Here is a 115,343-nt window from a genome sequence, read left to right as displayed (position 1 = left end):
ACTACGGAACTAAAACTATACCGCAAGGAATCCACCAATGGAACGAGAAAGAAAAAGATGAAGCCGAGGATCCATGGAAAAGCAAATATTATCCCCCATAAAGCCTTTTGTTGTAGATAAGTCCTTTGTTTTATGCCGAGCTTCTTCAAGATTGTTCACCACCTGTAATATAGCTCTCGGCATCAATTGTCCTGCCGTCAATTGTCACTTGTGAATCATTATAATTCACAATTACGTACATACTTTCGTATTCGGTTTTATAGACGCCTTCAGTCAGCTTTTCGTGAGCGATGATTCGCTCATTCTGAACATTCTGTAGAACCTCGTTCACGTTACTATAAATTTCCGATGCCTGGTCCATCCATAACTCGTAATTGACTGCATACAGATTGTTATAATCGGTATCTTTCACCGTATGATTCGGTTCATAAATCCACTCAAAGTAGACCCCAGATCCATATTCCAGACATTTCAATATATATTGCTCCATACTCGTAAACGTAGAAAGGTTATACGGTGCTCCCGTATAATTAATGGACCCTCGAACTACCATTTGATAAAAAGGAATTTCTTCATCTGTAATTTTGAATTTACTACTGGACATTGGAGCATTCGTTATGTCGGTCACAAAAGGAAGGGCATAGGAATTCCCACCATTAGCCATCATACTTAAATTCGCCTCACCGATCTGATTCAACGCATTAATAGATATTTCCTCAGATTCTGTCCGATCAATTTGCTTGTTTTTACGATAATCACTGTTCAATTGATCAGCCAAGTCCCGTAATGATATGCTTTGAATTGGAAGCTTTTGCAGATCGTTTAACATGCCATTGACATATTTATTGACAAGTCGTGGCGAAATAACATAAGAAGGAGTACTCGATCTATCGCGACCATTTAGTGCCATATCATAAGTATATGTTTTAGATGGAACCCCTCTTATCGTTCTTGCTGCATCCTTAGATGTACTAAACCCATCATCTGTGTATGCTGTCAGTAAGGCAACATCAGGATAAAAAGATATCTCTTGCTCTTGGACGAACGCTGCGAAATCACGGAAATCTTTTTTACCGCCTACTACTTTATCAATCGAAATATTATTCGGAATACTGTGATTCAGTCCATCATTGAACCAACCAGAGTACTGAAGCTTGATATGGTTAATATCACGCTGTTTCATCCCAGTAATAATATCTTTTGTTTGTTCAAATGTCGTAAGCGGTTCTAGTGATTCATAAGGTATTCCTGCAAATTGCTTTTCTTTATTTATACTTCCGATCACTTGCAAGAAGAATGGTGAATCCTCTGGCTTGTTATTTGCTGCAAGCTGAGGAAGTCCGTTCGTTTCCAACAAATACTTTTGGTAGTATTGAGCCATCCCCTCATAGGACGCCTCTTCTCCGCCTAAAAAAGCATAACGAATTGAAAAATCAGACTCCATCTTATTTTCTTGAAACCTTGGCAGTGAACGCTGTTTTCCATCCGCATTCAAGGTAACTTCACCATTATTAAGCACAGTGAATATAGGGTGTACATAGTTGTAGCTATTTAATTTACCGCTAATATCGGCTTGAATAGAGGCAGCCGCAGCACCTTCCTCGATAATCCCTAAAAACGCACTATCTTTACGTATAATGCCGAACACAGGTAGCCTAACTGATTGTTCATTCACGGTCGACACATAAGATTCCAGTGTCATATCTGCCCCGTATACTTGCTGCTGGTATGCTGTATACTGGGTTTTTCCATTGTTGAAGTGAATGAGTGCTCCAGAACCATCAGGGACAAATAAAGAACCTTCTTCGTCTACTCCTCCTGCTCCAAAATAGTTCATTATGGAAATTTGGCTAACAGGATAGTCCTCTGGATATTGAATGCTTGAGCTAGGAATTTTTGCAACGAGACTATTAGCGTCTAGCGTATATTCAATAGCCGCCTGAAATACTCTTGGTTCAGAAATAGATTGATCCAACTGATGTTCTTCAATATCCTGCAAAAAATCTTCTTCCGTATAGCCTGCATCGTCGAAAGCTTGAAGCGCACGCTTAAGTCGAATTCCTTGAAGTACTTTATCGTTACTTCTCACATATACTGATTTTTCTACATCCTCGGTATATGCAGTTTGTAAAGCAGCTTTCCCCGTTTCGTCTAATTTACTTGCTAATTGTTCGAAGCGGCTTATGCTGATGAGCATTGGCAAATCATTCAATGTTTTTTCATACTTACCAAATCGATAGGTCACTTTGACACCATTGGAGATCGGTTCAAACCTAATCTGATTATAGGCTGCACTATCTGTATTGGAGTTGATTGAATTGATCTGACCAGACATATTGTAGTAATCAAGTTTCATTTGTGATGATAACAATTGCTTATTTATCCCCAAAGCAACGGCATCTGACTCACTTTCAGGAGGATTACTATACCAAATCTCACCACTACTTTTATCGATAATGGCAATTTCTCCAGTCTGCTCCATCACCAACATTTGTAAGTTATCATTCTCGGCAATCCCCTTCATTCCCTCAACTCTTGAATCCGTAAAGGAGGCCTTTAACGATTCTCCCTTTATGAATTCCTCTGTAAGCGCAGCGCTATCCAATTGAGGCTCATCCGTTGAATTTGAACAACCTGCAATGAAAATTGCGCTTATAACAAGTACTATCATTAAAATATTTCTAGTCTGTATCATTTGTGCCCTCCTTCCTCAGTTCCTCAATGCCAGTTCTTGATAAATAACGGAAATGAAAGAGATGATCTGTTGGATTAAACTAAAGAATAATAAACTGAGAAACGCCATAAATCCCATCGCGACAATAGTTAGAAGAATAGTTAAAATTGATTTGGACGGTGTAAATTGATGTACCGTCATGTTTCCAATGAACAGCATAAACACAAACCAGATTAATGCTAGACTGCTCGAAAAATAATAAAATACCGATTCTTCCATCGAGATGACGTTGCTAAGCCAAATCCAAGGAAAATTAATAAGGACCAATGGAATAAGTGCAAAGCATGTTGAAGTAAATATTTCAACAAATTTTCCTTCTCCGTCCAACAATGTTGTAAGTGACCAGTTTGCTATGCAAAAGAACAAGACCGGCACTATGACGTATATAATCTCCATAAAGCTATTCATTGATTTTGGATCTACAATATGAACGACAAAACCGCTGTACTGACTGGACAAAATGTTTGTTAAAGCAAGCATAAATAGAATAGCAATGGCAACGATCAAGCTCTGCTTCTGATTGCGTTCGTATTTCAAATCCCAATAGCCATCAAAGGGATGAAAGATGAGATAAAAAGGATATTTCACAAGATCTCTATTCAATGGAAAATCCCCCTCTTTCTCCGTGCTAACTTCCGGTATCTTATTGCAATTGAAATTCCAACCGCCAATATTAATATGCCCGTCATAATGATCGAGAAGTATTCCCGAAGCACTTCCTTACGATAGAGTAAGTAGGCTTTGGAATAATTTTTCTGATCCATGCTCTTTTTAAAGTAAAACATTGCCTCTTTGTAATCTCCTTGACGAAGAAGTGCCTTACCGATTCCACCATAAGCAAACTCTAGATTGGAGTTCATATTTATCGTTTCTTGATAATAATCAAATGCCTTTCCTTCATCTCCTCGATAATAACTTCTAACGGCTTCATTAAGCATCCGACCGTATTCCGTTGTTTGGAAAACTGTGATCTCACCAAGCGCCTTATCTAGAACTAGAAAATCATTTCCCATTCTAGTAATTGCTGTTGGTGTCTTAAATTCTCCTAATTTATTTCCGAGACCACCGAATACATACAACAAATGTCCATCCCCATTGTATGTAAAGATTCTTCCTCTTTTTGCATCAAGCACGGAAAATATTTCGCTATCAGTCACATCGATATCTACTAGTCGGGATGGGCCTTCATCTGAATAGTAGCGAATGTCGCCCTGTGGTGTGAAATATCCATTTCTACGCATTATATCGCTACCTTGAGCGTTGAGCAGTTTAATGTTCTCACCCCACTCATCACCATTTGTAACATAAAGAAAATCCTCTTCATTTATGTCCAAATTTGTAAATTCTGTAGGCGTAAACATGATCATTTTACTTTGTTGCTCTTGCGTAGAAATTGTTTTCCAAAAATACTCAAGAGGATCTACATTTACTCGGTTTGCTCCCGTAAATGTATTGAATTCCCCTGCAGCACTAAATTCCATCAAACCATCAAAAACCCCTATTGACATAACATATATCCGCTGAGCTTTATCGGCTACAACCCGAACTGGTTGGAAATCAAACGTTGAATTAAGCAATTCGGATTGTGGTGCTTCAATAATTTTTATAAGGTTATTGTCCTTATCAAGCTCTACTATACGTTTATTTCCAGTATCAGCAATTAACAATTTTTTATCTTGCGTTACAAACAGCCCTTGTGGGTTGAGTAATGTTTCGATCGTTCCTTCATTGTCAAATGAGTCAATAACATTGAACAATTTATAGTTTTGATCTAAAATGACTACTCTATTATTTCCAGAATCCAGTATATAAATAAAGTTATCAGATGTGACTTGAATATCACTAGGTTCTTTCAATATCCCTATTCCAATATCCAACCCATTAACCGAACCGGTCGCCGTATAGGCGGCAGGCGAAGCAACCGTTCTTCCCCAATAAGAATAGTTGTAGGAATCTGCGTTGCCATTAGCCTGGACTGGACTTCCCCACACACTTATGCCAATAAGACAACAAAGTGCCATGAAGAGACCCTTTCTTATTTTGGGGTTTCTAGTCAACATCGTGCACAGCCCCCTTCTAATCCTTCATCCCGGAAGTAGCCATTGTCTCGATGACGCTACTCTGAGAAATAATAAATAGTGATATTGGAACAATCATCAAAAGTAGTGCGACTGCCGCCCCAACCCCGGCTCTGGCAATCCCTCCAGCAGTAATTTGTCCCAAGGCGAAATTAAGCGTTTTAAGGTTCTCACTGTAGATAAAGTTACCCCCGTCACTTCCCCATAACATAGGAAATTGTAAAATCATCAGAGTTAACCATGCAGGCTTTACGTTGGGCATAACGATAGTCCAATAAATCCTGTATTCATTAGCACCATCAATTTTGGCAGCTTCTATCAAGGCATCAGGAATTTGCTCCATGAATTGCTTCATTAGGAACAATCCAAGCGGGAATGCTAATGCCGGTATAATAATGGATGCATGTGTATTGACCCATCCTAGCCAAGACATGATCAAATAGTTCGGTGTAGCTGTTACATGTGGCGAAAACATCAGTGCCAGCACAACGATGGAGAAGAGTGTCTTTGAACCAAGGAAGCGATATTTCGCAAGCGGATAAGCTGCTGCGGATGCAAGCAGAATATGACCGACTGTGCCCACAATCGTGATCAGCAACGTATTAGCGATATATCGAGATAGCGGTACCCAAGAATTCCCCATTAAAGATATTAAATCTAAGAAGTTTTCGAATGTCGGATTTTTCACAAAGAACCGCGGTGGGAATATAAATAATTCATCAAGCGGTTTGAATGCATTATTCACCGCATAAACTAGCGGCAAAGCCATGAATGCCCCAAAAAAGGCAAGCAACACAAACAGCAAAAAGCTAACAGTAAAAGAACGATTAAGCTTTTTAGGCGTTCGAAAAACCGCCATCATTTTCATGACCAACGTTACTCACCTATCTTTCTCAGCATTTTTTGTGTCAGCATATTAGTTCCAAGCATAATGCCGAAGAGAACTGTTGCAATTGCGGACGCGTAACCCATCTCAAATCGAATACTACCAAAGTCCATCAAATGCGTTACGACGGTATGAGCCGCATAGTTGACGCTCGGAAAGCCTGCAAGTGCGATTGAAATTTCGGCAACTGCAAACGATCCTGTAATCTGCATGACCGCTCCGAACATAAGCTGCGGTCTCATCGAAGGTAATGTAATAAACCATAGTTCCTGCCAACGATTTCTAATTCCATCGACAGACCCTGCCTCAATTAAAGTTCTATCGATCGTTTGCAAACCAGCAATAAAGGCAAGGAAACTCGTACCTAAACTAAGCCAAAGTTGAACAAGCATAACAATCGGCAAAATATATTTCTCATCAAGAAGCCATTGAATAGGTTCCAATGTAATCCCTGTTTTCATCAAAAATCCGTTCAAATAACCATAGCTATCGCCCGAAAATACGATTAGCCATATGAAAAACACATTGCCAGAAATCGACGGTGCATAAAAAACTAACGTCATAAATGCACGCACTTTAGGCGATAGCTCATTGATTATCCAAGCAAACAAAAAGCAGGCAACATAGCTAATAGGGCCAGTAACGACCGCGAACAGAAGCGTATTCTTCAAAGCAATCATAAATACGTCATCATTAAGAAACAGTCTTGAATAGTTTTGCCATCCTACAAATCGCGGAAATTCCAGCATATTAAAATAGAATAAACTTAATACCAATGAGAAAACGACCGGAATGACAGTGAACAAAAAGAAAATCGTCATATATGGACTAATTAGAATATAATAATGCTTGTTACGTTTCAACTCGCTGGCAATATGTGCCCACTTAGATATCTTCTGCGGACGAATGAATTCCTTTGCGACCTGAGCGGTTTTCTCTGTTTGCATCAGCTTCCACCCCTGACTAATACGGTAAGTTAAATTCTTTCCGTTTTATTTCAATTTCGTCGTTAATATACAAAATATAATCAGATAACGCTTCACGAGGATTCTCACTAGCGTTTACAACTTTTCTGAAAGCATTGTCTAAGTGTCTTCCAGTAAAGTATCCACCAGGAACTTGCGGGATACCTTTTACCCATTTCCACTGGCTTTCCAGATTGTTATAATCCTCTATTGGCCATGGTAATTCTTCAAGAGCCTCAATGTTGGCCGTTGGATAACGAGCGGCCTCGCCCATAAGCCCTTCCATTTCACGACCGTAAGCGACCTGAGTTTCCTTGTCCGTCCACCATTTCATAAACTCCCAAGAAATCTCTTTATTTTTCGAATTTTCGAGCATTAGGACTGCGGTTGTGTGGCTGGCTACTTCATGATTGACCGTACCATCCGCAAGTTCCGTTCCTGGCACAAGGGTGAATTCCCATAAACCTTTGATCTCAGGAGCCATGACCGTCAGCATGTTATACGTTGTATAGTCTGCAATACCTACCGGCATTTCACCTGTTCTGAATCGATTCGGGAAGTCTGCTATTAATGGAAACTTATAACTGGTATAAAACTGCGACCATTTTTTGAATGCTTCCATAGAAATCTCGGAATCTAACGAACTTTTCGTATCATTATCTCTGTAAAATTGACCACCGTTCTGATAAAGCAGCATAGAGAATGTCGCATTCGGAACCATACTCGCATTGGTAGCTTCAAGTGGCAAATAAAACTCCATGTTATGCTTCTGGAGCACTGAGATCATATTATAAATATCTTGCCAAGTTTTCGGCGGTGTCAATCCCAATTCATCAAGAATGTCTTTGCGGTAGAACAGCATTGGAAAGGTTTGTTGCTCCGGTAAGGCAAATACGCCTCCGTTGTATTTATATGGTTCTATGCCGCTGTCACGGAATCTAGTTGCAACCTCATCAAAATCGTCAAATTTCGTCAAATCCGCCGCAGCGTCTCTCATTGCATAGTTAACCGGAATATCCTCGCCAAGCTGCATCGCAACATCAGGACCTTCACCAGCAAGGGTAGCTGGCAGTAAAATGTTTCCAGGTACAAGACGAAGCCTTACTGATATATCCGTCTCTGGTGTAAAGGAATCATCAATCAAGCTTTTCAATACTTGCGCCTGATCGCGTCCTGTCGTAATCCAGACAGTTATCGATTTATCATTTTCTCCCGTGTTACCTATGCTGTCATAATCTTCTGTATAAGAAGAAACATAAGCGCCTATCTCATGTCCAACCACTTCAAATATTGTAGCGTCAGCTCTTGGTAATTGCTGTTCTGGCGAAGACACGATAAGATAATCAAGCGATAATGGCTGTTCACGGACGGTCAAAATCCACGTCCCTAGACCTCCGACATTAATCTTGTAGGACTTCAATTGCTTGGCAACCTTCTCCGGATATTTGACCATTTCCTCTAGTTGCCGGACCATAGAGTGGAGAACAGCAACCTTATCGCTTCGCTCTCCCGTAGCTTCTTCTAGGTAGTCCGCTACACTTTGAATAATTTCAGCCTGTTCAGCGAAAACTTCTGTCATATCTGGAATACGCTTCTCCAATTGATAATCTCGAAATGGATCTGGCGTATTTGAAGTAATCATTAGAACCTTTCGATACATCTCATTGAGCTCCAGTACACTTGACTCAATCGTTTGAAGCAATGGAGCGATATCTCCAAGTGAAACTGTCATTCGAATACGATGGGTACCTTTGGTTAGATGGAACAGATAAGGCTGCTCATCTTCACCTAATACATCCATATTCCAATCTCTCCCATAATTAAAGCGAATCCGCTTCATTTCCTCAAATGGGTATTCCCCGTCAATCATCAGACTCCGTGTAGCATAGACACCACGAAGCTCGTTCTGCTTTCGCTTTAATGCTATTTGATACAAACCATCCTCTTCAACGTCAATCTCCCACTCAACCCACTGACCAGGTAGTTTCCAATTCAATCCGCCAATTGTGTTAATGCGGAGCTTTGAAACATCATACGGAATAACCGTAGGACTTGATCTGTCTGATATTGGAAATAAAGTAGGAGAAGACTTAATAATGGCGTCCTCAGCTTGGATAAGCATATATTGATCCTGGGCAACCTTAATGCCCTTGGCCTCGTACTCATTCTCCAGTTCTTCATAACTTTTCAGAGCCTTATTCTGATACAGTTCAATATAATCGATAGCCATTGGCTCACGTAACGATCTCAATGAAAGCGATTGAATACCTTTATTCAGGAAAAAGGAATATGACTCTTCAAAATAACCATTCCTGTCCTTGAAATCGCCGATTTGCCATTCAGGTTTCTCTACCTGTCTAGGTCGTAAATCGTTATCTCTATCATCTCTTCGAATTTCTTCATAACGGTTTGCCCAAATCCGGTCAAACAACAATATTTCTGCCCCTTTAAAGGGTACCTCACCATTAATAGCAAACTCTCTTTCAATAGAAGAACTTTTTCCTTCTAGCGGAAAATAATGAATTTTAATATTGTATAATCCTGGGTGTTCTATAGATACATCCCAACTGATGGTGCCTTCTTCAGGTGTTACTACTGCTTGCCCATCTAATCCTTCAAACCGGTTAATGATCTCGAACCCGTCTCCGAGAGTTTCGAAAAAGTTTTCCCCCTCGATTCGAATCGTCTCATTAGGTTTATCCACTGTCGAATGACGGTTCAAATATGTAGCATAGTCTTCCTCTTCTGATAAGCCTGTAACAGCATCAAAACCACCTAAAGCATGTACCTGCTTTTGAGAGGTGGAATCTGAAGGTAAGAAAGTCCATAGTGATAATAGAAGTGCGGTAAGAACCATTAGAACAATTACTTTCTTTTTCTTTCTTGTGTTCAACGTTTCTCCCCTCCTGATGCGTTTTTTTGAATTTCAGTACTTATAGCAACATTCCTCATGAGACGAAAATCAACTACCTAATGAGGAATGTTGCGTTTTATTTAAGTTACTTTTACTTTAGATTAATTAGTTTTCCATACTTCATCCACAGCAGCTTGAACTTGTGCTTTGTATGTCTCAACAACCGTTGAAACAGAAACCCCATTATTCAAGTCACCAATAATATTCCAATACGGGAAATTAGGATAAGTCTCTCTGTCTAGTACATGTGTTTTCTTATTCGCCGTTCTTAGATTGGCAACATCTTCCTCATTGTCAAAAATTGATTCATAATAAGCTTGAGCTGAATACTCACTAACGGAATCGTACTCCTGGATTTTTTCCATGATATACACCATTTGCTCTGGATTTTCAACCGCTTTCGGAATCACGTAAAAGGTAGGTGCAGTAGTAACACTTGTATATTCAGTTGCACTTGGAGATTTAGGGTAGGGAACAAAGCCTATTTCAGAGTCAGGCATATCCGTACGATATCCAGCAACATCATACATTGCACCATTAACTAGTAATGTGTTACCTTGACGGAAGAATTGAGTAGGCTCCGTCCAATCTCCACCTTCTGTCGGTCTTACAAGCTTCTCTGTTGCAAACGTGCTTATATGATTAAACACTTCAAGCGTTTTAGGATCATCTAAAGCTTGTTGATCTCCATTAGTGTAGTCAGCACCATTAGAAGCCATTGCCGCATCAATGGATACATTTGCAAGACCCCAAACGTCTATTTCTCCGTCGTTATTTGTATCTCGGTTTCCTTCTTTAGCAACTTGAGTGAAAGTATCCCAGTTCCAATTGTCTTCATTAACGTACTCCTGTAAAGGCTTCAAGCCCAGTTCGTTCATCAAAGTTTTGTTGTAAATGATACCGTTCGCGCCATTTTCCCCATCATAAATAGAAAAACCGTATGTTTTTCCATCGTATTCGGAGAATGCTTTACCACTTGGACTGAATGATTTATCGTTCTTTGTATATTCATCAAGCGGCCAGAAGAAGTCTTGCTGTACCATACTAGGAATTGCCCAAGGTTTCCTAATCAAGAGAATATCTCCGACCGGATCGTTTGCTAGTAACGAAGCGGATACTTTTTCAACATACTCGTCATAAGTCAAACTAACATATTCAACTTTGAAATTATGTTTTTCCATCAATGCATCTAGATTTTTCTGGCGCTGGATATTGTCAGGGCCATCTTGTTGTATTTCAAGTCCGAACCAAGCTACAAACTTGACAGTTTTCCCACCAAGATCAAAATCCATTTCAGGTGTTGCATTTGGGTTCTCATTAACTACTTCAACCTCTTCAATTGGTACATCATCTGTAACTACTGGATCACTTGATTGTTCAGGAACAACATTATTTCCCGAATTTCCACTACACGCAGAGATGACTAAAACAAAAACAAGGCACAACATTATTAACAACCTTTGTTTCTTTAGCATTTTTTTTCCCCCTTAAGAGTTAACTACATAAGAATTGTAGCGCTTTCATAGATAGCTCAACAACCTGCCTATATTCAGTTGAATACCTGCTAAACTATAGGTTTTAAGCAATGAAAACAGTCCCTCTTAAGGCCCAAGAAAAAACAAGTAAAGAATTGCTTACTATCAAAAAAATTGCACACTTCCCAAGCTTGCTTCATATTTGATGTCGACTAAGCTACGAGACCAATCATCGTTATCAAAGTCTGCTTTTTGAACCACCTCTCAAAATAAAAATCCCCCATATCAATTAGATATGGGGGAATAACATCCTAACTATTCATGAAACTGCCAGTAATCAAGCTTGAATAGCTTGTTATCAGTTTCTCCTCTAAACACTAAAAATAAATGATGAACACCATCTGCACCTTCAATACTCGTTTGAAGCTCAGAGTATTGATCTTGGTCAGATGCTACTGGAATGAAAAGCTCACCTATTAATTTACCGTCTGGACTGTCTAACCGAATTTCAATGCTACTAGCAGCGTTGAAATTAGCCACTGCTGCTGTAAAGGAAGACGCACCAACGTTGCCAAAATCAACATTGGAAACTGCTATCCAATCGCCGTTATCAATATCTGTTACCACTCTATTAGAAGAAGATTTCTGCGCGTTATCACTAATCTGCTCCGTATTAATACCTGCTTGCCAACCAATAGTCTCGGCTTCCACTCGAACATATGGATTAAATGTTTTCAATTGCTTAACACCTTCATAATCAGCAATGATTTCTTGAATCGTTCCATCTTCATTAAAGACAACCTGATTCAGATGAGTTGAACGATATCCTTTTGCTACTCCCATTGCTTTAGACAACGTCTGTGCATGATAAGCGATATACCAGCTTCCATGGAATTCAAAAATAGCATGATGATTATTACCACCTACATCAAAGAAGTGTACTGGATTTTTTAGAATTATTCCTTCATACGTCCATGGTCCCATCGGAGAATCACTAACCATATACGAAATTTGACCTGCTTGCGGACTTCCTTCAGGACGAACACCATCGTAGAAATTCGAACAATACGTATAATAGTATTTGTTATTCACTTTGTTGATCCCTGAGTTTTCGAACATATACGGAGCTGGAATTGGAAGAGCTTCGCCCAGCACACTAATCATATCTTCGCCTAGTTCCATCACTCTAGCAGTGTTCGGCATTGCTTCCTGTCCATCTGGAATACCGCCACCAAAGTAGATATAGCCCTTTCCGTCATCGTCTACTAACACAGCTGGGTCAAACAGCCACGTCACTTTCTCTACACCAGGAGTTTCTCTAGTAAGAAGTGGTTTACCAATAGGATCGACCCAAGGTCCCGTCGGACTGTCACTCATCAATACACCAATATTACTTGCATTATTAGCAAAGTAGATAAAGAATTTATCTTTCCCATCGATCACTTTATGGACTGCAGCTGGCGCCCAAGATTGTGTTGCCCATTTTGCAGCGCCATCTGGACCAGCTACATCAACAAATCCGTGATCCGTCCAATTGACTAAGTCATCTGATGAAATAACCGAAAGCTTATTAATATTTGCATAAGTATTATCCTTAATATTGCCACTCTCGTCGTACTGAAATACATCATTCGTCGCATAAAGATAGACTCGATCTTCGTATACTAAAGCATAAGGATCTGCTCCGAATTTGTGAGACACTAACGGATTACCGTTCAATATCGTTTTCCCTACCGCTTGAGATGGAGGGGCATAGGAAGGCTTGGATATTGCTCCACTCTCATCAATTTTTTCCTTCTGTTGTGCTGATTCTACAGTCTCTAACGTATCTACCTTTACTTCATCATTCATCATTTCGTCTAGCTCCTTATAAAATAGTTGATTAAAGCCGATTAAAAGTGTCGCAATAATAGCTAATAGAATAGCGACTATTATATATATCTTTTTAGCATTTAATATTATTTATTGCCCCCTTTTAAGCAGAGTTAACATTTTATCTATTAAAGCGTAACGCTTCACTATCGTTGCATCAACCTGCCAAACTGTGGATGAATTACCCTTCAAATTATAGATTTTACCAATCCTTCAAAATCTCCATAAAAAAAGTGAATATCTCGAGTCACTTTAGCAGCATATCATTATTTATTTGAATACATATAATGACCTTTAATCCTTTAAGTTTACTTCGCTCTAATATAAGTCCACTGCCCTCACCATACGTTAATATTAGCCGTCGATGTATGTTAATAATTCCTGTCATTTCATTTTCTTCATCGTTATGCTGGAGTCGATGCTGCAGCGCTGTAAGCTGTTCGTCGGTAAGCTGCTCACCATTATCCTCCACAATAATATGGAGCGCATCCAGCTGATGATCAAATGTAATTTTAAGTAAGCCTTCCTCGCTTTTTTTCTCAAGACTATGCTCATAAGCATTTTCTATTATCGGCTGCACAATAAGCCTTGGAACTCTGATGGCATTCATACCTTCTGGCAAATCATCAAATTCCAATCGTATTCGTCTCGAAAAACGAAGCTCTTGAATATCTGTATACATACGCGAATGCTTTATTTCTTCCTTTAGTAAAACAAGATCCTCACCGTTACGAGTAATAAATCGGAAATATTCCCCGAGCATAATTGTAAATTGTTCAATCCGCTCAACATCCCCGATCTTGGCTAAGGAATTCAAAATAAAGAAGCTATTATACAAAAAATGCGGGTTAATTTGAGATTGTAGCTGCTTTAGCTCAGATTTCTGCATCATCATTTTTTGTTTATAATCTTGATCAATTAAACTTGTTAATTTTGTAAGCATATGATTGAAGCGCGTGTATAAATAACCAAATTCGTCCTTTTTGTCATGAACAATCGGACGATCCAATTCTCCTGCTTCCATCCGTCTAAAGCTCTGTACTAGCAATATTAATGGTTTATGAATAAAGCGATACGTAGAATAAGAAAAGACAACAATAGCGATAAGAGAAGCGATAGCAAATAACCAAGCCCATTTATAAAAAAAACTTAAAGGTCTTTTTACCGTCTCCTCTGGCAAGTACGTGACTAGCATAAGCTTTAATTTATTAGAATATGCCTTATCAATATGATACTTTTCTTGATTAACAGATAGCAACGTTAAGTAATCTCTAGATTCTTCATCTTCATTCATATAGTTTTCCACTACATTAGTAGATTCGTCATTACTCATCACTGTATATCCTGAAGAACTGGAAATAAGAAAAGACCCACTGTTTTCATAGATGCTAAGCAACTGTAAAGATTCTTTCAGCTTCTCTGAATCTAATTCGATTTGAACGACATAGTTAGGTAAGTCTCCTTTACCACCTCCATATTTAGAAGCGATAAGTTGAACAGCATCATCTGAATAATATAATCGTTCGCGATTTGTTGAAACATTAGCGATTAATTGTGCATATACTTGCTCATCAAGTTCTATAACAGAATTCAACGCTGAAATTGTTTTGGAGATGCTATAGATATGTATGTTAATATCTTTAATATACGCACTACTATTTTTGAATGATGTAAGTCGATGTATTAAGTAGTTCAAACCCCCTCTTTTTTCCACACTATTCATCTTATCCCATGTCACAGCAAGCTTACTTAATTCACTATCCTCAACTAAATCAAACTGTTGTAGCTCCATCCACTCGATTTCACGTTCTAAATCCTCTAAATAATAGTTTAATTGTGTTACTGTCGCTCTCGAAATTTCTTCACTCGCATTATTATAACTCCAGTTGTACAAATAAAGACCTAGTATAATAATTGGCATAATAACTAGCAAATACGTGAATACTGAACGAAAAAAAATAGTTCCGCGTAGTGATGTTACAGGAAAGTTAAACAAGGTACTACCCCCGAGCCTTTTAATATACCTTTTGGATCATTAGTTTTGTTGATACCAATCATTAGCTTCCATTGTTATTTTGGCTCCACCTAGCTTCTGCCATGTTTCTACAAATTTATCAAACTCATCAATAGAATTTCCTAAGATGATATTGATATATGTTTCATGTTGCAGGTCGTGCAATATTGATATTCGCTCGATCATCGTTTCAGTTGGAGCACCTGTATATGCTTCATATAATAATTGATCATTAGCTTCATATTGATCAAGGATAGAAAAGGCACCATTCACTCCATACGTCTTGTCCCATCCCCAACCATGATCTTTATCTGTTCCCCCCGCATGGTACAGCTCAATTAACTTTTGAATGGATTGAGCTTCAGCATCCAATCCCGTCCAATCCCCTGTTTGACGAGCTTCAGCTAGCTGGCGATAGGCCTCTAAGTTTTTTTGAGCTGGATATGGAGTTACTGGTGATAACTGCCACACAGGATACGAAGAACTATAATACTCTTTATATTCAGCAGTCTTACCCCAATTTTTCTCGAGATGCAAATTAATTAATTTGATAATTGCCTCTGGCTGCTCTAAGCCTTTACGTACAGCAAAGTATTGATACGTTCTTAATTTTAGTGGAACCTTTGGAAGATTACCGGAAAGTGAAACAATAGGATATGCTTTCCAGTCTGCCTCACTATCAAGTTCTTGACTGTTTTGCACTACAAACGATCCCCATTGCTCACCATACATCATCCCTACTTTTCCATCCGCAATCTGTTGCTTCACTTTTTCACCATTTTTGAATGAAAACTCGGGATCGAGTTCACCTCTTTTATACATTTGCTGTAATGCCAAAAGTGATTCTTTCACTTCTGGCTGGATCCCACCAAATACAAGATTATCGGAATCATCAACTACCCAAAGTTCAGGATATGCTTCATAACCTGCCATGAAACCTTTAATACTCATAATAGCATCCCATAAATAATTCGTAATGGCTAAGCCAAATGTGTCGTCTTGACCATTTTGATCTGGATCCATTACTGTAAACGCTCTCGAAATTTCCAATACATCAGTGATCGTTTGCGGTGGATTTAAGCGGAGTTGCTCCATCCAATCCGTTCTTAACCAAATATACATCGCCCCTTCAATAGAGGCATTAGTGTCCGGTATAGCCATTAATTTTCCATCAATTGTAGCAGCATCAAAAATTGATTTTCCTTCTTGTTCTAATATATTTTTAGTCAACGGTGTCGCATAATTGTTGTAAACATCCGTCAAATCCTGAATTAAGCCCTCATTGCTCAATATTCTGAGTTGCTCAGCACTAACTTTAATAATATCTGGAATTTGACCTGAAGAAACGGAGAAACTAAGTTTTTGCTTATACAGTTCCCCCTTTGCTGTCCAATCGTAATTGATTGAAATGCCTAATACTTGCTCATAGATTCGGCTCCATCTATTATCTTCTAATGTTTCGTCAGGTAATAAATTTATTAAATCTTCCAAAGCGTCACTTTGTTCACGGACGAATGATAGCTTTATTGGCGGATCATATTTGCTAAGTCCAATCTCATCGTAAACATTGCTATAATCGTTTTGTTCTACGGATTCATTGTTATTATTGAGCGTATTACTCTCGTTCTCACACGCTATTAACATCAATATTAATAATAGGGTCAAAACCATTAAATTGACCCGTTTCATCTGCATTATGCGCAAAAAGATTCCTCCCATTCACATAGCTATCATTTCATTATCTCGATAAATATATAGTGGAATCAATACACAACTCTTTACTTTATTATCGATTATTGTTCTTTTTACTTATATTAAATTATAGAAACTAATTCATCATTAATAGTATCTAATTCCCTTCATTCGACCATTATACCTTGGTTCTGGACATGGGAAAGATAAGAGTTACTGTTAGCGTTCTTTTATACCGGTAATACTGTATATACAATTCCTTTCATTGCCTGCCATTCCGCTACACATGAGCCCTGATCATATATAAATAGCGTATCTTGCTCACGTGCTTGAATACGGACAGGAAGACTGGTGCGGATGCGGCATTGTGTAGTTGATTCTGTCGCACATATGCGTGCGTATTCCAAACTATGATCCCTCCAAGCAACGTCCACAGTGAAGCCACCCCGTGCACGTAATCCTTTCATATATCCCTCTTTCCAAGCCCTCGGCAAAGCTGGTAACAATCTTAGCTCGTCACAATGACTTTGCAATACCATTTCAGCAATTGCGGCAGTCGCACCAAAATTTCCATCAATCTGAAAAGGAGGATGATTATCCAGTAAATTAGGAAGCATCGAGTGCGAAAGTAGCGCAACAATATTATCATAAGCCAGTTCTGCTTCCTCAAGCCTTGCCCAGAAGTTAATAATCCATGCTCTACTCCACCCCGTATGCCCTCCACCATTTGCAAGCCGCTTCTCTAATGTTATTTTAGAAGCCGCCGCCAAGTCTGGTGTTTTATGTACTGAAATTTGACTTCCTGGATGCAAAGCAAATAAATGAGAGATATGACGGTGACCGGGCTCTTCTTCCACATATTCCTCCAACCATTCAAGCAATTGCCCCTCGCTTCCAATTTCATCTTGTGGTAAACGTGAGTATACTTGCTGCCATTGCTTACGTAACGATGCATCACATTGAAGTAGCTCGGACGCCTGAATGCATGCAGCAAATAACTCCCGCAAGATTTGACTATCCATTGCTGGTCCTTCACTGATCGTCCCTATTTCACCATTAGGTAAAATATAGGTGTTTTCAGGTGATACAGAAGGGCTAGTTACTAATAAACCATCTTTAGTTTCAATGAGAAAATCAAGAAAGAATTGTGCAGCCTCCGTTAAGATCGGATACGCCGTTTGTCTTAAAAAGTCTTGATTTTGAGTAAACAAAAAATGCTCCCACATATGCAAGCTAAGCCATGCTGCTCCCATCGGCCAATACGTAGCAGGTACATATCTGTCCTGTGGGGCAGTATCTGCCCAGATATCAGTATTATGATGTGCAACAAAACCACGGCAGCCATACATTTCCTTTGCAGTCACCCGCCCATTAACACGCATTCGTTCCAGAAGATCGAACAACGGCTGATGACATTCTGATAAATTACAGCTCTCTGCAGGCCAATAATTCATCTGTGTATTGATATTAATCGTATATTTGCTATCCCACGGCGGTAGCATATGTTCATTCCAAATTCCCTGTAAATTTGCCGGCAACGAGCCTGGACGGCTAGATGACAGCAATAAATATCGACCGTATTGATACAATACTTCGATTAATTGCAAATCCTCTTTGCCATCCTTTATTCTCTCCAAGCGCTCATTCATAGGCACAGCACTTACATCTTCCGTTGCTTTTAACTTGAATTCGACGCGGCTAAACAATGAATTGAAATCTTCAACATGTTGCTGCCTTAACTGCACATAACTTATACGCGCAGCTTTTTCCAATTGTTGCAATACATACTGTTCAGGGTTGTCATGTCGGAATGAAGTTGCTGCTGCAAGTAGAAGCAACACACGATTCGCATTTTTGACAATGAGATGCTCACCAATAATTTGTACCTCTCCACCATCGGCTATTAAGGTTACTCCAGTACGAAAACTTGAACCTTCAGCCCCTCCACATTCGCCCTTCATCATTAGAGTACATGCGTTCGCTTTTGAGACGACTTCATAGTAACGATTACTGCCACGCGTTAATCTAACCCGAAAATGATGCGCATTCGGTCGATCAGCTGTAAAATGGAAAGCCATAACATTATGATGATAACTGGCAAAACTTTCTCTGCGATAAGAGATCCCATATTGTTTATAGCTGCTGGTAACCATCCCGTTTGACATATCCAAGTCTCGTAAATAATGTTCAATTTCACTCGATTCCAACGTTTTCTCATTGCTAACTTCTACTTCATGACTTGTGGCAGGCGAAAAAAATTGGATGTTCAAATCACCAAGCGGCATGTAATGACGTTGCGCTTCTGGTAATCCAGACAATGCTAACAATGATAAATCTTCCGCTCGGTTTAATTCTCCTGCTCGGATTGCCTCGCGAATAGTCTGAAGATGGACCAATGCATCAGGATTATTACGATCACGTGGCCCCCCATACCAAACACTATCTTCATTCAAAGCAATTCTTTCCTCAATGGGATCGCCAAATACCATCGCTCCCATAAATCCGTTACCAATAGGCAACGCCTCATTCCAGTTAACTGCCGGCTTATTGTACCAAAATTCAGACTTTTCTTTCATCATTATCCTCCTAAATTTAATCCTATTGTTAAGTGTCAAGTACTTAGAATATATTCAATTGTTGTACTATTACGCATGGAATGACCATGAGCGAAACCACTAGGATACGCATCACCAAGTATGTATTCTTTCCATGGCTTCACTTTACCTCTCCTCCAGGTAGCGAAAGCGCTATCAATTGAAAGAATTAATAATTCTCACATCTTCTTGTGTTTCTTACAATCTGAACGCTAGAATCTACCCTTTATATTGTAATAAACCCATTATCATCTTTCTTCATATGCTACGCTGCCATCTCTAGCAAATGAGAACTGACTGTTCTGCGATGAACGTCCCGTAAAATCCAAATATACAGAGTATTCTTCATTCTCTATACGAAAAAGAGGGTTAAATGTTGCTGAGTTACCGTGGTCATCATTCAGCACAAATTCCAACTCGTCTGTTTGACACTTAACTAATTTTTCATTAATGTTCCCATTTGAAATACCTATAAACTTCTTCATACCTCCCCGTTGTGCGAGCAATATACTTCCATACATAATCGCAACCAAATTCTCATCACCTTGTAAAGGAACCAACCGTAAAGGAGCAGCGATTTCAATTTCAATTTTATCTTGATCATGAAAAACTCGTTGAATCAAGATAAACCCATTCTCCTTTTTGATATCAATACTAGACGAGTTAATTTTTACACCGATTACATTAATTTCTTTTAATTGCAAAGTAAATTCTGTAGGCTCAACTGTGTTAATCAGGAGTATTGAAGTTAGAGCATCAGGAAAATCAGTATATTGCGTAACTTTTACATTTTTTTCTTTCCAAACTACAATGGATGATATAAAACTATTAAGCAGCAAAATGTCTCTGTCTTTAAACCAGATGTTCTTTTGCAATTCACTCATTGCCTCAATTCCTGATGCTGTGCAGCACCAAAAGGATTCATACGGATCACTAAATTTCTTTACAGCACAGTTTCCCATAGGCTGATGGTATTGTGAAAGACCAGTTTTACGACTTGCACTGTTTAATATAGCATTATATTTTAGCGATTCCATATGAATTAAATATTTAACTTCTTGGGACCATTGAAACAACCGTTCTAGAATTCTTTCTGTATTATGTGCGCAGCAACTTTCACTTTCACCACCAGTCAAGGCATGACCTAAACTGCCATAGCCACCCCAGTGTTCTGATTTTTCCGAAACAGCGCCCTCTATATATGCCGTAGCTTGGGAACTGTTATTGCCATTAGCAAAGGTTCTTCCCGACAAGAAACCATAAAAATGTAACGCTGCTACCTTATATTTTTCCTCACCGGTAATGTCATATCGATGCATCGCACTAATAATCATTGGAAGATGTGTATTGGCGTGTAGATTTTCAAGTACATCTTTACCGGAAGCAAGATTCGCAAGGAAATAATCTCTGTCAAAAAACTGGGCTAGCTTTAACAAGCTCACATCACCTGTTACGTCATATAAAGTATAGAAAGAATCTCCTATCCCACCAAATTCATTAACAGGATTCAACTTTGTGCATCGGAGAATACTATCAATTTTCCAAAATGATAGTTTCTCAAATCTTCTGTAAGTGTAGTAAGCTAAGTTGACTGCCAGTTTCAAAGCTTTTTTATTATCCAAATATAGATAACAATCAATCAGACCCTGAAGGATTTTATGCAATGTATAGTAAGGTGCCCATACATTACGATTTTCTTCCTGCTCCAAAATATCCAATACTTCTTCTTCAAAAGCACTGAGATATCCATTTGGTTGTGCACATGCTTCCATCACGTCAACAATTCTATACGCTTTCATTCTCAAGACTTCATCTTGATCAGCGAATGAAAACTTGGAGCATGCCGAAAGAAAATGCCCTACAAAATGTCCTCTTAGGCCACCATTAACATCTTCCCAACCTCCCAAAGGCTTCGCATGAGATGGAATTCCCGCATTAATTTTAAACGTATGCATAAGCCTATCAAGATCGAATGCGACGATGTATTGCTTGGCAAGCTCTCTGCGAAGGTAAGCGTCTTTATTAAATAGCTTAACTTCATCCAAACTAAAAGGAATCATCAATTCAAACACCTCATTTCATGCTAATAACATATCATTTATTTTCTAGTTTATTTCATTCGTTATTTTCATCCCCTTCAAGTGCATTCTTCCGAAATACCCCCGGTGTAGTTCCTGTATATCGCTTAAACACCTTAGTAAAATAATGTTTATTGTCATAACCTACCATTTCTCCAATTGCGCTAGCTGAAACATCATTCTCACAGGTCAGTAATTTTTTGGCCTCACGAATTCGCATTGCGTTCAAGTAATTTACGAAGGTCTCCCCAGTTTCTTTCTTAAACAAACTGCAAATATAATTAGGATGTAAATTCATCATCTCGGAAATATGATCAAGCGAAAGATCTTTTCTAAAATGTACCTGCATATAGGTAAGTATTCTGTTGGCATGACGAGAATCTGCATCAACAGTAGACGGTAATTCTTTTTTAACACGTTCAAGTAATATAGCAATTTCTTCTTGGTCAATTGGCTTCAAAATATAGTCTACGACACGAACTCGCAGTGCTGTTCGAACATACTCAAACTCATCATACCCAGTCAATATGATGAAGCGATCACAAAGACCTTGCTGTCTGGCCTCTTCAATCATTTCAAATCCATTTTTCTCAGGCATGTTTAAGTCAGTAATCGTAACATCAGGAAAAAATTGCTTCATTATTTCAAGTCCCTCTAGAGCATTTGAAGCTTCTCGTATCTCAGTTCCTTCAGGAGCCACTTTTCTGACAACTTTGATCAATCCGTTCAATATCAATGGTTCATCGTCTACAATCAGCAGCTTCATATTTGACTCCCCCTCCTTTTCTCTACAATAATACACAAATTCGTTCCCTTACCTGATTCACTAACTACCTCAAGTCGGGATGTTCCGCCAAAGAAAGCCTGAATTCTATCATTAACATTGACAAGTCCAACACCAGTTATTGTAGTTGACTCCCTTGGCTTATCTCCACGTAAGAGCAAAGAGTGAATCATTGATAATTTCTCTGTCGGAATACCATTTCCATTGTCAATAACACTAATTCGAATCTCTTGATCTGACTCTTCGGCTACAAGACGAATGTGTACAGGACGTATAACTTTCGATACTCCATGAATAATACTATTTTCTATGAGTGGCTGTATAATAAATCGCGGACATATAAAACTCGTCGTATTCATAGAAACCTCAAGCTCATACGTCAGTCTATTTTGAAGACGCATTTTGTGAATTTGCAAATAAAACTTTGCCATATCAATCTCCTGAGCAAGTGTTACTTCATCCTGCTCAGAAGACAAACTATACCGCATCAGCTTGCCAAACCAAAAAGAAATATCAGCAACTTCCTTGTCATTGTTTGTTTCGGCAAGCATCCTAATTGTCTCAAGCGTATTGTACAGAAAATGCGGCTTAATTTGTGCTTGTAGTATTTTATAAGCTGCCTCTTTATTCAGCAATTCAGCACGATGGACATTATTGATCAGTTCATCCATTCGTATAAGCATAGAATTATAAGTTTCTATCAGAAATCCAATTTCATCGTTTTCTTTTAATTTTTCTTGTTTTATTATGTTTTGTCTCAAATTATCATCATTCAATGTACGCATATGTCTGGCTAATCTTAAAATTCGCTTTGTAATCGTAGAAGCAAACATATAATAGACTAATGAAAGACCGACTAACAATAGGACGAGAATAATCATCACAATTACTTCTGAATTTGTGAGTGAATGAAAAACATCGCCTACTTTGCCTGTTATAATGAAATGCACCCCAAGTTCTTCAACAATTAATTGGTTAATTACATATTTTCGATTAATGACAAATGTGTGTGCTTCCGATTGCACTAATTGCAAAGCCTCTTGATTAATGACAGTTTCCATTGGATGATCTCCAATAAACTTATCTGGGCTGACCAAAAAAAAGGCCTTCCAAGGATCTTTTACTCCAGCAGCTTCAAAGAATTTTTTTATAAGAGTGTCATTAATCTTTATTTCTAATAATCCGATTTTCTCAGTAAATTGAGCATTGTAGAGATGCTGATAGTATATCAGTTCAGAATGAAGCGATTCTGGATTTACTCGAACCCATATTCCTGATCCAGGTTTTAAATTACGAGTGGTTTCTTCTATATATGGGTCGAGTAAATTCGAATCAACAAAATGTTCTGTTATTGAAAATACATTGTCCTTCATCTTGTAGATTACGAGAGAGTTGATCTCCGAATAAGCAAATAGCGACTGTGTATATAACGGACGAATATAACGAATGAAGGAATAAACACTTTCCGCCTCGTTGTTATACACACCATCAAGATAATCCGTGACATAAGAATTATATTGAAAAACTCGATGTACTGACTGTATTCGGGTAAAATCCATTTGCATATTTGCATAGGCTTGTTCTAGTATATTTTGCCGACTTTCAGCAAACTGTTTAGTCAGATTTCCATGTATTTGATTGTAATAATGGTAACCAAATGCCATGACCGGTATGAGTATGAGAATAATATAACCTAGCGTTATTTTCCGAGTAATATTCACATGTTCCTCCTCCTGTAGCATCTGTACGCTGCAATGTTACCTCAATATACCATGGAAGACTGAATTCCGATTCTTATAATCTATTATATTATGTTGCCTTGACAGTAACAAAGTCATGCTGAAATAAGCTCGAAAAATCCGGCAGAGACACCTCGTCTCTCCACCGGATTTTCGGAAATTTACTTAAACAAGTCTTTCTTATTTTGATATGTTTCGTTTGCCCATTCAACCAGTTTTTTCAAACCAATTTGTTCAGCAGTTTTCAACATATTTTCATAGTTTGCAATGGCTTCTTCTTCTGAACTTGCTAAATAAATCTTTACTTTCTCATTTTTAATCATTTCATCAATCTTTGTTTTGATCGTTTTCTCGTCAGAATCTGGCTGAGTTTGGATCAATCCGATCTCTGGTTTGTAGGTGGTAATTTCTTTCCTTTCTAATAACGCTTGAGTCTTCTGCGTACCAGGAACATATCCTTGTAGCCCTTCCATGACACCATCATTATACAGGTACCACCACTTAATTCCATTACTATTTACAAAATCACCATCAGATGGGTCGTAATTCAAATTAGGATATCCTTCTTCGTTCCACGTCCAATGTTCACCTTCTATACCGAACATTGTAAGCTTCTTACCCTCATCACTTGCCAAAAATTCTATGAATTTAATGGAAGCCTCAGGATTCTTGTTGTTTTTCGTAATGAACGTACCTGCAAATCCAAGCCCTGTACTTACTATTTTAGCATCTTTTGACAATGCACTAGGCAACATTTTAAAGGAATAAGAATCACCATTGTTTTTAATTTTTTTATTGTCTGAATCTGCAACACTGACTGTATGACTATGAGCAAATGCCTTGCCACCTATCGCATATTCATCATCAATTTGATCATTTGTATATGCATAATTTTCAGCGAGAATATATCCGTTACGGTATAATTCGTTCATAAATTTGAAGAAGTCCAGCATTTCTGGTTGCTTGATGGCGTAATCAATTACTCCATCTCTCTCGTACCAACCATCCAATAGCGCTTCTACACCGAATTGCTGTAGAAAATACTGTTCAAACCAATCTTTATCCATCGTAAGAGGAATCATATCAGGATACTTTTCCTTAACCATTCCTAATACATTGGCAAAATCATCCACTGAATTTAGCGATGGGTTGCCAAGTTCATTTAATATATCTTCCCGTAAAGCAATACCTGGGTTGCCATCGCTACCAATTGCAAATTTATGTTCTGCCATTTCCTCTTGAGTAGCAAATGAATTTCTAACGGTATAGAAATTACCATCATCCATCGTATGAATAGCAATTCTTGTATCGTCAATGACGAAATTAGGTGCATATTGTTCAATAAGCTCATTCCATGGATAGGATAGCTTTGAATCAGACAAACGGTCGATTTGAGAATGAGTAAAGATAAGATCTGGTAAATCTCCAGAGGAAATCATTAGTGGAAGTTGCTTATCATCTGCAGCTACAGTAACCTTTAATTTCACTCCAGTTTTTTCAGTGATTTTCTCAGCAATTGGCCCCTTCCATTCATTAACAGGATACCAAGATGCATCAATAAATAATGAAAGTTCTTGAACTTCTTCTTTCGCTGTTGCTTTTGTTCCGTCTGTACTAGAATTAGATTCGTTATTTACTTTCTGACCATCATTATTGCCACCACAAGCCGACAATAACGTTAACACGAGTACAGTTACCAAAGATAGCAAAATACTTTTTTTTCCTTTTATCTTCATAATTTAATAACCCCTCCATGAATCGAATTTTATATTAAAGCAAGCCTTCATGCTCTAATACCACAATGAATTTAACCCTTTACTGACCCTAACATAACGCCCTGGACAAAGTATTTTTGTAAAAATGGATACACACATACAATCGGAAGTACTGATATAACCATTGCAGCTAGTTGAAGAGAATAACTTGTAACGCCTACAGAGGAACTATTTGCTATAGCAATGGAATCCATGGGTGCATTACTTTTATTAATAACTTCCATCATACGATAAGCAAGCGTTCTCAAATTTTCCGATTGTACAAAGTAAGCTGAATCCAACCAAGAGTTCCATTGACCGACGCCAGTAAACAATGACATCGTCGCAATAAGAGGCATGGATACAGGGAGAATAACCTTATAAAAAATAACAAATTCATTTGCTCCATCTATATGAGCGGATTCTTTTAACTCTCCTGGAATATCTTTAAAAAAGGAAATCGCGATCAATAGGAAAAACGTACTTAGCATTGAAGGTATAATATATACCCCGAACGAGTTGAGTAATCCAAGCGAACGTAACACAACGTAATATGGTATTAATCCGCCCGAGAAATACATTGCAAAAATAATAATCGTAAAATAGGTTTTGCGGAATAACAAATTTTGATGCGATAATCCGTAAGCCACAATACTGGTAAAAAGCACTCCCAACACGGTACCAGATAGCGTTCTCAGCACAGTAACTAACAATGCCTTATACCAATGAGGATCACTCAAAAATCTTTCATAGTTTTCAAAAGTGAAGGAGCTCGGCCAAAAGTAAATAGCTCCCGTGAGCGAATCCGTTCCCTTATTAAATGAAAGAATCAAAACATAGTAGAACGGATAAAACATTGCTATAAAAATAATAAATAGGATGACTGTGATCACGCTATCCAAAATCCGATCTTTTTGTCTTTGACTCATAGTCGTTTTCCACTCCTCTGTCTAGAATAAGCTAGATCCTGATGCACGTTTTGCAATGTAATTACTAGAAAAAATTAATATAACAGATATAATAGACTGAATAAGATCTATAGCTGCCGCATATGAAAAGCGACCATCCCTTAGTCCAACCTTGAATGCATAAGTCTGTACAATTTCTGATGTTGAATTGTTGATACTGTTTCCGAACAGAAATGCCTGCTCAAAATTAGAACCAACCAATCCGCCGCCTAAAATACTTCCAATCGTAAGAATAAGAACAACGACAATCGTCCCTTTTATACCTTGAAACGTAATATGACGAATACGTGCAAGTCTTCCCGCTCCGTCAATTTGTGCTGCTTCATACAGCGTAGGATCTATTCCAGCAATAGCAGCCAAGAAAATTATTGTCCACCAGCCTACCTCTTTCCATATTGCGCTCCCTACCGCAAGGCCCCAAAAGCTATCTGCGTTAGTAAGGATATCTAACGGTTTGTCAATAATACCCAGACTCATCAGCGCTTTATTGATCATTCCAATATCAGCAGAGAGGAAGGAAAAAGCAATCCCTGCCACTACGACCCATGAAATAAAATGAGGTAAATAACTAACCGTTTGCACGATCTTTTTAAACCGTAAATTTTTCGCTTCATTCAATAAAATTGCTAGTAGAATTGGAGCAGGAAAAGTAAATAGCACTTTTAGAAAACTTAAGACTAGTGTATTACGAACGATTTCACCAAAACGGTAATCGTTTACAAACTCATCAAAATGTTTGAGTCCAACCCACTCGCTAGTGAAAATGCCCTTAATCCCAGTAGAAATCGAATAATCTTTAAATGCCATTATAATCCCAAACATTGGTGTGTAAGCGAATATTAGTAGAAATATCATTCCCATGCCAACAAAAAGATGAAGGACTCTTTGTCTTTTTAATTGCTTAAAAAATTGTGTTCTACGCTCTCTAAATCGGGCACTGTGACCGATTCTTCTTTCAATTTCCATCCCAATCCCTCCTTCTTAATCATTATATCTTCCTAAGGGAGGCTACCATAAGCCAACATTATTAAGAAAGCGTTGTCATTTATTAAGATTCAGTCGTTTTATTGAGTACAACTTCTCGATACGATAGTTCATCTATTAGTAATAAAAGCAGTTGTCGATTATAACTCGACAACTGCTTTTATCACCTTAGATTGAGGCAGCAACCACTCCTCGAAAGCCTCCGTCAGCTGCTCAAACTTGCAGCGATGTGTAATATATTGCTCCGCTACAATATGCCCGAGTGACATTGCCTCTATAACTGTCTCAAAATCTTGTCGAGTAGCATTACGACTGCCCAATAATGTCAGCTCCTTACGATGGAAGTCAGGATCATGAAATGTAATATCCCCTTTAAACAGACCTACATAAATCAAGCTTCCACCATGCGACGTATAATCAAATGCATTCATCATTGATTGCGCATTCCCAGTCGCATCAACTACTACGCTCGCAAACTGATTGGCTGTAAGTTCTGCGACTTTTTGTATTGGATCTTGTAAGGCATGGACCGTATATGCAGCATTTCCCCATGATTCTGCAAATTTTAAGCGCTCTTCATTAACGTCCATAGCAATCGCTTTAGCCCCCATACTGTGTATAAGCGCCATAATACCAAGTCCAATGGGTCCTGCACCGATAACGAGTGCTGTTTGACCTGCCTGCAATCCTGAACGAGCGATGGCATGTGCACCGATTGCCAGTGGCTCCAGCAAAACAGCTTGATCTAAGCTAAGCTCATTTGTTTTAATTAGATAATTAATCGGTACCGCTACTCTCTCCTTCATTCCTCCATCAATATGAACACCAAACACTTTCATTTCATTGCAGCAATTGAATTTCCCCTGCAAACAAGCTTGACATAAACCGCAATGGAAATACGGAATAATGCTTACTTGATCGCCTTCCTGTAATCCAAGATCATTGTCGCTAATCTGTATAACCTCGCCTGCAAGCTCGTGTCCAAGAACTCGCGGATATGTAAAAAATGGCTGATTGCCTCTATACGCGTGATAATCTGTTCCACATATTCCAATGCGTCGAATCTGTACAACTGCATAGTTTTCTTTCAGCTTAGGCTCTGGCAGTCTTTCATGTATTACAAGCCTGCCAACCTCTTCACATACAATCGCTTTCATCATACATCCGCCCCTTAGTAATAATATACTCTTGCCTGTTCTGCCGTTTCTTATAGCTGCTCATTGTACTCAGAACGTCCACTAGTCCAACTAACATTAGCAATCGGCTTTAAAATTTCCATAACTTCCTTAAGTAGCTGCTGATCTAATTTTTCCTCAACCCATGTAGCATTTTTAGTTATATTTTGCGGATTAGCAGTACTTACTAGCGTAGTAGGGATTTCAGAATTCGCTGTTGAATACTGAACTGCAAGCTTCGCAATATCATAGCCGTGCGTTGCACAATAATCTGCTGCCTGCCTACAAATTTTCTTGACTAACTCACTAGCTGGGTGCCAGACAGGTATTGGTCTAGTGCCTAATAGTCCCATAGACAAAGGAGAGGCATTGACCAAACCTACATTTCGTTCCTCTAGCAAAGGCAGTAGCGCTAGCAAAGAGTTGTCATTTAGAGCGTAATGACAATACGATAATATGCAATCTATATTGATTTGTGGAATTAATGTTTCAAATAACTGGATTGGTAGTCCGCTAATTCCACAATAACGAATTCTCCCTTGCTCCTTTAGACGATGAAGCGTTGGAATTGCTTCTTCTATAACAATTTCTGCAGGTACAAACTCGATATCATGTAAAAACAAAATATCGACGTAATCTGTATTTAATCTAGCTAGACTTTCATCTACGCTTGAAACAATCTTCGCTGCTGAAAAGTCAAAATTGCTCTCACCATATCTCCCAGCCTTGGTGGATAAATAAAATGTGCTACGATCAAGCTCCTTAATCGCTTTTCCCAGCACACTTTCCGCCTTCGTCAAACCATAATAAGGAGCAACATCAATATAATTAATCCCCTGATCGAGCGCTGTATGTACCGTTCGAATGCTCTCCTGCTCATTCGTATTACGAAATACGGATCCTAGTGATGAGGCTCCAAAGCTTAGCGCTGAAACCTCCATATCAGTTATACCTAGCTTTCTATACTTCATCTTGCTCCCCCTTATTTACGAGATTATAAAAAATTGCTGCATTGGAACCAAATAGTCTTGCCTCTTCTTCAGCTCCCCAAGCTTGCGGCAAGGCTGATTCAACAATATGGATAACCTCATCGTAGCTTGCAGCAAGCAAGCATACAGGCCAATCGCTACCAAACATAACCCGTTCAGTGCCAAAGCAGTGCAATATATGCTCAATATAAGAAGTAAATTGCTCGTAGCTCCAGTTGTCATGATCAGCTTCTGTCGCCATCCCAGATAGTTTGCAGTATATTCCTTTATACTGAGAAATGAGGCTCATTTGCTGCGACCATCGATCAATATCTCCTTCTGCAATGTTTGGTTTTCCAATATGATCGATAACCGCCTTCATAGTAGGAAAAATTTCAAGCAACGCAATAATTGTATCCAACTGGTTAGCAACGACAAGCAAATCCAATGGAATTTCTCGGTCCACATAGTATTTAATTTTATGAATAATTTCTGGATCAAGTACCTTTGTACTATCCTCCATATCCTGAAGCATGAGGCGTAAGCCTACTAGCTTGGAATACTGCTTAAGCTCAGTATACTGTGCTATATGATCACCATTAAAAAAGTCAATCCAGCCCACTACTCCAAGTATAGAAGGAGTTTTATCTGCTAATTGTAAAATGTATACACTTTCCTCTAATGTTGGTGCTGCCTGCACTAAAATACTTCCAGCTAGTTGATGCTTTTTCAAGTGGAGTGATAAATCAGGAGGCAAGAAATCGCGATACAGAGTCGTTAATTGTGGAGTTATCCAGCCATAATCTCCTCTTTTAATAGACCAATAGTGTTGATGAGCATCAATTCTCATACTAGCTCAGCTCCTTCTCTAAATGACTCTTGACTACCGAGACGGCAAACAGTTATTACAATGCTATCATTGTAAACTACAAATAATGATAGTGTAATGTCTTAAGATTGCGTTTTCATCACATAATTTGATATTATATACTAAAACAAGTGAAGGTGATTGTATCATGGCGATCCGAAAAACATTTGAAAGCAACGTATTATTTCCATTTGAGCTTGTCCATCAAGCCAAGAGACAGCAAGAGAATGAGCTGCCGGATCATTTTCATGATCATTATGAGCTTGTCTATATACACGAAGGAAAAGGTGTATTTTTTATTGATCACTTATGGTATGAAAAACGTAAAGGCGACTTTTTCCTCATACCTGGAAATACGATACATCACTCGCTACCTGATGATGAAGAACCCATTGTATCATCTGCTATTTTTTTTGCTCCCTATTTAATAAATTCGCTTCCACACGATCCCAATTATTCCTCTCTCGCTTGCTTCGAATATGCAAAACAAAAAAAACTCTACAAGCTAGATCTACCTGAGCAAGTGAAAACAATTGTAGAAGCCTCTCTTTTCAGTATGTCAAAGGAGTGGGAACAGCGTCCAGTTGGCTATCAAAACGCGATATGGTTGATACTCGGTCAATTGCTACTCCAGCTTAATCGTATTACAAACTCAAGTTCTTTCAAGCAAACAGCCAATTCACGCTATAGTCCCTCGTGGATGCTTTCCGCTTTGCAAACTATTGATCAGCATCCTGAGCGCGAACATAGCCTAGTTCAGCTTGCAAAAGATGCATCTGTTTCAACAGCTCACTTCTCCAGAGTGTTCCGACAGCTAACGACGATGAATGTAACCAATTACGTCAACACGAAACGAATTGTCAAAGCCAAACAACAACTATTGGAAACAGATCACACTATTGAATGTATTTCTGAACTCTGCGGTTTTCAAACGGCTACTCATTTTTATCGCGTATTCAAGCAAATCACAGGTGTCACACCTAGGCAATATGCCGATACTACCTATAAAACATCCTTTAAACTGTTATAAACCTTCTATATTTCCCCAAGTTGTGTGGTTGAATCTAGTAAAAAGCAACATTTTTACATATGTAAGCAACGTTTTACTATAGGATTCACTTTCTTGCATATGCTTAAATATGTTTATAGCTTCTACCACACGAAAAAGGATGATTTTGAGATGAACAATAATAAGCAGCTTGGCCTGCTCCCTGCACTTGGTTGGAATTCATGGAACACTTTCACTTGGGATATTAATGAACAATTAATCCGTGAAATCGCTGATTTATTCGTATCTGAGGGTTATAAAGATGCAGGATATGAATATGTTGTTATTGATGATTGCTGGAGCTTGAAGGAGCGTGATGAGCAAGGTAATTTAGTTGCGGATCCTGAGAAGTTTCCTAGTGGCATGAAAGCACTCGCCGACTATATTCATTCCAAAGGCTTAAAGTTTGGGATGTACTCCTGTGTAGGAACCCACACATGTGCTGGATATCCTGGCAGCTTTGAGCATGAATTTCAGGATGCTAAGAAGTTCGCCGAATGGGGAGTAGATTACTTGAAATATGACTATTGCTTCAAGCCTCGTCATATTTCTGGTGAGTTGCTTTATAAGCGCATGAGTCTAGCACTTAAAAACTGCGGTAGAGAGATTCTTTTTTCTGCTTGTAACTGGGGAGAAGACAATGTCTATCACTGGATTCGCGAATCAGGTGCTCATATGTATCGCTCTACTGGAGATATTCGTGATAACTGGATTTCTATAAAGGAGTTAGCCATTTCACAGCTAGACAAGGAGTGCTATACAGGTTCATTCTGTCATAACGATATGGATATGCTTATTGTTGGCATGTATGGTGGTAGCAACGACAACTATATCGGAAAAATAGGTGGCTGTAGTGATATTGAGTATAAAACTCATTTCTCTATATGGAGTATGATGGGTTCTCCACTAATGATCGGTAGTGATATCCGTAAGGCAACGCCAGCTACAAAAAATATATTGCTTAATAAAGATCTGCTCGCGATAAATCAGGATTTGGAGGCACGCGGGGCTTACCGTATAAAGCCAGAACCACAGTGGTTCCATGATGACGAAGTATTTATGCTTGTAAAGGTACTTACTGATGGCGACGTAGCAATCGGCTTTTTCAATCTAAGTGATAGCCAACGAGAGATTTCTTTGCTGTTTTGGGATATCGGCTTGCCATATGCTTCAAACTTTTCATTGTCATTGTATGATTGCTGGGAGCATAAGGAACTAGGAGTCTTCAAAGAACGCTTCTCCCCTACCGTACCAGCACATGATTGCCTCGTTATTAGAGCAAGGCTAGTGTAGACATGAACAGCACGAGATGTTGCTCTAGCTGTAGAGTACCACTTATTACCGATGACGTTGCCATTTATCTGAAGCTAGTCTCTATGAAAGCGAAGGACTTTCTTTGCATCAATTGCTTAGGAGAAAAGCTCAATTGTGGACGCGAGCCAATTGAGCGATTAATTCAATATTATCGGCAGTCTGGTAAATGTGTTCTGTTTCGTTAATTTCTTACTTGTGCCGATGCAACAACATATACTCTGATGGAGTATATGTTGTTGCATTTTTAAATACCTTTGAAAAATATAGTGGGTCACTGTAGCCTACGGAATAGGCTACTGATTTTATTGATAAGCCTTCATTCTTTAACAACTCACTTGCACGCTGAATACGAACCTTCGTGATATAATGTAATACTGACATACTTGTTGCCTTCTTAAATAAGCGAAACAAATAACTTCGTTCAATATTCATATGCTCCACAATAGTAGTAACCGTCAAAGAAGGCTTCCAATAATGATGCTCAATATACTCCCTCGCTAATCTTACATAATCGGTATCGACTAAGTTAGCTTCCGACGGGAAAAATTCTATATAATACGAAAGCAACAAACGAATCTTTGCATCAGATCGTATTTGTTCATATGCCTTTAACTCGCCATATAAACTCACATCATAAAAAGATGTCATATTTTGCGGGGCTGCCTTAGTAACAGGATAATTTAGCTTCAGGGTAGTTAAAGCTAATAGCTGCGGCACTTCACTCCCTTTAAATTCATGCCATACATATTCCCAAGGATCTAGTGGATCAGGGTAATAATAAATTGGGATGTGCGGAAAAATAATAAAGCTCTCTCCAGCAATAAGTTTAAATTTACGCTGACCAATTTCATAATAGCCTTGCCCGCTTATAATATAATGCAATGCATAAATATCCCTTACACCAGGCCCCCATTGATGCATATTACATGGCTTATAGCCGCTACTAACGTAACTTAAAACTCTTTCGTTATGTAACTGACGAATATTCCCCTCCCCCTTCATTAAACCTTCGCACATCAGAAGGTGTGATCCCCTTGTACTGTTTATATAGCTTTGTAAAATAGTTCGCGTTCTCACAACCAACTTGAGTAGCAATTTCACCTATTGTCGCCTGACTACTAATTAATAGACGTTCCGCTTCACTTACCCGGCAGACGTTAACATATTCAATAAAAGTTCTCCCTGTTAGCTTTTTGAATTGTTTGCAGAAATAATACTGATCAAGACCTACTATCATTGCTGCCTGCTTAACAGATAATTTCTCAGTATAATGCTCTTTCACATAATCAATTAATTGCTTAAAATGATCTCGATTCGCAAAATATGGCTCTCTCTCTATAGCAACAGGTTGAAGCCTACTATAATACCGAGCAAGCTTAATAAACCAAGCATAGAGCTTCGCTTTTACAATGAGCTGATAACCTATTTCTTTATTAAGAAATTCCTTTGTTATTTCATCTAGCTCCATCTTATAATGACTATCCCACTCTTCGAATCGTGAAATTAGTAGTGGAAAATGTGCTTTCCCTTCCAAGTACATCGATAATAGTTGAACATGAATTGGATCGTTCATCCACTCGTTAAACAGCGCTGGATTGAATACAATACAGTCCATCTCAAAATCTTCATCCGATTGTGAATAGCCTACATGCAAACTTCCTCCAGGTACAAGAAGTACATCCCCTGCTGTAACTTCAATCGGACGACTATCTATATGAAAAACTGCCTGACCTTTACGTACAATAATCAATTCCAGATGGACATGCCAGTGCAAATAAAGGATACAATCTCCCTTTTTAATGTTACGAGCTCGATTTGGAAATATTTGAATAGGATATGCTTTTTGCGTAAGTCTTGTATCTTCCCATAATTCCTTCGGATAACTCATCTGCGCTGGAACACCTCCACAATATAAGACTAATTTCCGCCAATATCGGATAACGCAACCTAGTAAAAACTGATCTATAATAGGGTTGCTATCAATAATATATGACAATATTGGAGTGATAACAAGTATGAAACAGTCAATTCGTATTGGAACGCTAGTTAATGGTGGTAACGCAGATCATGTCATTCCGCAAATTGTAGGTCATGGCTTTGAATCGTTCAATCCTACATTTTGGCAGACAACAGGTGAAACAGATCTGAAAGAGCTTGCTAAGCGCATTCGTGCCCTTTCAGAGGAGCATGGCTTTGTTATTTCAGCTGTAAGCGTATTCGGAAATCCACTTACTGGAGCCGGCGATAACTCCGATACTTTAGCAAGCTGGGAAAGATTAATTGATCATGCTCACTTGTTCGGAGCAAATATTGTTTCTGGATTTACAGGTCGCATTACAGATCGTCCGATAGATGAATCTATTCCAAGATTCAAAGAAGTTTTTGGAGAACTAACTAGACGTGCAGCGGATAAAGGGGTGCGTATTGCATTTGAAAACTGTGATATGGGCGGAACTTGGGAGCGTGGCGACTGGAATATTGCTCATAATCCAACTGCTTGGGAGCTAATGTTCAACGCTGTACCAGAAGACAATATCGGGCTAGAGTGGGAACCATGTCATCAAATGGTTAGCTTAATTGATCCGATTCCGCAATTAAGAAAATGGATCAATAAAGTGTTTCATGTTCACGGTAAAGATGCCACGATTGCATGGGATATTGTCAAAGAACATGGCGTTCACGGTCCGCAGCCGTTCGTATGGCATCGTACTCCGGGCTTTGGCGATAGCAACTGGTCGGATATTATTACAATTTTGCGCCAGCACGGCTATAAGGGCTCAATCGACATCGAAGGCTGGCATGACCCCGTTTACAAGGATGAGCTAGAAATGACTGGGCAGGTACATGCACTTAACTATTTGAAATCTTGCCGTGGCGGACAGTATGTGCCTAACCCAATCTAGAGGAGGATGAATCAATATGGCAAGCTATAACGTAATTATTGCAGGCTGTGGCAATATGGCTAACGCATGGGCTGATTATGTATTAACTCGTGAGGATACAACAATTGTAGCACTTGTAGATATTTTTCCAGAAGCAGCGAAAGGCTTTGCTGAACGTAAAAACATTGATTGTCCGATATTTACAAATATTAGCGAGGCTATTCAAGCGACTGGAGCCAATCTCGTGCTAGATATTACGATCCCAGCTAGTCATTATGACATTGCCTCTACTGCGATGAAGCTTGGCTGTAACGTACTTGCTGAGAAGCCTCTTGCAGAAACGATTGAGCAGTGTAATGAGCTAGTTTCAATGGCTGATGAATACGGTAAAACGCATGCGATTATGCAAAACCGTAGATTTGACCCAAGAATACGTTCGCTTCGTAACTTAATTACAGATAATACGATTGGCAAGGTTGGTTTTGCGAGCGCTGACTTCTTTATCGGCGCACATTTCGGAGGATTCCGAGATGCTATGGAAAGTCCACTGTTACTTGATATGGCGATTCATACGTTCGATCAGGCACGTATGATTTTAGGAGCAGACCCTGTTTCCGTCTACTGTCATGAGTTCAATCCGCATGGCTCTTGGTATGCAGGTAATGCAATGGCACTATGCATATTTGAAATGTCTGATGGCTCTGTGTTCGATTATCGTGGCTCATGGTGTGCAGAAGGTGCTCCTACATCATGGGAAGCAGCATGGCGAATTATTGGTGACAAGGGTACAGCAATATGGGACGGACATGGCACTCCTTATGCCGATATTATTAAGCCTGAATCACAAGAAGGTAAGTTTATGTATGATTATGATCGTGTGAACGCTGAGGAAATTGAAATGCCGCTAACATTCCATGCGGGCTGCCTTGAAGATATGTTTTTAGCGCTATCTGAAGGACGTAAGCCTGAAACAGATAGCAGTGATAATATTTATAGTATGGCGATGGTCATGGCTGCTGTTGAAAGTGCGCGTGTTGGAGCTAAGGTTGATATTGCACAGTTTTTGAATAAAGGCTAGTAGAGGTAGTTCAAAAAGCCGACTTTGATAACGAAGCGCTTGCTAACGTAGCTTACTCGACATCGAATATGAAGCCCTCACTACAATGGTGGTTTTAAACTTCCATTGTAGTGAGGGTTTCTATTTTTGTGTAACTATTCGTAGCAGTTTGTTAACGAGGATTAACGCTCCACAATGATCGAATCTCGATACTCCTGCGGGGTCATCCCTGTCGTTTTTTTGAAAAATCTTGTAAATGAATGTGCCGCTTCATAGCCAACTAGCAAAGCAACATCGCGTACCTTTAATTCACTATTACATAATAGCTCCTTAGCCTTTTTTGCCCGGCATTCATCAATATATTCGGAAAGTTTAACGCCATGCTCCTGTTTAAAAAAGCGTGATAAATAGGATGGATTGAAGTAATACATTTCCGCTAAACGAACGAGCGACAGATCTTCACTAAGATTCTCTTGAATAAACTTACATATTTTATCAATTATTAAAGTTGACCGATCCCGTTCATCAATACTTTTCAGCTTGAAAATCCGCTCTCCTAACAATTTCAAATATTGAAAGGCTTCTTGGATCGAGGTATGCTCGTCAAAGCGCATTAATTTACTATAATCACCGATAGTAGATTGCAAACCAAAGCGATTAATACAAGACAGCAGCATTAACGCAATCGAATAATATGTTTCAATTGAGCGATGAACGGAATCGTTGATTTGCAAAATAGGCTGTACAGTCTCTTCAAAGCATTCAAAAAACTGATCAGATCTCCCCGCATCTAAATGTGCATTGAGAATTTCCACTCTCGGTCCAAGTCGAAAACTTCCATTTAAATTTGATGTCATATTCTGCTCATTGCGATCAATTTGAATTAATGAGACTCCATCACCAATCTTCATCTTCTGCAAGTGTCTAAGCCGTTCATACTGATTAGACAGTTCGCCCCATGCGCATGTACGACCACTTATAGTAAATGAAATTGAGATGCCAAGTGATTCTAAGCATGCTCGCTGGATTAATTCTAAAGTTCCTTCTAAATATTTAATTAAATGATTGCTAAATTTTTCATCAGCATGTTCTGAGGTTTGAAGCAGCCATAATAGATCACCATGTTTGTCAACTAGAGTAACACTATGTATCTGCTCCCCCATAAATGAATTCCAAATGGCCCTTGTTAACGAAAACATTTCACTTTTTTCAACATAAACTGCTTCAAAGGTATATGATAAATGACCGAGTGCTAACACAACAGGAGCTTTAGCATCTAAATCTATATTCAATCCTTCAAACTCTAGCATTAATGAATCTTGATGTTGATCATTTACTTGGCTGTCATGTAGAAAATGTCTGAAATATTCCCCCTGCTCCATAAATCTTAACGTATCTATCTGTTTTTGTGATTGTTGTATTAAATTATACATTTGATTTTCAGTATTGATCTCTTGAATAACTTCCTGGACTGTTTGAGTGACTTTCGAGTAGCCTTCTGTTTTCAATAAATATCTAACATTCGACTTTTGAATCGCTTGATATGCATATTCGAACTCGCTATAGCCTGTCAAAAAAACGACTCTACATCTAGGCCAAAAAGTTCGGATCTCTTCCATCAATTCCAAACCGCTCATACCAGGCATACGTATATCGGTAAGTACGATATCAACTCTTGTTCGTGATAACCAATTCAATGCTTCTTTTGCTGAGTAGGCTTTACATATATCTAATTCATCTGACATAACTTGATTAAACACTTCGTACAATGCTTCTGTAATTATTTCTTCATCATCTACAATAAGTAGTCTGTACATTCGAATTCTACTCCTTCTGCTTAATAAGCAGTCACGGTAAGTCATTGTCTACTTATAACTTTATTACCTGCTATATTGAGCTTACACCAAACGAAATATGGTAAGCGTTTACAATTAGATGAAAAGTAATTGATAACATGATTCGGATAGAACATAACTATTGTATTCTAATTATTGGCAATGCTCCAATGTAATACAATATGCATTTATTGATTTCGTTATCTATTTTTTACTCATTATAAAACAACAGAATACCTTACCTCAAAAAACGAGGTGAGATATCCTGTTCTAGTAAGCTGATGCTGTGACGCTAGTTTAATCCGAAACTCAAAATTTCATACGATACATTGCTTTATTTTCTAAACCTCTTATCATCGGAGTCCACTCTTCAGTATCAGACATTGTATCGAGTGCATCCTCAGCCATTTGGAGCTTTGCATCTAGTGCATCGATGTGATGCAAAGCTACTGCCTCGGCAATTTGAGGCTGTACCGGGCTTCCCCACTCTCCCAAATTATGATGAGAAAGCACCAAATGCTGTAGACTAATCACTTTATTAGAATCTAAACTAATATTACAACGTATTGCAGCCTCTACAATCCAATTAGATGCCATAGAAATGTGTCCAATTAAATTCCCTTGGTTGCTATATTCAGTTACGATCCCTAGCTCCGCATTCATTTCCTCAGGCTTGGCAATATCATGAAGGATAATGCCAGCTTTAATGAGATCCATATTCAAAAATGGACGTTGACGAGCTATAAACTCCCCGAGTTCTAGCATTCTAACGATATGATAAGCAAGCCCTGCAAAATAAGCATGGTGATATGTTTTGGCAGCCGGGTAATGCATTAACTTATCCTCGACTTTGGTCACGCAAAACGATACGATTTGTCTGATTTCCTCATCCGTAATACTATTCATTACCTGCTTAATAGTATGAATAAGATCAATCGGACGGATAGGAGCGGACCGTATGAAATCCGTTATAGCTACTTGATCTTCATCCGTTACTTTACGAATTTTAATAATTTTCACTTGTAATCTTTCACGATAGGTTTGAGCTAAACCTTGGATTTTCACCAATCCCATTGGGAAAAATGTTTCTTTATCGGTTGCTGTAGCCTCCCAGTATTTTGCTGATATTTGCCCGCTAGCATCGCATAATACGATATCAAAATAATCTTTAGCTGGCGTATTATTCGTTTTTTTAATGTCTAACTCTCTCAGCAAATAAAAACCTACAAATTCCTCATTGGGTGTCAACTGATTAATAAGTGTCATGAGACCCTCCTGCATTTGTATTCTAATCCTATTAAGTTCTACTTTAATACATTATTAATATTGCTGCAAATCTATATGGACATAACAACAGAATACCTTACCTCAAAAAACGAGGTGAGATATCCTGTTTATTAGATTAGATCTTTTTCAGTGGCTTCCGTGAAACACCTCATTCGACCCCATCTTCAAAGTGTTTGTGATGATGCTTATCACCCTTATGCTTGAGATCATCAATTGTTTCCTCTAGTGTAGAAATCACTTGTTCTTTCATTTGCCTTACTGTTTCATAGAACACAATTTCTTGATCTCCAACTGGCTTGATGCCGGCAAGTGCTTGTGCAGAAACAAATCTACGGTGATAATTTTCGAACTGTTCTAGTGAGCTAATGACATGTTTGGCATATAGAGCGATGTCTTTGTTTTGACTTGGAATTTCAGTCTGCAATTTTTCGATTCGATTCATCATGATAATCATCCTCTCTTTGCAACGCTTATGAGGTTAGCTGACGGATTGGGCTGTGAGATCATTGATAATTTGAATAATACTCCCGACTTTCGAAAATGTAAATACCTAATTTAAATTGATAAAAAAACGTACAACTCCCATTTACAGGATGTTGTACGTTTAGCTATTATTGGGCCAACTCATTATTCATAAAGCATTAATCGGGGGCACGATTGGCCTTTTCATTTCCACTTTTAGCTTTACCTTGAATTTCTGGAACAGGTGCAATATCGTTTTTCGGGAAGTTCTGCTTTTTATTACTTTCAGTACTTATGTTTTCACTTGGATCTGGACGCTTCATCCCTGCTTTGGCCATGATTATCACCTCATCATTAATATGCCAACTGTCTAGAATTTTATGCATTCAATGAGCCCTGTGAAATGAGCTCATGTCTGTCTATACTATAAAGTTCTATAGCTATTATTTCCGTACAGGTGAGATTTTCCAATAGGCTAAGCCTACAAATAATATTCCTCCGACCATATTTCCAAGTGTCACAGGTAGCATATTATGCAGCCAGCCTGCAAGGTTAATTACTTCAGGATGATTAGGCAACAGCATTGCAATGCTTAGAAGCGTCATATTGGCAACACTGTGCTCATATCCGCTGCCAATAAAGGCGAATAAGCACCACCAAATCGCGAACATTTTAGCTCCTTCACTTTTTAAGCGCATACTCATCCAAATCGCTAGACAAACTAACCAATTACAAAGTATCCCTCGGAAAAACAATTCGCTAAATGGTGCCGTCATCTTTTTGGCAGCAGAACTGAAAATCAAATGATCAGCTGGTGCAGCATTAAATAGTCCTGTCGCTTTTACAAGTAAAGCAAGAATAATCGCTCCTAGCAAATTTCCGATAAATACAATGAGCCAATTTGACAACGTATCCTTTATCGTTGTTTTGCCCGATAAAGTACTAACAGTAAATATCATATTGTTTCCAGTGAACAATTCTGCCCCGGCAATAATAACTAAGGTCAGTGCGATCCCGAAGCTTGCTCCCATAATGAGCGACTGGTATGGTGAGCCCGCTTGTGCTAATGGTGCTCCAACTGAAAATATAAGTATAATTCCTAATCCAATATAGGCTCCAGCTAGTAATGTTGCAATAAAATAACCGAGCGGCTGCTGCTTCATATAATCACGCTTAACCGCACCTGCTTCTGCAATCGTTTCAACGTTTTGTTTGTACAATGATAGCTCTCCTTTACGCTAGGATCTAAGCCCCTAACTGTTCAGATGTCATACTCGCTATACTATTATATATACTTTGTCATCCTCAATTGACGTCTCATACGTAGCTACGCATCCCTTATCTGGCTCTTGAACCTTTCCATCGAGCAAGGAAACTTTGTACTCATGAAGTGGGCAGAACACATATTCACCAGAAACAATACCTTCAGCAAGTGGCCCATTTGTGTGAGGACAAACTCCGCCAATTGCCTTAATGCGATCATCTAACAAGCGAAACACTGCAATTCTATTACCATCTACAATAATTTCACGTCCAACACGCTGCTCCAGCTCATCAAAATTCACAACAAATATTTTCTGCTTGACTTGAGTCATTGTTAACCTCTCCCCACTGTATAGAGTTCTTTTTCCATATTTTCATTGTTGCGTACGGTGGTCCAAGGATCATTGCGTTTTCCAGCAACTGCCTCATCAAGCTCTGCAAGCAAATCCTTGCACTGTACCTGGTCTAGCAGGACAGATTTGATATGATCGAAGCCAAGTCTTTCGATCCACGGTGCAGTACGCTCCGTATAGATTCCAGTTTTACGATAGTATTGAAGCATTGCTCCACAAAGATCAATGACCTCTTGCTCAGTCTCGACCGTCGTTAGTAGCTGTGCCTCCTTTACTTCAGTACCACCATTTCCACCGATATAAATTTGGAAACCGTTCTCTAGTCCTATGACACCAAAGTCTTTCACTCCACTCTCTGCGCAGCTGCGTGGACAAGCAGAAACTCCCATTTTAAACTTATGTGGTGTGTCAATATACTCAAAACGCTCCTCTAGCTTAATACCTAATCCCATGGAATCCTGCGTACCAAATCTGCAGAAATTAGCACCGACACATGTTTTGACAGAGCGCACTGCTTTGGCATAAGCGGAAGCTGACGTCATATCCAGCTCCTCCCAAATATCGGGCAAATCTTCCTTCTTCACACCATATAAGCCAATACGCTGACTACCTGTTATTTTAACAAGCGGTACTTGATATTTGTCTGCAACCTGAGCAATTTTCAGCAATTGCTGTGGCGTTGTTTGTCCGCCTCGCATTCTAGGTATAACAGAGAAGCCACCATCTTTTTGGATGTTGCCATGCATACGTTCATTAACAAAACGAGATTCTTTTTCATCAATATGTTCTTTCGGGAACGTAACATGCAAGTAGAAATTAATTGCAGGACGACATTTGGTGCATCCTTCAGCGTTGTTGAAGTTTAACTCCTGATATACCTCTTGCGTTGTCGTTAAGCCTTTTTCATGAATCTGCAGGACGATTTCATCTCTTGTGAGATGAGTACAAGCACATATTCCAGTAGGTGCCGCTGTAACCTTATCTCCAATCACATGAGCTAATAGCTCACCGATGTCTGGTTTACATTTACCACAAGAATTTCCCGCCTTTGTGCAACGTGTCACCTCGGCAACAGATGTTAATTGCTGAGCATGAATCGCTTGAACAATCGCGCCCTTCGTCACACCATTACAGCCACACACTGTATCAGCATCATCCCATTCTGCAACACTCATACTTGCCTCATCCCCCGCAGAAGCCAGCAGAGTTACAGCATTAAGCGTCGTAATATCAATCCCATTGCGCAGCATTTTATAGTAGCGATTTTCCTCTGACGTATCGCCATAAAGAACGATACCAACTACTCGATTATTTTGTATATATAGTTTTTTATAGCTATTAGCTAGGCCATTATAAGCTTCAATTGATTTAACATCATCACTTTCAATTATAATTCCTGCTGAGAAAAGATCACACCCGGATACTTTTAGAGAGGTGGAGACAGTACTACCTCGATACCCCTCTGTTGCTCGATCTGTTAATACATCCGCCAGAACTTTTCCTTGTTCATAAAGTGGCGCCACAAGTCCATATATTTTATGATTATGCTGGGCGCATTCACCTACAGCATAAACACCATCAGCACTCGTCGCCATAAAGTCATCGACAACAATCCCTCGCTCAACGTTCAGGCCAGCTTCATGGGCAAGCGCTGTTACTGCTTTAATCCCAACGGACATTACAACCAAATCCACCTCTAGAATACTACCGTCGCTAAATTCAATCGCTTCTACTTTTGTTGTACCTAATATTCGAGCTGTTTTTTTCTCCATCATAAATTTGATGCCTTGCTTTTCCAAATCCTTTTTCAGCAAATGTCCTGCTTGCTCATTCAGCTGGGTTTCCATTAACCATTTTTCCAAATGAATAACGGTTACCTCCATGCCTTGGTCAATTAAACCTTTGGCTGCTTCAAGCCCTAACAAGCCACCGCCAATTACTGCTGCTCGTTTGCAGTTTTTTGCCGCCTCAATCATTTGAATCGTATCATCAATCGTGCGGAAGCCCAGCACTCCTTCAAGCTGTGCACCTTCAATTGGTAAAATAAAGGCTCTTGAGCCTGTAGCAATAATACATTTGTCATACGTTATACATATTCCACTCGCTGTCGTTACTCGTTTGTTTGATGTATCTATTTGTACAGCAGGATCGTGGTGAACAAGACGAATGCCATTATCCTTGTACCATTGCATTGGATTAGTAATGATCTCATCGACCGTCATTTTTTTCTGCAATACATTGGATAACATAATGCGATTGTAGTTCGTGTATGGCTCTTCGCCAATAATCGTTATTTCATATTTGGTAGAGTTACGTTCCAATATTTCTTCAATCGTTCTTACCCCAGCCATGCCGTTTCCGATTAGCAACAGTTGTTCAGTTATCATAGCAATCCTCCTGCTCGTGAAATAATTCACTTATATTGTGATAAGTTTCACATTTGATAATTTGATGATATCATGTATTTGGAAATTCGTATATTAGGGAAATCCCTAATACAAATATCACTTACTAAGTTTCCGATACTATTGTGTTAAGAAAAACCGTCAGAAAAATTTACCTGACGGTCCTTTTTAGGTTTTGCGTATGTCCGTAACTTTGTATTCATATCCACGAGCTGATTTTTCTAATTTTTCGCACCTTAGACTATAATTTTATAGTCCACGAGCGAATTTAGGTACTTTGCTAGGATGAATAACCTCATCTTCAGGTGCCATATCTAAAAAGTATTTAAAGGACTTGTCATATTTAGAACGTTCTACACATCCACATCTGATACATCGAAGATGGATTTCAGTAATAAATATTTAAACATTCGAATAGGAGGTACGGTATGTTAAGTAACTTAAAGTCCTTTGTTCACACTGAATAATCAACTCATGTCTCAATCAATTCAGAGACGTCAATAGATTTGTTCTCCTTGAGTTGATCTATAATCTGCTGGTGTCGCCGCTGCACAAACAATTGTATGTCCTCCGTTCTATGTAGCTAATATTTCTATAGTATCAAATGTATTTATTCTACTGCATAATCTTCAAGCTGAATATCTACCTGTTGATTCATAGCTAGCTTGGCTAGCTGCTCACCAAGAAATGGTCCCATCGTTAATCCCGATGACCCTAGTCCATTAGCGACAATGAGTTTATCCCATCCTGAAACCCTTCCTAGCACTGGTAGAAAATCTGCAGTAAATGGACGGAATCCTACTCTCATCTCATTTAGGCTACAATTGGCAAGACCAGAAGCCGTTTGAATACCTTTATTTAATATCTCTTGCATCCCACCTGCAGTTACAGAAGTATCATAACCTACTACGTCATTTTCATGAGTAGCACCAATTACGATACGCCCGTCAGCAAATGCAAGTAAATATTGATCTGTTGGCGGCATTACAACTGGCCATAGCTCTGTACTGGATTGGTCGGCAAGATTCAAATGCATTATTTGAGCCTTTTGATAATGCACTTGAAGCATAATTCCAAGCGGATGAAGTAATGCATTGGACCAAGCACCAGCGCATACAATGACCTCATCAGCTTTCATTATTTGTTGTCCTACTCTAACACCTATAATTGCATGATGATCATGCTCTAGAATAGCATCTCCTTCAATCATCTGTGCACCGTTACGCTGTGCTGCTCTTAGTAAAGCGTTTCTCAATTCACGTCCATCCACTCTTGCTGCACCTGATACATGAAGTGCGTGATAACCTTCCGACAATAATGGAAACTTTTCCTTCGCTTCAAGATCTGTTAGCATCGTAAGTTCACCTATTTCAGGGGCGTCCTCTCTGCGAAGTTCCGCTCTTTCTTTCATTGCGGCTAACTTTTCCAGATCATTATGAACACATATCGCGCCTACTTTTGCATAGCCCGTGTTAATCTCTCCTGCTTCCTCTAGCTCCTGAATAAGTGAAGGATAAAAGCCTGCTCCAGCTTTAGCAAGACGATACCATGCTTTATTTCTACGTTGTGATAACCATGGACAAATAATCCCCGCTGCTGCATCCGTTGCTTGTCCTGCATCTTTACGATCTATAATTATGACATCAGCACCTAGCTTACTTAACTGATAAGCTGCTGAAGCTCCTAAAATCCCTGCACCAATGACAATAACCTTTTTCATGTCCGAATTCCTTTCTGCCCAATATGAGTTAGGTTTATTATAACGTATCTCTATTATGAACAATTTCCAAATATTTGCTCATATACTATTAGAATATCTTCATTTTTATCAGAATAAATGATCAATAATTCGAGAAGAATCTGCTTACTGCCCTGTTTTTCATTATTATAACCTCGATACCTATTCTCATTTTCCCTCTTTTTCCAGTAATTTGATTACCAAAATTATCGTACAATGGTGCAATGAGGGAGGAGATTGTCTTGTTGAATAAACGTTACACTATGCCTTTGGCTCTATTATTGATTATTGTCTATGTTTGGCTAACGCCGCACGCTTCGGCGCAATCACTCAGCAATACGACGGTATATGTCGATGGACAGCGGATCTCGACAACTGCTATTGTACAAAACGGACTACAGCTTGTTCCAGCATCATTTTTTCGCCGTCTGAACGTCTCGGTTAACTGGAGTGAGCGATATCGGGCTGCCGTACTCAAAACTGATACGATTGAGATCGGTTTTCCCGCTGGCAAACGTTATTCCGATTATCGACGTGATGGGAAGTCAACATGGTTTCGGGATAGCTTGGTTACACGGACAACGCTAAATAAAGGAACAGCATATGTTCCTTTAGCCTATACTGCGAAAAAAATCGGATTGCATATCCATTACAATTCTCAATTACGCGCAGCGGTAATTACAACGGGAAATGATACAAACCTCGTGTTAGTAAATTCTGAACAGCCATCTGCAGAAGATTTGAAGTGGCTGTATCAAATAACCGAAGCGGAGGCAGGAGGCGAAACCTATGATGGTAAGGTAGCAGTCGCCGCATCAATCTTGAACAGAGTCGATCATCCTGATTGGCCTTATTCTATCATTGATACAATATTTCAGGTCGAATATATAAACGGCCGTTCATACTATCAGTACTCTCCGGTATTGGATAAACGTATCTATACGGTGACGCCAAGTCAAGAGTCCAAACGCGCCGTTCAAGATGCAGTAAACGGCTCCGACCCGAGTCTGGGAGCCGTCGTCTTCTATAATCCGGACAAAACATACAATAAATGGGTACGAAGCCGTCCTACCACAGTCAAGATCGGTAATCATATGTTTGCAAAATAGTATCATGCATTGAATAGCTTAATGCCCATAGCAGTTGCCATTTCAATAGCACTAGTTTCAGGCTTATGTTGTTTTCTTGACTCTAGTGCTTCATTGTCATAACAAACACTTCTACGTCCTTTTGGACTTTCTGCTGAACAGTCATAATAAACGTATTCTCCAGTCGCTTCATCATAACTAACGACATCTGGTTCACCACCGGTTCTTTCCATTTCATATAATGACCATAGTTTTTCATTATTAGCTTCAAGCTCTTCTTGTACTTTAGACCATACCATTTCAGTGTGGCGGTTCATGTTTTTATCAAAACGAGCTTTCAATATTACAAGCAGTTCTTTACTTTGATCAAGTGAAAACATCATCTTTTCATTATTCATCATGAAACTTCCTTAATATTAGCTAACCATCTTATAATACCATATTGTTATAATTCCATTTCAATGCTATCTTCACTTTGTCCTATAGAACCCTTTAGTGATCAGCCATATTGGGAATAAAATCTCAAATATCCCCCCCGGAATAAACAAAACGAATCCAGGATCAAATCCGATTCTTGGAAATATTAAGAATGCTTCAATGTTAAAGCGATTATATCATAATCATCGATCGTTCCTTCATTCAATTTCAACAGCAGAATTTTCACAATAAAAAATTTATTCTATCAGCACTTGCTTGAACCCATTAGAAATAACAGGGATAATAAGAATAAATTCACCTACTAAAAGGATGATACGATATGCATACGCAAGAATCGATGTTTGTTCGTAATGAAGAGCAGAAGAATAAAATGAAGTTGATAAGTAACCTAGCCGATTCCTTTATCGAGGAGGCGCATAGGGCTGATATGGAAAATCGTTTCTCATATGCTCATATTGAGGCGTTACGTAGAATTGGCTATCCAGCTTTCACCGTACCGAAAGCATTGGGTGGACAAGAGATATCTATCTATGAGCTCGTCCTCTATCAAGAACGATTAGCCCAGGGAGATGCTGCTATTGCCTTAGGCATTGGTTGGCATTTAAATGTAATGTATGACTTAAATCATCGGCAACTATGGTCTAAGGAGCAGGTAGAAAAGTTAAATAAAGCAGTTGTAGCACAACAATTGATTGTTAATCGCGCTGCAACAGAAAAATCAACAGGAAGTCCTCAGCGCGGCGGTATGCCACAAACCACGGCTATAGCATTATCCGATGATACCTTCCAAATTAATGGTCGTAAAACCTTTACATCATTATCACCCGTACTAGATTACTATATTGTTACGGCTAGATATGGAGAACGAACAGTAGAATTTATCATTCCTCGTCATACAAAAGGAATAACGATAGATCCTACATGGGATGTTGTTGGTATGAAGGGAACTGCTAGTCATGATCTCGTATTGGACAACGTCATCGTCTCTATGGAATCCTTAGTCTACTACTATCCAAGCGAAAGAAGCTCTGTAGCTAGCCCTTCTCTATTGCATATCCCTGCCTGCTACCTAGGCATTGCGCTGGCTGCTAGAAAAGAAGCACTTCGATTCGCTAAAGAATATCAGCCAAGCACATTATCTCAACCTATTCTGTATACACCTTCAGTAACTCAGCAACTTGGTCAAATGGATCTTGAGCTTCATGCAGCTCGACATTTTCTCTACGGCGTTGCGCAGCGCTGGGATACTAGGGATAGGAATCAGGAAGATTCTTTCTTTATCCCTGAGCTTATATCTGCTAAAGTATTTGCTCAAAAAGCTGCAATGTCGGTTGTTGATATCGCGATGAAAATTGTTGGTGCGCATAGTCTTGCGGTTAGTCATCCATTACAGCGCTTATATCGTGATGTTCGATTCGGACTACATAATCCACCAATGGAGGATATGGTTATTACGAATTTAGGTAAGCAAGCTATTCAAGAGGCTGAGTCACATCTATAGTTTAGCTAACTGTAAGTTCGCAAACAGACTTACAGTTTTTGTTTTTGCACATGTTTAAACAAGGACTGGCATCACGCTCCCCCTTGTTTATCCACATATCAATTTTATTCATGCGGCGAAGGTTTAGTTTTCTATCGTCATTGCATAGAGCTCTCGGTAAGTTGTAGGAGTTATTTTCTCATATTCCATAAACCTTTTATTGAAATAGCTAACACTTGGGTAACCCGCTTCATTCGCGATTTGACCGATGGAGCAATCATGACGCTCCAGCAACCATTGCTTGGCGATTTGCAGTCTACATCTTGTAATAAACTCCATTGGTGTAATCGACATCGTCTGTTTGAATAACTTGCAAAAATAGTGAGTGCTCACATCCGCTTTGCTTGACCAATATTCGAGCTCGAAAGGTTCTGTAGCAGAAGATTGCATATCGGGAAGCAAATCCAATATCTTTTTATTAGTTCCCCCTTGTTTCCGCTCTGTTAAAGGAATCGCTTGTTCAATAAAATTAACAACTAATGCGTACGTCCTAGCAGATAATTGGGTCGGATTAAGCATTAGATTTGTTTCCGCCTCTAGCATCAACTCATCATGTAGTTTAATCCACGGCTCGATTTGCTTTAAAGTCCACAGTTGACCTGGTTTAATATTATTGCTTAGTAAATAGTCCTGCAGTTTATCTCCATAAAAGTGAATCCAACGAATATTCCAGGGCTGATCCTTACTCGTATAGTAACGTTGCTCCTGTTGAGGATAGTAAAAAACAGCATCTCCCGGACCTAGTATATGTTCAACGCCATCTAACTTAACAAAGCCATAGCCCGATTCAACAACATGAATATTAAAACTAATCACTTGATTCGGTTTACGATGTATCTCGTGATCATGCTCTGAGATGTAATGACCTACAGATTCAGGATATATGAAATAAATATTTTCAGATCGTGTAACCATATGGAATTGACGCTTCAAATAGATTCACCTCGATGACAATTTAGTTTCATTCATAAACAAAATACTATCATTTTCTTTTTAATACAGTAGAAGTATAATCACAATATACTACTAATTAAGGAGTGAATCAATTGTCTAATCGAAAGCTCAAATGGGGAGTTTTAGGAAGTGCTCAAATTGCAGTACATTCAGTTATTCCAGGCATTCTTCAATCACAATTCAATGAAATAGTAGCTATTGCAAGCAGAAATTTAGAGAAAGCCCAAGAAACTGCCGCTAAATTTCAAATTCAAAAAACATACGGTTCATATGAACAATTACTACAGGATCCAGACATTGATGCTGTTTATATACCACTTCCCAATCATTTGCACTATGAATGGACAATCAAGGCAATTGAAGCAGGAAAACATGTCTTATGTGAAAAACCTTTAGCATTAAATGCAGAAGAGGCAGAGCGAATGGTACGTGCCGCCAAAGAAGCAGGAGTACTATTAGCAGAAGCGTTTATGTATCGTTATCATCCAAGATATAACCAGATTAAAGAGATTATTGATAGCGGACAAATCGGCGAAGTAAGAGGGATTCGTAGTGCATTTACTTTCAATAATGCTAATGATTTGAACAATGTACGTTATCAAAAAGAATGGGGTGGCGGAGCTATTTACGATGTTGGCTGCTATCCAATCACAGCCGCGAGATTGCTGCTAGGCAAAGAACCCAAGGCCGTTACAGTCCAAGCGCAGTTTTCCGAACGTCATGGCGATGTAGATATGATGGCTGCAGGTTTAATTGAATTTGAGGGTGGAGTTTCCCTTCAATTTGACTGTGCCATGTGGTCAGCTTTCCGTAACCCACTTGAGGTGCTAGGATCTGAGGGAATCATCGAAGTTCCTTCTGCTTTCATAACACCAACCGAAGAAAGTAGTCACTTCTATATTATAAAAGGCGACGAAAAAAATAAAGTAACGGTACCGTTTCTAAATCAATATTCATTGCAGGCAGATGCATTTGCTAAGGCAGTTCTTCAAGGGAAGCCACTTCCGTTCGATGCAACTGATGCGGTTTACAATATGAAGATTATTGATGCTGCAATCGCATCAGCAAGAGAAAAAACGAGAGTAGAACTTAGCGAATAGAGGTGTATTAAATGGAATTTATACAAATTGCAGGATGCGTTAAGCCAGTTTCTAGATTGATGAAGGGTACTGATTACTTTTTACATGATAACTATGAGCTTGTTCAAAAGAATATGGATGCTTTTATTGCAATCGGCGGCAATTCTTTGGATACTGCACATATATATTGCGGTGGCCAAAGTGAAGAAGTGATTGGTAGGTATTTAGAAGACCGAGGGAATCGTGATCAATTAGTCATTTTGACAAAAGGTGCGCATCATGATCAAAATGGTCCCCGTTTAGCTAAAAAGGATATTGCATATGATCTATCGCTTAGCTTAGAAAGATTACGAACAAACTACATTGATCTCTATGCTCTTCATCGTGATGATCCCAATACACCCGTAGAACATATTATTGATGCATTAAATGAATATGTAGTTGCTGGTACAGTGCAGGCTATCGGCACTTCTAATTGGACTTGGCAGCGTATCCAAGAAGCCAATAACTATGCAAAGCGTGCAGGCTTAACAGGCTTTACATTCAACAGTCCTAACTTAAGTCTTGCCAAGCCCAATGAACCGTTTTGGAAAGATTGTGTTTCCGCAGATATGGAAACCTGCAATTGGCATGAAGAGGTTCAAATACCTTTACTTTCATGGTCTTCACAGGCTAGAGGCTTCTTTACAGGTCTGTTTTCACCAGAAAATCGCGACAATGCTGATTTAGTTCGTGTATTTTATAGTGATGCGAATTGGGAGCGTCTAAGTAGAGCAAAGCAGCTTGGAGAACAAAAAGGACTAACTGCGATCCAAATTGCGCTTGCTTATGTGATGAACCAGCCATTCCCGACTTCTGCATTGATTGGCGCGCGCAGTGAAGCTGAGCTGACATCCTGCAACGAAGGAGCAATCGTACAATTAACAAAGGCTGAAATGGATTGGCTTGATCTAACAGCGGATCATATATAGTAATCGAAGTGATAATACTCATAAAATGGCGAAACGGGAATATTTCTCTGTATCGCCATTTTTCAGAGATTAGTATATGCTACATCCAAGATCTGCTTCCAAGCATGATTCCTTCTTAATTATTGTAATCTGCAACAAGTGCCGTAATAACCGTACCTATCGCTTGAATCCAACTACCTACAGCATTCACATGTATTCCTTCTTCCGTATTAGAGATAGTTAATCAACAAAAAGAAGTTGCCCCAAATGGGACAACTCCTGCTAGCTAAACTCTATAAACATTTATGAAAACCGCGATCTTTCTTGATGATAACTATTGAACATTCCAAAGTCGTAACAAAGTAACCGCAGCTTCCGCTCTTGTTGTTATACCAAAAGGTACAAATGTATTATGTGTTCTACCTGTTAGAATGCCCTGCTCGCGAACTGCCTGGACATGTCCCTTAGCCCAATGGGGAATACTTATATCATCCGAAAATGAGGTCGATTGATTACTACTATTCTGCCAGTTCACAACCCGTGCGATTATGGCTGCCATTTCTATCAGTTTTCGCCGAGAGGACTTCCACTTCTATAAAGCCGCGCCTTTATTGTCGGTACTCGGAGCTACGACCATTTTGCATCCCGTCTATTTGATCGATAAACAGATCGAACGTATTGATAATGGTAGCTTTATAATTGAAAAAGAAGTCATTCAACGTCTAGAGAAAGAACTAAACAAATTATTCCACGTGACAATATAATATAAAGCCAAATAGTTTACTTCTTTCACACTTATATCATGCTTAATAACTTATTCCTTCAACCAACAAAAGTAGCTTATCGAAACTCGATAAGCTACTTTTATACATATGTTTTTATTTTGACAATGCAATTTTTATGTGAGCTAAGTGATGCTCTTCGTGCCAAGCTAATTTTGCAACTTTTGTTGCCACTTTAATCTTACCGTTTGTTTGGTGAGTAAATGCTCGATCTAGCTGCTCTTCAGTTAAACTTTGTCCTAAAGCTACGATGCGCTCATTAATACCTTCTAGCATCTTAATTGAACTCTCTACAGGAAGCTCATTGTCTGGTTGAATCGCCCACTTCTCTTCATTAAATGCAGGTACAGTTGGGTTATCATCTGTTAAAGCTAACTTCAAACGTTGATACATGTTCAACTGAGAATCTGCAATGTGATGCACAAGCTGACGAATTGTCCAAGCACCTTCACGATAAGTTTTGTTCAATTGTTCATTATTTAATGAATCTACAGCTTCTCTCAATTGAATCGTATACGATTCAATTTGCTTTAACCACTTTTGAATATTTTCCAATGTTACCTCTTCTGGAACTTGTAATTTTCCAATTGGAAATTTCACATCCATTTTCAGACCTCTTTTCTACTTTTTATTTTCAGTAATAACACTTAATATAACAATTGTCTTAGTAGTTGTAAACCTTCACAAACTACAACTGACTCTAACATTCCATCAATAATTAGATTGATCATTAAAGGATTAGTCGTCATACTTGGCGCAAATAAAAAAACTGACGACAAATGTCGTCAGCCTAAAAATTAAAAACAATCAACTATCCTTATTTTGCTTCAATATGTGCAATGATACGATCATTTTCATATGTGACACTTACTTTATAACCATCAGCAGTTACATTATCAAATTCACCTTTAATGGCATCTGCAGTTATTAAAGTAATCACTTTAGAACCTTCAATCTGATAGTCAGAGAAATCTAGATTTAAGTCTCCACCGTCAAGATAAAGTGTTCCATCGACAGTAATTTGACTGCTGTCATTATCCATCGCAATGTCTAAAGTACCATCATCCATTGTGAAGTTGCCATCAAGCACTAATGCTCCATCAACATTAACTACAACTGTTCCATTCTCTAGATAAAGATCACCATTACCAAAGGCAGTTGTAGATTCAGCTACTAACGTACCATATTGAAGCAATGTTCCGCCTGTGTAACGATTATCCCCTGTCAATGTAAGTGTTCCTGTTCCTTTTTTCGTAAGCTTACCACTACCGGTGATATCATTTCTCCACCAGTCTTGCGCATTAAATCGCCCTTTGGAAGCATCCATATTAACGGTAACGTTATCTAAGAACGTACCATACCCATCGGCTGCCGTTACCAAGTCAATTCTACCCCAGCCTTGTGATTCGTCAATTACAGCGTAACCTGATTCAATTGCTGTAGTATACAATACTTCTCTACGTTGCTCATCTGTTAAATAAGGTTGACGAGTTTCTAATAGTGCTTCTGCTCCTTCAGGCACTACCGGTGCCAAACCTTTAATCCCTGTTTGCGGTAGACCATAAGTAAGCTTCTCTCTATAGAAAGCTTTATTAGCGTCATGATCTTCCCATTTTGTTTCGTCATATGCACTTTCGAAAGTATATTTGTCTGTTACCGTATGCGCATATTCATACAGACTCATGTTATTGGCTTCTGCTAATGCTCCAAATACTTCCCCTGCATTTTTATATGCTTTCTCTAATACTTCTTTGTTTTCTTCCTTATTAAGCGCATAGGCAGTCATTGCTGTCGCTTGTATTCTTGCACCGATAACATCAAGTGGTGAGTGCATCCCAGTAACGATTCTGTTTTCACCCATTACCGCTGCTCTAGTTAAAAATTCAGAGTATCTTTCCGGAGTAGCGTAAGCAAACCCAAATGTTGATAAGTACGATGCACTTGTATGTCCACTTGGAAATGCTCCGTCTTTTCCTCTTCCATCCTCAGCTATTCTTCTTACATATTGTAATGCAGGAATAACCTTGACGTTGGTTTCATATTGTTGGTAATGTTTTTCTCCAGTTGTTTTCGTTCCTCCTGAAGCTAAAGGTTCTTTTGTTGCTTCACCTTTGCCTAGTGTTTCCCAAACAGATAATCCATTCGCATCTACGATCTCTACAACTTCTCCACTTGAATTCATTCTCCATGGTCTTGGAGATGAGTAGAAGTATTTAGATGGATTTGAAGAAGCAGGAGTTCTAAATCTAATTAAAGCAACTAAATCTACCATGTCCGCAAGTTCAGATTCAGCCCAATCTGTTCCCATTCCTTGGCTTTCGTCTTCGGTTGTTTCTTCTTCCAATACCATATTCATTTCATCCATAGTTCTTACAACACTTGTCGTTGGATTAACTATATCTACATAGGTATTAGCTAAAGGTCCAAAAGCCTCCATCATACTATATACTTTATCTCTTTGGTCATCATAATATGCTGCTAAAGTCTCTTCATCTGTTCGATTCTGAGTAATATCTTCTACATATTTGATATTAGCAACCCAAGTAGCTGCATTTCTAATCTCTTCATTAGCAAATGTTTTCTTATCTGCGACTACTGCTTTCGCATTGTTTTTATAGCCATCATAATAAATCGTAGGGCCATCTCCATACTTTGCAACTTCCCCATTTAAACCTGGTTTAGTTAACACTATTCCGTCTCTCCAAGCCGGTTGATTTATGGACCATACCTGATCAAACCCATCTAGAATTTGAATAAATGGATTGGTTGTAACGATATTTTTCAATGTAGCATCATCAGCATTGCCTCCATCCTTCACTGCAGATAAAGGAAGCTGAACGAAATGCAAAGCATTATCTAGGGCAGCAACTGCTTCTGCGCGAGTGATTGAATTCAAAGGTTTAAAGCTGCCATCTGAATATCCTTCCATAATGCTCTCAGCTGCAACTGCACCTACAGCACCTTTGCTCCAAGCCGCAATGGATGATGAATCGCTAAAGAAATTAGCTGTTTTCTCATCCTTAATTAGCTTTTTAATTTTCGTGATCATGATTGCCGCTTCTTGACGTGTTATCAGGTCTTCTGGCTTCACCGTATGATCCGTATAACCATTAATATATCCCGCTTTACTAGCTATGGATACTGCTTCGTAATACCATACATCCTCAGAAACATCTTTAAAACTGATTGCAGCTTGTCCTGTGTAGCCAAAAGCGTGATTAACCACATTCATAAATTCTGCTCTAGTAATGTAATTGTTAGGTTTGAATGAACCATCCGAATATCCTTTTATCAATCCTTCATCGTTCCAAGCTTGAATCTTTCCTTCTGCCCAGTGTCCCTTAATGTCGGAGAACTGATCCTCCTGATTGGCTGCGAAACTCTGACTTGAAAACGTCGGGATTGTGATTGATAACATTAGAAGTAATACCAATGCCTTTTTAAATCGTTTTTTTGTAGCTTGCAACAACATGATCCTCTCCTCATAACTTGTTTTTTATCTGTACCAGCGAATGATGAGGCAGCTTCACTCTTGTCTGAAACAATGCAAGTCGAGCTTCACTCATTCATTTTGTCCGGTATGCCGTTACTGTAACATTGGGGTAGTCCAGCATCTATAGAACAATTTCCGCTTTATATCAAATCCGTACGTTTCGACTATTTTATTGTATGAAAATTGCAGATTACATTTACTAATAAAGATATACCACAGTCATCTATTGAGATTTGGTAAATCCAAAGCGTTTTTAAGGTTGCTTTGTTAAATTATTATTAAGACGCTCACTTGTCCTCGGGCTATTGTATAATGATCTAATTATCTGGAAGTTATTCGTGAAGGAGGAGAAATAGATGCTCAAGCCATTCCAGTCTGTTTGGTCCAAGATGGTTATTTCCTATCTCGCTGTCGTGCTTGTCATTGCGCTTCTTCTCGGTTCATTCTTTTATCTCTTCTTTTCCCATCAATATAGTGAAGAAATCAGAATCAACAAAGAGATGATGCTAAACAATACAGTCAATCATATTGAGAGCTCTGTCATTGAGAGAGTCAATCAGATCTATCTATCTCTGGCTCTAGGAAGCCCCGTCAATATTGATTTAGATAAGTTTAAGGGAAACCACAGCAAAGTTGTAGACATTCAACAGCTGCTTAAAAATCAAGTGCAAAATCATTCTGATCTGATACAAGCCATTCATTTATATGATTCTGAGGAACATTTCATGATCTCATCCGTGCACGGGCTGCTACTCTATGAGAGTCCCCCTTCGGGTGCGGTTAGCACGGCCGATTGGATCATTGCGATGAAAGAAACCCAAGAAAGCTCCTTATGGATGCAAACTCGCATAGTACCTGAGGATCCTTATACCGTAATAACTGAACAAAGCAACATGAATCCTTTAATCTCCTACGTTCGCAGCTACCCATTTCAATCTTCTGGGCAAGACTCTGAACTCATGATGGCGATTGATATCAAAGAATCTGCTGTCAGCCAGATCATCGAAAATATGATCCCTGCTGACTATGAACGTACATATATAGTGGACCAGGATGGAGCAGTCATTTCTGCCGCGGACAAATCTTTGCTAGGGAGCCCCACGGAGGAGAGTTCGTTGATTCAGTCCCTGCTCTCTTTGAACCCTTCAGATGCGAGCTTCACGCATACATTTGACCATGGGTCTTATGTCGTTTCCCATGATCAATTTTCAGGAAACGGATGGAAGATTTACACGACCACACCCGCTAATAGCTTCTATTATAAAATGGATAGCTTGAAAGAGGACGTGATCATTATTTGCTTGTTGGCTGTCGCGGTTGGGATTGCTATGTCAACAATCTTTACGGTTGCCGGCTACAGCCCTCTAAAACGAATCATGAATAATATCAAGAGCGGGCATAACAGCCCGGTCAACTCAAAACAGAATGAATATCGGTATATCGATATTGCTATCAACAGCCTGTCCAATAAAGTCGATAATCTTGAAGAAACACTACAGGACAACCAAAAAATGATTAAGCATAATATCATACTTAATATGTTGAATAACCGATTTACGCCGGAGGAGCTGAAAGAGCAGCTACAGTCAATTCGAATTTCGATGGCCTACTCCCACTTCCAGTGTATGGTCATTGACCCCGTCAGTGAAAAGTGGAAGGAGTTGCAGCCGCGACAGCTGCAGCACACACTGTACAGTATGATTCATCAGCTGGAGACAGCAGAAATCGATGAAACCCAGCTATTTGCGGAGGAATTGCAGGATCATAAAATAGTGGTGATCATCTGTACAAACCAACCGGAAGTCTCAGATCAGATTGCAAACTTCATTCTCTCTGAAGTGAGAAGCAGATTCGGTTTAGAATTTGCCTTATCGTTAGGCAGCTGGGTGGAGCGGTACACAGACGTCCACACTAGTTATCGTGAAGCTAACACCTTAATTCGGTACAGCTATTTCTTTCCCGCTCAGTCTGTCATTCAAGATCTTGAACTGCTGAACAGGGAAATTAGCAGTCTCGAAATTCCAGACTCGTACCTGATAAATTTTGAAAAGAAGCTGCAGACTCGAGATTTGGATAGTACTGTTCAAGCCATTGAGGATTTGATGTTGGAGATAAAGGAAGGCATGTATTCAGCAGAGTACAGTCGCATCATATTATTAAGAATGATCTCTATTTACTCTGATTGCATCAGCCAAGTACGTTGGCAGCCTGCCGAGACGAACTCACTGAATTTGTACAAGCAATATACGTTGATCTACAATATTAACCGATATTCGGAATGGTTGGTTCATCTGGTAACCGACTTTGTTCAGCATGTGGAGAAGCGGAGCAAATTAAGAAGCATCGATACGATCACGGCTGTAAAAGCATATATTAGCGAGCATATTTCAGGTGATCTCACCCTGGATCAAGTCTCCGAGCAAGTGTTCATCAGCTCCAAATATCTCAGCAAAATCTTCAAGGAAGAAAGCGGCATCGCCTATTCCGAATATGTTACGAACCAGAGAATGGAACGAGCACGTGAACTCATGGCACAACGAGATTTGACTGTTGAGCAGGTCGCCAGTACAGTAGGTTACCGCACCTCTGCTTATTTCATTAAGAAGTTTAGAGAAATTCACGGCTGCACTCCGAAAAACTTCATGCGTAGCCTGATGAACAACTGATTTTCCTATTAATCATCAAGAGCGTTATACATTCATCCAGATAAACCAAAATGGGAAGGATATGTTATGAACCTTAACCTTTCAAGAGCTCTAAGTCTTTTTGCTGCAACTATTATCCTTATCACGTTCATGTGCGGTTGTACCGCTTTATGGGAGGATAGAAAAAAAGTGCAACAACAGAGCAATTCTTCAAGTCCTGAGGATATTGCAGCGCCGCTCTACACGATTTCTTGGACGATGCATCAAAATGCCTCTGTTACTGAAGATGCAGAGATGATCGAATACATTGAGGACCTCTTTGATGTCAAGCTGGATATGTGGAACCTTGAGAACAAGCATTATGAAGAGCTGCTGGACTTGGAACTAGCCCAAGAAAGAATTCCGGACCTATTTCGGATCAGGCAGTCACATGACCTGCTCAAGTATCAGATGCAAGGGGTATTAGCGGAAATTCCCGAAGAGGTGCTGAAAGAGTACGCGCCTAATATTGTGCAGCGCATCGACAGCTATGATTCCCGTTACTTGGAGTACGGAAAAATAAACGACACCTTGTATGGCATTCCAGTCATCAATCAAACCAACATATATCGAATCCCTGTCATATATCGGGAGGACTGGCTTGAGCAGCTGGGGCTGGACGTTCCGGAGACGTTAGATGAATTCGAGGCCGCCATGTATGCTTTTGCTAACGGTGATCCTGACGGTAACGGTAAGAAGGATACCTATGGCCTATCCAAAGAGGGCATGAATGTTGTGTTTGGCGCTTTTGGTCAGTCCGTTTTTACCGAACAGCTCTATTTTAGTATGAAAGATGACCAACTCGTGATCGGCGCATTAGAGCCTGAGATGAAGGAAGCTCTTGCTTATCTACAAAAATGGTACCAAGATGGGATCATCGACCCAGAGTTTATTACCGGTGAAAATAAAGGCGGCTATAAGCATTTGTCCCACGCTTTTATCAATGGCAGAATTGGGATGACCTCGATGGGCAACTATTACCATTGGACCCAAGAGGGCGATTACAACGTTCTCAATGAAAATGATGAAGAAATCCCAATCGGGGCCTCATACAATGTCTATGAACTCTTACAGAAGAACGCAGCTGCTGACGTTGTATTTGGTCCTCCTGTTATCGGCCCTTATGGGCACAGCGGTTCAAAAGCTTACAATATGCTGATGAGCTTTATCGCCATCGGAGCCGATACTGTGAGCGAGCCAGGGAAGCTGAAAAAAATCCTGGAGATACTGGATTATGTTAGTGCTAATCCCGATCCAGTGGAGCAGATTAAAATGGAGTACGGTCTTTCAGGGAAGCACTGGGACTGGAGCGCTGAATTTGCAAAGGAGTTTCACATCCTTCCTCCATATAACAACATGGATAACTACACGAATATCATCGGCTCCCGTATTGGCATGGCTGTCCCCGGAGTGCTTTCGGACCGGCGGGAGCAGTGGGCTGCAACCTTGGGCTTGGAGGAAAACGGCATTTATAATAAGCTGGAGGTTGCAACCCCCTCCTTAATTCAACATACCCCTGAACTAATCAGCATGAGGGACAAAGCGTACATCTCTATTATCACCGGCGACCAGCCCGTTGAGTACTTCGATACCTTCGTGAAGGAATTCATGGAGGCAGGTGGGAAACAGGTGTTACTAGAAGCCAATGAATGGAATACCCGGTATATGGAGGCAACTCCGGCGCGATAGCTATGACACTAGTAGGGCTGACACAAACAACAGCCCGAACTCAGATTACTCTCGTCCTAATAAAAATTGAATCGTGCGATCCGAGACGTCTGGTAAAGCCTCATGTCCAAAATCCGGATAAATAACAAGCTGTTTTTTTGCATTTATTTTATTGTATGCAGCAAATTGTGTGGAAGGAGGACAGATCGTATCCATTAGCCCAACTGTCATCATCACTTCGCCTTTAATTCGTTCTGCTAAAAACTGAATATCGATATAACCAAGCTTTTCGAATATTTCGTGCTCACGTTCATGAAGTCTATCGTGGTGGCGGAAATATGTGCGTAGCTCCGCATAAGCATCCTTATCCAAGTCCATATCCCAAACACGTTTATAATCACTTAGAAACGGAAAAACAGGGGCCAATTTCTTCACGTTCGGCTCAAGCGCCGCACAAGCAATCGTTAACCCACCGCCCTGCGAGCCTCCTAGCGCATAAACTTGCTCTGAATCAACCTCAGGCAGTCCCATCGCAATACGTGCCAGCTGTGCAGTATCCAAGTAAATATGACGGAATAGCAAGTTGTCAGCAGGACCATCAAGTCCACGAATTATATGTCCATGATGAGTGTTTCCTTTTACACCACCAACATCCTCGGAGGTGCCTCCTTGTCCGCGACAATCCATCGCCAAAACAGAGAATCCAATTGACGCATAAGCAAGCTTGTCCAACCAATCCCCAGCGCTACCAGAGTAACCATGGAACATCACAACAGCAGGATGCTTATCAGCAACATGCTTAGGCCGAACGTATTTCGCATGAATCCGTGCTCCTCTTACTCCCGTATAATACAAATCAAAGCATTCCGCATATGGAACCTGAAATGAGCTTGGTACAAGCTCCAGCTGTGGATCAAGTGCATGCATTTCAGCAATGGCACGATCCCAATATTCATCGAAATCTACAGGTCGTGGGTTTGTTCCTTCATATGTTTTTAATTGTTCTAATGGCATATCAATCACTGGCATACGTTTTCCCTCGTTTCATATCATATTATTTCATAAACGTTTATTTTCGCTACTTAGCTTTTTTCTAGAAATAAAGATGCAGCTCCTAGCATTCCCGCTTTGTTTCCTAAAGTCGCCTTAACTACCTTTACATTCACAAAACTTGACATCACAAGACTTTTAACCTTTTCTTCTACTTTTAACACTAGCTCCTCCTGTTCCATTACTCCGCCTCCGACGATAATCGCCGATGGATTAAAAATATGAACGAGAGATGCTAGACCAATCGCTACCTCATCAACCCATTGATTAAGCACATTTTGAAATTCGACATGCCCATCTTCTAGCATTTGAAAAAAATCTTTTCCAGTTTTACATTCAGCATTTACTTTCTCTGCGGCCTTAATTAGTGCAGTTGTAGAAGCATATTTTTCATAATAAGGTACTTTACCAAGAGTTTTTTGATCTAGCAACGAATGCGTGAACATATGTCCAAACTCAGCTGCACTACCATTTGCACCTCGATAGAGACTACGATTAATTATGATAGCGCCACCAACACCTGTTCCAAACGTTAAGCATAGAAAATCTTGATAATCCCGTCCTGCACCAAACTTCATCTCGCCTAATGCTGCTGCATTTACATCATTTTCTACTCTAGTAGGTTTATTAAATCTGTTACTAAGCAATTGTGCTACCTGCATGCCTGTGTAATTCGGAATATTCTCATTAGCATAAATAATTGAGCCCTGAATTGGATCTACCTGCCCTGCCGTACTAATACCGATTGCATCGTAGTCCGTAAATTTTGAAAGCTGCATTATAAGCTTTTCTATAACATAAGGACCACCGAGAGCGCTTTCAGTTTCATACTCGCGAAACTGTTCAATTTCACCAAGCTCATTACATATTCCTAGCTTTGTCGTTGTTCCGCCAATATCAGCTGATAGAATCCTCATAAAGTTGCACCTCCCACTCCTTACTCTTTTACAACCTTTGCAAATCGTTTCGTAATTTCCATTGGTCGAGTAATCGCTGAACCAACAACTGCCGAGAATGCACCTAGTTCATATATACGTTCTAGTTCTTCTGGTGTTGAAATGCCACCTTCAGCAATCACAGGTTTTTGCACATGCTCTATTAATTTTTCTATCAATGAAAAATCAGGCAGATGAGTTCCCTTTGTTGCTTCGGTATAGCCGCTAAGCGTTGTACCAATGAAATCAAAGCCAAGCTTCTCAGCAGTTAGAGCGTCCTCGAAGGTAGCACAGTCCGCCATAAAAAGCTGTTTCGGATATTTTTTGCGAATCTCTGGAAACAATTCGCTTATTACTAATCCATCTGGACGAACTCGATCTGTTGCATCCAATGCAATAATATCTACACCTTCGGCATAGAGTGCATCTATTTCCTTCATGGTTGGTGTAATAAACACGCTATTATTTCCATACACCTGCTTAATGATACCGATAATAGGTAGATTTACAGTTCTCTTTATCTCTTTAATATCCTCTATGCCATTAGCTCGGATACCTTTAGCACCGCCAAGATAAGCAGCATATGCCATTCTTCCCATAATGTAAGGACTATGAAGCGGTTCCTCTGGTAAAGCTTGACATGATACTATCAATTTCCCTTGTATCGCTGTTTTAATATCTTCAATCGATCTCATAATAGCCATCTCCTTTTGAAATTATGAAATAAAATAAGATTAACCAAGTGAAGCTAGTTAACCTTATTTTACGTTCTACCATACTGACTCATTAGCAATATGAATGCAAGAACTGAACTGCTTTACGAATATCCTCTTCAGGCTGTCCACCTACTTCACGCTCTATGGTTAAATAGCCCTTGTAGCCGATATCAACTAATGCCTGTAGATAGTCATCCCACTTAACTCCACCTTCACCAAGTGGAACTTCTTTAAATACGGTTCCTTGTTCCATTAGCTTTAATACGTTCTCATCTTCTAGTACATAGCCAAATTGACCATATACATCACGAGGATCGATATGAGCAAGCTTAATACCGTCTTTCGCATGAGTATGTACAATGTAATCTTTAAGTGTATATACGCCTTGAACTGGATCTTCACCAGTGACCATAACTAAATTCGCAGGATCATAGTTAACTGCTACACCTTTAGATGATAAACTATCTAAAAACCCCTTTAAATCCGCTGCTCTCTCAGGTCCTGTCTCTATTGCAAAATATGCTCCCATTTGATGAGCATAATCACTTAATGCCTCACATGCTTCGTGCATGGCTGCATATATTCTACTTTCTTTGTCATGTGGTACGATTCCAATATGTGTTGTTACGACATTCGTTCCCATTTCTAAAGCTAAATCAAGTATTCTTTTTGATTTTTCAATTTTATTGAGATTTTGACTCGGATCTTGAAAACCATGTCCACCTAAATCACCAACTAATGCAGAAATCTCTAAGCCCAGTGAAGCAATATATTCCTTCCAGTCTTTACGTGCACTAGCCGACAAATTCTCTGGACTCCATTCACCACTTACAGCATATATTTGCACACCATCGGCACCAACTTGCGTCGCCTTTACTAATCCTTCTTTAACACCGATTCCAAAGCTATCTACAATTACACCAATTTTATTCGTTAATTTTGACTGTAACATAAACACCCTCCTCATGTCGTTAATCTAGCAACATTCCTGCAATTTCTAAAGAAATACATTACCGTAGCTACAATTAAGTTACTAGACCATAACTTCGCTGCCTTTTGTAGAAGATTCATATAGAGCATCTAAAACTTTGGATGTTGTCATATTATGATCGATATTACCTCTATCTTTTTTGTGCTCAATGATAGAAACTAAGAAGGATTTAATTTCTTCTTCGTACATATTTTCCTTCACATATTTTGTATCTGTCTCCAACAGCATACCATTTTTTGTGCTATATATTTTAAAATCGCCGCCATATTGCAATTTAATGCCGCCTTCATCGCAGCAATTGAAATAGGAGCATGTGTCGTATTTGGCGTACAAACTGAAATTGCATCAATTTCTGGGTCATTAAGAACAACCTGCAAATCATTAGTAGCATTTGCTACACCAAACTCTTTGGCTGCTTCTTCAGCTCTCTCTAAAATATCATCGACTAAATATTTAATTTCTACCATTCCACTTTTTAGATAGGCAGGAATATGCTGACCACGAGAAATCATACCACAGCCAATAACAGCAATTTTTAGTTTTCCCATTAAGTTCCCATCCTTTTATATTAATTTTGTTTGATCGTATTTTTGTTCTACTTGATCGATAAATCCAATAACCTCAAGCATTTCATCGTAAGAAATCGGCGATTGCTTTTGCTTAAAAAATTGCATAACGTTCTCTATTAAACCGGAATAAAAAGGAACTTGATGAGCTTAAGCTATGGCTACTACTGCCTTTGCCATTCGGGACTTGAACCCTAGAGATAGTGCCCATGCTGGGCGCACACATAAAACAGCCCCCTATTAATGAAAAAGGAGGCTGTTCTATAAGGAAGTATACACCCAGCAGTCAAAGAACAAGTCGTAGATCCCATATCAGGATAATGTTTCCGGCGAGAGAATACTTCGCAAATCGGGAATCGACGATAGTTCACGTTCCTAGGTAACTGGAATTATTCCAGCCATCAACCGGGCAATGACATTACTCTTTTACACTACCAAGCTTCATACCTGCAACAAAGTGCCGTTGTAAAAATGGATATACGATAAGAATCGGCACAGATGCTACCATCGTAATCGCGGCTCGGATTGATAGTGGTGTAATCATCGTTGCCGTATCCCTCGCAGCTGTGGACGATATGTTAGGATTGGCATTAGAATTCACCGTTGATGACATTAATCTCATTAGCTCGAATTGAAGGGTACTTAATTCCTGTCTAGACGATGCAAAGATAAACGTATCAAACCATGTATTCCATTGACCAACCGCTGTAAACAGCGCGATCGTTGCAAGCACTGGCGTACAAAGTGGCAAAATGACGCTGAAGAATACCCGGAAATCGCTCGATCCATCTATCTTCGCTGATTCAATCAAGCTTTCCGGTAACGTGTAAATATAGGTACGGACGACAAGCATGTTAAATGCACTAATCATCCCTGCCCCAGCTCCAGGGAACAAAATATAAACCCAAAACGAATTTAATAAATTGAGATCCTTGATCAAAAAGTACGAAGGAATGAGTCCGGCACTGAAATACATTGTAAGTATAAAAATTAATGTAATAGATTTACGGAACATATACTCCTTGCGGCTAATCGTATACGCCAGCATAGCGGTCAAAAAGACGCTAACCACCGTACCAATCACGGTCCGGGCGACGGACACCCAGAAAGCATCATACACTTTTCCAGATGCGAATACCGCTTGATAGTTCTTAAAAGTCCATTCCCGTGGCCAAACGTAAATGCCGCCGCGCGTCGTGTCCAGACCCGCATTAAACGAGACTGCCAACGTGTTAAGGAACGGATATAACGTGACAACAGCGACGAATAACATAAATATTACATTAAACGTATGAAACAGAAATGGCTCCGTTTTAAATTTTTTGATAGTTGTTTTCATGCGGAGCCCCCCTTATATAATTCGCTCTTCGCCGAGACGCGTGGCGATTAAATTTGCGCAGTAAAGTAATATAATACTGACGACCGTTTTGAATATACCAGCTGCTACACCGAGAGAGTAGTTCCCGATTTTGAGCCCGTACTTGAGGACGAATATGTCGATCGTCTCTGACCAGTCGATCACTTGTCCGTTGCCTAAGAAGTATTGTATGTCGAAGCCCCCGCCATTCAGCATCCAGCCGACGTTCATGATCAGGAGAATGACGATAATTGACCTGATGCCGGGTAACGTGACGTTCCATATTTTGCGATAGCGCCCTGCGCCGTCTATTTCTGCTGCTTCATACAAGGATGGGTCGACGGATGCAATAGCTGCTAAGTAAATAATTGTATTCCAGCCAACTTCCTTCCAGACATTGGTCAATCCAACAATTCCCCAAAAGTATTTACCTTCACCAAGCCAAAGAATCGGTTCATCGATAATGTGAAGATTCACAAGTAAGATGTTAATAATGCCATCTTCGGTGGACAATGACATTGAGACTAGTCCAGTCACTATAACCCAAGATAAAAAGTGCGGAAGATACGAGATCGTTTGAATTAATCGTTTGAAGCCTGTATTCTTGATTTCGTTAAGTAGTAGCGCTAAACCAATCGCTGTCACGAATCCGAGGATAAGTGAGATTAAGCTCATTGCAATCGTATTGCGAAGTACCCGGAAGAAGCCTTCATCCATAAACAGAAACTTAAATTGATCAAACCCGACCCAGGTTTGTTCCAAGATCGAGACTCCTGTCATCGGTTTAAAGTCTTGAAAGGCCATTAGCCAGCCCCAAAGTGGAAGATAGGCAAAAATTATAACGTAAATCACCATCGGAAGAGACATGATGATCAATTGTCGCTGTCGGATTATCTTATTTCCAAAATCGATAGTCCGCGAAGCGGACTTAGGTGTACTTTCAACCTTTTGGACTGTATTTTGCGGCATCATCTCCGCCTCCTGTCTTAAACGAGCGGAAGACTGGAACTATTGCTCCAACCTTCCGCCCTCTGTCATCAACTTATTTACTCGACCAAGCATTTTCACGCCATTCAAGTTGTTCATTCACTCGATTCAAGAAAGCATCCGTATCCACTTTATCCATCTCTTCTACATACTCAGCCCATACTTCATCGAATTGATCTGGTTTGCTCAAAATTGCTTTCGGCAATAATTTAAAATCCAAATCTTTCATTTTCTGATTGGCTACTTTTGCAGGAGAGCCTTCGATAAGGTCAATGTTCCATGCTGGGTAAGAAACTCGATTCTCTGGTGGATTCGAGAAGAAGTCTGTCCACGTTTTATAACCGTATGCAGATAACAGTTCTTTGTCGATATCCTTCAAATTAGCGAAGAATTCGTCTGGCTGATTACCAGCACCATCAGCATTGCCATCTGCGTAGTTACCTTCTAACTTAGGAAGATATCCCCATAATGAATCAGCTTTGTTTTGTTGTTTCCAAGTAACATCTTCTTGTTGCGTACGCATTTCCGGAGTTCTATAGTATAGGCCATTGTCACCTACAAGATAGTCGGCTCCTTCTTCTCCCCAGGCAAGACGTTTTTGCCATTCTTCTGACAGCATTGTATCGATAAATTTAATAATTTTTTCTGGATCTTTAGCATTTACTGTAATACCAAAACCATTACCTAAGTTAATCACCGGACGGTCAAGATAGTAATCTGTAGTGCTCGCATCGTAGACAAGTGGGAAACCTACATAAGTGCGGTCAGTTTTCCCTTGAGATACCAGTGAATCATGAGCTTGCCCGAAGTTCCAACGTTGCTCAAACATACCAAGTACGCGGCCGCTTGAAACTTTCGCCAAAAACTGATCATAGTTTTGTGCAAAAGATTCTTTATCCATCAAGCCTTTGGCATTAAATTCATTCAGCTTACTATAGTAAGGTTTTGCTGTATCTGTTGCAGAAAATCGAGTGGCAACGTTCGTATCTGGATCTACTAGAACGCCTCCATCATTTGGATGACCTGCTAAATGCTGTGGCGCGTTACGTAGACCCCAGTCACGCCAGTCATAAGCAAGTGATGTATACCCAATTGTCGGTTGTCCGTCAATCTCAGGGTATTTAGTTGCATAATCTTCTATCAGCTTAAAATAATCATCTAATGTTTTGATTTGAGGATAGTCATATTCTTTCAGAATAGCCTTTTGGATATAGAACGCTGGTCCCATGTAGTCAGTTGGCTTAAAGTCGCCTTGATATACTCCATAGTTGGGCAGCCAGTAGATGTGACCGTCAGCAGGATCTTTCAATTGCTCCCACACTTTTCCGAAATGTTTCTTCAAGTTCGGTGCGTGTTGCTCAATTAGATCTTCTAGCGGAATAACTGCATTAGCCGCAGTCAACTTTGTATTTGCCGTAATCATGTCAGGATAATCTCCGCCGGCAATCATAACGCCAAGCTTCTGTTCAATATCACCAACAAGATATTCTTCCTTCAGAGTTACGCCTAGCTTTTCTTTAATCTCCTGATAGATCTTGTTATCTTCCGTCGGGATCGGTCCCGTAGCAGCCGTAAATAATGAAATCGTGAACGGCTCCACTTTTGTTTCAGATGAGTTGGATTCTTTTGTGGAATCGTTTGTTTTCTTTGTGTTAGATGACGTATCTTTGTTTCCATTTCCATTACTAGAGCAGCCTGACGCTACAATGCTAAACGTCAGAATCAACATGAATACCCAGTTGACCGTTTTTTTAGTTCGAACCCCCATGTTAAATCCTCCTTATCAAATATAATGCAAAACGGCGTGCAATCGTCTTACTTCTCTTATGATAGCGCTTTCTATATTGCGTTTACAATTCACATATTAAATGCGTACCCCCCTCAAAAATCGGTTTTGACGATCTTACTTTCTCGAGGTTTCACCATTTGGAGGTTCGGTATTCCGCCGGTTTCCTCCCTGTGCGCTGTTCAAAATGCCTCAAAAAATAATGGTATTGCGCATACCCGACCTGCTCAGCAATAGCACCGATCGGCTCGTTGGTATCGCGAAGCTTCTCGCATGCCTCGGAGATCCGCAAATCGTGCATCCGATCCAGCAAACCACAGCCGAATTTGTCCTTGTAAGCTTTACCTAAATAAACGGGATTCAAATAAAACCGCGCCGCCACGTCCCTAATCGATAGTGAGCTGCGATATTTCTCTGAGACGTACCTGTCAATCTCGGTCAACGTACTACCAGGTCTGTGCTTGCGAAGCGATTGTAGTGCTCTGATTACCTGCTCGGCATAAGAGAGAATCCCCAGCCGCACGGATTCCAGCTCGGCGTTCTCGCAAGATGGATCCGGGTGGGGACGCAGCAACAACGCCGGATCTCCACCTGATTCACGAATCAGCTTGCTACATTGAACGGTCAATGAACAAACAAACAACTTGGCCCATTCGAAAGACTGGCTCCACAGCTCTAAGAACAAGCTATTGATCTCTTCCACCGCACGTTCTCCGTTCACATCTTCGATTGCTTGTAGCACGTCCTTCATCCGTTGCACCGCCAGCGGCGACAACGAAGTCTCTTCACTGTCTTCTATTTTCCGCCGGAGTGCCCTCTTTGTGTCGAGCCTCTTGCGGATCTGCAACAAAACCTCAGCCGTCTCTTCTTCGATAATCGGCTTGAGTAAATAGTATTTGACGCCAAGCTGCATAGCACGTTTAGCGTATGTAAACTCGCTGTAGGCGCTAAGCACAACGAATTCGATCGGGGCTCCATTTTCCCCTTGCAACTGTTCGATTAACTCCAATCCGTCCATCTCTGGCATTCGGATATCCGTCACGATAACGTCCGGCTTAAGCTCGTGTGCAGCAGACTGCGCCTCGGCGCCGTTCTCACACACACCGCAGACGCGGAATCCATGCCCTTCCCAATCTACAAACATTAGCAAGCCTTCAATCGCCCAAGGTTCATCATCCACCAGTAGCACCGAGTACATTTTTTCTGCTCCCTTCATCTTCTGGTAAGGCAGGAATCCGAAAGCTAACTCGCGTACCTTCGTTGGGACGGCTGTCAATGTAAAAATCGACACGTTCCCCATAATGAAGCCGTAGCCTCTTATAGACGTTGCGCATTCCCACGTTCTCGTCCGAATCGAGACTGTCGTCCATCATGCTACGGATTTCGTTTAATCGTTCCTCATCCATGCCTTTGCCATTATCTATAACCTGCAAATACAAATAAGTATCTGTGCGCCGGGCTTCAATGCGAATAATACGCTGCCCTTTGACCGTCTGCAATCCGTGCTTGCACGCATTCTCGACAAGCGGTTGAATACACATTTTCGGCACCATGCAGCTTGCAGCTTCCTCTTCGATGTTGAATACGTAATCAAACTGGTCCGCAAACCGGAACTTTTCAATTTTCAAATACATTTCCGTAAAATGAAGCTCGTCCTGCAAGGTTACGGCGGCATCAGACCAACTGAGAAGCCGGCGAAGCAATTGGGACAAGTTGCGGATAATGACGGATACTTCCGTATAACCGTTTTTCGCACTAACAACGAGCAGGGCGTTTAACGTATTGAAAAGAAAATGTGGGTTTACCTGGCTTTGTAGCAGCTTCATTTCGGCGCGAATCTGCTCCAACTGCATATCCTTTTGCTTTATTTCAAGCTTGTAAACATCGTTGATGAGTGACTCGATCTGGGCGGCCATCCGATTGTAGCTGCGTATTAGACCGCCGATCTCGTCCTGACCTTCACTCAACTCGATCAAATGAAACTTCTCATTCGTCGCTTTGTCCAAATGGCGGGACAGCCGGCGAATCCGGTAATTGTACGAACGTAGCATGACGAAAATGAGCGTCGTTGGCAGCAACGTACTGATGGCGATCAGCATCCAGATGAAGCGCTTGGAGCTCTGGATAGCCGTCTGAAAGCGATCTTCTTCCGCAAGACCAGCAAGCTTCCATTCACTGATATAAGAAAGGCTGCCTAAAGGACTCTGGTACATCAGTCGGTTGTCCTCTCCGCTGTCAGTTGGTCCAATCTGCGCCATGAACTGGGACGATGGGAACAACACCTGGCCTTGCGGATCCAGCATCTTAAGCATCATGTATGGCTGCTCCAGCTCCAGAATTTCATTGAATTTGCTAAGCTTAAGATCGATGCGCAAATATTTTGCATATTGTCCGTGCATCGGATACTCGTTCAGTTTACGCACGATACTGAAATATTCTTTTTTCGCATTCAAGTTCATAAGATCGACATCGGCATACATCAAGACGTTGACATCTGACGAAGACTTAGAAGCTGCCTCGTACCAGGGACTTCGCTTTGCCGCTTCGTCCAATATAAAGTAATTGCTGCCGCTCACGACAGTCGGATTTTCCGTGAATACTGAAATATTCTCGACGTAGGTGTAGGCAGATATAAACGGTCTCATTTTGCCGCTCAGTACCTCATTGAAGCTTTCATAGAATTCGACCACATCGGCGTATTCCTTATCCAGCTCCTCGTATAGGATACGATCTGTCGCGACGGAATAACTTAGAGTAACGCCACCTTCGATCATATCCGTCACTTTCTTGGCCGCCCGCTCAATCGTCCATTGAAGGTTAGTCTGCTCCCGGGTTTGAATGTTCTCCGACATTTTATGAAAAAAGAGAAAATTGATTGTCAGGATCGGTAAAAGAACGCACAGCAAGTAGATGAGCGTGAACTTCCATTTAAGTGGGATGTTGTTGACGAAGCTGAACCAGCCGAACTGCTTACGCATGCAGATACCTCCTTGGATTAGCCATTTTTGTATTGAGAGGGGGTCATGTCCATCCATTGCTTGAATTTGGCGGCAAAATGCTCGGGATCGGCGTATCCGACTGTCCGAGCCACGTCGGCGATTTTCAGATCGGTTCGCCGCAGAAGCTTGCGGCCTGCCTCAACCCGCGTGCGGTGAACGTAGTCAAGGAAAGAAATACCTATTTGTTTTTTGAACAATTGTCCTAAATAAGCAGGCTGAAAATGAAGTAATCCCGCGATGGTCTGCAGTTGAAGAGGCTCATGGTAGCGCTCTCTAATTAACTGAGCAGCTTCCCACGCGATACCGTTCACAGACCGCTGCCGTGCCAACTGCTCTGCCACTTTGTGTGCGAACGATACCAATATGTCTGGCCAACGGTCTACCCTGTTTGGCAGGATCGGAAGTAGGAGGCCTCGTTCGCCTTCTAGAGCCGAGTTTGCTGTCTCTCCCTCCATCACTTTCCATAAAATTTCCAATAAAACGTTTGACAAAAAAACCTTACCCGCCTCTCCATTGCCTCCGAACGAAAGCACTAGTTGGCGGCAGAGCCTTTGAACCGCTTCGTCGATCGCCTCACCGTCTCTAGTTACAATCGCCAGCAATAGACGATCCTCTGCATCGAATAGTGGATCACCGGCCTCCGGAATGTTCCAAGTAGCTTCCAACGGTGGTGTCGTAAACTGCAAGCCCAAAGTATCGCGATCGTCCCGATACGACCATTCACTGTGAAATTTAACGAGTGAAGCATGAATTTCCTCAACATCGATCGGCTTCAACCAGTAATTGAGCACTCCGCACGTCAGCGCTTTCTGGGCTGAAGTAAAATCATCATGCCCGCTTAGAATGACGAAACGACACGACGTGTTCAACTCCTTCGTGCAGTACTGTATTAACTGCAACCCATCCATAACCGGCATACTAATATCCGTCACGACCAGATCTGGATTAAGTTCCTGAATTCGGTCCAGTGCTTCTTCACCATCTCTTGCTTCGCCACAGACATGGAAGCCGTGGCCTTCCCAATCGATCATGAACATCAAGCCTTCCAGTACAAGCGGTTCATCGTCTACAAGCAGAACGGTATAGATAGGAATCCTCTCCCTTTCTCAAATATATCCATATTATTTTCAGGCATTTATAGTGTTTTCATCGATAGTTTATCTAGATGCTAGGTTGGAGTCTTCGATTTATAAGTATTGTTATGAAGGCGCTTTAATTGCCATGAGCCTTTATTGTATTTTCAAGTGAGTATGTCTGTCAATCTTTGGTAACGGCTATAGAATTCTGCATACCTTTCTTCACTATAAGGAGCAGTACATAAATGAGATTCTAACAATATTCAAGAATCAATCGTCGTTGAGAAAATAAAACAAATGCATCCTGAATACTTAATCGGAAATTCAATTCGTTGGAATTTTTCTAAATTTCTTGTTAATCAAGAAGGAGAAGCCCTTCATCGCTATGAGCCTTGGGATTCCCTTCTCGATATCGAACAACACATTGAGCAGTTAATACAATCTTAATTTATATGAAATAAGCTGTTCAGAATAGGCAATAATCAAAAAGAGACCCAATAAGGAGAACCCTGCAAAACGAATACATTATCTGTAAAACGGAGCCCAGTACCCTGCTAGTACTAGATTTGTTGTATAATGGAAGAAAAGTAAAAGTGAGATGAGCCTGTTGTTGCATGCCGGTAGACAATTAACTACATCGTTCCATGCGGAATTATATAATCTTGTTCCTGAAGATCACTTGTTGCGAAAGTTTCATCGCATCGTAGATTTCAGCTTCATTCATGAGCTGGTCGAAAACAGCTATTGCAAATATTACGGCAGACCGGCTAATGAGCCTAAGCTGCTTTTTCGTCTGCTCTTTTTGCAGATCCTTTACAATCTTTCAGATGAACGAGTTGTTCAGGAAGCCCAGGTGAATTTAGCATACAAGTGGTAAGTCAATGTGTGGAAAAAGGACTCAATAAGGGTAAAACTATTATTTTAGATGCGACTCATACCCAAGCAAGTAGCCAAAAGCAGCGTCCTTTGGACGTGTTGCGGGATGCAGCTAAACGTCTTATGCGAACGGTTCTCAAACGAAATCCGAAGTTGGAGAAGAGACTACCATCCATGCCGCGCGTAAAAAGCGAGCAAGAGGATGCCGAGCGGATTACGCTCCATTACTTGGCTAAGTTGGATGAATCCGTGGAGGAATTACTGCCTGATCATGAAGGGGCCATTAGTGACAAGCTTCAATTGGCTAGACAAATCGTAGAAGATGAAAAAAGAAATGATTCAGCCTGTCGTCCCCCTAAATCCTGTTGTCCATCATGGAGGCGAGCGGCAAGAAGGATTTGAATACAGCAAAGATGCGGATTTTGTTGTATGCCCTGCCGGACAGCATAGCACTCGGAAAGCGATGCAAAGTAGTAAACAAAGCGGAAACAGTCGATCCCTTGTGTTTTATTTTGATGTTGAGAAGTGTAAGACCTGTGTCCGCTAAGCGAAGGGTGCTACAAACCAGAATCAAAGAGCAAGACTTACTCGTTTCTCATCATTGCGGAGCATTTCAAGGAACAGATCGAGTTTGAGCTTAGTGATACGTTTAAAGAGCGGATTAAGCGGAGACCATTTATTGAACACAAGAACGCAGAGATGAAGAGGTTCCACGGGATGGCAAAAGCCAAATACCGAGGTCTATTTCGCATGCGAATACAGGCATACCTCACTGCATTTGTTGTAAATGTGAAACTAGTAGAGCAAAAGCAGCCCACCCTCAGATGATAGGCGAGCTGCTTTTTGAGTTTTCACGATTACATTTCCAATTTGAAACTCACTTTTACTCAAAAACAAGACTTTTGCAGGGCTCTCCATAGGGGGGCGGCTCGCCCCCTTTTTTGTACATCCTCCTGAATTGACGTCGCAGGAGCCGAAAGATTGGATCGCCAAGAATTATATCAACGAGATCAAATCTTCAAGCAGCTTCACTTAACTGCCTTGACGGTTTCGATTTTCTGAAAGATACGAACGTATAGATGATTAAGGCAGACCAAATAAACGAGAAGCTAACCAGCTGTCCCTCTGTGAAAGTCTCGTCAAATACGAAGACAGCGAGCAGCAGGCTGGTAGTAGGCGCAATATATTGAATGAAGCCTACCATTGAAAGCGGCAGCCTTTCGGCTGCTCTTGCAAAACAAAATAAGGGAAGCGCGGTAAAAGCACCGGATAATAGCAAGAGAACCATTGACCCTCCAGATAAAGAAAGGACTGTCGCATTGCCATCAGCATGGATGAAAGTCATATAGATCATTGCAATCGGAACGACGATCATCGTTTCCCAGGTCAGACCTAAGAGGACATCTAATTGGGCAACTTTTTTGGCTAAACCGTATAATGCGAACGAAACCGCGAGTACAATAGCAATCCAAGGCACATGACCATATTGAACTGCCATCAACATGACACCAATTCCAGCGATAATAATTGCAGCCCATTGCCCAGCTCGCAGCTTTTCCTTCAAGAACACAACAGCAAATACCACGCTAATTAACGGATTCATATAATAACCTAGGCTTGTCTCAATGACATTGCCATTATTAACTGCCCAAATAAATATAAGCCAATTGCAGCTTATAAAAATGGAGCATATTAAAACGGCCAGTCTGCTTTTACGGTCTTTAACGACGCTTTTGAGATGCTTCCAGCGCTTGGCCGCTGTAACAAGCACGGCAACGAAAACGAAAGACCACAAAATTCGGTGGGCTAATATTTCGCCTGCTGGCATCGTTTCAAACAATCGCCAGTATAAGGGCAGCAGACCCCAGGATAAGTAAGCTAAAACACCGTAAATGATGCCTTTCTTCATAAAAAAACTCCTCTAGCTGATTCTCTTAAATCCATCAGAATATTATATAATAGCCTACATCGCATTGTAAAACACAAAAAAAGGTAGTATATCCATATGAAGAAGTACTATGCAGGAAGATTAACATTTTCAGCGAGCTTTAACCGTCTGCGATCCTGGAGAAAAGAAAAACCGAGCGAAAATCAGGAGTAGATACCTGTAGATCGTCAGCTGGTTCGTAACACTCTCACCCTATAGACTGAACCCATGCTGGGCACAACACAAAAAATCTCCCTTTGGTGAATTCCAAAGGGAGATTTTTCATTTCATTTACTTAACAAACTCAGTTACAAAATTTTTGAATATGGTGGCCACTGCTGCTCTGTCGGCATTTACCTTTGGTGCGAATGTGTTTCCGGCAATTCCGCTTATAATGCCATAACTTTGAAGTGTTGTCACTTCATCCTTCGCCCAATCGCTCACTGCGTTTGCATCTACAAAGGCTGGCTTGTTTGTGCCTACTAATTTAGTGCCCTTGTACTCAATATAGTTATGGATCATCACAGCCAATTGCTCGCGAGTGATAGGTGCACTTGGATCAAATTTCCCATTTCCTACACCTGACACAATCTTATTATCAGCTGCCCAAGCAATTGCAGCGCCATACCAAGCATCCTTATCAACATCCACAAATACTGATGTGTTGTAGCTCGTAAGGTCTGCTCCCTCCATATTCGCAATGACCTTGGCAACCATAGCTCTTGTCATTTCGTTATTCGGTGCAAACTCATTGTCACTTACCCCATTGAAGAACTGGCGAGCTGCTACAAAGTCTACTGCATCTGCATACCATTGTGTGCTTAAGACATCTGCAAACTCCACTTTATTGTAGCCAATAACAAAGCTAGAGAAGTGGTTAACCGTCATCGTTACTGTACCAGCCTCAGCATCATATAATCCCATGACATGTTCAAGGTTTCCGTTCTTGTCCAGATAGTATACAACAATAGCGTTTGGATTCTCGCCTTGGCGTAATGTGTACGGAACGGATACGCTCGCTAAACCACCATTGAAATCACTGATCTCTTCATCACCGCTTGTTACTGTAAAATCGAATATCAGTCTGTCCGCAATCCGCTCTTTAGTAACTCCAGACACTGAAAGCGTGCTCGGATCAACAACGCTAGCAGATATCTTTACATCAGCCTTAGCCGCATCGGCAATTGTTTTTAGAGTTATATCGTCAAACGTGATGGTTGCAATTGGTGATGCAATTACAAATGCTTCTACCCGAGATTCGACTAATGCTCTAATCGATTTGTTTGGAATCATCATTTCAACTGTCTTGGCATTTGCAACAGCTTCTACTTTGATTTCAACAGTGGTTTCTGTTCCGTTCGCAGCTTCCACGAAAGCAATTGCTTCTGCTAATGCTTGTTCAGTTAGAACTGCTGTAGCTACGCTGCCTTCAGAAGTTTGTGTTAACACGGAAGTAACGTTGATTCTGTTCTGATCTACTTTCGGTGCGCCTGGAGTTACTGTTTCATTGTTACTGCCTCCAGTACCTTCATTGCCTGTATTTCCGGAGTTATCATCTACATTTCCTTTATAATCAGATGCAATAGAACCTATAGATAAAGAGCCCGATTTTTCGCCATCTTTAAATCGATACACCGGTCTTTGACCATCTTTAGTAAAACTTGCCTCTGCAATTGCAAATCCTTCATTATTGAAACTAATATCGACACCACTTGCAGGCATTATATGAATAATTTCTGTTTCTTTATCTCCATTGAATGATATTTTTGCTGCACGATTATTAAATCCATTATCCGCAACAACCCACAATACATTTTCATATGTATCGTAGTCAAGAGCCATTGCTCCACCAATCTTTCCGTCAATATCAGCAATTTGTACAGAACTTCCATCTTCATTTAGAACATATGCATATACATGACCATTATCTTCTAATGCAACAAAGAACACACCACTTGCAATTGCATTTGGATAATTAGTTGCATCAAAAACTGTATTCGTATTTTGGTCATAAAGCTTACCGTCAACATTTGCGTTTGATACCCATTCTACAGATTCAATTCCCATATTGGCAGAAACCTGTGGTAATGAAGCGGTTAAATCCCATTGTTGTAATGCAACTAAATCATCGTCTTCTTTATGTGGATCAACGCTCAAAATCATATTAAAGTTAACGCCCTTAACATTATTATCACGTTCAGAAGCAATATAAACAATACCGTTTCCATCTACTGTAATTCCTTCTGCATCCGGTCCTGCTGCTCTTGCATCATCTGCATCTTTTTGGAATCGAACACGTTTGCCATTTTCAAAACCTTTTGCAAAACTTAACTTTCCATCTTTTGAAACGTCTAAAATCCAAAACTTACCTGTACCATTATCAACTGCATATAATTGGCGATTAAAGAAATCCAATCCTGAAGAATCTTCTAAAAATGTTGGTTCACGGTCAAAAATTACAACTTCACCATTACCTGGCCATGCAATAATTTCAGGAATACCTTCAAATTTATTTGGTGCACCCACAGTTGCTTCTTTTGTATTTCTATACTCATTTCCAGTTACATCTGGATACAATCCCCAAGTCGGATTTGTATGATCTGGCCATGTTGTGCTAGCTATTAATCTATCATTTTCAAACAGACGTACAGAATCATTCTTTCCAAGTCCAAAACCAAATGTTTCTTCTGTTAATACCAAAAATCCATATGCTGGAATTGTTGTACCATTAGAGATAACATATTGATGTGTATCATCACTATCTTTAATTACTATTCCCGAAATATCTAAAACTTCGCCTGTTGGATTAGCAAGCTCTATCCAATCAGGTCCCTTATTTAAGTCATTTGACTGTACTTCATTTAATATAACTGGATTTGTTACAATATTTGCTTTTCCCTTAGTCGAAGTGGGGAATTCTACAAGTTCGCCTGTTCCATCTGGAATTCGTGCGTATACACCATTTGCATGTATTACCCACGAATATTCTGCAATGGACACACCATCTTTATTAAAAATAGTAACTTGATCAGCCTTTCCTAAGCCAAATGTAAAATCCTTATTACCATCAAAAACATAAAATGCGCCTGGATTAAGATTTGTTCCATCTACTACGGGTGTTATATCTGCAGCATGACCTACTGGGTCATCATCATATAAATACCAACCAGATAAATCTACGTTTGTAGTTCCTACATTATAAATTTCAACCCAATCGGTTTCATCATCGTTAGACTCTACTTCATTGATTACAATCTGAGGTTGATACCAATCGTTTTTTAACCCCTTTGTTTCTTTCATTAATCCAAATGTACCAGTCCCATCTGGATATCTTCCGAAAGACGCCAATGAATCATTACCTTCATAACTAGCATGGCCAGTCCATGAATAGTCATCTAGTAAATTCCCTTCATTATCATATAAACGAATAGAATCTCCTGAACCAATACCAATTGCTTCTTGGAATTCACCTGCAACATAAGCTTTTGTCTGATCATTATATACCTGACCATTCATACTTGCATCAACTACAAACAGTTCTCCTGCTTGCAGATTTGTTCCTTCTGCAAATTTCCAACGATGGTCATCAGAATTGTCGCGAATTTCATAACCAGAAAGGTCCATCTCTTCTGTTCCTATATTCATAAACTCTACCCAATCATCCGGCGCAGAATTAATCTCATTGATTACTAATCTATGTTTAGGTAATTCTTCTTTTTCTACAATATTTAACTCACCTTTGGTTGGTTCCTGATCAACAAATTCTCCTGTACCGTCTGGAACCCTTGAATATGTACCAACTGCATGACCTGAATAAATATACGAGTCCAATAAAGTAGTGCTACTATCATACAAAAAAACTGTATCTTCTTTTCCCAAGGACAGATTATTTAACACAACATCATGCTCAATAACCAAAATTTCGCCAGCTTCTAATACAGTCCCATCCTCAATACGCCATTCCTTATTATCTACCAACCGTTCCAAACCTTTATCATCTGTAACAAACCATCCACTAATATCTATATCACTATTGCCAGTATTAATAATTTCAATCCAATCTATATCTGTAACTGCATCATTAGATTCGATTTCATTAATAAAAACTGTATTTTCTACTTCTGATGCCTGTACATAATGCGTTGGAGATATTACCATGGATGCAATAATAAACATGCTTAACATACTCATTGCTTTTTTCCTGTTTTTCATTTTCACTGCTCCTTATTCATTTTTATAATTTTATTAGGCACTTGCGAAACGCCACAACCACGTTTGGACTCGTAAACTAAGCTTTATTCCGAGCCTCATTTTCAATAATAAGACATCATTGTAAAATTCAAATGTGCTTTATGTAATAAGTTTGTAAATTTGAAAACAAAAAAACAAGATGCCGGAAGCTAATAGCCTGCATCTTGTTTTCTGTTGATCGCTCTATTAAATTCCATTAAATGTATTTATTCCGCAATTCATAGCTTTAGAGATAGATTGTTTTTTTTCTTCAGTCCATGCTTTCTCATGGGCAATTGTAAATGAGAATGTCTCATTGATACCTAAACAAAGTCGTATACTAGCTTTAGGTGAAACAAAATTGCTCGACATACAATTATTGTTTAACACTATTGATTGAAAGCCATAGTCTAGACCAACACCGTAGTATTTACCATATGCTTCTTTCAGCGTCCATAGCGAACTTAGTTGCACTTTACTCGATAGCTCCCCAACATGTTGTGTTAAGCTTTCCATTTCACTTTCAGACGCTATTAGAGTACCGTACTGCTGTTTGAATTTTGCATGACATTCAATATCAACCGAAGCTTTAAACTGTGAGAAATACATCATAATGTAAGGATAACTATAACTTACAGCATAGTTATACAAACTTCGCCTTGAACGCTGTATGATGTAATTTTTGAAGTAGTTTCTATCCGCTCTGCTTAACTTATTATTACAAGTAATTACCTCTACCAAATGTAGTTCATCGTTCGCGATAGAAATTATTTGATGGTTGATAATATTCATGTATTCATAAGGCTCATGAAATTTCTATCTTTAAAAATACTTCGTACAAAGATTGAAGCAATTAGGTAGAAGAATAGAACAGCACTCATAGAAAGAATAACTATATAGATAATGCTAATTTCCATAGGAATATATAAGCTGCTTCCCTTGGAAATCATTCCAAACAATAATTTCCCTAGCAACATAAAGTAAGGAATAGCAACAACAATACCTAGTGATAGCGGATATAGATAACCATTAATAGATATTACAAATATCTCCTTATTACGATATCCCATTGCCTTAAATAATAAGATTTGGTCCTTGTTATTTTGTAGCATAATATATAGTGCAATACTCATCAATATTATGCTAAGTACAATGCCAATAATCAGTAAGATTAGACCTATCAATTGGTATTGATTAGTTGACTGCTTTACAGCTAACAACGTTTCTTGTAGCTCGTTTACAATACTAATTTGAGCCTCATGAAATGACGGATGAGTCAAGGTATCAATATATAATCCATCAAATTCAACAATTTCTTCGTTGAAAGTATCATTATAGTAACTTACAGTAGTGTAAACTTCATTCCCCTGTAAACCTTTATGAATACCTACAATCTCTGTAGCAATATACAAATCTGACTGTGATAAAGCCAGTTCGTCTCCTACCTGCAGATCATACTTATTAGCAAACCATTTACTAATAATTACGCCGTCACTCAATCGATTTGTAATATTTTTTCCCGTATTGTAGTCAATAAATTGAATAAAAGAATTACTTTCTCCTGGCTGTAAGATATACAATTCAGCTTCTTCTTGCTTCCCCTTATAATCAAATGCGTACGCCTTATTTCCGTAAGCTACATATTCACTAGATCTTTCAACATTTAATGTTTCTGAAAATCTAATATCATAAGAGTATCTAAATTGCTCCTCATAGGCCTGCACAATTCGTTGAGGAAATTCAAACATAGCAAAACTTAACAACAATTGTACTGCCAAAGCGAATCCTGTAAATATCATTAAACCTAAAACAAACGGATTACGTAATGCAAACTTATTTCTTAAGTTCAGTAGTTCATTTTTTCTAGTTGTTATTTTCAATAATACGCGCTTAAACTTACTATTTTTCTCATTACTCACGCCTCGAATGAGAGAAATTGGACTCTTTCTAAGCATAATGGCAATAAGTAACATGGAGCTGAACGCTGTTATGAAAACAAATATTATCGCGACAATTATGAAAAACAACCAATCATTATTAGATTCCAGATAAGGTATAATTCCATCTTGATTCATTAGAACAAATAGATCAGGTAAAAACAAAACGCTTATTATTTTACCTGTAATTATCGGTATTATTAAAATAATAATAATAGGCAGGAAGCTACTTATAATATGACGATTTTTATACCCTATTCCTTTTAATATCCCATAAATTTCTTGATTATCTTTAATCATTTTATAAACTAGCATGGCTAGCATCACTAGAACAATAGTCATCAAAACACCAATTGAAATACCTGCAATCATTTGATTCATCGAAATTTTCAGTGACAAGGAATTCATTTCAACGTTATCAGCTGCATATTTGATCATATAAAATTGTTCAGGATCTAATTCACGATTTGTTGCTTTTTCTGACCAAATTCCACCATAATAAATTTTCTCTTCAGCTTCAACTTGATTAAAAGCCTCATCACTCAATCCAACCAGCACAGCATGTTCTGGATGATATGAGCCAAATCCTTTCAATTTCATATTAGGTTGAATTTGTCCTGGAAAACCTGCTATACCACTAATTTCGTATGATTGATTAAGAAATTCATAAGAGTCACCAACTTCTAGTTGAAGCCTTGTCGCAGTATTAACGTCAATTACGATTTCATTTGCTTGACTGCTTGCTTTACCAAACAGATAGTATGGTTCGTTAACGAGATGTTGTTGCTTTAATATTTTATAGGAGATAGATTTGTCCGTAACTAATTTAAGATGCTGTTGTTCTACATCAAACTTATACGTTTCAGCATAATTGTTCACAGTCTCTTCAATAGACAAAGTACCATCTTGTTTCGGAATAAACTGAAAATCCTCTTGACTGTTAATCTCATAGATTTTTACAACTTGATTCATTTTCTCATTTAAGGAGATTAATGAAAAAAACAATACGCTCATAATAACTAATAAAGCCGAAATTGCTGCAAATAACCATCTGTTCTTCTGAAGAATATATCTAATTGTGTGCTTAAATAACATAATTCATCACCACTCAATCTCATCAATGGATAATGGAGATATTGTTGTATTCACTTCTTTAATCTTTCCGTCCTTCATGCGAATGACCCTGTTTGCTAATAAAGAAAATGCTTCATGATGAGTTACCATAATGATGGTCACGCCATTCTTCTTGTTCAATTCGAGTAACAATTGAATGACCATTTTTGAGTTTTCGATATCTAATGCACCAGTTGGTTCATCACAAAAGATTATTTTAGGAGACTTCACAATTGCTCTGGCAATTGCTGTACGTTGTTTTTGTCCACCTGATAACTGATTGGGGTATTTGTCCTTATGCTCTAGCAAGCCTACTTGCTCAAGAATAGTTGAAATAGAAAGCTGTTCTGAAGTTAAGTATTTTCCAACTTGAGTATTTTCGTAGACCGTTAGTGTTGGTAATAAATAATATTGCTGAAAGACTAAGGAGACATCTTGTCTGCGATATTCGCCGAGCTGCTTTTCTGTAAACTTAGAAAAGTTTTGTTCATTATATTGAATTTCCCCACTATATTCATTATCAAGTCCACTGAGCACATTTAGTAACGTAGTTTTCCCTGAACCAGAAGGTCCTAAGATTGTAACAAATTCTCCCTTTTCAATTCCTAATTTCACATTTTTCAGTACCGAGGTTGTTACATCACCATTAACATATTGTTTATTTAACCCCTTCACTTGAAATAACGACATATTCTCACACTCCTAAACTTTTGTCTTTTCTAAGCTTATCTGATTTATAAAGTTTGAGACCGTTAATAGAGAACCATATACACCAAATGTACTTGACCAATGCCCAACTACATATACGTTACTCCAATATTGTTGAATATCTTTGAATATATTGGAGTGTAAATTTCCTTTCATATCTCGAATCCATCCAAATACTGAACCATTTGGATTTAACGTTACTAATTCTCGATTTTTCGGACCTATAGCCATTACAAACTGTAACTCTTCTTCTCGTAACTTCAAATAATTGATAATGAATTGCTTGAGTAACGGTTCATATTTTGAATGAATATTATTCTCATCAATAGTGTCTCTTACAATCGTTGCCATTATATTAATTTGATTGGGATCTTTATTTAAAACGCTAACGATGTAGCTTGCGATTTCATCGTCCTGTTCATCTAATCTGTTTACATGATTATGAACAATAATTTCTTGGTGTGGCATAGCAATATTCGCTCTATAATAGAAACGGATTGCTGATGAACCAACCCTCATGTTTTCCAATTTATTCAGTAATTTCATTTGCTTTGCGTTTTGATTACCAATAGACTTTAATAGTTCTATCGGATAGCATGCTAAAACAATAGAAGAGGCTTCAATCAAATGTCCATTTTTCGAAATTAATGTATAACTTTGACTCTCATAATTGATCTTTTCTACTTGATACCCACATTCAACCCTGTTATCGGTTGAAGTGATATACTTTATAAGTTTTTGTACAATTTCTTCACCATATGATTTGAAATAATACGTACCATTTCCATATGTAGCGAGTAATGAAATAAAAGTAAACGCAGAGTCTTCCATATATACATCCGCGTAACTTGGTCCGATCGCTGATAATACAGCTTTAATTGTTTTATTTTCAAAGTACTTATCTAAGTATTTTTCAAAGGAAACAAATACAGTTTCCATAAATATTTTCTTAATACGATTTTCGTCTTCTGAGTTTAATGTCTCGGTAATTTCTTGTAGATCATTTATAAAGGAATCAATAGCTTGATGTTCATCAAAGTACTTTTTAAGATCTTCCCCCATCTTATTCAGGAACAAAGACAACATATACTCTTTATTGTCGTAAATAATTTTGATTTCATCTGCAGCAATTAAATATTCTAAAATATTGATATTCATTTTCGAAAATAGCTTATTCATCTTTTCAATATTTGGTATTGCAATATGATGTGCTCCATAAGGTACTCTATCACGAGAAATATTTTTGAAATAGCCTCCTATACTAGATGAGCTTTCAAGTAAACATACACTTTTGTTATTGAGAACTAATAATGCAGCTGTTACAAGACCCGAGATTCCTCCACCAACAACAGCATAATCATATCGCTTCATAAGTAATGACTCCCTGAAACAAAGCTAGCGTTTTATCAATTGCATTAACAATGAAATGAATTTCATCTTCATTAATCGTTAACGGTGGTGCAACAATTAAACTACTGTTTCCATCTGGATATAATAATAAGCCATAGCTAAGTAACCGCTTAGATAGCAAATGGGCAATTCCCCAACCTTTCATCATGGGGACCACAACGTTATCTTTAAAATTTATACTTAATAATAATCCTTTTCCCTGTAAATTATGGACAAATTCATATTTAGAAAATGCAATTGTTAGTTCTCGCTTTAATATATGCCCCATTCGTAATGAGTTTTCTACTAGTTGATTCTTTTCCATATATTGAATGGCAGCTAACGAAGCTCTACAAGCTACTGGATTCCCAGAGGTTGTAAATCCATTCGTTAGTTCATTTTCATCCGTAACTTTCCCAAGAAACGCCTCATAGATTTTATTAGTAACACAAACAGCACCTAATGGTACATGTCCGCCGCTTATTGCTTTTCCAAGTAGTAACATATCAGGTGCAACGCCTAGTTGTTGATAGGCGAATATACTACCTACTCTACCAAAACCTGTTGCAATTTCATCAGCAATCCAAAGAACCTTATATTGATCACATAACTCTTTTAATTTTTGAAAGTATAAGGCAGGAATAACTGTAGCTCCATTAGATAATTGAACAATTTCAGTAATGACAATACCTATATTGCTATTTTGAATTAGTTTATTTTCCAAAATTGCTATATACTTTTCTACTTCCGATTGCATCAGCTTCTCTTCTACTTCATGTTCATCGAAAATAGGTATATGCTCACTACCAATGTTCAAATAAATTCCTCTATTATCATAATCATTACCTGATAATAGTGTCGCGTAGATCGTTGATCCATGGTAACAATTTTCGAATGCAACAGTATGACAATGCTCAATCCCTTTTGTTCGATGCACATATTTCATAGCAATCTTTAATGCAGTTTCAACAGCTTCTGATCCACTATTCGTAAAAAACACATGATTAAAATCTTCATTTGTTAATTCACATATTTTTTGTGCTAATTGAATCGAATTCGTATTTGATGACAAAAAAAGACTATTGTTATCCAATACCGAATATTGATCAATAATGGCTTCAACGATTGATTTATTGTTGTGACCAAAACTTGCATTTAAGAGACTAGAGACACCATCATAGATTCTGTGATCATTTTGATCATACAAGTAATTCCCATCGCTTCTTTTAATAATAAGAGGTTTGTTCTTTATGTATTCATCCATTTGAGTGAAGCAATGCCACACTTTATGTACATCTGAATTATTCATCTATACCCTCTTTCCTTAACGAATGCTGTAGCCACCATCAATAACGATATTTGCACCATTAATGGAATGGTTTTGTTTCAATAGAAACAGTGTTGTATCGACAATCGTTTCAATGTCCACCGTTTGTTTTTGTAATCCATGTAAATAATGCATCCATTTTTGTGAATGTAGTTGATTTTTTATGTCAGATAACATAGGTGATTGAACAAAACCTGGAGAGATCACATTGGATTGAATCATCTTCTTACTGTAATCTTCAGCAATAGATTTCGCGAATTGTGTAAGTGCGGCTTTCGAGCAATTATACGCAATCATTTCCGGAGCAACTACCTCTGAAAATACTGAAGAAATAAAGATCAATTTCCCCCCACCTTGTTTCAAAAAGATAGGAAGAAGTGCATAAGTTAAGTAAGCTACACTATTGAAGTTTATATCCATAACTTTTTGGAACTGCTCGAATTCCATACTTAAAAAATCACCGACAGCAAACGTTCCTGTTGCATATATAACCGCAAAAATATCATCTTCCTCTATTATTACATTATTAATAAATGCATTTACTTTGGAGTAGTCGGTAATATCTAACGAGAAAAAGTGAGTAGCTATTGAAAGCTGCTCGGATACTTGATCAATGGAGTAACATTGAAATCCTTCCGTTTCCAATTTATTGATAATAGAAGAACCAATATACCCTTCTCCACCAAAAACCAATATTTTTTTAATGATTGTCATCCCGTTAATCCACCATCAACAACAATATTTTGCGCTGTAATATAAGAGGACTTCTCACTTAATAAAAACTCAACCACATTAGCCACTTCCTGTGTCTGACCAAATCTACTTAATGGTATATTTTTCTCATATTGATTGCGTAGTTCATCGGACAATTTCATCGTCATATCTGTCTGGATATATCCTGGAGCTATGGAATTAACCCGAATTCTCATCGGTGCTAATTCCTTAGCTAATGATTTTGTTAGACCGATTAATCCGAATTTTGACGTACAGTAATTGGTTTGACCGCTCACTCCTATAACACCAGAAACAGAGGTTACAAATACAACAGAGGATATTCCCTTATTTTTCATAAGTAACGGAATGATAGCCTTCGTCATTTTATATGCACCCAACAAATTGATATTTAATACATTAGTCCACGCTTCTTCACTTTTCAGCAACATAAAACCATCATCTGTAATACCCGCGTTATTTACAAAACCATCTAATTTTTTGTGTGATTTTACAATGCTTTTTATTTGTTCATCCTCAAACTCTGTGCCTAGCTGTAATTGAAATCCTTTAACATTCTCATGCTTCGCTTCCAGTTCTTCAGCCAGTGATTTCGAACCTGAATATGTAAATGAAACATTAGCCCCTGATTGAGCTAAAGTTTCAACAATTTGTAGCCCAATTCCTCGTGATCCACCTGTAACCAAAATGTTTCTATTATTTAGCATCGTTTATCCCTGCCTATGACTACGGAATTGAAGTTCATTGAAATATCCATATGATTAATAATAATTTTTTGAATGGCAGCATTGTTTTGCATAATATGCAAACAAAGCGCGACTGAAGCGACTAAGTTAGCGCCAAATATTTCTCCCAGATGTTCTTTCAAATTAATCGTATTGTACAGGTTATTCTCTTGTAACACTTCTTGTTCAATGCTTTCTAATTGAGATCCCGCTCCACACACTACAACCAAATCAATTTCATTAAAATCTTTTTTGATGGCATGAAATTGATCCGCTAGTTGCTTTTTAACTTTCGTTTGGTCGATCTCTTCCAAATAAGGATTATGCTCAAAGCTACAACCATAGCTTTTATAAATGTACCCTTTTGCAGGCTCACTTGAGTTTTCCGATACTTTCCTTACAATTAAACCAGCCCCACATTCAGAAAGTGGCGTTTTCAAATATTCATGATAATGTAGCGTAAATTCATCTTGTAATTGTTGTGAATATTCTTCCACCGCTCCAACAAAAATATAATCCGAATTTCCTTGCCTCATTAATTGATTCGCATAGCTAATTGGATTACTTCCCATTAGAAACGTACTATCACCTTTAAAACCATTGATAATACATAAGTGGCCTAAGGCCGCATTCGTTACCGTATTAGCAAATAGTGTTGGACTTACAAAATCAGGATCACCCTTCAAAACACTTTTTGCAAAATTAATGTTAGTATCTAATGGACCATAGGAGGTATTAATGATCGTTCCAAATCTATGCAAATCTAAGCTCGGCAACTCCAATTCGGCATCTTGTAAGCTAAGTTCTGCGGTTTTTAATAACATTTTGGTATATTGCGATGTGCGTCTCAATACTTTAGAATCGATCTGACTAAACTTAATGGGGCCGATGTTTTGACTGTCTACTGCGGACATTTTTTCTTGTAATATTTGCTCAGCTTCAGTCCCATACTTATGAATAATTCCACTTCCAACTATTTCTAACATCGTCCATCCTCCCTTAATGTTTAAAGTAATATTGTAATTTCCCTTTAGCTACAACCGTATCTTTAACAAATACTTCGCACTTTACCTCAGCAAAATTAACAATTGAACTAACAAGTGCGCCCTTGATTACTAACTGATCGCCCGGCTTAATTAATTTAATAAACTTGAAATCTTTAACATTACTCAAATAAGATTGAGGCATGCTTTCATTAGATTGTTCCTTATAAAAAACAAATCCGCATATTTGTGCAGCTGTTTCAATTAGTAATACACCTGGGAAAATAGGATCATTGGGAAAATGTCCGGTTGTCCACGGCTCGTTAATCGTAATATTTTTGATACCCTCTACACTTTTCATGTAGTCAATTTCGGTAATTTGATCCACAAATAAAAAAGGATATCTATGTGGTAATGAGTTCAAGATAGCTTCTCTGCTCAGCATAATATTTCTCCCTTAACAAAAAGTCTATTTTTTCTATTGCTTCTTTTTCATAGCTATAAATACGTTCTGTCGTTTGACGGAGTAATTCAACTAGGTTCTCTTCTCTACTCTGAACCAATTGGTTACAAAGATCTGATAATAGCTTCCATTGTTTAGCTGAATCTGAATATAATTTACTGAGTTCTATAAATTCTTCTGGCATACTTAATTTTTTGGAAACAGTTTTTATATATCGACTATATATTCTTCTGAAATTCCCTCCACCGGTACCTAACTTTTCTAATAAAAACGAAACCGTGTGTAAATCGTTTAATCGATCTTCTCTATTTAACTTTACCCAGTTGTTTATCTCTTTCAAAAACAATCGAATACCTTCTAATCCTAATTTAAATGCAAATGGGTTTTTCATACGATTATATACAGTTTCTAATGAAGTATAGACACTAATTTCGTCATAGCTGTACTTCTTCGGTAATGTCAATAATACTCTCCATCCGTTTTTAGGAGAGATGGAAGAATTATCTAACGACCTGGCTTTTTCATACAATGCAATAGGCACTGTTTGATACTCTAACCAGCGATGATCAAGCAAATAGACATTCTCATCGTCATATCCAACTAAAATTGCATTATGCAAACCAAATCGAAAATCATCACTAACATAGTTTTTGAAATACGGTAAGTACTCAACGTTCAGATCGACTATCACTGGAATTCCTTTTTCCAAATAAGCTTTGTTTTGATTCCATGTCGTCACAAAATCATCTGAATATCCTTGTTCAAACGTAATTCCTAATAGAAAACTTAAATTGAACTCCAAGCTTTCATTTCGACCACTAATAAAGTATCCTTCATCTTTATAGTATTGATATATAAATCCTAAACCAGAAGACAAACCAAAGATTTCTGCCTCAGTAATATCTGTATTTAAGGTTGTACTTCTCATAATGGTTGTTAAGGACGTTGTACAGCAATTGACTCCTATAGCGTGATTATTTATGAGATTTTCTAATTTCACTACAAATCACATCCTAATTAAAAATGATAACGTAGTAATAGCGTCCATGACTCTCCGTGTATGACCATGTATTAGAATTATATTTAACTAGCTGATTTTTCATTTCATCCAAAATAAAAATACAATCACCATACTGTTCATAAATTGCAGCAATATCGGAAAACTCATTAGTAGCTTTACTCTGATGATGACAACCAAAAAGATTTAAATAGGTAGTAATCGTTTGTAGATTCAATACATCGTTCGTTTGGTTAATAAGGTCTATATATTTACTACTTTCTTTATACAAGAAAGAGATATCTAACAATAATCGATTACAAGTTTCTTCTAGATAAATGATCTCATCGAGTGATTGAAGTAAAGTTCGCATATTAATATCATTCTGATTCAATGTATTCAATACTTCTAAAGCAAACTTTCTCCACTTATTGTGAAGTGACTTGTATTTTGCAATAATCGTGTTCCATTCTTCTGTTAATTCATATTTCTCTGCTAGTTTTTTTAAGTAACGAAGATAGTGCTTGCGAAAGAAACTTCCTCCACCCGCAGAAACACAAAAATAATAAAATAATAGAATGCTTCTTTTTCTGTCCTTCATATCTGAATTTTCTATCATGTTGGGGAAATTCGCTCTAAAGTGATTTAAGGCTCGAAGACCTGAGTAGGGGTTCTTATCATATAAAAATTGAGTTGCTGTCAATTGAATCGATTCCAAATGATCTGTCAATGTTGGCTCGCGAAACTCAGTTGGCTGTTGAAAACAATGGATTCTTCCTCTTGCAGGATTAATTGCAAGCTCAGTTGGAAACATCGCATCAATTAGAATAGCTCTATCAATCTTTGTAATTCCGGTATGAAAATTATCATATATGTGAATATATTGATCACATATGTTCACAACATTAAGGACGTGATTCGACTCACCTTCTGTAATCGTAGCCATCAAAGTGTCTAATTCATTATCACTATAATAAGAAAGTAACGCCTTAATCGACACTTCAACTATAACGATCGAATATTGTTCAATAGACTCACGTAACATTTCAATGATTTGTTCTCTATTAGAAAATTTAACTTCATATGACATATTAAATCTGCTTGCTAAATTTGAAAAAGCATTAAAATTAGCTCCAGTAAAGATATGTGTAGGACCTGATAAAGGTAAATTCGAAAAATGATATTGGAAATCAAAAGATGAGCTTAACCCAAATAGCAAATCTTCATCAAAAGAAATCCCCTTGTCTTGTAATACATTAGAAAACGTTGCAATAAAGCAGGATGGGTATCTTGAGTTATTCATCACTCTCACCTAATTCCTTCATTTTCATATAATGATTGATTCTCATCTCATAGGTTGGAATTAGCTTAGGTTTGAACATACCTGGAAAGTTAATTAGTATAAATTCATATTCTAAAACCATTAAGTTGCTCAACGATATACGGTAATAGTCGTTCGTATATGGATGAACAATAACTAGCTCGTCCATTGATTCATTAATCCCTACACACACGACATAAATAAACTCGTCCAATTCCTCATCATCAGAAAAAAATATTTGTCTCGATGCTCTAACTAATGGTATTGATATTCGCATTTTCAAATTTCTTACCAGATACTTTTTGAATTCCACAGCCGATACAAAATTAAATTGTTCATAATATGCGCCAATACCGTAACATAACAATTTGTATGGATCTACTACACTTCTGCTACTATGTAATAAAGAAACCATTCTTTCACTTGGAATATTCATATACTGCAGTAAGATACTCATCGCATGCAAAGAGGCCTTTGAAGTATGGTTTTTTTTATCGATTTCCTTCTTAAAGTATATCGTCTCCACCCTTTAGCACCTCCAAAAACCAACTTGGAAACTCATAAACTAATTTGTCATCAATCAACATGACATGCACACTTTTTCCAGCCGCACATAACTTACTTTCATTATATAACTCATAATGAAAAATGATTTTTTTACTCGGACTTACTTCAAATTTAATTTTCACTTTTAATGGATTACCCGTATATGCTACGCTTCTCTTATACTTACAAGCGTTTTCTATAACTGGGAACTTCACGTCCTTATGACTCATCAGCTCTTCGTCAAAAAACAATTTCTCCTTAGAAAAGCTATATCTTGCATCTTCAAACCAAATAAAATAAGATGCATTATGAAAAATCCCATATGCATCTGTATCTGAAAATCTTGGTACAAATTCATACTCATACTCCATCATTTAGAACATCCAATCTGACTTGTGATATCGTCCGAGAATGGTAAAGTAGCATTGCAGTAAACCACGCGTATCCCCAGTAACTATAGTCGGATTCATTCTTCGATTTTTTATAAATTTGCATCGCATCCTTAGCCGATAAAGCCCATCGTAATCCTGTGCCACTCTTGAAGCCATAATAATCTTGATATTGCTCTGGAGTTACAACCCGCTCAATGACAACTTCTGAAAACCATTCTTGTAAGTAGTGCTCCGCTGCAACTCTAACGTTGTCATTTACTAGGTTATACGGAACAGCTATATCCAGCTTGCAATAAGCTCCCATATGCTGATAGCTCATCTTCATTGGCCAAATGATAGAGTTGTATGCATAGCCATCTACATCGACACTTGTTAGAATGGGATGAGTAAGCTCTTCACTTTCTAACCGAAATACACAACTGAAATAGGTATAATCATTAGCTACTACTTGAGGAATATTGAGGTCATCGACGAATGTTATCGTATTAGTGACATCCATATGTATTTCTTGAGCTAACTCACTTTCTGAGTTTACTAATTCCCAAAATCCTTTAATTGAATGAAGATCAAAAAATTGTCTCGTTAAGTAACCCGCCATTGTATTAAATCCTACATTACCGTTATAAGGTTGAAGTAGACTTATGATGGCTTGTAGCTCCGCATTTTTCACGGTACTACTAACGATATCCATAAAATCTTTATTTGAAAATTTGATTAGCTTTTTGTACAGATAAATTTTTTCGAAACTCATCCCATCCTGTACAAATTGGTACCACTCTTCTCCGATAGAAGAAATACTTTCGAATAATTGTCTAATGGATTCAGCCTCATCTGGAAATTGCTCAGCTAACTGTTCAACAAACTGGGGCATTCTATTAGAATACTCAACTCTAACTCCCTCTCGATAGATAGAGAACGTTTCTATTCTTTGTACATCATATGTATTTTCGTGATTCGTAATTTGAAAAAACTTTCCCATATAACCATTCATATCATTCGAATAAAATAATGGATACATGTTGAGTCTTGATACGTTTTCCTTTTCGTCATCATTAATCGCTTCAGAAGTCAGTAGCATATTTAACATTTTCTTTTGTAAAGGATTAGCTAACAGCACAATTTGTTCCCCCTACATTAACTTTTCCATATAGTCATATGGCTCATCATTGTATGCTCCCAATATTAAATTAACTGCCTTAACTCCTTCTTCCATAGAACCGATCATTCCACCTAAAATAGAAGTCCATTGGCTACCGAAATATACATTTTTAAGCTTTGAATTAATATTTTTATGACGGTTTTTACTCATAATAAAGCTCTTTTTCTTTTGATACCCAATCGTTGCCCCTCTAGCATTTAACGTGTATCTTTGATAGGTTAAAGGTGAGGCTGCTTCAACAATTTCGATATTCGATCTCATTGTAGGGAAGATTTCATCTACAGTATTCAAAATTTTCGCAGTAATTTCTTGCTTCAGCTGTTCATAATGGTCATTAGCTTTAGCTAGCTCAAACTGTTCAATCTCCGTTGCCAGCCCGATACAAAGCTGAGACTTCCCTTTTTTGGTACTGCTAGGATCATCACTAAATAAACTACTAATAAATAAAAAATCAGAACTAATTTCTAACTTTTTATTTATAGACTGCATAAACCATTCCGTATCTTTCATTTGATAATATATTGTACTTTCAAAAAGATCTAATTGTTCAGACGAACATGTTAAGCCTACCCATACTGAAAAAGTAGCGTTTGAAATATGAAAATCTTCTTTCAAAAAAGGGTGGCTATATTTTTCATCAATGATCGTGTTATAAAAATTGTTAATGTCTGACGCAATTAAAAACTTATCGAAATCTTTGTATTCTCGTTTATTTGTTACCATTTTGGTACAATGACCGTCATTACTTATATCCATAGCTACTACATTTTCTTGTAGAGAAATGGTTCCTCCAAATTGTTCGATTTTGTCTTTTAATCTTTTTATAATGACTGGAGCACCACCGCAAGGCAATTCGTCCTTTTCATCCGACTTAATTTCAAGTAAAGTAACTGGAATCACTAAAGCAATCGTGTCATCTTCGAAATCTAATGTAGCTTTTATTACATCTTTTAATTCTTTATTAGTACCAAAATAAGCGGTTAAAATGGTGCCTATTGTGGAATTAGCAACCTCTACATAGTCTTTAACTTCAGACATTTTTAAATCTTTCATGCTATTGCCTGACATATAAATTTTTCCGAATATTTCGCCTATCTGGTACATTCTTTCGAAAAAATCACTGATTTTAGTTTCTTCCTCTGGAAACAATTCGATCATTTTTTTGCTTAGATCACCACCTGGAACAATACTCTTTCCATTATTAAATATATAACGGCAGCTACTATAAATTTTTTCTTCTTTTTTGAATTCGATATCGACCAACTCTAATAATCTATTCCACTTTTTAGGGACACGATAAATGGATGTATGAAATTGATATCCCTTTCTCTTAAAACTATCCCCATACCCGCCTAATCTATAGTGTTGCTCAAAGAGGGTTACAGAAAATCCTCTTTGAGCTAACAAAGCTGCTGCAAATAAACCAGCAAATCCAGCGCCAATGACAGCTACCTTTTTCAACTTTCCACTCTCCTCAAAAGAATGCTAGCCGTATTGCCACCAAAAGCGAATGAATTTGATAGAATATAATCTCCCGTGAAAGGCTTACTTTCTCCTTCAAGCAAATCTATTCTTGGATCTGTCTCTAGTTTGGAATGAAACGTTCTAGAAGCTGGTAAGAAATTATGTTCTAGCATTCCACATGCAATAGCTAGTTCTATCGATCCAGCAGCTCCCAAGCAATGTCCAAACAGTGACTTTGTTGATGATACTTGAATGGTGGAGTTTATGTTTTTATCATCCAAAACCTGAGTAATTGCCTTTAGTTCCATTTCATCATTTATCTTTGTTGAGGTACCATGAGCATTAATATATTGAATTTCATCAACATTTTTTAATGCTTTCAGCATCGTTCTACTTGCACTGTATCCGGTAATATCTGGTGTTGTCATATGGTAGGCATCATTACCAATGCCATAACCAACAACTTCAGCAATAATATTGGCGCCTCTAGCCTTAGCATGGTCATATTCCTCAAAAATAAAAAAGACTGCCGCCTCACCAATATTAATGCCATCTCTAATCTCATCGAACGGCTTACATTCCGATTCACTTAACGATTTCAATGAATGAAAACCATAGCAAGAAAATTCTCTTAAACTATCAGCTCCACCTACTAGACAAATATCTGCATCGCCATTATTAATATAGTCAAATGCGATCCCAGCCGATGCAGTACCGGAAGCACATGCTGTCATTGTTACAAAACTTTCTCCCATAATTCCTGTTTGCTTTTTAATATGAGAGATAAAATATGGAATATTAGCTAAGTATGGATATGAGTGCTCTTCTCCGCTGGCCTTCATCAACTTTTCATTACCAGCAAGTGAAGTAGCGAAGCTTAAGATAGCCCTATTTCCAACACTATTAAAAAACGAGGATGTTAACGAAGCTTTTTCAAACAAAGACTTGATTACTTCTTCAACCATGTAATCAAGTCTTTCTTTTTCACTTTCTTTTGAATACTCTGGAAATTCCATTTGAACTTGTCCGACTTTTTTGCCTATTAATTTGGAAGTGTCAAATAAGGAACACTCAACAATACCACTATCATTTTTTTTTAATACATCGATAAGTTGCTCATAATCATTCGCATTTGCACAGAGTACTTCTACGCCTGTAATTACAACTTTCTTCGACATTAAACATTCACCTTTTCTTCACGAATGAAATCTGAAATCGAATTAATGCTTCTAAATACGGCCATATTTTCATCACTAACTTTAATTCCAAACTCTTCGTTTAGACCTACAACAATTTCTAATGCGTCTACAGAATCTAGTTGTAATCCCTTACCGGTATCGTCATAAGAAGCAAAAATAGCATCGTCATAATCAATTGTGCTAGGATCAATATCTTCAAGTTCTAAACGATCGATAATCAATTTCAGTACTTTTTCTTCTAAATTTTCCATTTTAGCACCTCTTTTTTTTATTGTATCCTTATGGAATTATTGTAACATCATAGATAAAATTGTCAATTAACCCAAAATATTAAAGTATCGTAAACTATCAATTTTTAGCACTAGATTGATATGAAACGTAAGTAGAGCATATCGACTACAATTTTGATTAATCAGGGAGTTCACGCTAAGATCAGCTGATCAGGCAGCTACTGATAAATTTGAATCGTTATTTAGAAATAAAACTTCTGAATGACAAAGATGACGCTCGGGATGAAATAATCCTGAGCGTCATCTTTATGTTCTTATAGGTTGATCTACGATCAATTTATATATCAAGGCCATTTTGATGCATCAGTATTACTAATGTTACTTACGATACAAATCTAGAAAAACTATAATCTGACTTAATGCCTTCAACTCGCCCTATAGCGCTTAAGAAATTGAACGGCTTTGTTAATATCGCCTTCGGGATTCGTACCAACTTCACGCTCGATTGTTAAGTAACCAGCATAGCCGATCTCTTGAAGAGCATGCAAGTAGGCAGGCCAGTCAACGCCGCCTTCACCAAGCGGAACTTCGCGGAATGCTGCCCCACTCTCAGTCATTATCGCAAGCTCCTCATGATTGAGTGATTTCTCATAGCCATATTCACCATATACATCGCGCGGATCGATATGTGCTAGCTTAATACCGTCCTTCGCATGTGTATGAACAATATAGTCTTTTAGCGTATAAACACCTTGTACGGGATCATCGCCAGTAACCATAACCATATTGGCAGGATCATAATTGACCGATACCCCTTTCGTACCAAGTCCATCTAGAAATCCTTTCAAATGTGCGGCCGACTCTGGTCCAGTTTCGATTGCAAAATAAGCATTCATATCATGTGCAAAACGACTAAGCTCCAAGCAAGCATTATGCATTGCCTCATATATTGGGCTATTCTGATCACTTGGTACGATACCGATATGGGTGGTCACGATATTCGTTCCTAACTCCATTCCAAGCTCCATTATCCGCTTTGACTTATCGATCTTCGCACCGTTTTCCTTAGGATCCTGGAAACCATGCCCACCTAGATCACCGACCAATGCGGAGATTTCGAGTCCCAACGATTCGATGTAGGACTTTAAATTTCTTCTCGCCAGCGTAGATAGATTAGCAGGATCAAGTTCGCCAGCTACCGCATACATCTGTACGCCGTCTGCCCCAACCTCTTTCGCTTTAACAAGACCGTCTGTAACCCCAAGCTTAAAACTGTCTACAATTACGCCAATTTTATTAGTAATGATAGGTGCTTGCATATTCTTACACACTCTCCCTTTAATTATAATTCACTCCAAATTCGTCTTACATATTCAAATCCTAGTCGGGTGCCTACTAGACAATCTTCCATTCCCTCGAATTCTATTGATATATATCCGTCATAGCCGCTTTCTTTTACCTTTTGAAGCACATCGCGTATTGCAATATCACCATGTCCTACAATTGCTCCACGCAGCCAATTTCCGCTTATAGATGGAAACCATCCTTCACCGGGTGCTTGGGAGGCTGGCCGGGTGTAAAAATCTTTCACATGCACCATTGATGCAAAACTTATGTTATTTGCAACTGCTGAAACCGGAGGTTCATCTGCACAGAGGAAATTACCTACATCAAGCGTTGTCCTGAAATTCGGACGATCTACTGCAACAACAAGCGCCTGTACCCGATCACTATGCTGAATAAAGTAGCCATGGTTTTCGACGCTTGTCGTAATGTCATACTGGGCAGCATAATCAGCAATAGCTCTGCAGGCTTCGACGAGTTTTGGAAGCTCAGCATTGAAGTTTGCGATTGATAGATCCTCTGATGATGCGACGTCATGACGCATTCTTTTCACGCCAAGCTTGTTTGCAATGTCAACTTCACCCTTCAACCGCTCAATTTCAAGCTGAAATTGCTCGTTGTTTAAATTAGAGAAGTTCGCAGCAACTGTATAATTGGATATTTCAATCCCGCTTGCGCACGTCTGATTTACGATAACATCGATTAGCTCAGCATTTTTAGTTAAATCGAAGCTATGCGGTACGATTTCAATATGCTCACCGCCTAGTTCTGCAATATAAATAATTACGTCCTGAATCGACATTTCCCCAGCATCAAGTGCTTTGTGTAGACTATATGAGCTAATTCCTAGTTTCATAGACGTACTTCAGCTCCTTTTTCAGCTGATTCATAAATACCGCATAATATTTTCATCATTTCAATACCATCTTCGACTGGGCTAAGTGGTTTGTTGCCGCTTCTAATGCAATCGATAAAATGATTAATTTCATTTTGAAAAGCACTTTCGAACTCAAAGCCTTTATGATCCGTTTGCGGATAAACATTTACGATCGTATCATTTTGCTCCGTTACGATAACCATCTCAGGGTCAATTTCGAATCCACCTTTTTCACCAAATAATCGAACCGCTGTTTCATCCGCTTTCGCATGCAGCGTGAAGCTCACATCTATGAGTAAGGAAGCTCCATTCTCGAAACGGATAAGCGCATTCGCCATATCTTCCACTGTATTGTTATTCGCATCATAGTCGGCAGCTTTATAAAAGCTTAAATTTTTTACATTCGAGCGGTTTCCCAATTTTTTATACGTATTGGCACTAACCGACACTGGCTTAGGGCGTCCCATCATATACCAGCATAAATCAATGATATGCACGCCAATATCAATTAATGGACCGCCGCCTGAACGCTCAATATCAGAAAACCAGCCTCCCGGGTTGCCAAGTCGTCTGATCGTCGATGCCTTCGCATAATAAATGTCGCCAAACTCGCCGCGTTCAGCCATCGCCCGCAGCATTTGTGCATTGGAATCATATCGCCGAACAAAGCCGATCTGCAACTGCTTGCCTGAAGAGCGAACGGCTTCTTCGATCGCCAAAGCTTCCTCAACTGTACGGCAAAGTGGCTTCTCTACAAGAACATGCTTACCTGCTTTTAGAGCGGCAATACTAATTTCTGCATGCGTATTGTTCCAAGTGCAAATACTTACAGCTTCAATAGCTGGATCTGCCAATAACTCTCGGTAGTCGGTAAATATTTTCGTCGTATCTGTTCCATATTTCTTAGCTGCTTCCGTTGCACGTTCCTCATTTAAATCGCAGACTGCATAAAGCTCAGCATTTGTATTATTTTTGTATGAGCTCAGATGCATTGATGAAATAGAACCCGCTCCTATAACCGCTGTCCGTACAGGTTTCATTGTCCGAATCCTCCTTTATTATCAAAACATTTTGCATGTATCTACTTTCGTATTATAATAGTTTTAACGCTTAACTCCATGCAAAGCTGTGCGGTTTATTTGTAAAATTGTGCTATCTGGAAGAAAGGATAGATTATTGTGGATAAATTCGAATCATTGCGTGAACCTATGGATATGCCCGATCCTCATTTCCCTATTAAATTGCATCAGATTTCCTTTGATCAGCAGGATCAGGTTATATTTCCGCATCATTGGCATGAGCAGCTTGAGTTCTTATATTTTGTTGCGGGGGAGGCCACCATCGAATGCGGATCTACTACCATTGCCGCTAGCAAAGGTGATCTCATTGTCGTAAACAGTAATGAATTGCATTATGGAATTAGCCGGTCAACTAATCTTGCCTACTATGCACTTATTGCTGACATTTCATTGCTAAATAGCAAATCTATAGATGCTGCCGAAACAAAGTTTATAACGCCAATTTCTCAAAATCGTATTCTTCTTCGAAATCTGATTGCTAATGACAATAAAGTAACAAATTGTATGCTTGCTATTATCGATGAAATAAAGATACGAGAGTTTGGATTCGAGCTGGCAATAAAGTCCGAGCTGTATCGATTGCTGACACTACTGCTGCGTGGTCATGTAGCTACAGTGTTATCTAAAGAGGAGCACACTGAACGATTAAAAAACGTAGAACGATTTTCACCAATTTTCCAGCATATTGATGAGAGATATATGGATGATTTATCTATCGAATTTCTTTCGGAGAAGACTGGGCTAAGTCGTTTCCATTTTAGTCGTCTGTTCAAGGAGCTTACCGGACGCACCGTTACCGAATACATAACAGCAACTCGGTTGAATAAAGCCGATTATTTGTTGCGTCACAGTTCATTATCTATATCAGATATCGCCGCTACAACAGGCTTCAATGATATATACTATTTTAGCCGAACGTTCAAAAAGCATAAAAAAATCCCCCCTTCGACGTTACGAAAGGAGTAGGGATCGATGTCTAATACAAACAGACTTCTCACAAAGTTCGTATTGAACTTGTGAGAAGTCTGTTTTTTGGGGCATAAGGAGAAAGTTCAATGAAGTACTAGTGCAAGATAGCGCCGCGCTTCAACAGCTCTGCTTAGCTAAGCTCCACATAATGAGTGCCCTGACCCGACGGATCATGAATGTCGATCATATAATATTTAACATATGTATTGTAAATAATTTAGTGCTTTATAGATATTTGGTGTGTTTTTTCTTCATATATGTATCGCCTTACTCACGACTGAAGTCACGAGTTTGCGGCTCTACAATTCTATCAATTTTTTCGTGATAGGCTTGGGATCGCTGAAGCTGGTACTCAAGAAATCGTGATTCGAACTGTGCTGGATTGCCGTCAGTCTCAGCACTATAGGCCTGCCACTCATGCTGCTCAAGCTCTTCCACTAGTTGCCCAACCTCGACCAGCGTGTTTCTTAGGTCCGACGCATATTGCACACTACCGCTGGATATCGTATCCATCTGCTGATGTAGTACCTTTTTGATCTGCTCTATCTGCTCTTGCACGCTTTCACTCTCATTCATATGCTCAGCAATTTGAATGGAAGCTTCAAGAAGCGTGCGCCGATTATTTTCCTGATTCATCCTTAATCCTCGCTTTCTTGCTAGCTTTCGCATTATCATGCCTAACATTTCCAGAAATATACAAGGGGTGCTTCCGCACTCTAAGTAATAAAACAAGGGTTACCCTCAAGCAGTTGGTTCAACCGCATTCTGGGTAACCCTTCGTCGTGACTTTAATTACTGTTTTGCTCCAGCATTCGAAGCAGAACCGTTACAGCTTCTGCTCTTGTCGTATTAGCATCGGAATTAAAATAGTTTGCTCCTGTACCTTCCATAATTCCGTACTTCTTCATTGCCGCCGCTACACCTTTTGCCCATAACGGGATACTCTTCTCGTCGGCGAATCCCGTTGTAGCATTCTCATCGATAGACAGATTAAGCGCGTTTGCGATCATCGATGCCATCTCTGCACGCGTAATTGCTGCATCCGGACGGAATGTGCCGTCCTTGTAACCGTTAATCAATCCTAATTGTACGGCTTGCCCAACTGCCTTCTGTGCCCAAGATCCGATCTTCGCATTATCTGTAAATGTCAACGTCGCTGCCTCACCTTGCAGATTCAACGCATTCACCAGCATCACTGCAAATTCTGCCCGAGTTACGATTTTATTCGGCATGAACGCACCATTCTGGTAACCTTTAACGATCCCACTGCTCACCGCTTGCCTGATGCTAGCTTCAGCCCAATGTCCAGCAATATCGCTAAAGCCAATCTCTGGAACGATCTCGACAGGCTTCTCTGTGATTGGCATACCCGTGACTTTATCTACAACGAGTACTGCATACTTCGTAAAGTGATTTACCACTACGGTGATGCGATACCCATTAATCTTGTCACCTTCGACTTTTACCCATTCTTTCTTTACTTCATCATAATAGAATATAGCTACCGTATGATTACTTTTCAAGCTTGCAGGATCGAAAGTAATTGTCAATGTGACTGGTTTACTAAAGTTCTCTGGGAAGTTTTTGAGAATTTCATATACTTGGCTCGCTAGAATCTCTTTATTCGTTAGAAGTTCCTCTGTATCAAATACTTTATCTATCGTTATTTTCAAATTATTTTCTGTTGCATTTTCAGGAATATCAATTGTAATTTCTTCACCCAAGCTAACCTCACCAGCACTACCTGCGGCAATAGATAATTCTCCATTGTTAGAACTTGGTTTGCTAGTAACTGGGGGTCCCGGTGTTGGACTCACAGGTGTACTTCGTGGATTCACAACTTGATTCACAGTAAACGTGACGTTCGCCATATAATCTGCAGATACGATAACTGTTGCAGTATAGGTGCCTGTTGCCAAGCTATCTTTCGCTTTGATCGTGAAGCTTGTTGCTTCTCCATCATTAAGCGTGCCAATTGGCGGATTTATTTCAAACTGTGCAGCATGTTCGCCACTGACCGATACAGACAGGTTGTTCAAATCACCTGTGCCCGTATTCGTGATCGTGATGGTTTTTGTTTGTTGTGTACCAGATCCATAACCTTGAGTTAGTCCGACAAGAGTTGGATCAGCTATCGCTGCAATGTTGTACGTTGGTGCTAGTGGTGCATTCACGACTACCGCTACTACCTCGCTCGTTGCTGTTGCTGTCTTCGCTCCTGTAGCAGCATCATTCGTGTTCATCACCACTACATAATAGTACGTCATTCCCGCTGTTCCTGTTGGAGCGCTGTACGTTGCACTTATTGCTTCTGTAATTAACGTACCGCCAGTATTACTACTTGTTGTATTTGTGTACCATTGATAGCTTAATTTTCCTGCATCACTCGTCGTTGCGACTACGCTTACCGTGTGACTCACATCCCCTACTGTGACGGTCGCTCCCGTAGGCTCCGTGCCGATCACTGGCGCTGTTGCATCTACCAATGGTACAGGTGCATTCACCACTACCGCTACTACCTCGCTCGTTGCTGTTGCTGACTTTTCTCCTGTAGCAGCATCATTCGTGTTCGTCACGACTGCATAATAGTACGTCGTTCCCGCTGTTCCTGTTGGGACACTATACGTTGCATTTGTTGCTTCTGTAATTAACGTACCGCCAGTATTACTACTTGTCGTATTTGTATACCATTGATAGCTCAATGTTCCTGCATCGCTCTTCGTCGCCGTTACTGTTACCGCTGGGTTTGCTTCCCCTACTGTGACGGTCGCTCCCTTAGGCTCCGTTCCAATTACTGGTGTTGCTGCATTCACCAATGGAATAGGTGCATTCACCACTATCGCTACTACGCTGCTCGTTGCTGTTGCTGTATTCGCTCCTGTAGCAGCATCATTCGTGTTCGTCACGACTGCATAATAGTACGTCGTTCCCGCTGTTCCTGTTGAGATGCTGTACGTTGTACTTGTTGCTTTTGTAATTAACGTACCTCCAGTATTACTACTTGTCGTATTTGTATACCATTGATAGCTCAATGTTCCTGCATCGCTCGTCGTCGCCGTTATTGTTACCGCTGGGTTTGCTTCCCCTACTGTGACGGTCGCTCCGATAGGCTGCGTTCCGATCACTGGTGTTGCTGCATTCACCAATGGAATAGGTGCATTCACGACTACCGTTGCTCTAGCACTCGTTGCCGTTGCGATCTTCACTCCTGTAACCGCATCATTCGTATTCGTCACTACAGCATAATAGTACATCGTCCCTGCTGTTGCTGTTGGAGCGCTATACGTTGCACTTGTTGCTTCCGCTATCAACTTACCGCCGATCTCGCTATCTGTCGTGTTGCTATACCATTGATAGTCCAGCGTTCCTGCATCACTCGTCGTTGCTACCACATTTACCGCTGGGTTTGCATCACCTACTGTAACGGTCGCTCCGACAGGCTGCGTTCCGATCACTGGCGTTGCTGCATTCACCAATGGAGTAGGCGCTTTAACGACTAACGCTACTACCTCGCTCGTTGCTGTTGCAGTCTTCATTTCTGTAGCCCTATTGTTCGTGTTGGTCACCACTGCATAATAATACGTTGTACCGGCAGTTGCTGTTGGTGCACTATACGAATCACTTGTGGCTTCTGTAATTAACGTACCTCCAGTATTACTATCTGTCGCGTTGCTATACCATTGATAGCTTAATGTTCCTGAATCGCTTTTCGTTGCTACTATACTTACTGTCGGGTTTGCTTCCCCTAATGTAACTGTTTTTCCTATAGGCTGCGTCCCGATCACAGGCGTTGCTGCATTGACCGGTGCATTAACGACTACCTCTGCTCTGAAACTCGGAGTCAATGCATACTTGAAAGGTTCTCTGTCCCCAAGCCTGTTCGTCACAACCACATAATAGTAAGTCGTTCCCATTGTTACTGTTGGAGCACTGTACGAACTGCTTCTTGCTCCCTCTATTAGTGTAGAACCGATATCGCTATCCGTCGTGTTGCTATACCATTGATACATCAATGCTCCAATACCAGTATCAGTTCTATTTGCATCTATACTTAATGTTGGACTTGCATCACCTTCAGTAACTGTCGTTCCTAATGGTTGCGTAAGAATAGCAGGTTTACCTGCATCTCCGTCCTTCGTATACTGAGCGTACAGTGTTATATTATCTCTTCCCATGATGAATTTATCGTTATAATCAGAATAGGCAATATAAGCTAATCCGTTTCCATCAGCAGATGTATTCCAGTATGTTGTGGTCGTATAGCCATCCCTACCCAAACCCAATTTATTAACATTTCCTGCAATCCAAATTTCAGCACCTTCTGCATACCATTCCGTACCGTCTCCATACCATCCCGTATCTTCTGTATACCATTTCGTTTGGTACGGTACTTCTCCTTTAGTGTGACCATTGCCATCGTAAGTGAAAGCGTAGAGTGGCGGAACAACTTTTCTACTTATATAATCATCAGTTCCCAATACAATTGTGTCATTGCTAGCGGCTATAGCAGATATGCCAACGTTATCTATATAATATTTTGTCCAGTCTATGAGGTTAGAAGATACTTGGATGCCACTATGTGAAACCGCAAAATACACGTTGTTGTAGTATATGATACTCTCAAAATATTGAGATGTTTTTAATTTCGAGACGCTAGACCAACTCTCTCCAACATTAGATGTCACTATCGCCACTTCTCTACCCACGGAAACAAAGTTACCATCAGCATAAATGACGTCATTAATTATGTTCGTAGTACCCGAGGCTTGAATATCCCATGTTAATCCATCATCAGAAGTCAACATCGTCCCATTTTCCCCGACAGCCATGATTTTTCCGTTACCATAAGTTACGCTATTTAGATTCGATGTAACTCCAGAAATCCGATCTTTCCAGCTAGCACCATCAGTTGAGGTCATAATCATCCCACCATTACCTACTGCCACGTAGACCCCATTGCCATAAGTTACGCTATTTAGATTATCAACAGATGGAAAATCTGCTACATTTGTTACCATCCAGTTCTCTCCGTCAAAAGATGTCTTGATCTCTCCATATGCGCCCACTGCTACAAATCTACTATTGCCGTAGGTAATTCCATAAGATGTAAAGTTCGTGGGTCGATTAAATGTGTAGGTCAAACCATTATCGTCCGATATCCCCAACATCCCTCCCACCGTCACAAATTTGCCATCAGCATATATGACGTCGTGTATCCTATCAGCATCTGGAGCATCAAATGGAACAGTAATGTAGGTCTTATCCCAAACAGAATCTAAGTACGGCTTAGCAGGGGCCCCTGCAGCTGAAGCATATCCCGGAATCGTTCCGACTAATAAACATAATAATAGCAATAAACTTAAATAGCGTTTAATCATTACAATACTCATCTCCTGTTATACTAATTGGTTGATGTAATCCTCTGTAAACTGAATAATAACAATCAGTCATCCCTTCCAATTATATCGTATATCTTGCGCTGAAATCTTAATGAAATCTTAATGGTTTAATAATAGAATTGGATAAACAATACGAACTAGAATAGATCGCTATTTTTTCTATCATTAGTAATAATAGTTACCCTCAAGTTTCCTTACATGAACTTAATGATGTAGGCAGTCTCAGTAGAATTACTTGCAACTATAAATAATACTACTATTGTTCAGTATTAATATAGTCCTGCTAAAAAACAGCTCTCAAACCCGCATTCCACCGTTGCCCGAATGAATAAACTTTTGCTACAAAACCGTAATTCCCTCAATTCTTGACTGAACTTTTCCATCACAAATTTATTAATAATCTGAATAATGTCTTGCTACAAAGCCTGGGGAAAAGCATTTTAGCAGAATAAGAGACCGAATAAAAACCTGAGAAGTGCAGGTGTGATGCGAGATTTGAGTGTTTTTACATTTGAGAGGAACAACCTGAGAAAAAGATTAGACGGGCATCTGAGGCTTTGCCTGGAGAAAAGAAAAGCCGAGCGAAAGTCAGGAGTGGATACCTGAAGATCGTTCGGCTGGGTCGTAACATTTGAAGGGCGGTTGAGAACATAAATTGATATGACATTTACATCAATTCCCCATTTTATCACGACTTATTCGATTTTTAGCATGAGTTTATTAGAAATATCACTGGTTTATTTTGGATTTACAATACTCTTACTAGTAAGCAAACCACTTCCACATGCCCCGTATGCGGGAACATATCGACCGGAGTTACTTCCACCGTTCTATAGCCACCATCTTCAAGCAATCTTAGATCTCTCGCCAGTGTCGATGGATTGCAGCTCACATACACTACTCGCTCAGGACGAATTGCTAGAATTGTATCTAGTAGCTCTGGATCACAGCCTTTACGCGGTGGATCGACTACGATAACGTCTGCTTTCATCCCTTTTTTCTTCCATCTCGGAATGACTACTTCAGCAGCACCCGCTTCGAACGTCGTATTGTCTAGTCCATTCAGCTTGGCATTACGCTTCGCATCTTCAATCGCCTCAGGTACTATTTCTACTCCATACACATGACCAGCATTACGAGCTAAGAACAACGATATTGTTCCAATGCCACAATACGCATCGATCACTTGCTCCTTGCCTGTTAATCCCGCATATTCTACTGCTTTACGATATAGTGAAATCGTCTGCTCAGGATTGACTTGGTAGAATGATCTCGCAGATATTGCAAAACGAATACCATCTAGCTCATCATAAATTACTTCGCTACCCCAGATCACTTTCGTGGTTTCACCAAATATAGCATTGGTCACTTTATCATTTACATTATGCACAATACTTTTCACATTTGGGATACGTTTGCGAATCTGTTCAATCCATTCTGGCTGACGTGCAATACGCGTTGTATTTGTAATTAGTACAACCATCACTTCACCAGTAACAACACCGATACGAGTTACCACATGACGCAATATGCCTGTACCCGTCTCTTCATCATACGGCAGCACTCGCAATTCACGAGCAATAGCCTTCACTTCATGAATAACTTCATCATTGCGTTCCTTCTGTATCATGCAATCCTTCATATCTACGATACGATGGCTACCTTTCGCATAGAAACCGCCGACTAGCTCTTCACTACTCTCGCCTCTACCAATTGGCACAGCTGCCTTATTACGATAACGCCATGGATTAGCCATCCCCACTGTTGGGTGTACAATGACTTGATGCTCAGTAGACACAGTATCGCCTTCAGCATCTGCCTGTTGTTCACCTGCTACTTGTAGCTTGCCAATTCGAGTTAAGCTATCAACCACATGCTGACGTTTCCATACTAGCTGACCTTCATAATCAAGATGCTGTAGCTGACAACCACCGCACTCCTTGTAAATCGGACATGGTGGCTCTACACGTTGCTCACTTATGTTCTTAAATTCAGTTACTTTCGCATAGCCATATTGCTTTTTGGATTTTAGTATTTTCGCTTCAACTTGCTCGCCTGGCAACGTATTTGGAATAAATAGTGTATAACCCGTACTTGTACGTCCTACACCTTCACCATCATGAGTGATGCCAATAATATCTGCTTGCACCGTTTCATTCTTCTCGTGCAAAGTTGATAAATTCTTTTTACTTGGTCCACGACTCTTACTGTTTTTCGCGCTTTCTGCTACTTTACTTACCGGTGCAGAAGCTATTCTCACGCTTGTCTTAGCAGCTACAAGGCGACTTGACTTACTACTTTGTGCAGATGTACGTCCGCCAGTTAGCTCATTAGTCCGTTCACTGTATTGACCACTTTGCGAATTTCCACGAGAACTTGTACGCTTCACTGACTTCCCACCACGGTCACTTGCGGATGGCTTCGAGCGATTCGAATACTCACTATCACGTTCACTAGAGCGTTCACTATATTTACTTCCTTGTGCACTCGTTCCGTTCACTCCGCCACGTTCAGCGTATTTACTACCTTGCGCGCTTGTACCATTCACTCCGCCACGCTCAGCATATCTACTGCCTCGTTCTGCACGCTCACCTGAACGTTCACTAGAGCGCTCTCCATACTTGCTTCCGCGTGCACTTGTGCCAGCTGACTGTGAAGAACGATTCGTATACTCACTACCTTGCTCGGCCAATCGGTTCTTGCGTGCGGCACTTCCATTCACGCCCGCGCGCTCGGCATATCTACTTCCACGTACAGCAGTCTGCTCGCCAGACTTATCATCACGCGTACCGCCACTAGGACGCGACCCAGTTCGATCAGAAGATTTACCTGCCTTATTAAATTGCGGCTTGCTATTACTATATTTGTTCCCCATAGGTTTCTTTGATTTCATCTTTACGCTCCGCTCTAATTATGACTACCTGTTAAGCTCCCTACATCACTTCGTGATCGAAGTCAGCTGTTTAAACTTTTTCTAACAATGCATTAATTCGTTATCCAAGTCCGCTTTTTGAACTTCCCCTTACAATGAAGGTTCAAAAAATGGACTTTCAGAACCGAGAAGATGAAACGCTACTTGAGAAAGGCGGAAGCGCAAGTGTACGTGGTTGGTACACGCGGCCCTACAATGTTTCTGCAAGAAACATACATCGGAAGCTTATGCTATACTTTCCAAGTTCGTTTCATATTCGATGCCGACTTTGCTACTTTGACCTAGTCATCGTCATCAAAGTCCGCTTTTTGAACTTCCCCTACCTTAACTGTATGTTGATATGCCAGTCTCGTCTTTATATATCTCAATATGCGATGGCAAAATTTCAAAAACTCCCGGCAATGTTCCGCCATATTCCCCATCCAAATTCAATTGTACTTTATCTGGTGATGTTACGGTTAAGTGATTTGTCCGAAAATGCTCAACATGTTGATCACCAAAATGCTCACCACGTAATGCCAATGATACTAATCGGATAAATTCTGCCAGATTACATTTACGAATAAGCAATACATCGAATAAACCATCATCTAGCTTAGAATCAGGTGCTAATCGTTCAAACCCACCAACTGAATTACTGTTGCATATTAAGAACAGCATGAACTCGCCAGTAAATGTACCTACACCTTCCGCTTCAAAGGTTAGCTCTGTCGGACGGAGATGCACCATCTTCTCCATGCCCTTCAAGTAATATGCTAACTGCCCGATCATCGTTTTCAGCTTAATCGGTACATCATAGGAAAGCTCCGTTAAGAAGCCGCCACCTGCGATATTCATAAAGTAGCGTTCATTCGCTTTACCAACATCGATCTGCACGGCATATTGATTAATAATAAGATCACATGCATATTCCCAATGCTTCGGTATACCCATCGCTCGAGCAAAATCATTCGTAGTACCAACTGGTATTATTCCAAGCGGCAATCGATTAGACTTACCGGCCAGACCATTAATGACTTCATTTAAAGTGCCGTCGCCACCTGCGGCAATGATTAGATCGTAACCACCACGCTCTAAGGAACGTTCAACTTCTAATGTTGCATCGCCTTCCCCAGTCGTGGCATGGCAAGTAACCTCGATCCCACCTTCATCGAGTTTTCGCAATATATCGGGTAATCTACGCCGCATTTCTTCTCTACCCGATGTAGGATTATAGATTAATCTAGCTCTCTTCATCGTTGCTTCACTCCTTCACACGTTACACATGCTAATAAACCTGCGATATAATAACTTTGTCATCTCGCGATGCGGCAACAATGTTTCACCAGTATATACATAGTCTAGCCCAGATAGACGTGATGGAATCACCGTACGTGTGAAATAGCCAGCGCTAATGAATATCGGTAATACGATAACTGATTTCACTTGAGGGACATCTAGCATTTGTTCTAAATGCGCTCTAGACTGCTCTGGCAATAAGGGAGCATAATCTATTGCAGCAAATGATAAATTCACACTTAGTTTATCCATTAGCTGCTTCATCCCTGCATCCCATAGTCGATAGAAATAGTCAATGCTACTACCATGACCTAATAATAATACCGCTTCTTCACTTGGATTATGGCTCATACTTAGTAAGTGTTGCTGTAAAATAGCAATGACCTCTGGATCATCGACGATCGGTTCGTGAAATTGTACATGTGCTTGTACTTGAAATGGCTCTAAATCCCCAATAAAGTCTGATACCGGTTCAAAGCCGAAAGCTTGCTTAATTTCTTCTATATGTGAACTACCGTATGAAACAAATAAAGGCATTACATGAATATGTGTAACACCTTCTTGTTCTAATGCAGTTATCCCGTCCTGTATAAGCTTTCCTTCTACCAATTCCAAATAAGCTGCATATATAGGTATAGACATACTACTCCCATTATGTTGCTGCAACTTTATCTCATTACCCCTATCGTTTAACAGACCGTCCTTGAATAACGCCGTTGCCTCGCTAACGAGTTCCTCAACTTGCTTTACCCAGGAAGCATCACGTGAACCGTGACTGATAACCAATATGCCCCGCTTCATAGGCACTCCCCTATTTCTCTAGACGATCTAGTGCTAATTTATAACCATCGTTACCATAATTCAAGCAACGTTTAACGCGAGATATTGTTGCTGTACTTGCACCCGTCTCCGCTTCAATCTGATTATAAGTGTTTCCATTACCAAGCATACGAGCTACTTCTAGTCGTTGTGATAACGATTGGATTTCATTCACAGTACATAGATCCTCGAAAAAAACATAGCATTCTTCCACATTTTTCAACGTCAGAACAGCTTCAAATAATTGATCTATCGATTTATCATTCAACTTTTTCAATTGCAAAGGGATCGCTCCTTATATTTTCAATACAAATCGATATTTTACGTTCCATTTAACACGTAAACATACATCGTAAGTATCAAATTACAGTCTATTTCTACTATTGTAGCGTGTTTTTTCTAATAGTTCAAACAGTACCGTATTCACGCGTTAAAGAACAGAAGTTTCGTATCCGTCAAACACCCAAATATTCACCATTGCACTAGGCATATATCCAATCCATACAGATGCCTATTTCATATACTATACTAATCATTATAAAAAAAGGTTGTGATTCAAAGTGAGCACTTCCCCTCATGGACAAAACTATGCATATCGAAGAAATCCAACTCGGACGATTCATGCTTCAACCTTTCAGCCTCAACAATTCGGTCATTCACATGGCTATACTGTGATACCGAGTCAACATAGCGGATATTCAACAACTTCGAATATTCAAAATGCGGTTTCAACTTCGCAAGCCACTCTACCAGTAGCAACCTCAACAGCTTTGGATACAACTCCCCCAAAGCCAAGTAGTAGTGGATTCAGCCTTGCGACCTTGACGAAATATGCCAATGTTGACGAATTGAAAGGGCTGGTCGATCGTTTTGGTGGACTTGATGGTATCCTTTCAACGGTCACTACCGTGCAAAAGGTTGTAAGTACTGTCGGTCAGATTGCACCTATGGTCAAAATATTTGCAGGTACAATGGGCAAGAAAGGAAAAGAAAGTGCGACGACAGAAGCTACTTCCACTCCTGCACGTCGTCGCTCCGCTACGAGTAGATCAAGAAGAACCAGAAATTCGAGTAGTAGCAGAAGAACTTCCTCTAGCCCTTCAAGTAGAAAATCGACTCCATTAACGAGGAGACAAGGTAGTAACCGCTAATTTCACACAACAAAAAAGTATCCCATTAATCAGACAATGCGACTGATTAATGGGATACTTTTTGTTAACAATTCTAGGACCATGAAACAAAACCCAGCAACGTGTACGTCACGAGTACACAAGCGGCCATAAGCCCGTAACTTCCCAAGCTCGCTTCATATTCGATGTCGAATACGCTACGTCAGCATACCCATCGTTATCAAAGTCTGCTTTTTGAACTCACCTATAAGAATAAGGCTTTGTAGATCCAGAAGATAAGCATAGACATACCCGCCGTAATCGGAATCGTAATAAACCAAGCGATAATAATTTTACCTGCTACGCCCCACTTCACACCAGAAACACGCTTCGCACTACCAACACCAAGAAGTGATGAAGTAATAACATGCGTTGTACTTACTGGAAGATGTAGGAATGTAGCCGTAAGAATTACTAATGCAGAACCCATATCTGCGGCAAAACCATTAATCGGCTCAATTTTGAAAATTTTTGTACCCATTGTTTTAATAATTTTCCAACCACCAACGGATGTTCCTAAAGCCATCGCTGTAGCAGCAGAGATTTTAACCCATAAAGGTACGTGATCCGCAGTATCTTGAATACCAGCGGCAACAAGGGCAAACACGATAATACCCATTGCTTTTTGTGCATCATTCGTACCATGTGCAAAGGATTGGAACATGGCGGTAACAACTTGCGCCGAGCGGAATCCTTTGTTAGTCGTATGTGGATTTGCTTTCACAAAAATTCGTTTAAGTAGAAACATTAAAATGAAACCTATAGTAAACGCAATTAGTGGTGACAAAATTAATGCTTTTAAAATATCTAGAAAACCTACCATATTCAATGCATTGAAACCTGCACCGGCGATAACCGCACCAGCCAAAGCCCCGATTAGAGCATGAGAAGATGAAGATGGAATTCCAAACCACCAAGTAACTAAGTTCCAAATAATTGCACCGAGCAACGCACATATTACAATTTCAACACCGAAATCTAATGTTGTTGGATCAGCAACGCTACCACCGATCGTTTTTGCAACTCCTGTAAACGTCATCGCACCAATAAAGTTCATCACTGCTGCCATAAGAATCGCAACACGCGGCTTAATCGCACGAGTAGAAATTGAAGTTGCAATGGCATTCGCCGTATCATGGAAACCATTAATAAAGTCAAATGCTAAAGCAAGAAAAACAACAATTACTAATATATATAATTCTATTCCCATCTGTCTGACCTCTGCTCTCCCGTTTAGCTATTACGCATAACGATAGTTTCAAGTGTATTTGCTACATCTTCACAGCAGTCAGTAGTTTGTTCAAGTCGCTCATAGACTTCCTTACGCTTAATTAGCTCGATCGGGTCAGTAACATTGGCAAACAATTGCGTTACACTAATGCGAAGCAAATCGTCACCTTCATTTTCAAGACCATGTATAGCAATATTATGTTCACGAATTGGAAGAAGCTTCTTGACAGTCAATAAATTAATTGCACTTTTGATTTGATGTGCAGAGCGAACAAGTATATCTGCAAATGCTGTAATATGTTCGTCTTTTTCTGTGATATGGTACATTAAGAAGCGTGTACTTGTCGCTTCAAGTCCATCCATCACATCATCAAGTGAAGTTGTCAAAGCCATAATATCTTCGCGTTCAATAGGTGTAATAAACACTTTATTAAGTTCACTTAAAATCGTGTGTGTATACTGATCACATTGGTCTTCATATTCTTTCATACGCTTTACAAATACTTCAACGTCAGAAAGATCAGTAACACCCTTCGCAAAATATTCTGCTGCCTCAACAATTGTATCCGCCATTTCTTCAAAAGTTCTGAAGAAAATATCTTTTTTCCGTTTCTTAAACATGTCAATCCCCTTATCGATTTAAGATAGTAGCATACAACGCATTATTATGTGTGCCATGGAATAGTGTAACCTAGAATTGTTAACGGAATGTAAACATTCATGAAAAATTAATAATTATTTTCATGTTTTTTATCGAAATTTGTCGATTTCGTCAACATTATCCTACTATTCCCACTTTACATGCTCATTAATTGCTTTTCCAGTTGGTAGTATGTGGATAATGCTCTTGCCTTTTGCAAAATTGATCTCTACACCATTTTGCAGAAATCGGATCATACCATCCTCCGCTCTAATCCAATTGCCTTCTATCGAATGACCATGACTAATAATGAGTGCATCGCCACCACTTTGTAAATCAACAGATAGTCTACCTTCATTATCTAACACTTTATGATTCGTCTGCATAAATATTAGATTCGTCGCCGATAATTGTTCATCATTATTTTTATCAATATGGGGCTCGTCATTAATACTTCGTAAATATGTACCTTTTACCTCATCATATTGATAGCCTAGACGATAGCCCTTCAATTGAAAAATAACTTCTAATTGCTTAATTGCTCCACTAGCCGTTAATGTATCC

General features: G+C 39.3%; 91 protein-coding genes and 3 pseudogenes (2 of these 94 cut by a window edge). 15 read left to right on the top strand and 79 right to left on the bottom strand.

From position 1 onward, the window contains the following. The 21 genes from AC1TO5_RS07915 to AC1TO5_RS07815 all read right to left on the bottom strand — a co-directional run. Window positions 1-149: the 5' end (the start) of a carbohydrate ABC transporter permease gene (locus AC1TO5_RS07915; protein ID WP_482062250.1), read on the bottom strand. Its footprint begins 754 nt before the window's first position; 149 of the gene's 903 nt are visible here — the first part of the coding sequence; it begins with the start codon at window positions 147-149; its stop codon lies beyond the left edge, outside the window. After that, on the bottom strand, window positions 146-2,695 hold the full coding sequence (locus AC1TO5_RS07910; protein WP_482062249.1) for a DUF5696 domain-containing protein: 2,550 nt from the start codon (window positions 2,693-2,695) through the stop codon (window positions 146-148). The genes AC1TO5_RS07915 and AC1TO5_RS07910 overlap by 4 nt, the downstream gene beginning before the upstream one ends. 15 nt (window positions 2,696-2,710) lie before the next feature. Further along, window positions 2,711-3,337 (bottom strand): YIP1 family protein, encoded by a 627-nt coding sequence (locus AC1TO5_RS07905; protein ID WP_482062248.1) that lies wholly within the window; start codon window positions 3,335-3,337, stop codon window positions 2,711-2,713. Next, a complete protein-coding gene (locus AC1TO5_RS07900; protein ID WP_482062247.1) occupies window positions 3,334-4,794 on the bottom strand; it encodes a hypothetical protein in 1,461 nt (486 codons plus the stop codon). Before AC1TO5_RS07900 ends, AC1TO5_RS07905 begins: the two co-directional genes overlap by 4 nt. Window positions 4,795-4,810: 16 nt before the next feature. Beyond that, window positions 4,811-5,680 carry a carbohydrate ABC transporter permease gene (locus AC1TO5_RS07895; RefSeq protein WP_482062494.1) on the bottom strand — a complete coding sequence of 290 codons (870 nt, stop codon included), beginning with the start codon at window positions 5,678-5,680 and terminating at the stop codon, window positions 4,811-4,813. Between the two features lie 8 nt (window positions 5,681-5,688). Then, window positions 5,689-6,645, bottom strand: a complete 957-nt coding sequence (locus tag AC1TO5_RS07890) for a carbohydrate ABC transporter permease (RefSeq protein WP_482062246.1) — start codon at window positions 6,643-6,645, stop codon at window positions 5,689-5,691. 16 nt (window positions 6,646-6,661) lie between these two features. Then, a complete protein-coding gene (locus tag AC1TO5_RS07885) occupies window positions 6,662-9,520 on the bottom strand; it encodes an extracellular solute-binding protein (RefSeq protein ID WP_482062493.1) in 2,859 nt (952 codons plus the stop codon). Window positions 9,521-9,678: 158 nt separating this feature from the next. Then, on the bottom strand, window positions 9,679-11,052 hold the full coding sequence (locus AC1TO5_RS07880) for an ABC transporter substrate-binding protein (protein ID WP_482062245.1): 1,374 nt from the start codon (window positions 11,050-11,052) through the stop codon (window positions 9,679-9,681). Window positions 11,053-11,367: 315 nt separating this feature from the next. Beyond that, window positions 11,368-12,906 carry a glycoside hydrolase family 43 protein gene (locus AC1TO5_RS07875; protein WP_482062244.1) on the bottom strand — a complete coding sequence of 513 codons (1,539 nt, stop codon included), beginning with the start codon at window positions 12,904-12,906 and terminating at the stop codon, window positions 11,368-11,370. Between the two features lie 265 nt (window positions 12,907-13,171). Next, window positions 13,172-14,920 carry a sensor histidine kinase gene (locus AC1TO5_RS07870; protein WP_482062243.1) on the bottom strand — a complete coding sequence of 583 codons (1,749 nt, stop codon included), beginning with the start codon at window positions 14,918-14,920 and terminating at the stop codon, window positions 13,172-13,174. A gap of 39 nt (window positions 14,921-14,959) precedes the next feature. After that, a complete protein-coding gene (locus AC1TO5_RS07865; protein WP_482062492.1) occupies window positions 14,960-16,633 on the bottom strand; it encodes an extracellular solute-binding protein in 1,674 nt (557 codons plus the stop codon). A gap of 227 nt (window positions 16,634-16,860) precedes the next feature. After that, on the bottom strand, window positions 16,861-19,209 hold the full coding sequence (locus tag AC1TO5_RS07860) for a glycoside hydrolase family 95 protein (protein WP_482062242.1): 2,349 nt from the start codon (window positions 19,207-19,209) through the stop codon (window positions 16,861-16,863). Between the two features lie 263 nt (window positions 19,210-19,472). Next, window positions 19,473-21,284: a beta-L-arabinofuranosidase domain-containing protein gene (locus AC1TO5_RS07855; RefSeq protein ID WP_482062491.1), complete on the bottom strand. Its 1,812-nt coding sequence runs from the start codon at window positions 21,282-21,284 to the stop codon at window positions 19,473-19,475. 55 nt (window positions 21,285-21,339) lie between these two features. After that, window positions 21,340-22,068, bottom strand: coding sequence for a response regulator transcription factor (locus AC1TO5_RS07850; protein WP_482062241.1), 729 nt, complete (start codon window positions 22,066-22,068; stop codon window positions 21,340-21,342). Next, window positions 22,065-23,807, bottom strand: a complete 1,743-nt coding sequence (locus AC1TO5_RS07845) for a sensor histidine kinase (RefSeq protein ID WP_482062240.1) — start codon at window positions 23,805-23,807, stop codon at window positions 22,065-22,067. The genes AC1TO5_RS07850 and AC1TO5_RS07845 overlap by 4 nt, the downstream gene beginning before the upstream one ends. A 179-nt stretch (window positions 23,808-23,986) precedes the next feature. Further along, window positions 23,987-25,561, bottom strand: a complete 1,575-nt coding sequence (locus AC1TO5_RS07840) for an extracellular solute-binding protein (RefSeq protein WP_482062239.1) — start codon at window positions 25,559-25,561, stop codon at window positions 23,987-23,989. A 71-nt stretch (window positions 25,562-25,632) separates the two neighbouring features. After that, window positions 25,633-26,508 (bottom strand): carbohydrate ABC transporter permease, encoded by an 876-nt coding sequence (locus AC1TO5_RS07835; protein WP_482062238.1) that lies wholly within the window; start codon window positions 26,506-26,508, stop codon window positions 25,633-25,635. Between the two features lie 21 nt (window positions 26,509-26,529). Further along, window positions 26,530-27,513, bottom strand: a complete 984-nt coding sequence (locus AC1TO5_RS07830) for an ABC transporter permease (RefSeq protein ID WP_482062237.1) — start codon at window positions 27,511-27,513, stop codon at window positions 26,530-26,532. Between the two features lie 158 nt (window positions 27,514-27,671). Then, window positions 27,672-28,691, bottom strand: coding sequence for a zinc-binding alcohol dehydrogenase family protein (locus AC1TO5_RS07825; protein ID WP_482062236.1), 1,020 nt, complete (start codon window positions 28,689-28,691; stop codon window positions 27,672-27,674). Between the two features lie 47 nt (window positions 28,692-28,738). After that, window positions 28,739-29,677 carry an aldo/keto reductase gene (locus tag AC1TO5_RS07820; RefSeq protein ID WP_482062235.1) on the bottom strand — a complete coding sequence of 313 codons (939 nt, stop codon included), beginning with the start codon at window positions 29,675-29,677 and terminating at the stop codon, window positions 28,739-28,741. After that, window positions 29,667-30,524: an amidohydrolase family protein gene (locus AC1TO5_RS07815; protein ID WP_482062234.1), complete on the bottom strand. Its 858-nt coding sequence runs from the start codon at window positions 30,522-30,524 to the stop codon at window positions 29,667-29,669. Before AC1TO5_RS07815 ends, AC1TO5_RS07820 begins: the two co-directional genes overlap by 11 nt. 166 nt (window positions 30,525-30,690) lie before the next feature. Here AC1TO5_RS07815 and AC1TO5_RS07810 point away from each other — a divergent pair, with 166 nt between their 5' ends. Then, on the top strand, window positions 30,691-31,572 hold the full coding sequence (locus AC1TO5_RS07810) for a helix-turn-helix domain-containing protein (protein WP_482062233.1): 882 nt from the start codon (window positions 30,691-30,693) through the stop codon (window positions 31,570-31,572). 150 nt (window positions 31,573-31,722) lie between these two features. Beyond that, window positions 31,723-32,883: a glycoside hydrolase family 27 protein gene (locus AC1TO5_RS07805; protein WP_482062232.1), complete on the top strand. Its 1,161-nt coding sequence runs from the start codon at window positions 31,723-31,725 to the stop codon at window positions 32,881-32,883. A gap of 210 nt (window positions 32,884-33,093) precedes the next feature. On the opposite strand, the gene AC1TO5_RS07800 is transcribed toward AC1TO5_RS07805, so the two are convergent. Beyond that, window positions 33,094-33,906 (bottom strand): AraC family transcriptional regulator, encoded by an 813-nt coding sequence (locus AC1TO5_RS07800; RefSeq protein WP_482062231.1) that lies wholly within the window; start codon window positions 33,904-33,906, stop codon window positions 33,094-33,096. Next, a complete protein-coding gene (locus AC1TO5_RS07795; RefSeq protein ID WP_482062230.1) occupies window positions 33,872-34,792 on the bottom strand; it encodes an AraC family transcriptional regulator in 921 nt (306 codons plus the stop codon). The genes AC1TO5_RS07800 and AC1TO5_RS07795 overlap by 35 nt, the downstream gene beginning before the upstream one ends. A gap of 127 nt (window positions 34,793-34,919) precedes the next feature. On the opposite strand from AC1TO5_RS07795, the gene AC1TO5_RS07790 reads away from it, so the two are divergent. Together AC1TO5_RS07790 and AC1TO5_RS07785 are read left to right on the top strand one after the other, a co-directional pair. Next, a complete protein-coding gene (locus AC1TO5_RS07790; protein ID WP_482062229.1) occupies window positions 34,920-35,807 on the top strand; it encodes a sugar phosphate isomerase/epimerase family protein in 888 nt (295 codons plus the stop codon). A gap of 16 nt (window positions 35,808-35,823) precedes the next feature. Continuing rightward, on the top strand, window positions 35,824-36,864 hold the full coding sequence (locus AC1TO5_RS07785; RefSeq protein ID WP_482062228.1) for a Gfo/Idh/MocA family protein: 1,041 nt from the start codon (window positions 35,824-35,826) through the stop codon (window positions 36,862-36,864). A gap of 161 nt (window positions 36,865-37,025) precedes the next feature. Here AC1TO5_RS07785 and AC1TO5_RS07780 read toward each other — a convergent pair whose 3' ends face one another. From AC1TO5_RS07780 to AC1TO5_RS07740, 9 genes and pseudogenes are all read right to left on the bottom strand, one after another. Continuing rightward, a complete protein-coding gene (locus AC1TO5_RS07780) occupies window positions 37,026-38,660 on the bottom strand; it encodes a response regulator transcription factor (protein ID WP_482062227.1) in 1,635 nt (544 codons plus the stop codon). Window positions 38,661-38,987: 327 nt separating this feature from the next. Further along, on the bottom strand, window positions 38,988-39,944 hold the full coding sequence (locus tag AC1TO5_RS07775) for a 3'-5' exoribonuclease YhaM family protein (protein WP_482062226.1): 957 nt from the start codon (window positions 39,942-39,944) through the stop codon (window positions 38,988-38,990). A gap of 169 nt (window positions 39,945-40,113) precedes the next feature. Then, window positions 40,114-40,410: a hypothetical protein gene (locus tag AC1TO5_RS07770; protein WP_482062225.1), complete on the bottom strand. Its 297-nt coding sequence runs from the start codon at window positions 40,408-40,410 to the stop codon at window positions 40,114-40,116. A 196-nt stretch (window positions 40,411-40,606) separates the two neighbouring features. Further along, on the bottom strand, window positions 40,607-40,765 hold the full coding sequence (locus AC1TO5_RS07765; protein WP_482062224.1) for a hypothetical protein: 159 nt from the start codon (window positions 40,763-40,765) through the stop codon (window positions 40,607-40,609). A gap of 105 nt (window positions 40,766-40,870) precedes the next feature. After that, window positions 40,871-41,647, bottom strand: coding sequence for a formate/nitrite transporter family protein (locus AC1TO5_RS07760; protein WP_482062223.1), 777 nt, complete (start codon window positions 41,645-41,647; stop codon window positions 40,871-40,873). Between the two features lie 57 nt (window positions 41,648-41,704). Continuing rightward, window positions 41,705-42,022, bottom strand: a complete 318-nt coding sequence (nirD, locus tag AC1TO5_RS07755; RefSeq protein ID WP_482062222.1) for a nitrite reductase small subunit NirD — start codon at window positions 42,020-42,022, stop codon at window positions 41,705-41,707. A gap of 2 nt (window positions 42,023-42,024) precedes the next feature. Next, window positions 42,025-44,430, bottom strand: coding sequence for a nitrite reductase large subunit NirB (gene nirB, locus AC1TO5_RS07750; protein ID WP_482062221.1), 2,406 nt, complete (start codon window positions 44,428-44,430; stop codon window positions 42,025-42,027). Between the two features lie 276 nt (window positions 44,431-44,706). Then, a pseudogene (locus tag AC1TO5_RS07745) lies at window positions 44,707-44,867 on the bottom strand (transposase); the annotation flags it as partial. Window positions 44,868-45,058: 191 nt separating this feature from the next. Further along, the gene (locus AC1TO5_RS07740) at window positions 45,059-46,168 is read right to left on the bottom strand and encodes an NAD(P)/FAD-dependent oxidoreductase (RefSeq protein ID WP_482062220.1); all 1,110 of its coding nucleotides are present in this window, start codon (window positions 46,166-46,168) and stop codon (window positions 45,059-45,061) included. Window positions 46,169-46,455: 287 nt separating this feature from the next. On the opposite strand from AC1TO5_RS07740, the gene AC1TO5_RS07735 reads away from it, so the two are divergent. Then, on the top strand, window positions 46,456-47,295 hold the full coding sequence (locus tag AC1TO5_RS07735; protein ID WP_482062219.1) for a cell wall hydrolase: 840 nt from the start codon (window positions 46,456-46,458) through the stop codon (window positions 47,293-47,295). Between the two features lie 14 nt (window positions 47,296-47,309). On the opposite strand, the pseudogene AC1TO5_RS07730 reads toward AC1TO5_RS07735, so the two are convergent. Continuing rightward, window positions 47,310-47,675, bottom strand: a pseudogene (locus AC1TO5_RS07730) (DUF4256 domain-containing protein); the annotation flags it as partial. A gap of 356 nt (window positions 47,676-48,031) precedes the next feature. On the opposite strand from AC1TO5_RS07730, the gene AC1TO5_RS07725 reads away from it, so the two are divergent. Further along, window positions 48,032-49,213, top strand: a complete 1,182-nt coding sequence (locus tag AC1TO5_RS07725) for an acyl-CoA dehydrogenase family protein (protein WP_482062218.1) — start codon at window positions 48,032-48,034, stop codon at window positions 49,211-49,213. 123 nt (window positions 49,214-49,336) lie between these two features. On the opposite strand, the gene AC1TO5_RS07720 is transcribed toward AC1TO5_RS07725, so the two are convergent. Beyond that, a complete protein-coding gene (locus AC1TO5_RS07720) occupies window positions 49,337-50,185 on the bottom strand; it encodes an AraC family transcriptional regulator (RefSeq protein WP_482062217.1) in 849 nt (282 codons plus the stop codon). 113 nt (window positions 50,186-50,298) lie between these two features. Here AC1TO5_RS07720 and AC1TO5_RS07715 point away from each other — a divergent pair, with 113 nt between their 5' ends. Together AC1TO5_RS07715 and AC1TO5_RS07710 are read left to right on the top strand one after the other, a co-directional pair. Continuing rightward, entirely contained in the window at window positions 50,299-51,306 is a 1,008-nt protein-coding gene (locus tag AC1TO5_RS07715) for a Gfo/Idh/MocA family oxidoreductase (RefSeq protein WP_482062216.1), read from the top strand. Between the two features lie 11 nt (window positions 51,307-51,317). Next, entirely contained in the window at window positions 51,318-52,256 is a 939-nt protein-coding gene (locus tag AC1TO5_RS07710; RefSeq protein ID WP_482062215.1) for an aldo/keto reductase, read from the top strand. Between the two features lie 313 nt (window positions 52,257-52,569). Here the strand turns inward: AC1TO5_RS07710 and AC1TO5_RS07705 are convergent, their stop codons facing one another. The 3 genes from AC1TO5_RS07705 to AC1TO5_RS07695 all read right to left on the bottom strand — a co-directional run bounded on the left by AC1TO5_RS07705 (window position 52,570) and on the right by AC1TO5_RS07695 (window position 56,489). Next, complete coding sequence (locus AC1TO5_RS07705; RefSeq protein WP_482062214.1) at window positions 52,570-52,794, bottom strand: S-layer homology domain-containing protein; 225 nt, start codon at window positions 52,792-52,794, stop codon at window positions 52,570-52,572. Between the two features lie 319 nt (window positions 52,795-53,113). Beyond that, complete coding sequence (locus tag AC1TO5_RS07700; protein ID WP_482062213.1) at window positions 53,114-53,623, bottom strand: YfiT family bacillithiol transferase; 510 nt, start codon at window positions 53,621-53,623, stop codon at window positions 53,114-53,116. A 211-nt stretch (window positions 53,624-53,834) separates the two neighbouring features. Further along, complete coding sequence (locus AC1TO5_RS07695; RefSeq protein ID WP_482062212.1) at window positions 53,835-56,489, bottom strand: S-layer homology domain-containing protein; 2,655 nt, start codon at window positions 56,487-56,489, stop codon at window positions 53,835-53,837. A 377-nt stretch (window positions 56,490-56,866) separates the two neighbouring features. Between AC1TO5_RS07695 and AC1TO5_RS07690 the strand changes: the two genes are divergently transcribed. Further along, a complete protein-coding gene (locus tag AC1TO5_RS07690) occupies window positions 56,867-59,176 on the top strand; it encodes a helix-turn-helix domain-containing protein (protein WP_482062211.1) in 2,310 nt (769 codons plus the stop codon). A 168-nt stretch (window positions 59,177-59,344) separates the two neighbouring features. Next, the gene (locus AC1TO5_RS07685; RefSeq protein WP_482062210.1) at window positions 59,345-60,883 is read left to right on the top strand and encodes an extracellular solute-binding protein; all 1,539 of its coding nucleotides are present in this window, start codon (window positions 59,345-59,347) and stop codon (window positions 60,881-60,883) included. A gap of 45 nt (window positions 60,884-60,928) precedes the next feature. Here the strand turns inward: AC1TO5_RS07685 and AC1TO5_RS07680 are convergent, their stop codons facing one another. From AC1TO5_RS07680 to AC1TO5_RS07630, 11 genes are all read right to left on the bottom strand, one after another. After that, entirely contained in the window at window positions 60,929-61,891 is a 963-nt protein-coding gene (locus AC1TO5_RS07680; RefSeq protein ID WP_482062209.1) for an alpha/beta fold hydrolase, read from the bottom strand. 53 nt (window positions 61,892-61,944) lie between these two features. Beyond that, entirely contained in the window at window positions 61,945-62,829 is an 885-nt protein-coding gene (locus AC1TO5_RS07675; RefSeq protein ID WP_482062208.1) for an ROK family protein, read from the bottom strand. Between the two features lie 20 nt (window positions 62,830-62,849). Then, window positions 62,850-63,542, bottom strand: a complete 693-nt coding sequence (locus AC1TO5_RS07670; RefSeq protein ID WP_482062207.1) for an N-acetylmannosamine-6-phosphate 2-epimerase — start codon at window positions 63,540-63,542, stop codon at window positions 62,850-62,852. Between the two features lie 91 nt (window positions 63,543-63,633). Then, window positions 63,634-64,515: a sugar phosphate isomerase/epimerase family protein gene (locus AC1TO5_RS07665; protein ID WP_482062206.1), complete on the bottom strand. Its 882-nt coding sequence runs from the start codon at window positions 64,513-64,515 to the stop codon at window positions 63,634-63,636. Window positions 64,516-64,751: 236 nt separating this feature from the next. After that, window positions 64,752-65,102: a Gfo/Idh/MocA family protein gene (locus AC1TO5_RS07660; RefSeq protein WP_482062205.1), complete on the bottom strand. Its 351-nt coding sequence runs from the start codon at window positions 65,100-65,102 to the stop codon at window positions 64,752-64,754. 436 nt (window positions 65,103-65,538) lie between these two features. Beyond that, the gene (locus AC1TO5_RS07655; protein WP_482062204.1) at window positions 65,539-66,459 is read right to left on the bottom strand and encodes a carbohydrate ABC transporter permease; all 921 of its coding nucleotides are present in this window, start codon (window positions 66,457-66,459) and stop codon (window positions 65,539-65,541) included. 12 nt (window positions 66,460-66,471) lie between these two features. Further along, complete coding sequence (locus AC1TO5_RS07650; RefSeq protein ID WP_482062490.1) at window positions 66,472-67,446, bottom strand: ABC transporter permease; 975 nt, start codon at window positions 67,444-67,446, stop codon at window positions 66,472-66,474. Between the two features lie 73 nt (window positions 67,447-67,519). After that, complete coding sequence (locus AC1TO5_RS07645; protein ID WP_482062203.1) at window positions 67,520-69,232, bottom strand: ABC transporter substrate-binding protein; 1,713 nt, start codon at window positions 69,230-69,232, stop codon at window positions 67,520-67,522. A gap of 151 nt (window positions 69,233-69,383) precedes the next feature. After that, a complete protein-coding gene (locus tag AC1TO5_RS07640) occupies window positions 69,384-70,448 on the bottom strand; it encodes a response regulator transcription factor (RefSeq protein ID WP_482062202.1) in 1,065 nt (354 codons plus the stop codon). Continuing rightward, complete coding sequence (locus AC1TO5_RS07635) at window positions 70,423-72,228, bottom strand: sensor histidine kinase (RefSeq protein WP_482062201.1); 1,806 nt, start codon at window positions 72,226-72,228, stop codon at window positions 70,423-70,425. Before AC1TO5_RS07635 ends, AC1TO5_RS07640 begins: the two co-directional genes overlap by 26 nt. Window positions 72,229-72,245: 17 nt before the next feature. After that, window positions 72,246-73,325, bottom strand: coding sequence for a response regulator (locus AC1TO5_RS07630; RefSeq protein WP_482062489.1), 1,080 nt, complete (start codon window positions 73,323-73,325; stop codon window positions 72,246-72,248). Window positions 73,326-73,923: 598 nt separating this feature from the next. On the opposite strand from AC1TO5_RS07630, the pseudogene AC1TO5_RS07625 reads away from it, so the two are divergent. From AC1TO5_RS07625 to AC1TO5_RS07615, 3 genes and pseudogenes are all read left to right on the top strand, one after another. Beyond that, window positions 73,924-74,193, top strand: a pseudogene (locus tag AC1TO5_RS07625) (transposase); the annotation flags it as partial. A gap of 182 nt (window positions 74,194-74,375) precedes the next feature. Continuing rightward, window positions 74,376-74,603, top strand: coding sequence for a hypothetical protein (locus tag AC1TO5_RS07620; RefSeq protein ID WP_482062200.1), 228 nt, complete (start codon window positions 74,376-74,378; stop codon window positions 74,601-74,603). Window positions 74,604-74,735: 132 nt separating this feature from the next. After that, window positions 74,736-75,029, top strand: coding sequence for a transposase (locus AC1TO5_RS07615; protein ID WP_482062488.1), 294 nt, complete (start codon window positions 74,736-74,738; stop codon window positions 75,027-75,029). Between the two features lie 190 nt (window positions 75,030-75,219). Here AC1TO5_RS07615 and rarD read toward each other — a convergent pair whose 3' ends face one another. The 22 genes from rarD to AC1TO5_RS07505 form a co-directional block, all read right to left on the bottom strand. After that, window positions 75,220-76,110, bottom strand: coding sequence for an EamA family transporter RarD (gene rarD, locus AC1TO5_RS07610; protein ID WP_482062199.1), 891 nt, complete (start codon window positions 76,108-76,110; stop codon window positions 75,220-75,222). A gap of 309 nt (window positions 76,111-76,419) precedes the next feature. Further along, window positions 76,420-80,340, bottom strand: a complete 3,921-nt coding sequence (locus tag AC1TO5_RS07605) for a lamin tail domain-containing protein (RefSeq protein ID WP_482062198.1) — start codon at window positions 80,338-80,340, stop codon at window positions 76,420-76,422. A 225-nt stretch (window positions 80,341-80,565) separates the two neighbouring features. Beyond that, window positions 80,566-81,150 carry a 4'-phosphopantetheinyl transferase superfamily protein gene (locus AC1TO5_RS07600; protein ID WP_482062197.1) on the bottom strand — a complete coding sequence of 195 codons (585 nt, stop codon included), beginning with the start codon at window positions 81,148-81,150 and terminating at the stop codon, window positions 80,566-80,568. After that, complete coding sequence (locus tag AC1TO5_RS07595) at window positions 81,147-83,390, bottom strand: FtsX-like permease family protein (protein ID WP_482062196.1); 2,244 nt, start codon at window positions 83,388-83,390, stop codon at window positions 81,147-81,149. The genes AC1TO5_RS07600 and AC1TO5_RS07595 overlap by 4 nt, the downstream gene beginning before the upstream one ends. Before the next feature lie 6 nt (window positions 83,391-83,396). Next, window positions 83,397-84,098 (bottom strand): ABC transporter ATP-binding protein, encoded by a 702-nt coding sequence (locus AC1TO5_RS07590; protein ID WP_482062195.1) that lies wholly within the window; start codon window positions 84,096-84,098, stop codon window positions 83,397-83,399. A 12-nt stretch (window positions 84,099-84,110) separates the two neighbouring features. Then, window positions 84,111-85,487: a phytoene desaturase family protein gene (locus AC1TO5_RS07585; RefSeq protein WP_482062194.1), complete on the bottom strand. Its 1,377-nt coding sequence runs from the start codon at window positions 85,485-85,487 to the stop codon at window positions 84,111-84,113. Further along, window positions 85,474-86,814 carry an aminotransferase family protein gene (locus tag AC1TO5_RS07580; RefSeq protein WP_482062193.1) on the bottom strand — a complete coding sequence of 447 codons (1,341 nt, stop codon included), beginning with the start codon at window positions 86,812-86,814 and terminating at the stop codon, window positions 85,474-85,476. Before AC1TO5_RS07580 ends, AC1TO5_RS07585 begins: the two co-directional genes overlap by 14 nt. Before the next feature lie 15 nt (window positions 86,815-86,829). After that, complete coding sequence (locus AC1TO5_RS07575) at window positions 86,830-87,546, bottom strand: SDR family oxidoreductase (RefSeq protein WP_482062192.1); 717 nt, start codon at window positions 87,544-87,546, stop codon at window positions 86,830-86,832. Continuing rightward, window positions 87,543-88,271 carry an SDR family oxidoreductase gene (locus AC1TO5_RS07570; protein ID WP_482062191.1) on the bottom strand — a complete coding sequence of 243 codons (729 nt, stop codon included), beginning with the start codon at window positions 88,269-88,271 and terminating at the stop codon, window positions 87,543-87,545. The genes AC1TO5_RS07575 and AC1TO5_RS07570 overlap by 4 nt, the downstream gene beginning before the upstream one ends. After that, window positions 88,265-89,275 carry a beta-ketoacyl synthase N-terminal-like domain-containing protein gene (locus AC1TO5_RS07565; RefSeq protein ID WP_482062190.1) on the bottom strand — a complete coding sequence of 337 codons (1,011 nt, stop codon included), beginning with the start codon at window positions 89,273-89,275 and terminating at the stop codon, window positions 88,265-88,267. The genes AC1TO5_RS07570 and AC1TO5_RS07565 overlap by 7 nt, the downstream gene beginning before the upstream one ends. Window positions 89,276-89,288: 13 nt before the next feature. Further along, entirely contained in the window at window positions 89,289-89,717 is a 429-nt protein-coding gene (gene fabZ / locus AC1TO5_RS07560) for a 3-hydroxyacyl-ACP dehydratase FabZ (RefSeq protein WP_482062189.1), read from the bottom strand. Further along, window positions 89,677-90,735, bottom strand: a complete 1,059-nt coding sequence (locus tag AC1TO5_RS07555) for a BtrH N-terminal domain-containing protein (RefSeq protein WP_482062188.1) — start codon at window positions 90,733-90,735, stop codon at window positions 89,677-89,679. Before AC1TO5_RS07555 ends, fabZ begins: the two co-directional genes overlap by 41 nt. Window positions 90,736-90,748: 13 nt before the next feature. Further along, window positions 90,749-92,035, bottom strand: coding sequence for a BtrH N-terminal domain-containing protein (locus tag AC1TO5_RS07550; RefSeq protein WP_482062187.1), 1,287 nt, complete (start codon window positions 92,033-92,035; stop codon window positions 90,749-90,751). Beyond that, window positions 92,028-92,579, bottom strand: coding sequence for a hypothetical protein (locus AC1TO5_RS07545; protein ID WP_482062186.1), 552 nt, complete (start codon window positions 92,577-92,579; stop codon window positions 92,028-92,030). The genes AC1TO5_RS07550 and AC1TO5_RS07545 overlap by 8 nt, the downstream gene beginning before the upstream one ends. Beyond that, window positions 92,560-92,973 carry an acyl-CoA thioesterase gene (locus AC1TO5_RS07540; RefSeq protein ID WP_482062185.1) on the bottom strand — a complete coding sequence of 138 codons (414 nt, stop codon included), beginning with the start codon at window positions 92,971-92,973 and terminating at the stop codon, window positions 92,560-92,562. Before AC1TO5_RS07540 ends, AC1TO5_RS07545 begins: the two co-directional genes overlap by 20 nt. Then, window positions 92,960-94,108, bottom strand: a complete 1,149-nt coding sequence (locus tag AC1TO5_RS07535) for a hypothetical protein (RefSeq protein WP_482062184.1) — start codon at window positions 94,106-94,108, stop codon at window positions 92,960-92,962. Before AC1TO5_RS07535 ends, AC1TO5_RS07540 begins: the two co-directional genes overlap by 14 nt. Window positions 94,109-94,120: 12 nt before the next feature. Next, complete coding sequence (locus AC1TO5_RS07530) at window positions 94,121-95,611, bottom strand: phytoene desaturase family protein (protein ID WP_482062183.1); 1,491 nt, start codon at window positions 95,609-95,611, stop codon at window positions 94,121-94,123. Then, entirely contained in the window at window positions 95,608-96,792 is a 1,185-nt protein-coding gene (locus AC1TO5_RS07525) for a beta-ketoacyl-[acyl-carrier-protein] synthase family protein (protein WP_482062182.1), read from the bottom strand. The genes AC1TO5_RS07530 and AC1TO5_RS07525 overlap by 4 nt, the downstream gene beginning before the upstream one ends. Next, complete coding sequence (locus tag AC1TO5_RS07520) at window positions 96,792-97,064, bottom strand: phosphopantetheine-binding protein (protein WP_482062181.1); 273 nt, start codon at window positions 97,062-97,064, stop codon at window positions 96,792-96,794. Before AC1TO5_RS07520 ends, AC1TO5_RS07525 begins: the two co-directional genes overlap by 1 nt. Window positions 97,065-97,468: 404 nt before the next feature. After that, complete coding sequence (locus AC1TO5_RS07515; protein ID WP_482062180.1) at window positions 97,469-98,362, bottom strand: sugar phosphate isomerase/epimerase family protein; 894 nt, start codon at window positions 98,360-98,362, stop codon at window positions 97,469-97,471. A 23-nt stretch (window positions 98,363-98,385) separates the two neighbouring features. Then, window positions 98,386-99,243 (bottom strand): sugar phosphate isomerase/epimerase family protein, encoded by an 858-nt coding sequence (locus AC1TO5_RS07510; protein WP_482062179.1) that lies wholly within the window; start codon window positions 99,241-99,243, stop codon window positions 98,386-98,388. After that, window positions 99,240-100,304 (bottom strand): Gfo/Idh/MocA family protein, encoded by a 1,065-nt coding sequence (locus tag AC1TO5_RS07505; RefSeq protein ID WP_482062178.1) that lies wholly within the window; start codon window positions 100,302-100,304, stop codon window positions 99,240-99,242. Before AC1TO5_RS07505 ends, AC1TO5_RS07510 begins: the two co-directional genes overlap by 4 nt. A gap of 138 nt (window positions 100,305-100,442) precedes the next feature. Here AC1TO5_RS07505 and AC1TO5_RS07500 point away from each other — a divergent pair, with 138 nt between their 5' ends. After that, window positions 100,443-101,309, top strand: coding sequence for an AraC family transcriptional regulator (locus tag AC1TO5_RS07500; protein ID WP_482062177.1), 867 nt, complete (start codon window positions 100,443-100,445; stop codon window positions 101,307-101,309). A 270-nt stretch (window positions 101,310-101,579) separates the two neighbouring features. Here the strand turns inward: AC1TO5_RS07500 and AC1TO5_RS07495 are convergent, their stop codons facing one another. The 6 genes from AC1TO5_RS07495 to AC1TO5_RS07470 all read right to left on the bottom strand — a co-directional run bounded on the left by AC1TO5_RS07495 (window position 101,580) and on the right by AC1TO5_RS07470 (window position 112,023). Further along, the gene (locus AC1TO5_RS07495) at window positions 101,580-101,987 is read right to left on the bottom strand and encodes a hypothetical protein (protein ID WP_482062176.1); all 408 of its coding nucleotides are present in this window, start codon (window positions 101,985-101,987) and stop codon (window positions 101,580-101,582) included. Between the two features lie 113 nt (window positions 101,988-102,100). Continuing rightward, window positions 102,101-106,690 carry an S-layer homology domain-containing protein gene (locus AC1TO5_RS07490; protein ID WP_482062175.1) on the bottom strand — a complete coding sequence of 1,530 codons (4,590 nt, stop codon included), beginning with the start codon at window positions 106,688-106,690 and terminating at the stop codon, window positions 102,101-102,103. A 769-nt stretch (window positions 106,691-107,459) separates the two neighbouring features. Further along, on the bottom strand, window positions 107,460-109,604 hold the full coding sequence (gene rlmD / locus AC1TO5_RS07485; protein ID WP_482062174.1) for a 23S rRNA (uracil(1939)-C(5))-methyltransferase RlmD: 2,145 nt from the start codon (window positions 109,602-109,604) through the stop codon (window positions 107,460-107,462). A gap of 363 nt (window positions 109,605-109,967) precedes the next feature. Then, complete coding sequence (locus AC1TO5_RS07480; RefSeq protein WP_482062173.1) at window positions 109,968-110,879, bottom strand: diacylglycerol kinase; 912 nt, start codon at window positions 110,877-110,879, stop codon at window positions 109,968-109,970. Window positions 110,880-110,894: 15 nt separating this feature from the next. Next, window positions 110,895-111,722, bottom strand: a complete 828-nt coding sequence (locus AC1TO5_RS07475; protein WP_482062172.1) for a sirohydrochlorin chelatase — start codon at window positions 111,720-111,722, stop codon at window positions 110,895-110,897. A gap of 10 nt (window positions 111,723-111,732) precedes the next feature. Continuing rightward, complete coding sequence (locus AC1TO5_RS07470; protein ID WP_482062171.1) at window positions 111,733-112,023, bottom strand: YerC/YecD family TrpR-related protein; 291 nt, start codon at window positions 112,021-112,023, stop codon at window positions 111,733-111,735. A gap of 277 nt (window positions 112,024-112,300) precedes the next feature. Between AC1TO5_RS07470 and AC1TO5_RS07465 the strand changes: the two genes are divergently transcribed. Then, window positions 112,301-112,891 carry a hypothetical protein gene (locus AC1TO5_RS07465; protein WP_482062170.1) on the top strand — a complete coding sequence of 197 codons (591 nt, stop codon included), beginning with the start codon at window positions 112,301-112,303 and terminating at the stop codon, window positions 112,889-112,891. Window positions 112,892-113,114: 223 nt separating this feature from the next. On the opposite strand, the gene AC1TO5_RS07460 is transcribed toward AC1TO5_RS07465, so the two are convergent. From AC1TO5_RS07460 to AC1TO5_RS07450, 3 genes are all read right to left on the bottom strand, one after another. After that, window positions 113,115-114,119, bottom strand: coding sequence for an inorganic phosphate transporter (locus tag AC1TO5_RS07460; protein ID WP_482062169.1), 1,005 nt, complete (start codon window positions 114,117-114,119; stop codon window positions 113,115-113,117). Window positions 114,120-114,142: 23 nt separating this feature from the next. Beyond that, window positions 114,143-114,760, bottom strand: a complete 618-nt coding sequence (locus tag AC1TO5_RS07455; protein WP_482062168.1) for a DUF47 domain-containing protein — start codon at window positions 114,758-114,760, stop codon at window positions 114,143-114,145. Window positions 114,761-114,925: 165 nt separating this feature from the next. Next, window positions 114,926-115,343, bottom strand: partial view of a DUF3048 domain-containing protein gene (locus tag AC1TO5_RS07450; protein WP_482062167.1) — the 3' portion only. 644 nt of this gene lie beyond the right edge of the window; the window shows 418 of its 1,062 coding nt (coding positions 645-1,062); the start codon falls outside the window, past its right edge; the stop codon is at window positions 114,926-114,928.

The organism is Paenibacillus sp. Y930 (assembly GCF_056786375.1).
Note: the sequence above shows the minus strand (reverse complement) of the source record. Positions and strands in the feature narration are given on the sequence as shown.

Coding starts and splice junctions, on each gene's coding strand:
- AC1TO5_RS07765 (WP_482062224.1), bottom strand. CDS start 40,765: ATGGCCAAAGCAGGGATGAAGCGTCCAGATCCAAGTGAAAACATAAGT.
- AC1TO5_RS07665 (WP_482062206.1), bottom strand. CDS start 64,515: ATGTTACAGTCAAAATTAACGAATAAAATTGGTGTAATTGTAGATAGC.
- AC1TO5_RS07805 (WP_482062232.1), top strand. CDS start 31,723: ATGAACAATAATAAGCAGCTTGGCCTGCTCCCTGCACTTGGTTGGAAT.
- AC1TO5_RS07495 (WP_482062176.1), bottom strand. CDS start 101,987: ATGATAATGCGAAAGCTAGCAAGAAAGCGAGGATTAAGGATGAATCAG.
- AC1TO5_RS07605 (WP_482062198.1), bottom strand. CDS start 80,340: ATGAAAAACAGGAAAAAAGCAATGAGTATGTTAAGCATGTTTATTATT.
- AC1TO5_RS07565 (WP_482062190.1), bottom strand. CDS start 89,275: ATGTTAGAAATAGTTGGAAGTGGAATTATTCATAAGTATGGGACTGAA.
- AC1TO5_RS07850 (WP_482062241.1), bottom strand. CDS start 22,068: ATGAAGCTGCTGATTGTAGACGATGAACCATTGATATTGAACGGATTG.
- AC1TO5_RS07550 (WP_482062187.1), bottom strand. CDS start 92,035: ATGAATAACTCAAGATACCCATCCTGCTTTATTGCAACGTTTTCTAAT.
- AC1TO5_RS07890 (WP_482062246.1), bottom strand. CDS start 6,645: ATGCAAACAGAGAAAACCGCTCAGGTCGCAAAGGAATTCATTCGTCCG.
- AC1TO5_RS07775 (WP_482062226.1), bottom strand. CDS start 39,944: ATGACACTTATTAATCAGTTGACACCCAATGAGGAATTTGTAGGTTTT.
- AC1TO5_RS07520 (WP_482062181.1), bottom strand. CDS start 97,064: ATGGAAAATTTAGAAGAAAAAGTACTGAAATTGATTATCGATCGTTTA.
- AC1TO5_RS07880 (WP_482062245.1), bottom strand. CDS start 11,052: ATGCTAAAGAAACAAAGGTTGTTAATAATGTTGTGCCTTGTTTTTGTT.
- AC1TO5_RS07860 (WP_482062242.1), bottom strand. CDS start 19,209: ATGATGAAAGAAAAGTCTGAATTTTGGTACAATAAGCCGGCAGTTAAC.
- AC1TO5_RS07795 (WP_482062230.1), bottom strand. CDS start 34,792: ATGAGTTATCCGAAGGAATTATGGGAAGATACAAGACTTACGCAAAAA.
- rarD (WP_482062199.1), bottom strand. CDS start 76,110: ATGAAGAAAGGCATCATTTACGGTGTTTTAGCTTACTTATCCTGGGGT.
- AC1TO5_RS07710 (WP_482062215.1), top strand. CDS start 51,318: ATGGAATTTATACAAATTGCAGGATGCGTTAAGCCAGTTTCTAGATTG.
- AC1TO5_RS07725 (WP_482062218.1), top strand. CDS start 48,032: ATGCATACGCAAGAATCGATGTTTGTTCGTAATGAAGAGCAGAAGAAT.
- AC1TO5_RS07480 (WP_482062173.1), bottom strand. CDS start 110,879: ATGAAGAGAGCTAGATTAATCTATAATCCTACATCGGGTAGAGAAGAA.
- AC1TO5_RS07510 (WP_482062179.1), bottom strand. CDS start 99,243: ATGAAACTAGGAATTAGCTCATATAGTCTACACAAAGCACTTGATGCT.
- AC1TO5_RS07895 (WP_482062494.1), bottom strand. CDS start 5,680: ATGAAAATGATGGCGGTTTTTCGAACGCCTAAAAAGCTTAATCGTTCT.
- AC1TO5_RS07670 (WP_482062207.1), bottom strand. CDS start 63,542: ATGAGATCGATTGAAGATATTAAAACAGCGATACAAGGGAAATTGATA.
- AC1TO5_RS07740 (WP_482062220.1), bottom strand. CDS start 46,168: ATGAAAAAGGTTATTGTCATTGGTGCAGGGATTTTAGGAGCTTCAGCA.
- nirD (WP_482062222.1), bottom strand. CDS start 42,022: ATGACTCAAGTCAAGCAGAAAATATTTGTTGTGAATTTTGATGAGCTG.
- AC1TO5_RS07620 (WP_482062200.1), top strand. CDS start 74,376: ATGCCGCGCGTAAAAAGCGAGCAAGAGGATGCCGAGCGGATTACGCTC.
- AC1TO5_RS07645 (WP_482062203.1), bottom strand. CDS start 69,232: ATGGGGGTTCGAACTAAAAAAACGGTCAACTGGGTATTCATGTTGATT.
- AC1TO5_RS07810 (WP_482062233.1), top strand. CDS start 30,691: ATGGCGATCCGAAAAACATTTGAAAGCAACGTATTATTTCCATTTGAG.
- AC1TO5_RS07825 (WP_482062236.1), bottom strand. CDS start 28,691: ATGATGAAAGCGATTGTATGTGAAGAGGTTGGCAGGCTTGTAATACAT.
- AC1TO5_RS07650 (WP_482062490.1), bottom strand. CDS start 67,446: ATGCCGCAAAATACAGTCCAAAAGGTTGAAAGTACACCTAAGTCCGCT.
- AC1TO5_RS07460 (WP_482062169.1), bottom strand. CDS start 114,119: ATGGGAATAGAATTATATATATTAGTAATTGTTGTTTTTCTTGCTTTA.
- AC1TO5_RS07515 (WP_482062180.1), bottom strand. CDS start 98,362: ATGCAAGCACCTATCATTACTAATAAAATTGGCGTAATTGTAGACAGT.
- AC1TO5_RS07690 (WP_482062211.1), top strand. CDS start 56,867: ATGCTCAAGCCATTCCAGTCTGTTTGGTCCAAGATGGTTATTTCCTAT.
- AC1TO5_RS07780 (WP_482062227.1), bottom strand. CDS start 38,660: ATGTACAGACTACTTATTGTAGATGATGAAGAAATAATTACAGAAGCA.
- AC1TO5_RS07695 (WP_482062212.1), bottom strand. CDS start 56,489: ATGTTGTTGCAAGCTACAAAAAAACGATTTAAAAAGGCATTGGTATTA.
- AC1TO5_RS07635 (WP_482062201.1), bottom strand. CDS start 72,228: ATGCGTAAGCAGTTCGGCTGGTTCAGCTTCGTCAACAACATCCCACTT.
- AC1TO5_RS07840 (WP_482062239.1), bottom strand. CDS start 25,561: ATGAAGATAAAAGGAAAAAAAAGTATTTTGCTATCTTTGGTAACTGTA.
- AC1TO5_RS07455 (WP_482062168.1), bottom strand. CDS start 114,760: ATGTTTAAGAAACGGAAAAAAGATATTTTCTTCAGAACTTTTGAAGAA.
- AC1TO5_RS07475 (WP_482062172.1), bottom strand. CDS start 111,722: ATGAAGCGGGGCATATTGGTTATCAGTCACGGTTCACGTGATGCTTCC.
- AC1TO5_RS07490 (WP_482062175.1), bottom strand. CDS start 106,690: ATGATTAAACGCTATTTAAGTTTATTGCTATTATTATGTTTATTAGTC.
- rlmD (WP_482062174.1), bottom strand. CDS start 109,604: ATGAAATCAAAGAAACCTATGGGGAACAAATATAGTAATAGCAAGCCG.
- AC1TO5_RS07590 (WP_482062195.1), bottom strand. CDS start 84,098: ATGTCGTTATTTCAAGTGAAGGGGTTAAATAAACAATATGTTAATGGT.
- AC1TO5_RS07815 (WP_482062234.1), bottom strand. CDS start 30,524: ATGAGAATTGATGCTCATCAACACTATTGGTCTATTAAAAGAGGAGAT.
- AC1TO5_RS07885 (WP_482062493.1), bottom strand. CDS start 9,520: ATGGTTCTTACCGCACTTCTATTATCACTATGGACTTTCTTACCTTCA.
- AC1TO5_RS07900 (WP_482062247.1), bottom strand. CDS start 4,794: ATGTTGACTAGAAACCCCAAAATAAGAAAGGGTCTCTTCATGGCACTT.
- AC1TO5_RS07865 (WP_482062492.1), bottom strand. CDS start 16,633: ATGCAGATGAAACGGGTCAATTTAATGGTTTTGACCCTATTATTAATA.
- AC1TO5_RS07800 (WP_482062231.1), bottom strand. CDS start 33,906: ATGAAGGGGGAGGGGAATATTCGTCAGTTACATAACGAAAGAGTTTTA.
- AC1TO5_RS07675 (WP_482062208.1), bottom strand. CDS start 62,829: ATGAGGATTCTATCAGCTGATATTGGCGGAACAACGACAAAGCTAGGA.
- AC1TO5_RS07680 (WP_482062209.1), bottom strand. CDS start 61,891: ATGCCAGTGATTGATATGCCATTAGAACAATTAAAAACATATGAAGGA.
- AC1TO5_RS07830 (WP_482062237.1), bottom strand. CDS start 27,513: ATGGAAATTGAAAGAAGAATCGGTCACAGTGCCCGATTTAGAGAGCGT.
- AC1TO5_RS07700 (WP_482062213.1), bottom strand. CDS start 53,623: ATGGATGTGAAATTTCCAATTGGAAAATTACAAGTTCCAGAAGAGGTA.
- AC1TO5_RS07570 (WP_482062191.1), bottom strand. CDS start 88,271: ATGCTAAATAATAGAAACATTTTGGTTACAGGTGGATCACGAGGAATT.
- AC1TO5_RS07505 (WP_482062178.1), bottom strand. CDS start 100,304: ATGAAACCTGTACGGACAGCGGTTATAGGAGCGGGTTCTATTTCATCA.
- AC1TO5_RS07595 (WP_482062196.1), bottom strand. CDS start 83,390: ATGTTATTTAAGCACACAATTAGATATATTCTTCAGAAGAACAGATGG.
- AC1TO5_RS07640 (WP_482062202.1), bottom strand. CDS start 70,448: ATGTACTCGGTGCTACTGGTGGATGATGAACCTTGGGCGATTGAAGGC.
- AC1TO5_RS07540 (WP_482062185.1), bottom strand. CDS start 92,973: ATGATGGAGTATGAGTATGAATTTGTACCAAGATTTTCAGATACAGAT.
- AC1TO5_RS07660 (WP_482062205.1), bottom strand. CDS start 65,102: ATGGGAAAACTAAAAATTGCTGTTATTGGCTGTGGTATGATTTCTCGT.
- AC1TO5_RS07600 (WP_482062197.1), bottom strand. CDS start 81,150: ATGAATATTATCAACCATCAAATAATTTCTATCGCGAACGATGAACTA.
- AC1TO5_RS07790 (WP_482062229.1), top strand. CDS start 34,920: ATGAAACAGTCAATTCGTATTGGAACGCTAGTTAATGGTGGTAACGCA.
- AC1TO5_RS07705 (WP_482062214.1), bottom strand. CDS start 52,794: ATGGCAGCCATAATCGCACGGGTTGTGAACTGGCAGAATAGTAGTAAT.
- AC1TO5_RS07585 (WP_482062194.1), bottom strand. CDS start 85,487: ATGAAGCGATATGATTATGCTGTTGTTGGTGGAGGAATCTCGGGTCTT.
- fabZ (WP_482062189.1), bottom strand. CDS start 89,717: ATGCTGAGCAGAGAAGCTATCTTGAACTCATTACCACATAGATATCCT.
- AC1TO5_RS07770 (WP_482062225.1), bottom strand. CDS start 40,410: ATGATGAATCGAATCGAAAAATTGCAGACTGAAATTCCAAGTCAAAAC.
- AC1TO5_RS07785 (WP_482062228.1), top strand. CDS start 35,824: ATGGCAAGCTATAACGTAATTATTGCAGGCTGTGGCAATATGGCTAAC.
- AC1TO5_RS07655 (WP_482062204.1), bottom strand. CDS start 66,459: ATGAAAACAACTATCAAAAAATTTAAAACGGAGCCATTTCTGTTTCAT.
- AC1TO5_RS07580 (WP_482062193.1), bottom strand. CDS start 86,814: ATGAATAATTCAGATGTACATAAAGTGTGGCATTGCTTCACTCAAATG.
- AC1TO5_RS07910 (WP_482062249.1), bottom strand. CDS start 2,695: ATGATACAGACTAGAAATATTTTAATGATAGTACTTGTTATAAGCGCA.
- AC1TO5_RS07855 (WP_482062491.1), bottom strand. CDS start 21,284: ATGATTCCTTTTAGTTTGGATGAAGTTAAGCTATTTAATAAAGACGCT.
- AC1TO5_RS07835 (WP_482062238.1), bottom strand. CDS start 26,508: ATGAGTCAAAGACAAAAAGATCGGATTTTGGATAGCGTGATCACAGTC.
- AC1TO5_RS07875 (WP_482062244.1), bottom strand. CDS start 12,906: ATGATGAATGATGAAGTAAAGGTAGATACGTTAGAGACTGTAGAATCA.
- AC1TO5_RS07525 (WP_482062182.1), bottom strand. CDS start 96,792: ATGTCGAAGAAAGTTGTAATTACAGGCGTAGAAGTACTCTGTGCAAAT.
- nirB (WP_482062221.1), bottom strand. CDS start 44,430: ATGATAACTGAACAACTGTTGCTAATCGGAAACGGCATGGCTGGGGTA.
- AC1TO5_RS07820 (WP_482062235.1), bottom strand. CDS start 29,677: ATGAAGTATAGAAAGCTAGGTATAACTGATATGGAGGTTTCAGCGCTA.
- AC1TO5_RS07575 (WP_482062192.1), bottom strand. CDS start 87,546: ATGACAATCATTAAAAAAATATTGGTTTTTGGTGGAGAAGGGTATATT.